103 protein-coding genes, 3 pseudogenes and 1 CRISPR repeat array (1 of these 107 running past the window's edge) are annotated in these 115,343 nt (G+C 33.1%); of the genes and pseudogenes, 89 read left to right on the forward strand and 17 right to left on the reverse strand.

Annotated features, from left to right (window positions below; translation table 11 throughout):
• Positions 1 to 2 precede the first annotated feature (2 nt).
• Positions 3 to 5,852: direct repeats of the CRISPR family, unit length 29 nt; unit sequence GATTTATAATACCTATAAGGAATTGAAAC.
• 104 nt (positions 5,853 to 5,956) lie between these two features.
• Positions 5,957 to 7,482: pseudogene (locus tag H8707_RS05210) on the forward strand (IS3 family transposase).
• A 41-nt stretch (positions 7,483 to 7,523) separates the two neighbouring features.
• Here the strand turns inward: H8707_RS05210 and H8707_RS05215 are convergent.
• Both H8707_RS05215 and H8707_RS15225 read right to left on the reverse strand, forming a co-directional pair.
• A complete protein-coding gene (locus H8707_RS05215) occupies positions 7,524 to 7,886 on the reverse strand; it encodes an ATP-binding protein (protein WP_316699615.1) in 363 nt (120 codons plus the stop codon).
• On the reverse strand, positions 7,856 to 8,149 hold the full coding sequence (locus tag H8707_RS15225) for a hypothetical protein (RefSeq protein ID WP_394354637.1): 294 nt from the start codon (positions 8,147 to 8,149) through the stop codon (positions 7,856 to 7,858). Before H8707_RS15225 ends, H8707_RS05215 begins: the two co-directional genes overlap by 31 nt.
• A gap of 630 nt (positions 8,150 to 8,779) precedes the next feature.
• On the opposite strand from H8707_RS15225, the gene csx20 reads away from it, so the two are divergent.
• The 8 genes from csx20 (at position 8,780) to H8707_RS05260 (ending at position 16,827) form a co-directional block, all read left to right on the forward strand.
• Complete coding sequence (gene csx20, locus H8707_RS05225; protein WP_262429403.1) at positions 8,780 to 9,157, forward strand: CRISPR-associated protein Csx20; 378 nt, start codon at positions 8,780 to 8,782, stop codon at positions 9,155 to 9,157.
• A gap of 17 nt (positions 9,158 to 9,174) precedes the next feature.
• A complete protein-coding gene (locus H8707_RS05230; protein WP_262429083.1) occupies positions 9,175 to 9,654 on the forward strand; it encodes a hypothetical protein in 480 nt (159 codons plus the stop codon).
• Positions 9,655 to 9,722: 68 nt separating this feature from the next.
• On the forward strand, positions 9,723 to 10,685 hold the full coding sequence (locus H8707_RS05235; RefSeq protein WP_394354642.1) for a Cas10/Cmr2 second palm domain-containing protein: 963 nt from the start codon (positions 9,723 to 9,725) through the stop codon (positions 10,683 to 10,685).
• A gap of 2 nt (positions 10,686 to 10,687) precedes the next feature.
• Positions 10,688 to 11,353, forward strand: a complete 666-nt coding sequence (locus tag H8707_RS05240; protein WP_262429085.1) for an RAMP superfamily CRISPR-associated protein — start codon at positions 10,688 to 10,690, stop codon at positions 11,351 to 11,353.
• Entirely contained in the window at positions 11,346 to 12,938 is a 1,593-nt protein-coding gene (locus tag H8707_RS05245; protein ID WP_262429086.1) for an RAMP superfamily CRISPR-associated protein, read from the forward strand. Before H8707_RS05240 ends, H8707_RS05245 begins: the two co-directional genes overlap by 8 nt.
• Positions 12,932 to 14,215 carry an RAMP superfamily CRISPR-associated protein gene (locus H8707_RS05250; protein WP_262429087.1) on the forward strand — a complete coding sequence of 428 codons (1,284 nt, stop codon included), beginning with the start codon at positions 12,932 to 12,934 and terminating at the stop codon, positions 14,213 to 14,215. Before H8707_RS05245 ends, H8707_RS05250 begins: the two co-directional genes overlap by 7 nt.
• Positions 14,215 to 14,658: a hypothetical protein gene (locus tag H8707_RS05255; protein WP_262429088.1), complete on the forward strand. Its 444-nt coding sequence runs from the start codon at positions 14,215 to 14,217 to the stop codon at positions 14,656 to 14,658. The genes H8707_RS05250 and H8707_RS05255 overlap by 1 nt, the downstream gene beginning before the upstream one ends.
• 15 nt (positions 14,659 to 14,673) lie before the next feature.
• The gene (locus H8707_RS05260) at positions 14,674 to 16,827 is read left to right on the forward strand and encodes a TIGR03986 family type III CRISPR-associated RAMP protein (protein WP_262429089.1); all 2,154 of its coding nucleotides are present in this window, start codon (positions 14,674 to 14,676) and stop codon (positions 16,825 to 16,827) included.
• 136 nt (positions 16,828 to 16,963) lie between these two features.
• Here the strand turns inward: H8707_RS05260 and H8707_RS05265 are convergent, their stop codons facing one another.
• Positions 16,964 to 18,301, reverse strand: coding sequence for an MATE family efflux transporter (locus tag H8707_RS05265; protein ID WP_262429090.1), 1,338 nt, complete (start codon positions 18,299 to 18,301; stop codon positions 16,964 to 16,966).
• Between the two features lie 334 nt (positions 18,302 to 18,635).
• On the opposite strand from H8707_RS05265, the gene H8707_RS05270 reads away from it, so the two are divergent.
• The 4 genes from H8707_RS05270 (at position 18,636) to H8707_RS05285 (ending at position 23,939) form a co-directional block, all read left to right on the forward strand.
• On the forward strand, positions 18,636 to 20,072 hold the full coding sequence (locus H8707_RS05270; protein ID WP_262429091.1) for an aminoacyl-histidine dipeptidase: 1,437 nt from the start codon (positions 18,636 to 18,638) through the stop codon (positions 20,070 to 20,072).
• A 21-nt stretch (positions 20,073 to 20,093) separates the two neighbouring features.
• On the forward strand, positions 20,094 to 22,028 hold the full coding sequence (locus H8707_RS05275) for an OPT family oligopeptide transporter (protein WP_262429092.1): 1,935 nt from the start codon (positions 20,094 to 20,096) through the stop codon (positions 22,026 to 22,028).
• Positions 22,029 to 22,145: 117 nt separating this feature from the next.
• Positions 22,146 to 22,958: a sugar phosphate isomerase/epimerase family protein gene (locus tag H8707_RS05280; protein ID WP_262429093.1), complete on the forward strand. Its 813-nt coding sequence runs from the start codon at positions 22,146 to 22,148 to the stop codon at positions 22,956 to 22,958.
• Between the two features lie 12 nt (positions 22,959 to 22,970).
• A complete protein-coding gene (locus tag H8707_RS05285; RefSeq protein WP_262429094.1) occupies positions 22,971 to 23,939 on the forward strand; it encodes a Gfo/Idh/MocA family protein in 969 nt (322 codons plus the stop codon).
• Between the two features lie 80 nt (positions 23,940 to 24,019).
• Here H8707_RS05285 and H8707_RS05290 read toward each other — a convergent pair whose 3' ends face one another.
• From H8707_RS05290 to H8707_RS05300, 3 genes are all read right to left on the reverse strand, one after another.
• Positions 24,020 to 24,256, reverse strand: coding sequence for a hypothetical protein (locus H8707_RS05290; protein ID WP_262429095.1), 237 nt, complete (start codon positions 24,254 to 24,256; stop codon positions 24,020 to 24,022).
• A gap of 78 nt (positions 24,257 to 24,334) precedes the next feature.
• Positions 24,335 to 25,384, reverse strand: coding sequence for a hypothetical protein (locus H8707_RS05295; RefSeq protein WP_262429096.1), 1,050 nt, complete (start codon positions 25,382 to 25,384; stop codon positions 24,335 to 24,337).
• Entirely contained in the window at positions 25,381 to 25,875 is a 495-nt protein-coding gene (locus H8707_RS05300) for an RNA polymerase sigma factor (RefSeq protein ID WP_262429097.1), read from the reverse strand. The genes H8707_RS05295 and H8707_RS05300 overlap by 4 nt, the downstream gene beginning before the upstream one ends.
• Positions 25,876 to 26,093: 218 nt before the next feature.
• Between H8707_RS05300 and H8707_RS05305 the strand changes: the two genes are divergently transcribed.
• The 9 genes from H8707_RS05305 (at position 26,094) to H8707_RS05345 (ending at position 35,333) form a co-directional block, all read left to right on the forward strand.
• Positions 26,094 to 26,648 (forward strand): sigma-70 family RNA polymerase sigma factor, encoded by a 555-nt coding sequence (locus H8707_RS05305; RefSeq protein ID WP_262429098.1) that lies wholly within the window; start codon positions 26,094 to 26,096, stop codon positions 26,646 to 26,648.
• A 2-nt stretch (positions 26,649 to 26,650) separates the two neighbouring features.
• Positions 26,651 to 27,703 (forward strand): DUF4179 domain-containing protein, encoded by a 1,053-nt coding sequence (locus tag H8707_RS05310; RefSeq protein ID WP_262429099.1) that lies wholly within the window; start codon positions 26,651 to 26,653, stop codon positions 27,701 to 27,703.
• A gap of 332 nt (positions 27,704 to 28,035) precedes the next feature.
• Entirely contained in the window at positions 28,036 to 29,037 is a 1,002-nt protein-coding gene (locus tag H8707_RS05315; protein ID WP_262429100.1) for a LacI family DNA-binding transcriptional regulator, read from the forward strand.
• 306 nt (positions 29,038 to 29,343) lie between these two features.
• Positions 29,344 to 30,345: an ABC transporter substrate-binding protein gene (locus H8707_RS05320; protein ID WP_262429101.1), complete on the forward strand. Its 1,002-nt coding sequence runs from the start codon at positions 29,344 to 29,346 to the stop codon at positions 30,343 to 30,345.
• A 165-nt stretch (positions 30,346 to 30,510) separates the two neighbouring features.
• Positions 30,511 to 32,025, forward strand: a complete 1,515-nt coding sequence (locus H8707_RS05325; protein WP_262429102.1) for a sugar ABC transporter ATP-binding protein — start codon at positions 30,511 to 30,513, stop codon at positions 32,023 to 32,025.
• The gene (locus H8707_RS05330) at positions 32,018 to 33,061 is read left to right on the forward strand and encodes an ABC transporter permease (protein WP_262429103.1); all 1,044 of its coding nucleotides are present in this window, start codon (positions 32,018 to 32,020) and stop codon (positions 33,059 to 33,061) included. The genes H8707_RS05325 and H8707_RS05330 overlap by 8 nt, the downstream gene beginning before the upstream one ends.
• A gap of 18 nt (positions 33,062 to 33,079) precedes the next feature.
• Positions 33,080 to 34,114, forward strand: coding sequence for a Gfo/Idh/MocA family protein (locus H8707_RS05335; RefSeq protein ID WP_262429104.1), 1,035 nt, complete (start codon positions 33,080 to 33,082; stop codon positions 34,112 to 34,114).
• An 18-nt stretch (positions 34,115 to 34,132) separates the two neighbouring features.
• Entirely contained in the window at positions 34,133 to 35,047 is a 915-nt protein-coding gene (locus H8707_RS05340; protein ID WP_262429105.1) for a sugar phosphate isomerase/epimerase family protein, read from the forward strand.
• A gap of 103 nt (positions 35,048 to 35,150) precedes the next feature.
• The gene (locus H8707_RS05345) at positions 35,151 to 35,333 is read left to right on the forward strand and encodes a type II toxin-antitoxin system prevent-host-death family antitoxin (RefSeq protein ID WP_262429106.1); all 183 of its coding nucleotides are present in this window, start codon (positions 35,151 to 35,153) and stop codon (positions 35,331 to 35,333) included.
• 52 nt (positions 35,334 to 35,385) lie between these two features.
• Here the strand turns inward: H8707_RS05345 and H8707_RS05350 are convergent, their stop codons facing one another.
• The 5 genes from H8707_RS05350 to pdhA are packed head-to-tail and all read right to left on the reverse strand — an operon-like array spanning position 35,386 to position 41,961.
• Complete coding sequence (locus H8707_RS05350) at positions 35,386 to 37,134, reverse strand: glycosyl hydrolase family 18 protein (protein WP_262429107.1); 1,749 nt, start codon at positions 37,132 to 37,134, stop codon at positions 35,386 to 35,388.
• A 49-nt stretch (positions 37,135 to 37,183) separates the two neighbouring features.
• Positions 37,184 to 38,560, reverse strand: a complete 1,377-nt coding sequence (gene lpdA, locus H8707_RS05355) for a dihydrolipoyl dehydrogenase (RefSeq protein ID WP_394354638.1) — start codon at positions 38,558 to 38,560, stop codon at positions 37,184 to 37,186.
• 12 nt (positions 38,561 to 38,572) lie between these two features.
• On the reverse strand, positions 38,573 to 39,877 hold the full coding sequence (locus H8707_RS05360) for a dihydrolipoamide acetyltransferase family protein (protein ID WP_262429109.1): 1,305 nt from the start codon (positions 39,875 to 39,877) through the stop codon (positions 38,573 to 38,575).
• Positions 39,878 to 39,896: 19 nt separating this feature from the next.
• Positions 39,897 to 40,877, reverse strand: a complete 981-nt coding sequence (locus tag H8707_RS05365; protein ID WP_262429110.1) for an alpha-ketoacid dehydrogenase subunit beta — start codon at positions 40,875 to 40,877, stop codon at positions 39,897 to 39,899.
• Positions 40,867 to 41,961, reverse strand: a complete 1,095-nt coding sequence (gene pdhA / locus H8707_RS05370) for a pyruvate dehydrogenase (acetyl-transferring) E1 component subunit alpha (RefSeq protein WP_262429111.1) — start codon at positions 41,959 to 41,961, stop codon at positions 40,867 to 40,869. The genes H8707_RS05365 and pdhA overlap by 11 nt, the downstream gene beginning before the upstream one ends.
• A 447-nt stretch (positions 41,962 to 42,408) precedes the next feature.
• On the opposite strand from pdhA, the gene H8707_RS05375 reads away from it, so the two are divergent.
• From H8707_RS05375 to H8707_RS05430, 12 genes are all read left to right on the forward strand, one after another.
• Complete coding sequence (locus H8707_RS05375) at positions 42,409 to 43,092, forward strand: DUF554 domain-containing protein (protein ID WP_262429112.1); 684 nt, start codon at positions 42,409 to 42,411, stop codon at positions 43,090 to 43,092.
• 233 nt (positions 43,093 to 43,325) lie between these two features.
• Entirely contained in the window at positions 43,326 to 44,183 is an 858-nt protein-coding gene (locus tag H8707_RS05380) for an S-layer homology domain-containing protein (protein ID WP_262429113.1), read from the forward strand.
• Positions 44,184 to 44,213: 30 nt separating this feature from the next.
• Positions 44,214 to 45,521: a hypothetical protein gene (locus H8707_RS05385; protein ID WP_262429114.1), complete on the forward strand. Its 1,308-nt coding sequence runs from the start codon at positions 44,214 to 44,216 to the stop codon at positions 45,519 to 45,521.
• Between the two features lie 228 nt (positions 45,522 to 45,749).
• Positions 45,750 to 45,980 (forward strand): hypothetical protein, encoded by a 231-nt coding sequence (locus H8707_RS05390; protein WP_262429115.1) that lies wholly within the window; start codon positions 45,750 to 45,752, stop codon positions 45,978 to 45,980.
• 26 nt (positions 45,981 to 46,006) lie between these two features.
• Positions 46,007 to 47,656 carry a PucR family transcriptional regulator gene (locus H8707_RS05395; RefSeq protein WP_262429116.1) on the forward strand — a complete coding sequence of 550 codons (1,650 nt, stop codon included), beginning with the start codon at positions 46,007 to 46,009 and terminating at the stop codon, positions 47,654 to 47,656.
• A gap of 262 nt (positions 47,657 to 47,918) precedes the next feature.
• Complete coding sequence (locus H8707_RS05400) at positions 47,919 to 49,154, forward strand: cytosine permease (RefSeq protein WP_262429117.1); 1,236 nt, start codon at positions 47,919 to 47,921, stop codon at positions 49,152 to 49,154.
• A 26-nt stretch (positions 49,155 to 49,180) separates the two neighbouring features.
• Positions 49,181 to 50,002, forward strand: coding sequence for a nitrilase-related carbon-nitrogen hydrolase (locus tag H8707_RS05405; RefSeq protein WP_262429118.1), 822 nt, complete (start codon positions 49,181 to 49,183; stop codon positions 50,000 to 50,002).
• 100 nt (positions 50,003 to 50,102) lie between these two features.
• Entirely contained in the window at positions 50,103 to 51,164 is a 1,062-nt protein-coding gene (locus tag H8707_RS05410) for a DUF917 domain-containing protein (RefSeq protein ID WP_262429119.1), read from the forward strand.
• A gap of 12 nt (positions 51,165 to 51,176) precedes the next feature.
• Positions 51,177 to 52,109, forward strand: coding sequence for a DUF1177 domain-containing protein (locus H8707_RS05415; RefSeq protein WP_262429120.1), 933 nt, complete (start codon positions 51,177 to 51,179; stop codon positions 52,107 to 52,109).
• An 11-nt stretch (positions 52,110 to 52,120) separates the two neighbouring features.
• Positions 52,121 to 52,801 carry an AroM family protein gene (locus H8707_RS05420; RefSeq protein WP_262429121.1) on the forward strand — a complete coding sequence of 227 codons (681 nt, stop codon included), beginning with the start codon at positions 52,121 to 52,123 and terminating at the stop codon, positions 52,799 to 52,801.
• 16 nt (positions 52,802 to 52,817) lie between these two features.
• On the forward strand, positions 52,818 to 53,759 hold the full coding sequence (locus tag H8707_RS05425; protein WP_262429122.1) for an aminopeptidase: 942 nt from the start codon (positions 52,818 to 52,820) through the stop codon (positions 53,757 to 53,759).
• A gap of 14 nt (positions 53,760 to 53,773) precedes the next feature.
• A complete protein-coding gene (locus H8707_RS05430; RefSeq protein ID WP_262429123.1) occupies positions 53,774 to 54,613 on the forward strand; it encodes a hypothetical protein in 840 nt (279 codons plus the stop codon).
• Positions 54,614 to 54,667: 54 nt separating this feature from the next.
• On the opposite strand, the gene H8707_RS05435 is transcribed toward H8707_RS05430, so the two are convergent.
• Entirely contained in the window at positions 54,668 to 55,486 is an 819-nt protein-coding gene (locus H8707_RS05435; protein ID WP_262429124.1) for a putative ABC transporter permease, read from the reverse strand.
• A gap of 211 nt (positions 55,487 to 55,697) precedes the next feature.
• On the opposite strand from H8707_RS05435, the gene H8707_RS05440 reads away from it, so the two are divergent.
• The gene (locus H8707_RS05440; RefSeq protein ID WP_262429125.1) at positions 55,698 to 57,041 is read left to right on the forward strand and encodes a hemolysin family protein; all 1,344 of its coding nucleotides are present in this window, start codon (positions 55,698 to 55,700) and stop codon (positions 57,039 to 57,041) included.
• Positions 57,042 to 57,080: 39 nt separating this feature from the next.
• Here the strand turns inward: H8707_RS05440 and H8707_RS05445 are convergent, their stop codons facing one another.
• Positions 57,081 to 58,349: an ArsB/NhaD family transporter gene (locus tag H8707_RS05445; protein WP_262429126.1), complete on the reverse strand. Its 1,269-nt coding sequence runs from the start codon at positions 58,347 to 58,349 to the stop codon at positions 57,081 to 57,083.
• Positions 58,350 to 58,563: 214 nt separating this feature from the next.
• Here H8707_RS05445 and H8707_RS05450 point away from each other — a divergent pair, with 214 nt between their 5' ends.
• From H8707_RS05450 to H8707_RS05670, 45 genes and pseudogenes are all read left to right on the forward strand, one after another.
• Positions 58,564 to 60,894, forward strand: coding sequence for an ATP-dependent DNA helicase (locus tag H8707_RS05450; protein WP_262429127.1), 2,331 nt, complete (start codon positions 58,564 to 58,566; stop codon positions 60,892 to 60,894).
• 91 nt (positions 60,895 to 60,985) lie between these two features.
• Positions 60,986 to 62,755, forward strand: a complete 1,770-nt coding sequence (locus H8707_RS05455; protein WP_262429128.1) for a WG repeat-containing protein — start codon at positions 60,986 to 60,988, stop codon at positions 62,753 to 62,755.
• 23 nt (positions 62,756 to 62,778) lie between these two features.
• Complete coding sequence (rlmD, locus tag H8707_RS05460; RefSeq protein WP_262429129.1) at positions 62,779 to 64,137, forward strand: 23S rRNA (uracil(1939)-C(5))-methyltransferase RlmD; 1,359 nt, start codon at positions 62,779 to 62,781, stop codon at positions 64,135 to 64,137.
• Positions 64,138 to 64,359: 222 nt separating this feature from the next.
• Positions 64,360 to 64,773 (forward strand): DUF3788 domain-containing protein, encoded by a 414-nt coding sequence (locus H8707_RS05465; protein WP_216585327.1) that lies wholly within the window; start codon positions 64,360 to 64,362, stop codon positions 64,771 to 64,773.
• Between the two features lie 8 nt (positions 64,774 to 64,781).
• Complete coding sequence (locus H8707_RS05470) at positions 64,782 to 65,195, forward strand: DUF3795 domain-containing protein (protein WP_262429130.1); 414 nt, start codon at positions 64,782 to 64,784, stop codon at positions 65,193 to 65,195.
• Between the two features lie 355 nt (positions 65,196 to 65,550).
• Positions 65,551 to 65,841, forward strand: a complete 291-nt coding sequence (locus H8707_RS05475) for a response regulator (RefSeq protein ID WP_262429131.1) — start codon at positions 65,551 to 65,553, stop codon at positions 65,839 to 65,841.
• Positions 65,842 to 66,698: 857 nt separating this feature from the next.
• Positions 66,699 to 67,037, forward strand: a complete 339-nt coding sequence (locus tag H8707_RS05480; protein WP_262429132.1) for a multidrug transporter — start codon at positions 66,699 to 66,701, stop codon at positions 67,035 to 67,037.
• Between the two features lie 63 nt (positions 67,038 to 67,100).
• Positions 67,101 to 68,738, forward strand: coding sequence for an SWIM zinc finger family protein (locus tag H8707_RS05485; RefSeq protein ID WP_262429133.1), 1,638 nt, complete (start codon positions 67,101 to 67,103; stop codon positions 68,736 to 68,738).
• A 108-nt stretch (positions 68,739 to 68,846) separates the two neighbouring features.
• A complete protein-coding gene (locus H8707_RS05490) occupies positions 68,847 to 69,323 on the forward strand; it encodes a PIN domain-containing protein (RefSeq protein ID WP_262429134.1) in 477 nt (158 codons plus the stop codon).
• Positions 69,307 to 69,531: a hypothetical protein gene (locus tag H8707_RS05495; RefSeq protein ID WP_262429135.1), complete on the forward strand. Its 225-nt coding sequence runs from the start codon at positions 69,307 to 69,309 to the stop codon at positions 69,529 to 69,531. Before H8707_RS05490 ends, H8707_RS05495 begins: the two co-directional genes overlap by 17 nt.
• 502 nt (positions 69,532 to 70,033) lie before the next feature.
• Positions 70,034 to 70,450 carry an NAD(+)--rifampin ADP-ribosyltransferase gene (gene arr, locus H8707_RS05500; protein ID WP_130806155.1) on the forward strand — a complete coding sequence of 139 codons (417 nt, stop codon included), beginning with the start codon at positions 70,034 to 70,036 and terminating at the stop codon, positions 70,448 to 70,450.
• Between the two features lie 47 nt (positions 70,451 to 70,497).
• A pseudogene (locus H8707_RS05505) lies at positions 70,498 to 70,722 on the forward strand (hypothetical protein); the annotation flags it as partial.
• A gap of 27 nt (positions 70,723 to 70,749) precedes the next feature.
• The gene (locus H8707_RS05510; RefSeq protein WP_262429136.1) at positions 70,750 to 71,589 is read left to right on the forward strand and encodes a nucleotidyltransferase domain-containing protein; all 840 of its coding nucleotides are present in this window, start codon (positions 70,750 to 70,752) and stop codon (positions 71,587 to 71,589) included.
• Positions 71,586 to 72,227 carry a Vat family streptogramin A O-acetyltransferase gene (locus tag H8707_RS05515; protein ID WP_262429137.1) on the forward strand — a complete coding sequence of 214 codons (642 nt, stop codon included), beginning with the start codon at positions 71,586 to 71,588 and terminating at the stop codon, positions 72,225 to 72,227. The genes H8707_RS05510 and H8707_RS05515 overlap by 4 nt, the downstream gene beginning before the upstream one ends.
• 19 nt (positions 72,228 to 72,246) lie before the next feature.
• A complete protein-coding gene (locus tag H8707_RS05520; protein WP_262429138.1) occupies positions 72,247 to 73,245 on the forward strand; it encodes a nucleotidyltransferase domain-containing protein in 999 nt (332 codons plus the stop codon).
• A 57-nt stretch (positions 73,246 to 73,302) separates the two neighbouring features.
• The gene (locus H8707_RS05525; RefSeq protein ID WP_262429139.1) at positions 73,303 to 74,049 is read left to right on the forward strand and encodes a class I SAM-dependent methyltransferase; all 747 of its coding nucleotides are present in this window, start codon (positions 73,303 to 73,305) and stop codon (positions 74,047 to 74,049) included.
• 88 nt (positions 74,050 to 74,137) lie between these two features.
• Positions 74,138 to 75,253 (forward strand): GrpB family protein, encoded by a 1,116-nt coding sequence (locus tag H8707_RS05530; protein WP_262429140.1) that lies wholly within the window; start codon positions 74,138 to 74,140, stop codon positions 75,251 to 75,253.
• A 44-nt stretch (positions 75,254 to 75,297) separates the two neighbouring features.
• The gene (locus tag H8707_RS05535) at positions 75,298 to 75,792 is read left to right on the forward strand and encodes an AAA family ATPase (RefSeq protein WP_262429141.1); all 495 of its coding nucleotides are present in this window, start codon (positions 75,298 to 75,300) and stop codon (positions 75,790 to 75,792) included.
• Positions 75,793 to 76,455: 663 nt separating this feature from the next.
• Positions 76,456 to 76,650, forward strand: a complete 195-nt coding sequence (locus H8707_RS05540; RefSeq protein WP_262429142.1) for a helix-turn-helix domain-containing protein — start codon at positions 76,456 to 76,458, stop codon at positions 76,648 to 76,650.
• A 99-nt stretch (positions 76,651 to 76,749) separates the two neighbouring features.
• Complete coding sequence (gene vanR / locus H8707_RS05545) at positions 76,750 to 77,448, forward strand: VanR-ABDEGLN family response regulator transcription factor (protein ID WP_262429404.1); 699 nt, start codon at positions 76,750 to 76,752, stop codon at positions 77,446 to 77,448.
• Positions 77,426 to 78,574 (forward strand): vancomycin resistance histidine kinase VanS, encoded by a 1,149-nt coding sequence (vanS, locus tag H8707_RS05550; RefSeq protein WP_262429143.1) that lies wholly within the window; start codon positions 77,426 to 77,428, stop codon positions 78,572 to 78,574. Before vanR ends, vanS begins: the two co-directional genes overlap by 23 nt.
• A gap of 93 nt (positions 78,575 to 78,667) precedes the next feature.
• Entirely contained in the window at positions 78,668 to 79,651 is a 984-nt protein-coding gene (locus tag H8707_RS05555; RefSeq protein WP_262429144.1) for a D-alanyl-D-alanine carboxypeptidase family protein, read from the forward strand.
• A 246-nt stretch (positions 79,652 to 79,897) separates the two neighbouring features.
• A complete protein-coding gene (locus H8707_RS05560) occupies positions 79,898 to 80,998 on the forward strand; it encodes a TlpA disulfide reductase family protein (RefSeq protein ID WP_262429145.1) in 1,101 nt (366 codons plus the stop codon).
• Between the two features lie 185 nt (positions 80,999 to 81,183).
• Entirely contained in the window at positions 81,184 to 81,306 is a 123-nt protein-coding gene (locus H8707_RS05565; RefSeq protein ID WP_262429405.1) for a CD1871A family CXXC motif-containing protein, read from the forward strand.
• Complete coding sequence (locus tag H8707_RS05570; protein ID WP_262429146.1) at positions 81,299 to 82,174, forward strand: 4Fe-4S binding protein; 876 nt, start codon at positions 81,299 to 81,301, stop codon at positions 82,172 to 82,174. The genes H8707_RS05565 and H8707_RS05570 overlap by 8 nt, the downstream gene beginning before the upstream one ends.
• A gap of 341 nt (positions 82,175 to 82,515) precedes the next feature.
• Positions 82,516 to 83,295 carry a recombinase family protein gene (locus tag H8707_RS05575; protein ID WP_262429147.1) on the forward strand — a complete coding sequence of 260 codons (780 nt, stop codon included), beginning with the start codon at positions 82,516 to 82,518 and terminating at the stop codon, positions 83,293 to 83,295.
• Between the two features lie 734 nt (positions 83,296 to 84,029).
• Positions 84,030 to 85,316: a DEAD/DEAH box helicase gene (locus tag H8707_RS05580; protein ID WP_262429148.1), complete on the forward strand. Its 1,287-nt coding sequence runs from the start codon at positions 84,030 to 84,032 to the stop codon at positions 85,314 to 85,316.
• Positions 85,309 to 86,001, forward strand: coding sequence for a hypothetical protein (locus H8707_RS05585; protein ID WP_262429149.1), 693 nt, complete (start codon positions 85,309 to 85,311; stop codon positions 85,999 to 86,001). Before H8707_RS05580 ends, H8707_RS05585 begins: the two co-directional genes overlap by 8 nt.
• A 930-nt stretch (positions 86,002 to 86,931) precedes the next feature.
• Complete coding sequence (locus H8707_RS05590) at positions 86,932 to 87,522, forward strand: hypothetical protein (protein WP_228109492.1); 591 nt, start codon at positions 86,932 to 86,934, stop codon at positions 87,520 to 87,522.
• The gene (locus H8707_RS05595; protein WP_228109493.1) at positions 87,515 to 88,198 is read left to right on the forward strand and encodes a TVP38/TMEM64 family protein; all 684 of its coding nucleotides are present in this window, start codon (positions 87,515 to 87,517) and stop codon (positions 88,196 to 88,198) included. Before H8707_RS05590 ends, H8707_RS05595 begins: the two co-directional genes overlap by 8 nt.
• 68 nt (positions 88,199 to 88,266) lie before the next feature.
• Positions 88,267 to 88,959 carry a response regulator transcription factor gene (locus H8707_RS05600; protein WP_262429150.1) on the forward strand — a complete coding sequence of 231 codons (693 nt, stop codon included), beginning with the start codon at positions 88,267 to 88,269 and terminating at the stop codon, positions 88,957 to 88,959.
• 87 nt (positions 88,960 to 89,046) lie between these two features.
• On the forward strand, positions 89,047 to 89,970 hold the full coding sequence (locus H8707_RS05605; RefSeq protein WP_262429151.1) for an ATP-binding cassette domain-containing protein: 924 nt from the start codon (positions 89,047 to 89,049) through the stop codon (positions 89,968 to 89,970).
• On the forward strand, positions 89,963 to 90,697 hold the full coding sequence (locus tag H8707_RS05610; protein WP_228109496.1) for an ABC transporter permease: 735 nt from the start codon (positions 89,963 to 89,965) through the stop codon (positions 90,695 to 90,697). Before H8707_RS05605 ends, H8707_RS05610 begins: the two co-directional genes overlap by 8 nt.
• Positions 90,698 to 90,712: 15 nt before the next feature.
• Positions 90,713 to 91,627: a sensor histidine kinase gene (locus tag H8707_RS05615; RefSeq protein WP_228109497.1), complete on the forward strand. Its 915-nt coding sequence runs from the start codon at positions 90,713 to 90,715 to the stop codon at positions 91,625 to 91,627.
• A gap of 92 nt (positions 91,628 to 91,719) precedes the next feature.
• The gene (locus H8707_RS05620) at positions 91,720 to 92,526 is read left to right on the forward strand and encodes a CPBP family intramembrane glutamic endopeptidase (protein WP_262429152.1); all 807 of its coding nucleotides are present in this window, start codon (positions 91,720 to 91,722) and stop codon (positions 92,524 to 92,526) included.
• A 102-nt stretch (positions 92,527 to 92,628) separates the two neighbouring features.
• The gene (locus H8707_RS05625; RefSeq protein WP_262429153.1) at positions 92,629 to 92,991 is read left to right on the forward strand and encodes a hypothetical protein; all 363 of its coding nucleotides are present in this window, start codon (positions 92,629 to 92,631) and stop codon (positions 92,989 to 92,991) included.
• A 51-nt stretch (positions 92,992 to 93,042) separates the two neighbouring features.
• The gene (locus H8707_RS05630; RefSeq protein ID WP_262429154.1) at positions 93,043 to 93,408 is read left to right on the forward strand and encodes a hypothetical protein; all 366 of its coding nucleotides are present in this window, start codon (positions 93,043 to 93,045) and stop codon (positions 93,406 to 93,408) included.
• Between the two features lie 72 nt (positions 93,409 to 93,480).
• The gene (locus H8707_RS05635) at positions 93,481 to 93,783 is read left to right on the forward strand and encodes a hypothetical protein (protein ID WP_228109502.1); all 303 of its coding nucleotides are present in this window, start codon (positions 93,481 to 93,483) and stop codon (positions 93,781 to 93,783) included.
• Positions 93,780 to 94,007, forward strand: coding sequence for a UvrD-helicase domain-containing protein (locus H8707_RS05640; protein ID WP_262429155.1), 228 nt, complete (start codon positions 93,780 to 93,782; stop codon positions 94,005 to 94,007). Before H8707_RS05635 ends, H8707_RS05640 begins: the two co-directional genes overlap by 4 nt.
• A 30-nt stretch (positions 94,008 to 94,037) precedes the next feature.
• The gene (locus H8707_RS05645) at positions 94,038 to 94,883 is read left to right on the forward strand and encodes a UvrD-helicase domain-containing protein (protein WP_262429156.1); all 846 of its coding nucleotides are present in this window, start codon (positions 94,038 to 94,040) and stop codon (positions 94,881 to 94,883) included.
• A gap of 778 nt (positions 94,884 to 95,661) precedes the next feature.
• Positions 95,662 to 95,874, forward strand: coding sequence for a helix-turn-helix domain-containing protein (locus tag H8707_RS05650; protein ID WP_262429157.1), 213 nt, complete (start codon positions 95,662 to 95,664; stop codon positions 95,872 to 95,874).
• Positions 95,875 to 95,878: 4 nt separating this feature from the next.
• A complete protein-coding gene (locus tag H8707_RS05655; RefSeq protein WP_262429158.1) occupies positions 95,879 to 99,148 on the forward strand; it encodes a helicase-related protein in 3,270 nt (1,089 codons plus the stop codon).
• 11 nt (positions 99,149 to 99,159) lie between these two features.
• Positions 99,160 to 99,885 (forward strand): DUF4391 domain-containing protein, encoded by a 726-nt coding sequence (locus tag H8707_RS05660; protein ID WP_262429159.1) that lies wholly within the window; start codon positions 99,160 to 99,162, stop codon positions 99,883 to 99,885.
• Positions 99,882 to 101,798 (forward strand): site-specific DNA-methyltransferase, encoded by a 1,917-nt coding sequence (locus H8707_RS05665; protein ID WP_262429160.1) that lies wholly within the window; start codon positions 99,882 to 99,884, stop codon positions 101,796 to 101,798. Before H8707_RS05660 ends, H8707_RS05665 begins: the two co-directional genes overlap by 4 nt.
• Positions 101,799 to 101,813: 15 nt before the next feature.
• A complete protein-coding gene (locus H8707_RS05670) occupies positions 101,814 to 104,786 on the forward strand; it encodes a type III restriction-modification system endonuclease (RefSeq protein ID WP_262429161.1) in 2,973 nt (990 codons plus the stop codon).
• A 350-nt stretch (positions 104,787 to 105,136) separates the two neighbouring features.
• On the opposite strand, the gene H8707_RS05675 is transcribed toward H8707_RS05670, so the two are convergent.
• The gene (locus H8707_RS05675) at positions 105,137 to 105,490 is read right to left on the reverse strand and encodes a MobC family plasmid mobilization relaxosome protein (protein WP_262429162.1); all 354 of its coding nucleotides are present in this window, start codon (positions 105,488 to 105,490) and stop codon (positions 105,137 to 105,139) included.
• A 410-nt stretch (positions 105,491 to 105,900) separates the two neighbouring features.
• Between H8707_RS05675 and H8707_RS05680 the strand changes: the two genes are divergently transcribed.
• From H8707_RS05680 to H8707_RS05710, 7 genes are all read left to right on the forward strand, one after another.
• Positions 105,901 to 106,044, forward strand: coding sequence for an SHOCT domain-containing protein (locus tag H8707_RS05680; protein ID WP_159036399.1), 144 nt, complete (start codon positions 105,901 to 105,903; stop codon positions 106,042 to 106,044).
• Positions 106,045 to 106,100: 56 nt separating this feature from the next.
• On the forward strand, positions 106,101 to 107,867 hold the full coding sequence (locus tag H8707_RS05685) for a recombinase family protein (protein ID WP_262429406.1): 1,767 nt from the start codon (positions 106,101 to 106,103) through the stop codon (positions 107,865 to 107,867).
• A gap of 219 nt (positions 107,868 to 108,086) precedes the next feature.
• Positions 108,087 to 108,332 carry a hypothetical protein gene (locus tag H8707_RS05690; protein ID WP_262429163.1) on the forward strand — a complete coding sequence of 82 codons (246 nt, stop codon included), beginning with the start codon at positions 108,087 to 108,089 and terminating at the stop codon, positions 108,330 to 108,332.
• Positions 108,333 to 108,488: 156 nt separating this feature from the next.
• On the forward strand, positions 108,489 to 108,692 hold the full coding sequence (locus H8707_RS05695; protein WP_262429164.1) for a helix-turn-helix domain-containing protein: 204 nt from the start codon (positions 108,489 to 108,491) through the stop codon (positions 108,690 to 108,692).
• 49 nt (positions 108,693 to 108,741) lie between these two features.
• The gene (locus H8707_RS05700) at positions 108,742 to 109,398 is read left to right on the forward strand and encodes a type I restriction enzyme HsdR N-terminal domain-containing protein (protein WP_262429165.1); all 657 of its coding nucleotides are present in this window, start codon (positions 108,742 to 108,744) and stop codon (positions 109,396 to 109,398) included.
• A gap of 191 nt (positions 109,399 to 109,589) precedes the next feature.
• Complete coding sequence (locus H8707_RS05705; RefSeq protein WP_262429166.1) at positions 109,590 to 109,934, forward strand: hypothetical protein; 345 nt, start codon at positions 109,590 to 109,592, stop codon at positions 109,932 to 109,934.
• Positions 109,935 to 110,071: 137 nt separating this feature from the next.
• Positions 110,072 to 110,467 (forward strand): PcfB family protein, encoded by a 396-nt coding sequence (locus tag H8707_RS05710; RefSeq protein ID WP_262429167.1) that lies wholly within the window; start codon positions 110,072 to 110,074, stop codon positions 110,465 to 110,467.
• 101 nt (positions 110,468 to 110,568) lie between these two features.
• Here the strand turns inward: H8707_RS05710 and H8707_RS05715 are convergent, their stop codons facing one another.
• From H8707_RS05715 to H8707_RS05725, 3 genes are read right to left on the reverse strand one after another with little or no spacing between them, the layout of a single operon-like run.
• A complete protein-coding gene (locus tag H8707_RS05715; protein WP_262429168.1) occupies positions 110,569 to 111,357 on the reverse strand; it encodes an ABC transporter permease subunit in 789 nt (262 codons plus the stop codon).
• Positions 111,354 to 112,277, reverse strand: a complete 924-nt coding sequence (locus tag H8707_RS05720) for an ABC transporter ATP-binding protein (protein ID WP_262429169.1) — start codon at positions 112,275 to 112,277, stop codon at positions 111,354 to 111,356. The genes H8707_RS05715 and H8707_RS05720 overlap by 4 nt, the downstream gene beginning before the upstream one ends.
• Positions 112,274 to 113,395, reverse strand: coding sequence for a helix-turn-helix domain-containing protein (locus H8707_RS05725; protein WP_262429170.1), 1,122 nt, complete (start codon positions 113,393 to 113,395; stop codon positions 112,274 to 112,276). The genes H8707_RS05720 and H8707_RS05725 overlap by 4 nt, the downstream gene beginning before the upstream one ends.
• A 184-nt stretch (positions 113,396 to 113,579) precedes the next feature.
• On the opposite strand from H8707_RS05725, the pseudogene hsdR reads away from it, so the two are divergent.
• A pseudogene (gene hsdR, locus H8707_RS05735) lies at positions 113,580 to 115,082 on the forward strand (EcoAI/FtnUII family type I restriction enzme subunit R); the annotation flags it as partial.
• A 16-nt stretch (positions 115,083 to 115,098) separates the two neighbouring features.
• A protein-coding gene (locus H8707_RS05740) for a GNAT family N-acetyltransferase (RefSeq protein WP_262429408.1) crosses the window boundary here: on the forward strand, positions 115,099 to 115,343 show its 5' portion. 124 nt of this gene lie beyond the right edge of the window; only the first 245 of its 369 coding nucleotides appear in the window; its start codon is at positions 115,099 to 115,101; its stop codon lies beyond the right edge, outside the window.

Consider the following 115,343-nt stretch of genomic DNA (forward strand, 5'->3'; position numbering starts at 1 on the left):
AAGATTTATAATACCTATAAGGAATTGAAACATTGAGTAGCAAGCCTGATAATTGTATCTGGGTCCAGATTTATAATACCTATAAGGAATTGAAACTTTATATCTGCTACTAATTGGCTATCCATATCCTCAAGATTTATAATACCTATAAGGAATTGAAACCCATATTTGTTTAACTTGCCATATATAAAGGTGCCTGATTTATAATACCTATAAGGAATTGAAACGTTGCTATAGACGGCTAACAAGTAGCCGTTTCGACTGATTTATAATACCTATAAGGAATTGAAACACAAATATAAATCAGCAAAAACAACTACAACCTACGATTTATAATACCTATAAGGAATTGAAACACAGCTACACAGGGTCCGGACATAGAAGAAGTGAAGGATTTATAATACCTATAAGGAATTGAAACCCTTTAAAGTACATTTCTCCTAGAGCTACTACCGGGATTTATAATACCTATAAGGAATTGAAACAAGACAACTAGCATATACTATAATAAGAAGTAAATAAGATTTATAATACCTATAAGGAATTGAAACGGATATACGCCCGCAAATGTTGCAGATATTATAGGAAGATTTATAATACCTATAAGGAATTGAAACTAAAATAGAGAGCTAACAATAAGTCTTTAGCTTGTGGAGATTTATAATACCTATAAGGAATTGAAACGCACTTAAAGAAAGGCTATACCTTCAAAACAAAGCAAGATTTATAATACCTATAAGGAATTGAAACCTTTCCTTCATAAAATTACCTCTCTAAATTTTAAGGGATTTATAATACCTATAAGGAATTGAAACAAAGAATTAAAAGAAAAAAATATTGACACATGGACGATTTATAATACCTATAAGGAATTGAAACCTGCCACTACATCTGCTCTACCACCTCTACCTCCTTGATTTATAATACCTATAAGGAATTGAAACCTTTCTAGCTTTTCTATCTCATACTTTGCTAATTGGATTTATAATACCTATAAGGAATTGAAACCAAAATCTGCTATATACACAATAGACCTATAGGTTGTGGATTTATAATACCTATAAGGAATTGAAACTATTCCAGTTCGGTTCCTTGAAAAGCTCGGCTATAGTGGATTTATAATACCTATAAGGAATTGAAACTAAGATAGTGGCCATAAGACCATGGAACACTCATATAGATTTATAATACCTATAAGGAATTGAAACATAGAATAAGAGATAATGTTAATGCATTACTTGAAGATTTATAATACCTATAAGGAATTGAAACATGCACAATAGGTTTCTAATGCGCAGCAACTATAAGATTTATAATACCTATAAGGAATTGAAACTTGAAATTGATACACTTCTAACATGAGGACTGATGTCTAGATTTATAATACCTATAAGGAATTGAAACTTATCAATTATTAGTTTCAAATTTGTCCCCTCCTGGATTTATAATACCTATAAGGAATTGAAACCTTTCTTTTGCAGAAGCTTGTCCCTCTTCTTTACCGTGATTTATAATACCTATAAGGAATTGAAACATATCAACCCATTCGGTGTCTTTGCATATTTCACAGATTTATAATACCTATAAGGAATTGAAACCCTGTTATCTTTGGTGTTTTAGTAACCCTTACACTGGATTTATAATACCTATAAGGAATTGAAACATAGCTAGAAAGAATGGTAAAACAACATTTTGTGCTGATTTATAATACCTATAAGGAATTGAAACTCACCAAATGTCTGCCCAACTGCTTTATAATGATCTGGATTTATAATACCTATAAGGAATTGAAACATCCTAAGTTCAAATTCCCCAACTTTGTAAAATCTTGATTTATAATACCTATAAGGAATTGAAACTGCTCCTGTAGGTTCTTCATGTACTTGAACATACCAGATTTATAATACCTATAAGGAATTGAAACTCTGATAGGACTAGAAATAAAGAAGGTAGAAATATTGAGATTTATAATACCTATAAGGAATTGAAACAAACAACTAGCACAAGCAGGAGTTCCAGTATGGGAGATTTATAATACCTATAAGGAATTGAAACTAAGATATATCTAGATAATAGGACAGAATTCCTAGAAGATTTATAATACCTATAAGGAATTGAAACACTATTTCATCTAAATCAACATTTTCTTTTTTTTCTTGATTTATAATACCTATAAGGAATTGAAACCCAGTTAGATGTAGGCGATAATAAGCTTAGATATGATGCGATTTATAATACCTATAAGGAATTGAAACCTACCAGCATCTTTCATTCTTCCATAACTTGCGACTAGATTTATAATACCTATAAGGAATTGAAACTTAAAATCATTGACGATATTCTCTTGATAATAGGGAGATTTATAATACCTATAAGGAATTGAAACTAAATGTAAATATACCGCCCTACCCTGCTGATGGTGGCGATTTATAATACCTATAAGGAATTGAAACAAAGGAATTCAAGATTCTGGCGAAGTTGCTAGTTTTGATTTATAATACCTATAAGGAATTGAAACTTAGACAACAACAAATCCTTGAAAATGGAGAAATAGGATTTATAATACCTATAAGGAATTGAAACCAAACCTATGATATTCACGAATGGGAACATCAGTATAGATTTATAATACCTATAAGGAATTGAAACATGCTATTCTATAACCGTCTAGTGCAACTATATCCGAGATTTATAATACCTATAAGGAATTGAAACTATGTATGTCAATAGTTTTTATACATTTATTTTATATGATTTATAATACCTATAAGGAATTGAAACATTGAATACTAGGTGGTGGATATATGTATCCAGTAAGATTTATAATACCTATAAGGAATTGAAACAATCTACGTATACATAGTCACTATCTCCCTCAACTCGATTTATAATACCTATAAGGAATTGAAACTTCGCTGATATGTTTAGTCCTTTCAAAGAAGCTTGGGGATTTATAATACCTATAAGGAATTGAAACTTGAAAAGATTTCTCCTGCAATTGGGGTTGTGTTGGGGATTTATAATACCTATAAGGAATTGAAACTGAACTCCTGCTACCAACCACCCATTTTCTAATCTAAGATTTATAATACCTATAAGGAATTGAAACAGAGTATTGATAACTGCTAAAACAGATGGGTTGACAGGATTTATAATACCTATAAGGAATTGAAACTAGTACAAGAAAGACCAGAGGGCGACTACACTTTTAGATTTATAATACCTATAAGGAATTGAAACTTTGATTAGTAGGTGGGTGTGGCAGAAAAAGATAGAGATTTATAATACCTATAAGGAATTGAAACTTGTCATCATCATATTAGGTAATGCACTAGGTGAAAAGATTTATAATACCTATAAGGAATTGAAACAAGGAAAAGTTATACAGGTTTCTGATGGAATGTTTAGGATTTATAATACCTATAAGGAATTGAAACCAGGAGACGCACAAGGTGACTTTGCTAGGAATAGCCGATTTATAATACCTATAAGGAATTGAAACGAATTCACCTGGAACGGAACACAACTTGGGGTAAGAGATTTATAATACCTATAAGGAATTGAAACCGTAAAAAGACTTCGAATAACCATGACACAGAATGGGATTTATAATACCTATAAGGAATTGAAACTTTCACTCTAATGATACAGAAGTAAGTCACAATAATGGATTTATAATACCTATAAGGAATTGAAACTCGTTTCTGGTTTCTTGGCACCATACATAAGTTCCGGATTTATAATACCTATAAGGAATTGAAACTGCGGCGACTTATGGATTGTTTGACATATATATAATAGGATTTATAATACCTATAAGGAATTGAAACTTTTGAATCCTTCTCCTTCTTCGACTATTTCGCAAGATTTATAATACCTATAAGGAATTGAAACGCTTCTACCCATACTTTGTTATTAGCTTTAAAATCAAGATTTATAATACCTATAAGGAATTGAAACATATTCAATTATTTTGAATCCTTCTCCTTCTTCGAGATTTATAATACCTATAAGGAATTGAAACTCATAGACAACAAGGAGCATTGATAATATTCCTAAGGATTTATAATACCTATAAGGAATTGAAACTATTTTCTGTAACCCTTGCAATCACTACATCAATTTGATTTATAATACCTATAAGGAATTGAAACGTTACATGGGTAGCTAAGAAGGTGCCTAAAAAGAAGATTTATAATACCTATAAGGAATTGAAACCATTGTAATGTGCATCAAACTTTACTCCTGCTTCCTGAGATTTATAATACCTATAAGGAATTGAAACGACGATGGTATTATCTGCACATATGCTTTCCCTAATGATTTATAATACCTATAAGGAATTGAAACTAACTTCATACTGTTGTGTTGTCGGATTCCAATATTGGATTTATAATACCTATAAGGAATTGAAACAACTCATATCAACTGGTTGTCCACAAATTCCACATGATTTATAATACCTATAAGGAATTGAAACAGGTAGAGCCACAACCTGATTCTATAAAAGTTGAGGGATTTATAATACCTATAAGGAATTGAAACTAATCTCAAATACTGCTCTTTTGTCTGCATCATTGAGGATTTATAATACCTATAAGGAATTGAAACCTCTTTGGCTAAATCATATCTTTCTAGTGGTGTCTTTGGATTTATAATACCTATAAGGAATTGAAACTTTGCTACATATAGGAGATTATCTCTCCTATTTCGAGATTTATAATACCTATAAGGAATTGAAACGCTATTTTTCTCATTTTGTTTTTCCTCTAACAAGACGATTTATAATACCTATAAGGAATTGAAACGAAATCTTGCACTTGTTCCAATAGCCCCCACTAGGTGATTTATAATACCTATAAGGAATTGAAACTAAATATTTTCATTCATTTTTTACAACCTCCATATAAGATTTATAATACCTATAAGGAATTGAAACAACCCTAAACCTTCTAAGTTCTCTAAGTCCCCACAGGATTTATAATACCTATAAGGAATTGAAACCCTTTATAGGTATTCTCACCTATATACATAACACCGATTTATAATACCTATAAGGAATTGAAACGGCGTTTTTCAAATCTTCGGTATAAAACTCACCTAGTGATTTATAATACCTATAAGGAATTGAAACGAGAATTTACAAAATCAATTAGAACCTATTTCTAAGATTTATAATACCTATAAGGAATTGAAACGTTTCATCCTTTCATTTATTTTATAGGGGGTTTTATGATTTATAATACCTATAAGGAATTGAAACTAAAATTCATAATCATTTTTTAATGTTACCAGCAAAGATTTATAATACCTATAAGGAATTGAAACTAATAATAATACTTCTCTCAAAAAATCCCTGTTAAAGATTTATAATACCTATAAGGAATTGAAACTAACAACACTTTCTTTCTTATCTTTGGTAGCTTTGCGATTTATAATACCTATAAGGAATTGAAACTACGCAATAAATAAAGTTAAATTTAATAAAAATGATGATTTATAATACCTATAAGGAATTGAAACTTTAGCCTCCTTTAATTCTTCTATCAGTACTTCCATTGATTTATAATACCTATAAGGAATTGAAACTAGCCATCTAGGATATCTTTAAAATCATTCTTTAAGGATTTATAATACCTATAAGGAATTGAAACATCGGCATATTGTCAATGTCTAACCCATCCCATACGATTTATAATACTTATAAGGAATTGAAACCCCCACAAACGCACCAGAAGACTCACAAGAGCCTTATGGATTTATAATACCTATAAGGAATTGAAACGCAAACGGTGGAGGTACTGCATTGCCACATCTTGCTAGGATTTATAATACCTATAAGGAATTGAAACTACACTACTATGTGTTGTATAGTAGTTGTTTTGTATTTGTCAACTGAAAAGTGTACCATAAGGGATGCGGACAAAATCCTGGACCAAAATAAAGGAGGGTTTTGATGTATTCCCTAGAAGAAAAGAAAAAAGCTGTGGATTTATATATTCAGTATGATAAACAACTGTTAAAAACTATTGAAACACTTGGTTATCCATCTCGTAATTCTTTGAGAAAATGGTACTACGAGTTCAGGGATAGTGGTGCATTTAAAGACAAATATACTAGAAAACTAAAATATACTGAAGAACAAAAAGAAAAAGCTATTAAGTATTATCTTGATCATGGCTCTAATGCTACTAAGACCATTGCTGCATTAGGTTATCCGTGTAGGTCTATTCTTAAAGCGTGGATAGACGAAAAATTTCTAGGTCAGCAAAAGGATTGTTCATATCGAAAATCGTTGGTAGAATATACTGAAGAGCAAAAGGTGTCAGCAGTAAAAGAACTTCTTCTACGCGAAAAAACAGTCAAAGATATTGCAGATGATATAGGAGTTGATAGAGTAACTCTATATAACTGGAAGAACCAGCAATTAGGAAAAGAGGCGGCTGCGAAAGTGAAACCAAGAATAGATTTACCAAATGATAAAGAAAGTCTTGAAATGGAGGTTAATCGCCTTAAAGATCAAATTCACAGGCTTGAACTTGAAAAAGATATCTTAGAAAAGACAACAGATATAATAAAAAAAGATCCGGGCATCAATCCGAAAAAACTAACAAATAAAGAAAAAACTGAAGTGATTGATGCCCTTAAAAACAAATATAAATTAAAGGAACTACTCCATTTTCTTAACCTTCCAAAAAGCAGCTATTTCTATCAGAAAGCTCAGCTGGGAAAAGGAGACAAATACGCTCAACTTAGACAAGATATAACAGATATCTTTAATGATAATTATAAAATATATGGATATAGAAGAATCTATTTAGTTTAAAAAAACAAAGGAACTGTTGTATCTGAAAAGGTTATACGAAAGATTATGAAGCAGAATGAGCTTATCGTTTATCAGCCAAAACAGAAAAAATATTCATCATACATGGGTGAAATAAGCCCAGAAGTAGATAATATAATACAACGAGATTTCCATTCTACAGAGCTTAATACAAAATGGTTAACAGATATAACAGAATTTCATATTCCTACAGGAAAAGTTTATTTATCGCCAATTGTTGATTGTTTTAATGGTATAGTTGTAAGCTGGACAATTGGGACATCCCCAAACGCTGATTTGGTGAATACAATGCTTGACAATGCGATAGCAACACTAAACCCAGATGATTATCCTATTATTTATTCAGATAGAGGAGCGCATTACAGATGGCCTGGCTGGATAAAACGAATGGACGATGCCAAACTAATTAGATCAATGTCTAGAAAAGGTTGCTCTCCAGATAATTCAGCATGTGAGGGATTCTTCGGAAGATTAAAAATGAGATGTTCTATTGTAATTCATGGTTAGATGTAACAATTGATAACTTCATTAATCTACTAGATAGATACATAAAATGGTATAATGAAAAGAGAATTAAAAAATCTTTGGGTGGATTGAGCCCATATGAGTATAGACAAAAACTTGGTCTTGTTGCATAAATTTAAAGTCCAATTTTGTCCGCATCCCTTTTTTTAGAATCTCAAAATGTACAATTATTAGAATTAATTATTGCTACCTTTTTCGTTTCCATTAAATCTATTTTCCCTTTTAACCTGTAAGATGGACCTGTGATTTTGATTATGCTTGAATGATGGATGAGCCTATCCAAGATGGCATTAGCTAAGGTTATGTCAGAGAATACTTCTCCCCATTTGCTAAAAGGTTGATTTGTTGTAATTATTGTTGAATCCTTTTCATATCTTTTATTTATTAACTGAAATAATAGATTAGCTCCTTGTTTATCAATTGGTAAATAGCCTATTTCATCTATTATTAGTAACTTATACTTCGCAAAGTGCTTTAATTTAACATCTAAGCGATTTTCAGAATGTGCTTTATTAATCTAGAATACCCTAAGACCATAAGAAAAATATTTATTTCAAAAACTTCACCTTGCCTATTTATCATAGTAATACTTTCTTTCCAATCCACCTGAGCTTGGAGCCCTGGGCTGGTGTCGAATCTAATTGTTGCTTTGCTTATTTCTCTAGGTTTCTTTGTTTCAGTGCTTGCATCCTTAAGGTACTTATCAACTGTTCTTCTGTCACAGCTAAATCTTCTAGCTAGTTCACTTTTGTTCAATACATACTCTTCCTCCCTTATCATTTTAATTTGGTTAAGTACATCTTTTCGAATAATATCCCCTTAACTTGTTGTCTAGTTGTTAAATCATGGAAATATTATACAAGAAAATGTACAAATTTGAGCATTTTGAGATTCTAATTTTTGAACATTTTCATATTAATATTAACAAATGTTTCACAATCACCAACACTAGATTTATAATGCCTATGAGGAACTGAAACTAACCATACCATTGCGGTGTTCTCAACTTTACTGTATATGGATTTATAATACCTAAGAGGATTTGAATTGTACCATTTATTTAATTTTAGCACCATAATAATATAATAGTATATTTTTTCTTTTATCTTTACTTAACAAAACAGTTTCCACCAACTGTCTTTCACTGGAATCTGTATAATCAATATTAAGAGGACATTCATAACCCTATAGAGGAAAATATTAGTAAGTATATAAATTGTGATTTAGTGCAATTGTTTGAAGATACGGGTGATACAAGAAATGATTTAAACCACGCAGGTTACAGAAAAAATCCAAGAAAATATAGAACGTTTTATAATAAACTAGATGATTTCATTTTATCTTTTGAAAGGTTAGTATTCAAAGAAAAAGTATAGTCAGAAAATAAAAAATGAAAAGGTTAATTCTCATATTTCCCATACTTTAACGGATGAGAAAATATTAGATGCAAGAGAAAATTTAAAAATTGACGAATTTATATATTTGCCTTTAGAGCTACAAAAAATTTGGAGTTCAATTCTCTCAGATTTGATTGATATATCCAGTTTTATTAATGAAGTTATGGAATGGATAATAAATGTAGCAGACAAGGATGACTATATACTGGTTCAAGGTGATCATGGTGCAACTTATAGAGTGATAAATCTTTGCAAGGAAATTGGGTTAATAACTATATATTCTATAACGAGAAAGGGGGCAAAGGAAATAAAGGATAGAGATAGCAATAGCAATATATATCATACACAAGGTATCCCATGTGATATTTATGGAGTATTAGCAATTAATTAGTAAAGGAGAAAAGGTTTATGGGAGCATTGGTTTTATGGGAAGTATCAAAAAAACAGCAGTATATATTTTCAAGCAATAAGCTAAAAGAAAACAGAGGTGCTTCAATAATTATAGAGGATATTATAGAACTGATACCTAACAAAGTAAATCCTACATATGCAGATAATCTAATATATAATGGTGGTGGTAGCAGCTTATATATATTCCCAACTACAATAGAAGCAAGAGAATTTATAAAAAATATTAGTGAAAAGGTTTTGTATGAATATCCCGGTGTTGAAGTATTTATGGTAATTGAAGAATATGATGAGGATATGGAAAAAGTTAAAGAGAAAATTGATAATGCATATATAAAATTGGCTATTAAGAAGAACAGAAGGGAACATAGCGGAGGACAACTTTCTTTTGGGATAGAAAGATTGTGTGAATCAACTGGACTACCTGCAAATTTCACTGAATATGATTTAGATGGTAAAAAACGATTTGTTCGGAAATAAAGATTAAGATAGAAAATTCTGAGAAAAATTCTAAGAAATTTGATAATTTACTGCCAGTTAAAAATTCCATAAATGAATTTAGAGAATTAAGCAAGGGAAATAAAAACTATGTAGCAGTTGTTCATATAGATGGCAATCAAATGGGAAAAAAACTCAATAAATTAAAAGATGAATTCAAATATGAAGATTGTGATTATAAAGAAATAAACAAAGAATATTTAAAAGCACTTAAGAAATTTAGTGACGATATAAAGCTTGCCTTTGAGAGTTCCTTTAAGCATATGGCAGAAGAAATAAAAAGGAATGAAAATGATTTAGCCCAATATACAAAAATAAAAGAAGATAAGTTTCCGCTTATTCCAATTATTATAGCAGGAGATGATATTACGTATGTAACAAACGGGATGATTGGGATTGAAAGTGCAAGAATATTTCTTGAACATCTAAATAGTTTTGGGATGGATATTAATGGCGAAACTATAAAACTTAACGCTTGTGCAGGAGTAGCTATTGTTAGAGCAGGATATCAATTTTATAAGGCATACGAATTAGCAGAAGATCTATGTAGTAATGCAAAGAAACAGTTATTAAAAGATTATGAAAATACAGATGCAGACTATTCACTTATAGATTGGCATATAGAACAGGGGGATATAATAGGTCCAATTTTAAATATACGAGAAGATTATTATAAAAGCTTAGATGGCAAGAAGTTAAATATGAGACCGCTATATATAAATAACCCAGAAAAGTGGACAAACTATAAAAACTTTTTATTAGCAAACAGTTATATTACAAAATTGCAAATAGATGAAAAACAAATTGCTCGCAGTAAATTAAAAAAATTACGGGAAATACTTAAAAAAGGAGAAAAGGAAACAGAATTCTATCTTTTATCTAATCAAATTAGTAATTATTTTCCAAGGTTTAAGGATGCATGTGGTGATTATTGTTTTTATGATGACCGTTGCATGTATTATGACTCAATTGAGGCGATGGACTTGTTTATTGAGTTGCAAAAGGAGGGATAATTATGGGAGACTATAAAATACAAATTAAGCTAATTACAGAAGCTATATTTGGCAGTGGATATTCTATACCGGGTTCAGTAGATCTTGAAGTAGTTTGTGATGATTTTGGACTACCATATATGAAAGCCAAAACATTTAAGGGTAACTTTCGTGAAGCTATGGAAGATATAGTATCTGAACTAGGTAAAAAAAAGTATGGTTCTATAATTGACAATCTCCTAGGGACAGGAGGATCAGGAGTTGAACAATGGAAAACCCTAAAGTTTTCTGATATGACATTAGCACAAGGAATAAGGAGTATTATAGAAAAAGCTGTTCAAGAACAAATATTAAGCAGTGGAGAGATAAAGGAGTCACTTACTGAAGTAAGAAGTTTTACAAGTGTTGATAAAGATGGATCTAGTATAAAAGGTAGCCTTCGGCAGATAAGAGTAATAAGAAAAGATTTGATATTTGAAGTAGAGCTAGAAATTGAGAGAGAATTGACAAGAAATGAATTGGGACTTTTATCCATGACAACAAAACACCTTAGGCATCTTGGAACCATGAAATCCAGAGGCAAAGGCGAAGTGAAATGTACACTATTGGAAAAAGAAAATGGGAAGTATACGGACAATACAAATAAATACATTGATGAGTTTATAGAGGTGGTGAAATCTAATGCCTAAATATATAACTTTTGATTTAATAGCTGATGAAAATCTTAAATTATCAAAGACAAATATGCAAGTTGATTCACAGGATTCAATGGATTATATTGGTGGTTCAACTATAAGAGGAGCATTTATATATAAATATATTCGCGCAAACAATATATCTAATATTAATCAGGGAGAGCATAGAGAAAAGTTACTTGCAGGTGGAATAAAATTTTTAAACGCATATCCCGTATATAAAGATGAGCGCAGTGTTCCACTACCTAAATGTTATTTCGCACCTAAAGAAAAGATTCGGACATTTGAAGATAAAATTGAAATATCTTTGGGATTGGATAGGCCCTTACCTCAAGGGTTCGAGAAAGTTCGACTAGGTGAATACGTAAATATGGATAAAAATAATTTCACTATAGTAAATGTAGAAAAGACGTCTAATCTTCATATAAATAAACTAGAAAAAGAAAATAAGTTATTTAGGTATGAAGCTATAAAAAAAGGGCAGATATTTAAAGGTATAATAAAAGTAGAAAAGGATGAGTACGCAGATGAAGTAATTAAATTATTAGAAAATAAAATTGTATATATAGGTGGATCTAAAGGAAGTGGTTATGGAAAATGTATAATTAAAGAAATAAACATTCAGGATGGAAATCCAGAAAAAGAGGTTTTCAAAACAAATAAAGACTCTGGATATATTTATATAATTGCACTGTCGGATATTATATATAAAGATGAGTGTGGGGTATATAAAACGAAAATTGATGAGAAATTAGTAGAGGATCAACTTGGAATAAGCGATGTAGAATTTATTGATAGTTCAATAGAGACAAAGAATATCACAAGTTTTAACAACAAATGGAATGCAAGAACACCAAATATAGTTGCCATAAAAGCTGGGAGCGTATTTAAATATAAATTCAATGGTAATATCGATGAAATGAGACTTAAATCATTTATGGACAATGCAATTGGGGAAAGAAAATCAGAGGGATTTGGTAGAATAGGGGTTACTACTGAAATGTATGACAATACAGTTATTGAAATGGGACATGACATAGTAAAAAATACAAATAAAACCCATATATTATCAAATGATGAGTTAAACCTACTAAAAAATATGTGTAATAGAATTTTCAAGTTGAGAATTGAAAATAAAATCAATGAAAGAGTATTAGAATTAAGTAGAAGTTTAAAGAATGACAAAAAATTAAGCTCAAATCAATGGGGGAATTTAAAGAATTTATTTGAGTATATATCTATTTTGGATATAAATAGTGGACTAAGTTTATATAAAGAATATATAAATCACATTGTTGAGAAAAAAGGGAAATCATTTAAAGACATGGAAAAAGTACAATACTTAACAAAAGATAAAGATAAAAATATTATCGGCAGACAGAGCTTAATAGAATTTTTTAATGAATATATGGAGAATATTATAGACAGATTTTATTTTGAGAATATGTATAGGGACTATAGGGTCAACATAGAAAATGCTGAAAATAATATAGAAGATGAATTTATTTATAAGACTAACCTCAAAATATTGTCAGAGCTATGTAGATATCAAATAAGAAAGGAGAAGGTAAAATGCTAATTACTTATATAGAATCTAGTATTATAAGTACCTCTCCTCTTTTTATAGGAGATGACGAAGGTAATTTGCTTATAGATAATGAAAGAAATATGGTATATTTACCTGCAACTAGTATTGCTGGTGCTTTTAGATCTTATTTACAATCTATAGGGGAAGATGAAAGTGTACTTTTTGGAGATTCTGATAAACCACAAAGGATCAATATATATATTCAAGATTCATATGCTGATATAAAAAAGTTTACGAGAAGAGTTGGCTTACGTATAGATTATGAGACTGGAGCAAATGTACCAGGACAAAAGATAGAAAGGCTATATTTTGATAAAGGACTTGAGTTTAAGTTAAGGTTCAAAGTTGAGAGTGATAATGAGAATAATGTCGAATTTAAAAAAATGATTTATAAGGGACTAAAGGGCTTAGACGATAGTATTATCAGATTTGGAGGCTATAAAAGCTCAGGGCTGGGAATATTTAAAGTTAAAAATGCAACTGAAATGACTTATAACCTCAGTGATTTAGATGAATTAACTAGCTATTTAAAAGAAGAAGATAAAGAGAAGATAGATATTATTAATGAAATCGATAAAATGCAAAATAATGTTGGATATGTTAAGTTTAGAATGTCAGGGAATTTAAGTACTCCATTAATCATAAAGGCTCCAAAATCATTTTATCCAAGTGAAGCAGATGATAGTAGCTTAAAAAATGGTGGTAATGAATACTTAATTCCTGGAAGTAGCTTTAAAGGTATATTAAGGTCAAGGGTAGAGACAATAGCAAATTATTTTGGAAGTGAAGATGAGGCAAAGATGTTGTTTGGTGGAATAGAGAGAGATGGGGAAGATAACGTATTAAGTAGGATATTTGTAGAGGAATCAATTGTTGACAATAGTAAATTTTTAGAAGAAGTACGATATAATAGAATTAGATTAGATAAATTTACGTCAGGTGTAAGGTATGGCTCATTAATGCAAGATATTCCTGTTAAAGGGGGTACTGAATTTAATATAATATATAGGAAAAGTGGAGATAAGGGAATTGACAATTATGCTATTGGTATCATAATCTTAGCTTTAAGAGATTTGGGAACAGAAAATCTTAGCATTGGTGGCAGCAGTAGTATAGGAAGAGGAAGATTTAGGGCGGATATACTTGAAATAGAGGAAGGAGAAGATAGGATAGAAATAGATTTTAATAATAAAATAACAACTAATGACAGTATTCTATTGGGGTATATTAGATCAGTGAAAAATTTAAGTAACAGGGGTGATAAATAATGACTAATTATATAGTAAGAGAAATTAATAAAGAAAGTCTTAAAGAAGTATTTGCATACGAAATGGAAGGTAAGGTAGATTTTATTAAACTCTTAAATAAAGAGATATTGAAAATGTTTGGCTTTGAATCAGCCATTATTTATTGTTATGATAAAATTTTAACTGAAAAGATAGAAAATTTGGTATTTGATCTTGATAATATTATAGAAGCAAGAATATTCAATGAAACCTGCGAAATAAAAATATGGAGATATGACAATATAATGAGGGGATCTATATTCAAGGAGATAAAACCCAACAATATTATGGAGGATGAATATATTCTCTATCCAAGAGAAACAGGTGGATATAGTCCAAGTAAATTATTTGTAAAGAAGTATATTGACTATGATTCAGATGGACAAGCTTATATTAGTTATATTAAGCCATCAAAAATTATTTAAGGAGGTGGGTAGAAGATGAAACCTATAACAATAGACAAGCAGGATTTAAAAGGATATTCTGTAGCACCATATAACTTTGTTAGTTTACCACCAAAAGCTGTAGTCAGATATAATCACCCTAATGATTTACCAGCACATAATAATTTTAAGAGTAGGGATGGAAGGAAACTATTATCAGGAACTATTTGTTATACATTAGAGGCAAAAACACCAATTATAGTTTCTGCAGGAGAAAAAGATAAAAATGCATACTTTTTTATAAATTCTAGTGGAGAATATGCAATACCTGGGAATACAATAAGGGGGTTTATAAGAGCAAATACCCAGATATTAAGTTTTAGTAACATAATTAGAGGGAATAATTATGAGATGAGTGAAATTGAAGATTCAAAATTCCTTTTTAGGGATATAGCCGGTAGTAATTCTTTATCAAAGAGATATTCTCAAATTCTGAGTATTGATCCAAATAAAAGAATATCCAGAAACTTAAGAACTGGATATATATTCAATGAAAATAATAAGTATTTTATAAAAGAAAGCGAAAAATTAGATGAAATTAGAAATTATTTTAGGGTAGATGAGATATATCTTAGAAAGATATTAGATGAGAAAATTATAAAAGATATTAAATTTATGTATTTACCAAAAATAATAAAATTTGAGGATAGAATAAAGAATTTAAATAAGATAATTTATGGAAGAGGATCAAAAAATAAACAAGAAATATATAAAGCACATGATGAGAAAAAATGTATACTTAAAGATTGCAAAAATGGGAGTTATAAACCTTATAATATTGAAGTGTCTTATTCTTTAGATTCAAAGAGTGCAAGAATTATTAAAATTGGCAGTATAGGACAATATAATGAAGAGGGGTATTTATTATCTGGAGGATTTATAGATGGAAAGATGAGTCATTATATAGTTCCAGCACCTTCGATTTATTCAAATATAATAGAAATATCACAAGATAATATTAGACAATATAAAGATGACCTAATTCTCACCAAAAAGATGAGTAAATCAGATGAAAAAATAAAATCAGGAGATGAATTTTTTAATTTGCCTAGTATAGGGAATAAAAAGCCAATATTTTTTATAAATACAGATAGACTTCATTTTGGATTTACACCATATATAAGAATGTTTTACTCAAAATCAGTATTAGATGAAGTCAACCCATCATATAAAGATGTTGCAGGTATTAGCTATTGTGATTCCATATTTGGATTTTCAAGCACGGTATTAAAAAAAGACAATAAAGAAGAAATTTATAGTTACAAGTCTAGAGTTAGCTTTGAGGATGTCCTAGTTCATGAAGGAGCAATTGTTGATAAAGATACTAGTATGAAAATAATATTGGCTGAACCAAAATCAACAAGCTATAATCTATACTTAAAACAAGAAATAGGGGCAGGGAAAAAGGAACTTAATATATATGAAGGCGATTTTAAAATCAGAGGAACTAAACAGTATTGGCTGAAGGATTATATAGAAAGACCAAATATAGATAAACAGAATGATAATATGATTTTTACTATTCATCCTTTAAAAGAAGGTACTAAATTTAGTGGGAAAATATATTTTAATAACTTGGAAGAAGATGAGCTTGGCCTTTTAATATGGGCGCTAAAACTAGAAGATAATTGCTATCAGAGCATTGGATTAGCTAAGCCATATGGATTTGGTAGAGTTAAGGTTTCTGACATTTTGTTAAAATTAGAAAATTTGGAAAAGAAATATTTAGAATTTAGTTTTGATTTTATGGAAGATGCAGAGATAGATAAATATATTAATATATATAAAGAAACATTTTCTAATAAATATCTTAATGGAAAGAGCATTGATGAACAAAAATTTATAAAAGAATTTATTTATATTAAGAGTAAGGTAGTTAACAAGAAAGATGCTAACTGGTATAGATATATGAATTTAAATGAATTTAAAGATAAAAAGGTCCTACCATCAATATTAGAATATGCAGACATAATTAATAAAGATAGAATGGGTTTAGATAAAAGTAGAAAGACTCAATATGATAAACAAAATAATAAACAAAATAATAAACAAAATAATAAACAAAAAAGGAATAAGAGTAAAGATAATTATAAGAACAATAAATCTTTTGGAAATTCGATAGACCTTTCCAACTGGTATAAAGGACAATAATTATAATAATGATTTAATATGGTTTTATATTGTAAATAAAAAGACCGTAATTAATCAAATCTGATTAATTACGGTTGCTTTTATCGAATGAATCGTAATATATTTGAGATCATTCCACTCTACCCTTCACCCAATCCTAAGAAGCATATATTGTTTTCCATTTATCTGTACGATATTGTAAAAATGATATTATCCAATTTGCTAGCCAACCTATTGGTACAGCATACCAAACCATTGCAATTCCATATTTAGGAGCAAGTGTTATAGATAGGACTACCCTAATAAATAGATTAACTAAATTTGCAACAGTAAACATCTTCATGTCACCGGCACCTCGCAATAGCCCATCTACAGTCATTTTAAAACCAATTAGACAGAAGAACCATCCAATAAATTTTAAATAATTTCGACCTGTGGCAATTGCAGTAGCAGTACCATTATCTCCAAGGAAGAGAGAAATAATTGAAGCGTGAAATAATTCCAATATTAAACAAATAACTACTGCACAAACAATTACCATTTTGTTTGCTACTTTATATCCTTCTACAACTCGTTCATGTTTTTGGGCACCAAGGTTTTGAGCTGTGTAAGAAGACATAGCATTTCCAATTCCGGTCATTGGCACGATGCAAATGGATTCAATTCTCATAGCAGCGGAAAATCCTGCTAACGCCTGAGAACCAAAGCTATTTACAACTGATTGTACCAGCATCATACCAATTGAAACTGTGGATTGCTGTAAAATAGATGGTAAAGCTATTTTCGCCATGATGGCTAATTCTGATTTATCAAATACTTTTGTGTGTTCACAATTTAGACTTTTAAGTCCCTTCATAAAAACCAAGAAGGATAAAACAGCAGAAATACCTTGCGCGATCAAAGTCGCCCATGCAACTCCGGCAACACCCATTTGAAACGTTGTTACCATGATAATATCCAATATAACGTTAAAAACAGAAGAAAAAATCAAAAAGTATAGCGGTATTCTTGATCTTCCCAGCGCATTAAACATAGATGATAGAATATTGTACATAAAAAGAAACGGAAGCCCTAGAAAATAAATATCAAGATACAGTACTGCCATATCCAAAATATCATCAGGAGTATTCAAAAGGACCAAAATGTTTTTGCTGATCAATAAACCAAGTCCTCCTAGCAAAATGCTAATTACCAGAAAAGATACAAAAGAGGTAAAAATAGCTTGCTTCATTTTAGCATACTCTTTTGCACCAAAATATCTGCTTACAACAACTGAAGCTCCGATTCCACCTCCAATTGCAATACAAATGAATATATTGGTCAAAGAGTAAGAAGCTCCTACAGCGGCTAAGGCCTGTTCACTTACAAATCGACCTACGATAGCTGAGTCTGCCATCGTGTAAGTTTGTTGAAATAAATTACCTATGATGATAGGTAAGGAAAAAATAATCAAAGCATTTAAAGGTTTTTTTTGTATTAAATAATCATTTTCCATATTTCTTGTCCCTCCAAAATATTTCGCTGATTTTCATACCCCTGTGAATCATTTAATTCATAAATAAAGTCACAAGAACAATCTCTTGTGATTTTGGTTTCATGTGATACTATGAAATTAATTATATTAACTAATTTAGAATAACAAGATTCGTATATTTTGTCAATAAATCTGTTAAAATGCAAAAATTTCATTGTTCGTCTCATCCTTAAATTTAATGTGAATTAAAATGTATAATTTGATTTTTGATTTTTTTGCTAAAATCAAGTATTATTGGGGATAAATATATTAGGGAAAATAGAAATAATTTTTTAAAGACTATAGGAGGTATAATATGTCAAACATTCAAAAGCTAGAACCAAAAAAGGTATTTAATTATTTTTATGAATTAAATCAAATTCCAAGATGTTCAGGGAATGAAAAAGGAGTAAGTGATTTTCTTTTAAATTTTGCAAAAGAAAGAAACCTAGAGGCTTATCAAGATGAAGCATTAAATATCATAATCAAAAAGCCAGGAACTGCAGGGTATGAAAATGCTGATTCTGTAATCATTCAGGGACATATGGATATGGTATGTGTAAAAGCAAAAGGGTCAAATCATGATTTTTCAAAGGATCCCATAGAAATGATGGTAGAAGGAGATATTTTAAGGGCAAATAATACCACATTAGGCGGAGACGATGGTATTGCAGTAGCTTATGCACTTGCAATATTGGATTCTGACGATGTAAAACACCCGCCACTTGAAATTGTAGTCACAACAAGTGAAGAAACCGGAATGGATGGAGCTATGGCTTTGACAAATGAACACCTGCAAGGTAAGACTCTTCTAAATTTGGATTCGGAGGAGGAAGGAATATTTCTTGTAAGCTGTGCCGGTGGGGCAAATATGAGTATTACATTCAAGCTTGAAAAGGAGAAAAAGACTGGAAAGGGATTGGAAATTAGGATCTCAGGTCTAAAAGGCGGACACTCCGGTATGGAGATCATCAAACAAAGAGCAAATGCTATAAAATTATTAGGTAGAATTTTATATGAATGTAATGGGAAAGCTAATATAAGGCTATCCAATATTCATGGCGGAACTAAACACAATGCAATACCGAATGAAGCAGAAGCTACTATTTTTATTGAAAATATGAGTGAAGTAGAGAAAATCATAGGGAGTCTTGCAAATGACTTAAAGGAAGAATACCATGTTGAGGATAGTGGATTGAATATAGATACAAAAGAGGTAAGTATAGACGAAGTATATACAAAGGGGTTAAGTGACAATCTAATTGACTTTATCATGATGATACCTGATGGAGTTCAATATATGTCAAAGGATATTGAAGGACTGGTTCAGACCAGCTTAAATAATGCGATTATTGAAGAAAAGGAAGGTAATATTGAGATAACAACATCTGTACGTTCTTCTTCCGACAGCGCTCTAAGGGAAATTTTAAATATTCTGGCAGCTGTAGCAAGGAGAACGGGTGCAAAGGCAGTTGAAAATAGTGCTTACCCTGCTTGGGAATACGATGAAAACTCAAAAATACGTGAAAAGTGTATTAAAATATATGAAGAATTATTTGGGAAAGAACCTGAGGTAAATGCTATACATGCAGGACTTGAATGCGGGTTGTTAAAGGAAATCTTACCTGATACCGACATGATAAGCTTTGGACCTAATTTATATGATGTTCATACGGAAAAAGAGCATCTAAGTATTTCATCTGTACAAAGAGTATGGGAATTCCTATTGAAATTGTTCGAAGAATTAAAATAGACTAACATAGGAGGATTTTTCATGACTAATAATCCAAAGAGATTATCTAAAGATGCATATGGCGGAATAAAAGGAGAGGATTATGTTCCTTTTATATCCGCAGATGAAAAAGCACCTGAAGCAACAGGATATTCAATTACTATGGGCATTATCTTTGCAATTGTATTTGCTGCTGCAAATACCTATTTAGGGCTTAGAGTAGGTCTTACTATTTCAGCAGGTATTCCAGGTGCAATTCTTGCAACAGGATTATTAAAGACGATGTTTAAAAGAAATAGCATATTGGAGGCAAATTATGTTGCCTCATTAGCAGCAGTAGGAGAATCCATTGCAGGTGGTATTATATTTGTACTGCCTGCTATTATTCTCATAGGCATTAATCTCTCAATCACTCAAGTAGCTTTAGTTACTATTATTGGGGGATTTATGGGGGTATACTTTGTAACCCCTGTGCGTAGATATCTGATAGTTCAAGAACATGGAGAATTAATTTATCCGGAGTCCATGGCACAAGCTGAAGTATTGGTAAATGCAAATCAGGGAGGAAAAGGATTTCAATCCGTACTAAATGGACTAGGTGTAGGTTTTGTATACAAGTTATTGTCCGGAGGATTAGGTCTTTGGAATGAGACAGCTTCATATATCATAGCTTCATATCAGGGAACAATGATAGGTATAGATACTTTATCATCACTTTTAGGGGTAGGTTTTATCGTTGGAACATCTACATCAGCGTTGATGTTTGCCGGGTCCGTATTAGCATGGCTTTCGCTAATTCCATTGATAAAATTCTTTGGGGTATTTGCATCTGAGGCTATATTTCCATCCACAGTACTAATCGCTGAAATGTCAGCTTCTGAAATTTGGTCTAGCTATATTAGATATATTGGGGCAGGTACTGTGGCAGCCGGAGGTTTCATTTCCCTAGCAAAATCTTTACCTACCATTATAAAATCCTTCAGAGAGGCAATGAGCGGGTTTGGAAAAGGCGAAAAGTCTCAAAAAAGAATAGATGAAGATCCATCGTTTATATGGGTATTAGCAGCAGCTATATTAGGGTGTTTATTGACTTGGTTTGTTCCTGTCATAGGAGTGGGACCAATAGGTGCAATACTTGCTGTATTCTTTTCCTTCTTCTTTTCGGTTGTATCTGCAAGAATGGTTGGAGTAATTGGGGCAAGCAACAATCCGGTATCCGGAATGACTATTGCGACACTTTTAGTTATCGCTTCGATTTACAGAGCAATGGGTGCCACAGGTACTTCGGGAATGCAAATCGTTTTAATGGCAGCAGGTGTCGTATGTGTTGCTATAGCCGTAGCAGGAGGAGTAGCTCAGTCGCTGAAAGCAACATATATAGTAGGAGGCAGTCCCAGAAAGATACAACACGGTATGTTTATATCATTAGCAATAGCATCAGTAGCTGCAGGAGCTACAGTATTGCTTCTACACAACGCATATACAATAGGAGGTGAACAAGTTGCAGCGCCACAGGCAACCCTAATGAGACTAATTGTTGAGGGAATAATGACAGGGAGACTGCCATGGACACTTGTAATTATAGGGGCGGTAATTGCTGTATTCTGTGCCTTAGCCAAACTTCCAATATTGCCGGTTGCATTAGGGATTTATCTACCTATATCTCTAAACGCAGCAATTTTTTTCGGCGGTATAATACGAAAATTAGTTGAGATGAAATTTAAAAAGGATGAATCAAATTTAGAAACATCCCTGGAAAGAGGCACCTTGATAGCATCCGGCCTTGTAGCCGGAGATGCCCTTACCGGTATATTGATTGGAATATTTGCAGCTTTAAATATACGAATAGATTTCCTTGCTGGTATCATTACCAATGAAGCTGTGAGAAATCTAGTGACCTTAGGAATATTTGTAATTCTTGCAGGTTGGCTATATAGATATTCGATTAATATAAAAGGTAGTAGGGATAATGCTTAGAATCATTGTGGAAGTTTGAATTGTGAATTGTTTTTACATTAAATGTAGAATTATTGCTTAACAATAATCACTTAAGGTATAAAATAGTTAAAAGTAGAATAAAAAGGGGGAAATTTGATGAATCGTATTATAGCAGTTAATTCAAATACATATCATGGGTATAGCATTGAAGATGCTATAGATGGCATAAAAAAAGCTGGGTTTAGATACGTGGAACTAACAGCAACCAAAGGATGGACAGAGCATGTATTTCCAAATATGACATTTGAAAGACTTTGCAAAATAAAAGATGAGCTTAAGAACAATAATCTTATTCCATTCTCTATGAGTGGGCATTGTAATTTAATGGATAGGGAAAGATTAGAGGATTTTATCCTCAATATCAAACTAGCTGCTTTTTTCGGCTGCGATTATATTATCTCTTCAATAGGAGAAGCTCACTTAAAGGATAGGACCGAGATTTCAGACGAAGAAGTTGCAGAACATATCAGAGAGATAGTACCTTTCCTTCAAGAATACGATTTGCAACTTGGGATTGAAAATCATGGCAAACATGGTACAGGCAAACAGCTAAAGAAAATAGTCGAACTAGTTGATTCACCCAATGTTATGATAAACTATGATACGGCTAATGCAATATTCTATGGCAATGTAAATTTGGAAGAGGATATAGTCTCTTCAATAGATAAAATCGGTTATATCCATTTAAAGGACAAAGCCGGAGCATATAATGAGTGGAATTTCCCGGCATTAGGTCAGGGCTATATTGATTTTAAGATGATAATGGAAAAATTAGAGCAGACAAACAACAACTGTCCATTAAGCATAGAAATTGAATTTACATCCGAAGGGGCAAGAAGCCTTGATGAGATAAACGAGGCTGTAAAGGATTCTTTTGATTATCTAAAAAGTATAGGATTAGAAATTTAGGGAGGGGCTTTCATGATAAAAATCGGAATTGTTGGTTTAGGCGGTATGGGGACTGTTCATTATCACAACTATCAATATATTGATAATTGTAAAGTAGCTGCAGCAGTATGTAATTCTGAAAATAGCAAAAACAAGTCTAAGGAATTTGGGATAATACCTTATGAGAATATTGAATCTATGGTGAAAAACGAAAATATAGATGTTATAGATATCTGCCTCCCCACATATTTGCATAAAGACTATGTAATGGAGGCATTAAATTTTCATAAGCATGTAATTGTAGAAAAACCCATTGCATTACATGCAAAAGATGCAGAAGAAATATTTGATTTAGCAGAGAAAAATGACTTATTGCTATTTGTAGGACAAGTAGTGCAGTTTACAAAAGAATCTGAAATATTGAAGGACATAGTAAAAAATCAAACTTATGGGAAACCGTTAGATGGGTATTTTAAAAGGCTTTCAGCCAGCCCTAAATGGACTAAAGAAGGATGGCTTTTCGATAAGGAAAAAAGCGGGCTATTGCCCTTTGATCTTCATGTACACGATTTAGATTTGATAATAAGTCTTTTTGGTATACCTAAGAGCTTTAATTATACAAGTTGCGGCAGAGATGAAGCTGGTTATAAAGAAGCATATAGGATAAATTATACGTTTGAAAATTTAAACGTGTCAGCGGAAGCTGCATGGTATAATGCGGACTATCCCTTTAGTGCAGCTTGGAGGGTGTATTTTGAAAGAGCAGTATTGGAATATGACGGTAAAAGCCTTATATTATATCAAAATGAAAAAGAACCTTTTGAATTTGATTTAAAAGAGGAAGTAGTAGTGCCTACAGGTATAAACTTACCGCCTACCGGAATGTTTTACAATGAACTTTCACATTTCATATCATGTATAGAAAATGGGATTTCATCCGATAGGGTAAGTCGTAATCAAATAATAAAGGGAATAGAGATCATGGAGCAAATAGTGAATTAAGTAAATTGCAAAACTAAATTACACACTTTCATAAATAAGATAATTAATAAAAGCCCCGATTTAGGGCTTTTATTATTATCTTATTTAATTGGCACATCTACTCCATCTATGGTAATGGATTTTATAAGATTTAAATCAATAGGTTTTTCTGTATCATATATCAATATGAAATCGCTGCATTTTTCCTTGGTATCATATGGGAGATCTTTCCACGTGCTGCTGAAGATTGAAGCTTGGATTGTATCTGTTTGTGTATTGATTTTTATATCGAATTCATAAGCATCTGCATCAATATTTCTATTTCCTAAAATAGTCACTCCAAAAGGATTAACTCTTATTTTATCTATATTTATACCCTTTGGTTCATCTATTTCAATATTACTTAATTGGATTATTTAACTATCCTCTGCTTTAAAACTTACTTCCCAGTTTCCTTTCAATTGCTTAGAAGTGTGAAAATCGCCAAATAACTTATAGTCGTCTAAATTATCGGTATTTATATCGAATATATATTCACTGTAGTAACTATATTCGGGATTTTTAATCTTTTTGAGTTCATCTAGCATAAAGGTTATAGTAGTATCTGCATCAATTCTCTCACCTTTAGAATCCTTAAGATAGATACTCACACCTTGACCATCAAAAGCTGTATCCCGCCATACCTGTACATGGAGTATCCCATCTATAACTCCAATATTGGAAATCATAGATGTTTTTATATTAGAGAATTTAAAATCTATGGTATGTGGGGATAAAATAGGAACTATTTGTTCTTCAGAAAGGAGGCCACCGTATAATTTGCCATGAGACCAGGACATAAATTGCTCTGTAGTTGCATTTATATAGGAAGGGTCGTGACTTATTTCGTTTAAATCTATTCCTATTTCGTAGTCCTCATATTTTTTATGATCGTAGAAGATATTTTCCACTTTGAATATCAAATTTTCTCCTTCAAATTTTTTATCATTTTCAGCTTCTACAAACAAAGTTGCTTTTTTATTTTCCTTATCAAGATCTATAAGAGACCACCTGCCGGACCATGCACCTTTTATACTATAATAATCAAGAAAGCTAAGATCCTCACGTATACGGTCTCCCTCCAAATCCTGAAGGGTTATATATGCCTTAACCATATTATCATATCGAGCAACTGCGACAACTTCCATCTTAATTCCTTGGTCTATGCATACCCCCTCTACAGGTTTTATAAATTTTACCATATCAGGGTTTATTTTTTCCAAGAGACTTTGAAAAGCAGGAATATTCGTGGCTATTACAGTGGTGCTTATCAGACAAAAAATAGCTATTACAGCTATTACCAATTTTTTAGGTTTTGTTTTTACATAATTCATCTTTGGATTTAATATTTCCTTCAACATCCTAGATTTTTGGACTTCATTCGGAACTACAGAGTCGATACTATTATATAAATCTTCTTTTTTCATTCAATATCCTCCTCCAGTATAATTTTTAGTTTTTTACGAGCCGTAGAAAGCTGTGAACGTATTGTAGGGCTTTTAATATTGAGTATTTCAGATATCTCTTCTGTTGAATAACCTTCATAATAATACAGATAAATCACTATTTTATACTTATTGGGCAACAGAAGTATCTGCTTCCAAATATCATCAAAGGTATTATTTTCTTCATATGAAATCTCCGAAATATTGTCAATATCAACTCTCTGCTTTTTCCACCAATGCTTAAGTATATTTTTGCAATGATTTTGAGATGTAAGTATCAACCATGCCTTTTCATGTTCTAAGTTTTTAAACCTATGGTTTCCTTGTATAAGCTTTAGGAATATATTTTGAACTGCATCCTCGGCGTCAGGGATATTTTTCAAATACATTAGACAAATTTTGTAGACTGTGTTTACATTGCGATTATAGATATCTATTATTTCATCATTGGTATAAAGTGAAGATTGCTCCAATTTTGCACCTCCTTGTAATACCTTCTATTAATAATACAATATAAGAGATGTAAATGTTGAATCTTATATTGTATTATTTGGTATATTTTCATTAAATACATTTTGGACGAAAATTCATATATAATTTATATATTGATAGATTTTTATTTCTGAGTACGAAGTAATAAGTGAAGGGCAAAATATCTGTATACAGAATCAACAAAAAGAAGGTGGCGCCATTGAAAATAACAGAAGATAATTTTATCGTTCAGATGAAAAAGGGAAATGAGAAAGCCTTAGAATATGTTATTGATAATTATGCTTGGATTCTTAAAACTGTAATAAAAAAGCATTTATTTTATCTTCCAAATTTTTATGATGAATGTATGAACGATTGTTTGCTATCAATTTGGGAAAACATTGATTATTATGATTCTGAGAAAAGCAGTTTTAAAAATTGGATAGGAGGCATTGCAAAATATAAGTCTATAGATTATGTACGAAAATACTTAAAGGATTTGGAAAATGAAAACATAGAAAATATCAATTTATCTGTAGATGATAATACATTAAAGGAAATATTATCAAAGGAAGTCAGTGAAGAAACTGAAAAAATGCTTAGCAGCTTGTCGGAAGAGGACAGAAGGATTTTTAAAGAACTCTATATTGAAAATAAGGATATGGAAGAAGTATCTCGGGATATGGGGCTGAATAAGTCAGTTTTATACAACAGACTTTCAAGAGGTAAGAAGAAAATTCGCAAAGAAGTCAAAGATGTCAAAGGAGGCTATTAGTAATGAAGGATTCTAAAAGCATTTATGAACTTTTAAATAATATGAAAATTGATTTAAATGATTATGAAAAAGAGGAGTTAAACGACGTGGAAAAGCAAAGCTTAAAAAGAACATTTAGAAGTGATACTGTGAGAACATTTAATTTTAAAAAGATTGCCTCTATTACCGCAGCATTGGTATTGACGGTGGGAGTATTAAGTCAAACAGATTTCGGAAAAGGGGTATATGCTGCAGCTGAATCAAAGATTTCGGAAATAACTTATTCTATTGGTAAGTCCCTCGGTATAGAGAGGGATATTGAGCCTTATGCAAATGTGGTAAATCAGGTAGTGGAAGATAAAGGGGTTGCAGTGAAAATAACTGATGCCATAATAGATAAGGACGAATTGATATTGACTACAATTTTTGATACCGGAAGAGAAGTAAATTCATTTTGCTTGGATTATGACGTGTTTATAAACGGGAAGAAGATTAACAATGGCAGAAGCGGAACCATGGGACCAATAGATGAATCGAAAAATTTATATTTTGCAGCTGACTACATTGATGTTAAGGACATAGATACAAGCTCAGATATAGATATAAGAATCAAGATAGATGAAATAAACTACCACTTAAAAGATAAGGAAGAGAGGATTAAAGGAAATTGGGAATTTGAATTTACTGCAAACGGCGAAGAATTAAATGCAAATACCAATGTAATTCCTCTAGAATATCAATTTAATATAGATGGAATTCAATATTCTCTAAATGAATATAGATACAATCCTGTATCACAAAAAATCATAGGAAAGATAAATGGTAAAGGAAGAAATGATTATGATGTTGAGCTGAGAGGCTCCGATAATTTAGGAAACGAAGTAGTATTCTATCTCAGCAGATCAAATAAGGATGAAATGGTGTTCAAATATGAGGATATAAAAGGAGATTTATCTGATGGTATAGAATCCATATCTTTAACACCATATGCAACAAAGTTCCCTGAAAAAAGTGGGAGAATGAATAATGATTTTAAGCAAGTTGGTGAGGAATTTACAATATATTTAAATAATTAGCATAAAGATGTAAATTACAGTCAGTGAGAAATTATGAAATTAAATCAGCATAATAGAATTATAAAATTAGAGAACAAAGACCCTATAGACTAAAACTATGGGGTCTTTGTATTCGGTCAATTGCAGCACTAAACCTTTTTTATGTTGAACATTTCAGTTTAAGTAGTTGTAAATTGAATAAATTTTTTCATCGGAAAACGTTGACAAAAATAAAATTTAATAATATAATATTTATGTAATGGATTACATGAGTTATTTTAATTTAAAATATAATGGATTACATTCAGTAATATCAATGCATAAAGCGTAGAAGGATAAATTTGGAGGTTATTATGACAACTATATCAGATGTTGCAAAAGAAGCCAATGTTTCTGTTGCCACAGTGTCACGAGTATTAAACAATCATAGTTCCGTTAGACCCGAGACATACGAGCGAGTTTACAAGGCTATAGAGAAACTTTCCTTTGAGCCAAATATGTCAGCAAGAAATTTGCGTAGGAACGAGACAAGAGTAATATTGATAGTTGCACCCAATATTACGAACCCATATTATGCTCACATTTTAAGCGGAATAGGAGATGCTGCAAGTGAATATGGATATAGTGCATTGATATTCAATACTAATGGAGAAGAAACCCGTGAAAAAGAGAGTTTGGATATGTTGAAAAAGAAAAAAGCAGATGGGGCGATTCTTCTATCAATAGACATTGATTCTTTATGGTTAAAGGAATATGCTGACAAATACCCTATAGTCCACTGCTCGGAATATACAAAAGATTTAAATATACCAAAGGTTTCAATTGATAATTATAAAGCTAGCCTAGATGTTATGGAATATATTATAAGTTTGGGACATAAGAGAATTGCTACGATTACCAGTTCAAACAACTATATATCCACACATGAGAGATTAGAAGGGTATAAGGACTCTTTAGAAAAGCATGGCATAAATTTAAAAGAAGATTATATAGCATCTGCAAATGCTGATTATTCTTTTAAAAGCGGAAAAGCTGCCGCATATAAATTGCTTCAAGGAGAAAATCGACCTACAGCGATATTTTGTATCTCGGATACTATAGCTCTTGGAGCCATTATAGCGGCTAAAGAGCTTGGAATTAAAGTACCGGAGGATTTAACCATTATAGGTTTTGACGATGTAGATGATACCACAATGTTTCATCCATACATAACGACAATATCTCAGCCTTGCTATGATATTGGGAGGGAAGCATTTAAAATATTATTTGGTATTATTAATAAAGGCAAAGATAATAAAAAGGTTGTTCTTCCCCACAAATTCATAATAAGAGAATCCTCAGCGCCTATTAGTTAGGTTAATCCTGCCCGGCTCACCCTTAGACTACAAAGGGTACACGACAGGACGACCCAAGGGTCGATTCTGCATTGTGAACTGTGAATTGCCGTGTACCCGACAGTAGAAATATTCCAAATCTTGATTTTATGATATTTCACTGAGTGGGTATGAATTAAATTAAGTTGTGCATTGTGAACTGTGCATTGTGAACTGTGAATTGTGAATTGTGCATTGTGAATTGTTTGGATATTGGCTGTGATAGAAATCTCAGTTGATTATAGTAAGTGTTAGACAAGGATGTAAAATATTAAGGGGGAAAATTTAATGAAAAAGATTATTTTGTTAGTCTTATCGCTTTCTTTAGTTTTATCTTTGGTGGCTTGTTCCAAGCCTGCTCAAGCTCCGGAACCTGAGGAGCCGGGGACAGAGGCTGAAGCTCCAAATGAATCAGAACCAGCTGAAGGCAAAAAGCACAAAATCGGAATTCTGGCGCCTGCAGTAACACACGGATGGGTAGCAGCAGTTGCATATCATGCAGAAGCTCGTGCCAAGGAATTGTCAGACCAGATTGAATACAAGATTCAAACAAGTAACAATGCGGAAGAGATGACTTCACAATTGGATGACCTGATGACTTGGGGAGCTGAAGCAATCGTTGCATTTCCTCAATGGGTAGGTATGGAAGTACCGATGCAAAAGGCATTGGATGCAGGTATCAAAATAGTAAACTTTGATATTGAAATTGACTTAGACGGAGTTTATAGAGTATCAGGAGATAACGAAGATATGGGTGTTCAAGGGGCTAATTACATAGTAGATAAAGTAGGAAAAGATGCTACTGTTGTAATTCTGGAAGTGCCTTCATCAGGTTCCGTATCAGAACTTAGAAAGAAAGGCTTTGTAGAAAAAGCCAAAGAAATAGCACCGGATCTAAATATTATTACCTATGCTACTCAATTTACCAGAGAAGATGGACTTAAAGATTTTGCAGATATCTTGACTAAAAACCCAAAGATAGATGCAGTATATTCCATGGATGATGAAACTTCCATAGGTGTATTACAGGCTATAAAAGAAGCAGGAAGAACAGATATTAAAGTAGTAACCGGCGGGGGAGGTGCTCAAGAGTACTTCAAGATGATGCCGGAAAATGAAGATATATGGATTCAATCAGCATTATACAGTCCTGTTATGGTAAAGGATGCAGTAGATGTAGCCTTGAAGGTTCTTAACGGTGAAACTGTAGAACAGGTAAAGATTATACCTACAACTATAGTAGATAGAGATAATTACAAGGATTTTCTTGATGAAAATTCACCTTATTAATGGGGCTCAAGATAATAGGATCTAACTTATATAAGGTTATGGCAATGTCAATGCCATAACCTTATATAAAATATCAGTGCACTGGATCTTTCATCGATTCCAAAGGATCTTTTCAAGAATTAATCGTGAATTGTAACTTAGATTAATACAAATGGGTGTGATTTTATGATAGAAATGAAAAATATAAATAAGTCATTCGGTTCAAACAGAGTTCTAAAGGATGTAACTATCTCTATTAATAGCGGTGAGATTTGTGCTTTAATAGGTGAAAATGGAGCAGGTAAATCAACGCTTATGAATATATTGGGCGGAGTTCATAAGATGGACTTAGGAGATATATTTCTGGATGGGAAAAAGATAGAATTTAATTCCCCTGCAGAATCGTTGAATTCCGGAATAGCATTTATCCATCAGGAATTAAATCTAATCAATGATTTGCCTATTTATGAAAATATGTTTTTAGGTAGAGAATTGAAGAATAAAAGAGGAAGACTTGATTTAGAGAAGATGATATCAGAAACAGAAAAAATATTTAGTCAAATTGGGGTGGATTTGAATCCAAGAGTTATGGTTAGAGATTTAGATGCTTCCTATAAGCAAATAGTTGAAATCTGCAGAGCAATTATGATGAAAGCTTCAATCATAATCATGGATGAACCCACAACATCCTTGACCGAACCGGAAATAGAGAGAGTCTTTAACATGATGAGAACACTAAAGGATCATGGCGTTGGCATCATATTCATATCACATAAATTAAATGAAGTTATGGAAATATGTGAGAGGTATATGGTCTTACGTGATGGGAAACTGGTAAAGGAAGGCAAGGTAGAGGATATTACACCTGGTGATTTAGCAAGGTTTATGGTAGGCTATGATGTGAAAATAGATCAGCTTTCAAGAAACAAAAATCTTGGAGAAGAAGTTTTAAGAGTAGAAAAGATATCTCATGAATCAGCTTTTAATGATATTAGCTTTTCTGTAAGAAAAGGAGAAATCCTAGGAGTAACGGGGCTTTTGGGAGATGGAAGAAGTGAGTTGTTTCAAGCAATATTTGGCTTTGAAAAGATTAACTCAGGAAAAGTATACATAGACGGTAAAGAGAAAAACATATTGAGTACAGAACAAGCTTTGGAGGAAGGGATTGGATATTTACCGCGAAACAGAAAAGAAAACGGAATTATACAGGATATGAATATTATTGAAAATGCATCAATTGCGGCTTGGGGAAAGTATGCAAAAAAGGGAGTTATTAACTTTCAAAGACATGAAGATATCTTTGAAAATCAAATTAATAATTTAAGGATTAAAATGGAAAGTCCAACAAATAGTATAAATAGCCTTTCCGGTGGGAATCAGCAAAAAGTTGTTCTTGCAAAGTGGCTGTCATTAGATCCAAAACTGCTCATTCTTGACAATCCAACACAAGGTGTGGATGTAAGAGCTAAGGAAGATATTTATGAAATCATATTAAAACTTGCGGAAAATCAAATAGCTGTTGTTGTTTTATCCAGCGAAGCACAGGAAATCATTCGATTATGTGACAGAGCCTATGTGATGTATCATGGGAAAATACAGGGAGAGGTATCAGGTTCGACTATGAATGAGCATGAAATCATGTATCTTGCAACCGGTGGAAACTTATGTCAAGACCAAGGAGGAAAAATAAGTCATGCTTAAAGATAATGTAAAGCAAAAGAAAAATTTTTTTGAATGGTTTAGGAATAAATGGACTACAGAACCGCTATTTAGTACTGCTATAGCATTGCTGATTATGATAGTTTTGCAAACCTTAATCTTGGGGTTTGATTATGATTCCTTTGGACATTGGTTTAATTCATGGATTAACAATTGGATCAATATCTTGAGAAACAATGCCGGTGTAGGGATTATTTCATTGGGTATGACTTTTGTTATAATTTCGGGAGGCATAGATCTTGCGGTTGGTTCCACATTGGTTGCGACCGGAGCTGTAATTATGATGCTTATAGACACAGGGGAAAAAGGGATTTTATTGAACCTGGGATTAACCGGGGTTCCTGCATTTATTGTTACAATATTTCTTGCAATTTTACTTGGATATTTATTGGGCAGCGGCATAGGCTTATTGATTACAAAGGGAAAGATACCACCTTTTATAGCAACTCTTGGCGCTATGAAGATATTTAGAAGTATTACTCAACATTTTATGCAGGGATATAATCCCACTGTCCCCAAGGAATTCCTTCAGATATCAAATCTCAGAGTAGGAAAGTGGATGTTTATGCCAATTGTATATTGGCTCATTATCACGCTGTTCCTTTATTATATTTCTAAACGCACTACCTTCGGACGACAGGTAATAGCTGTAGGGTCAAATGAAAAAGCTGCAAAGCTTTCAGGAGTAAATGTAGATAGGGTGAAGAGAAGGGTATATTCCTTAATGGGGATTTTAGTAGCCATAGCTTCGATAATTCAAGTTTCCCGAATCGGCTCCATGGATTTTGCCAATGCAGGCAGTGGTGCTGAAATGGATGCAATTGCAGCAGCAGTAGTTGGGGGTACCAGTATGAGTGGTGGAAGAGGAACGATTATCGGCACAGTATATGGGATGCTTATCATTGCTGTTATGAACAATTTGCTCAATCTATTTGGAGTACCACCATTTTTGAGAGAAGCATTCAAGGGAATGATTGTAGTATGTGCAGTTCTTCTTCAGAGAAAAGAAAAATCATAAACGTGAAAGGGGATAAGCATGTTAAATATAGGGATAATTGGATGTGGTAAAATCGCTCAGGTAAGACATATACCAGAATACATGGATAATAAAGACTGCAAGATTGTGGCTTATTATGATAGGACATATGAAAGGGCAAAAGAGATGTCCCAAAAATATGGGGGAATAGCTTATAAGTCATATGAGGAGTTATTAAAAGATAAAGATATAGATGCCGTAAGCATATGTGTTGCGAATCATCTCCATGCAGATATTACCATACAAGCACTTCGCGCAGGGAAAGATGTACTATGTGAAAAGCCTATGGCAACAACGATTGAGGACTGTGAAGACATGGTTAAAGCAGCTGATGAAATGGGTAAAAAACTTATGATAGGACACAATCAGCTATTAGCACCAGCTCACAAAAGAGCTAAGAAACTTATAGACGATGGACTCATCGGAAAAATACTTACATTTAAAACCACATTTGGTCATGGAGGTCCGGAAACATGGAGTATAAAACCGGGACCAAATACATGGTTTTTTGACAAAAATGCGGCAGTAATGGGTGCTATGGCAGACTTGGGAGTACACAAGACGGACTTAATCCGATTCTTAACAGGGCAAAAAATCGCAGAAACTACGGCAAGGCTTATGACATTAGACAAAAAAGATTCAGAGGGCAATCTTATAAGTGTAGATGATAATGCATTTTGTATATATAGAATGGAAGACGGAATAGTTGGAACGATGACAGCTAGCTGGACCTACTATGGACCGGAGGACAATAGTACGGTTCTTTATGGCACCAAGGGGATAATGAGGATATACGATGATCCCAAATATTCCATAAAAGTTGAGCTTAATAACGGAGAAAAAATATATTATGAAATTGAAGGCATCCAAACGAATGAAAATCAGACGAAATCGGGAGTTATCGATTTATTTATAGAAAGCATCTTGGAGGATAAGGAAACTGAATTGTCAGGTAAAAAAGCTCTAAATTCAATGAGAGCAATATTTGCAAGTATTGAATCCTCAAATACAGGAATGACGGTTTTCGTAGATTAGAACTAGGGGGGTTTTTTAATGAAACTTGGTTTTGTAAGTGCAATATTAGCTGATTACAGCTTTGAAGAGATGATAGATACTGCCAGTGAATTGGGGTTTGGATGCGCGGAAGTGGCATGTTGGCCTCAAGGAAAAGCAGAAAGAAGATATGCAGGAGTAAGTCATATTGATGTTGAAAATTTAACTGATGATAAAGTAGACTATATAAAAAATTATTGCAAAGAAAGAAATATTGAGATATCAGCACTTGCTTTTTATCCAAATACCATGGGAAATGATTTGGAAATGAGAGAAGCAAATGTGTCTCACCTATATAAAGTAATAGATGCAAGCAGTAGACTGGGAGTAAATATGGTTACTACATTTATAGGTAGAGACCAATTTAAAACAGTAGAAGAAAATATAGAAATTTTCAAGGAAGTTTGGCCTGATATCATAAATTATGCTGATAAAAAGGATGTTAAGATAGCCATAGAAAACTGCCCAATGTTATTTGATAATGGGCAATGGCCTGGCGGGCAAAATTTATTCACTTCTCCAATTATCTGGAGGAAGTTATTTGAAATCGCACCAAATAAAAACTTTGGCATAAATTTTGACCCAAGTCATTTCGTATGGCAAATGATGGACTATATAAACCCAATCTATGAATTTAAGGATAGGATTTTCCATGTACATTTTAAGGATATAAAATTGCATTCTGAAAAATTAAAAAGGGCGGGTATACTTGCTTATCCTTTAAATTATATGAGTCCAAAACTCCCGGGACTTGGAGATGTGAATTGGAGCCAATATGTATCAGCTCTGAATGATATAGGATACAATGGATACGGATGTATAGAAATAGAAGATAGAGCCTTTGAAGACAGCGAAGCAAGAGTCCTTGACAGCCTAAGACTATCAAAGAGGTATTTGGAACAGTTCGTGATATAGGGTTAGATTGTAGTTCACATTTATGCTGCAAATATACATGTTAATTTGCATTGTAATCATCTGTTATATAAGCTATAATATAACCATGAGGAGCTGTGATACAATGACAAATATAAAACCTGTTTCGGATCTAAGGAATTATACAGAAGTTCTTAATGAAGTAAGAGAAAATAGTCCAGTGTATTTAACCAGAAATGGACGAGGTGAATATGCCATTATAAAATTGGAAGAGTTAGATAAGCTAAAATCTACAACAGGATTATATAACTCATTTATTTGGAGATAGTTCAGATACAAAATGATAAGGGTCGGGGTGGGGTACCGACCCTTATCATTGCCTAAGGTATCATATTCTTTATTCTATCAAGCAGCGCAGCCATTTGTGCCCGAGTGACTTTGTCTTTAGGTCTGAAAGTCCCGTCATCAAAACCTTCAAATATATTTTCTTCTGCCATTGTTACTATATATGGATATGACCACTTTGAAGAGTCAACATCTTTAAAGTGGTTTTTATATTTATTGGAAGGGCTTATCTTTAATAATCTGGACAATAATGTTGCCATTTCCTCTCTCGTAAGGGAGGCATCAGGAGCAAATTTTTGGTTTCCTAGTCCCTCCATTATTCCATGCCCTACAGCTATTTCAATATCTTTCCTTGCCCAATGATTGACCGGAATATCTTTAAAATATGATATATTAGAACCTGTATTTTGCAATCCTAAAACACGAACCAAGAGAGTGGCAGCTTCCGCTCTAGTCAAAGCCCTGTTAGGTTCAAAATAACTGTCCCTAGTACCGAGCATCCAGCCTTTTTCATATACGGAAAGTATATGTGCCTTAGCCCAGCCTTCTCCAACATCCACGAAGAGTCTGCTTCCATTAGCCCATTGATTGTAGGCGTTCCAGATATTTTGAGTAGCCTGATGAAGGCTCCAGCTTCCTGCTCCCCTTAGATTATATTTCTCAATTAATTGCAATTTACCTAGGATTGATTCCTCGTTTTCAAACCAAATAGTATATCCGCCTATGGGGAAACCCGCTTCATATCCTGTAATATTTACTTTAGCCATTGGAGATTTAGAATTATTGTCATAGGTTACAGTCCCATTGTATTTTGCAATGAGTTCATTGATTTTTATAAGGCTTGTGCCCTTTCCTTTAATGCTGCCATCATCACTCCAGCATCTGCCAAAGAAGGGCATGCCAATTACAATCTTAGAAGGTGGAGCATATTTTAACGCATGATTGATAGAATCCTCCACAAATCCTACACTGGAAACCGGGCCTGGATCACCTGTTTCGTAGTGTTCATCATAGGACATGATTAGCAGATAGTCAGCATATTTTGCCAAATTTGCATAATCATATGAGCCATACCATCCTCCTGTATAACCATGGGGATTGGCAGCCACAGCTACAGAGACTTCTTTTCCCTTAGGTAATGCCTCTCTCAATGCTTTTACAAACAGCGTAAAGGCTTCCTTATCTTCAACAGTTACATTTTCTATATCAACGTTCACGCCATCAAGATTATACTTATTTATGACATCTGCAATTTCCTTTACCAAATTATCCCTATTATAAATAGCCGCTCTTCCTACGTCACGATCCCAGTGATTGGCAAGGAAAGGGACAACCTTAAATCCATTGTTCTGCATTTGTTTAATGGTATAAGGATCAAATTGGGAGGTTAATTGTAGGTTGCCATCGGGAGTTAAATCAAAATAACTAGGGGAGACTACATCCAGCACATCGCCTGTTTTGTTTAATGTATCAATTATTTGGCTGCCGGTTTCAAAATAAGCATAACTCATATGATAACTATTACTTGATTTTCCAAAGGAATCAGAACTTTGCAAAGTTATCGTTGCAACTACAATAGTGCCTACTACCAATTTGATGCTATTGATCCTGATATTGGGGAACTTAACTCTGATGATTTCCTCAATAAATTTTTCTATATTATTTTTTTGTTCTCTTTCGCTTCCAAATTCATCAGCAAATTCAGTTAACCCCATATCAAGATATAGGATAAGCATATATCCGTCATCATTTTTTTTAAGCCGATATTTTCTAACAAATTCCATTATATCCCTCCATTCTATTTAGTATTACCATAGAATGAGAAGAATATTTTTAAATATGAATTGGTTTATCTATAGCCCCAAAAGCTGCTTCCATAAATATTTCAGATGAAGTAGGATGGGGAAGAATCGTTTTAGCCATGTCAAATACTGTTCCTTCAAGCTGCATTATTGCTACTGCACTTGAAATCATATCACTCGCATTACCTGCCATTATATGGGTTCCGATTATTTCACCATATTCATTATCAGAAATTATTTTAATAAATCCTACAGTATCATCTTCAGAAAGTGCCTTTCCATTAGCAGATAAAGGGAATTTGCTTATGGTAATATCATGCCCCTTTTCCTTAGCTTGCTCTTCAGTAAGACCGACACTTGCAATCTCAGGGAAAGTATATGCAACTAGCGGTACATGATTGTAATTCATCTTGCTCACTTTACTCATAATATTTTCTGCAGCTACAATCCCTTCAGCAGAAGCCACATGGGCTAATGGGTATTTTCCATTCACGTCACCTATTGCATAGACGCCTTTTATATTTGTTTCCATTTTTTCGTTTGTTTCTACAAATCCTTTAGAATTTAATTTCAAATTCAAATTTTCTAATCCAGATAAATTAGGTTTTATCCCTAAAGACAATAGATATTTATCAGCCTTATATATTTTTTCTTTGCCCTTCACATCAGCGATTATACCTTCATAAGACAGAGATTTTATTTCCGCTTTTGCTATGATTTTAACTCCATCTTTTTTAAGCTGCCTTTCTAAAGTCTTGGACATTTCTTTTTCAACTGTAGATAATATTCCATCAGAATTGAAAATCATAGTAATATTTGATCCTAATGCATTGAAAAGCGTAGCAAATTCTACTGCGTATACATTACCACCGAGTATTACCAGTTCCTTTGGTATCTCTTCAATTTGAAGAGTAGCCCTGCTATTTAGGAGTAAACTTTTGTCAAAACCATCCTTAAGCCCAGGTAAATCGGGGATATTTTCACTGGCTCCGGTAGCGATAATTAGGTTTTTGCTTTCTAAAGTTTGGCCATTTACTTCAACATGGGTCTTGTCTATTATCTGTGCCATTCCTTCTATTAAATCTACCTTGTTTTTCCTAAATAGCATATATATTCCTGAAACAAGTCTATCTACTACCGAATCCTTGTGGGCTATAAACGATTTCCAATCGATATTTAGTTTTTCTTTGTCTATTCCCCTTATTCCCAAGTCCCCACTTTTCTGAATATCCTTATAGAGTTTTGCATTATGAAGCAAGGTCTTGGTAGGGATACACCCCCAGTTCAAGCATACCCCACCTAATCTTTCTTTTTCTACAACTGCTACTTTTGCCCCGAGTTGAGCCGCCTTAATAGCGGCAACATATCCTCCGGGACCTCCGCCTATTACTATTACATCATAAGTCAAATTAATCACCCCTTAAGATTTTAGCAACAATAGCTCAGGGTCAGTTAACAATTCCCTCAATATATTTAGGAATCGTGCTCCGCTTGCACCGTCTATAATTCTATGATCATAGGATAGGGATACGGGGAGTATCTTAGCTATTACAATCTCATCATCTCGCACTATAGGTTTCTTGACTACACGGCCTAGTCCCAATATAGCTGATTCCGGATAATTTATGATAGGAATTCCATAATATCCTCCTATTGAGCCATAATTTGTAATGGAAAAGGTGCTTCCCTTAAGTTCACTTAAATCAATCTTATTCTCCTTAGCTCTAGTGCCTAAATCAACTATAGCCTTGGCAAGTTCAACGATTGATTTTCTATCCACATTCCTAATTACAGGTACCATAAGCCCTCTTTCTGTATCCGTTGCTATGCCTATATGATAGAAATGTTTCAAGATAAGCTCATTATTTTCTTCATCTAATGATGCATTAAATTCCGGTAATATCTTCAAAGCTGTAATTGCTGCCTTAATTATAAATGGCAAATAGGTTAGATTTACATCCTCTTCCTTCAATATGCTTTTATATTTCTTTCTAAAATCATCTAATTTACTGACATCTATTTCATCCATTGCAGTTGTATGAGGTATAGTAAATCTTGATTGAGTCATTTTTTCTGCAATGGTCTTTCTTATTCTAGTAAGGGGAACTCTTGTTATGCTTTCACCTTTAGATACCTCTTTTTCAAGCTTGACAAAATCACTAGAAACTTCATCAACTTTGGACTTTGGTTCTTCAATTTCTGACAATGAGTCTTTGAAGTTTCGGATATCCTCCTTCATTACACGTCCGCCAGGACCTGTGCCTATTACCTCATTGATGTCAACGCCCAAGTCCTTAGCCAAGGCTCTTGCTACTGGAGTTGCCAGTATTTTTTTCTTATTTACCGCTTTTTTAGTTGAGACGATGCCTTCTGTACTAGGAGGTATCTCTTCTGATGACACTATAACTTCACCGACTACACCGGCTGTCTCTTCTTCAACTATCTCTTTATTTGCATCTACCTGAGCCTCAGTCTCATCAGCTTCACCGGATGTATCAATTGTTATAAAAACTTCACCTACATTGATTACATCTCCTGCATCGGCCATCAGCTCCAATACTTTACCGCTCTTTGGTGTTGGAATTTCCGTGGTGACCTTATCGGTTTCAACTTCGGCTATAGAATCTCCTTCATTTACATTGTCTCCTATATCAACTAACCATTTTATGATGGTACCCTCGTGGATACCCTCTCCAATATCCGGAAAACGATATTCATATTTCATAAAGTATCTCCCTCCTTACCTAAAATTTCACTACATCAAGTATTGAGCTTGCAATTCTTTCAGGAGTTGGGATATAGTGATGCTCTCCTCTTGCCAATGGGAATATAGTATCAAACCCCGTTACCCTAGTTGGCGGAGCTTCCAAGTAAAGAAATGCTTTTTCATTGACCAATGCTACGATTTCAGCCCCTACTCCGAAGGACTTGGGCGCCTCATGGACTACAATTATTCTTCCTGTTTTCTTAACTGAATCTACGATTGCATCTCGATCCATTGGAGAAATAGTACGGAGGTCTAAGACTTCCGGATGAACATCCTTTTCACTTACTATTTCTACAGCTTTCTGAACATCTCTAACCATTGCACCCCAAGTTACTATAGTTACATCTTCTCCTTCTTGGACCAGCTTTGCCTTGCCAATAGGAAGTTCATAATCCTCAATCGGTACATCTTGTTTAAATGCTCGATAAATTCTCTTTGGTTCTAAAAATAAGACAGGATCGGGGTCTCTGATAGCTGCTATTAAAAGTCCTTTTGCATCATATGGAGTAGATGGTATCACTACTTTAAGCCCAGGAATATGGGCATACATTGCCTCGGTACTTTCAGAGTGATGTTCTAATGCGCGAATACCTCCTCCATAAGGAGCACGGATTACCATAGGCAGATTAAATCGACCTCGGGATCTGTTTCTCATTCTTGCAACATGACTTATTATTTGATTGAATGCAGGGTATGAAAATCCCATGAATTGAAGTTCGACTACAGGTTTCAATCCATTGATAGCCATACCTACTGCAGAACCTACGATTGCGGATTCAGCCAAGGGACTGTCAAATACCCGAGTCTCACCATATTTTTCTCTAAGTCCGACTGTAGCTCTGAAAACTCCGCCTTCAACTCCAACGTCTTCTCCATATACTACAACTGATTTATCAAGTTCCAATTCATTGTCTAAAGCTTGGGTTACAGCTTGAATTAAGTTCAATTTATTTGACATGATTTTTACCTCCTTGCAAAAATACTTTGTACTCATTGAGTTGTTCCTCTAAATGCGGAGGCATTGTTGCATAATGATACTTAAAGATGTCATCAACTTCGTAAACTGAATTTTTCTCGATATCTTCAAAAGTTGCTGCTACTCCCGTATCTAATTCTTTTTTGATGTTTTCTTCCCATTCTTCAGTGATAATACCTTTATCTAATAGGAAGTTTTTAAATCTAACAACTGGGTCTTTATCTCTCCAAGATTCAACTTCTTCATCTTCTCTATATTTAGTTGGGTCATCGGAAGTTGTATGGGGACCAAATCTATAGGTGTAGGCTTCAATCAAGGTAGGACCTTCGCCATTTCTAGCTCTTCTGATCGCTTCTTTAGTTGCAGCGTACATGGCAAATATATCATTGCCATCTACCAAGATTCCTGGTATACCGTATGCAATAGCCTTTTGTGCCAAAGTTTCACTTGCCGTCTGATTTTTTCTTGGAACTGAGATAGCGTATTGATTGTTTTGAATAATAAATACAACAGGCGCTTTAAACACAGAAGCAAAGTTTAGTCCCTCATGGAAGTCCCCATGGGAGGTGCCTCCATCTCCAACGTAGGCAACTGCTACATTGTTTTCACCCTTGATGTTGTTTGCCATTCCGATTCCGACAGCATGTTGGAATTGGGATCCTATAGGAACTGAAACGGGTAATACATTTACGTCATCAGGCATATGACTTCCCCACTCATTGCCGTACCAATAAAGATAGATGTTTTTAAGAGGAACTCCTCTTACAAGCCAAGCGCCCAGCTCTCTAAAAGCAGGTACGAGAAAGTCTCCCTTTTCCATTGCATAAGCTGAACCTATTTGTGCAGCTTCTTGTCCGGTATTTGGAGCGTAGGTAAGCATTCTACCCTGTCTCTGGTAGGATAACGCTCTCTCATCGATGATTCTTACATATAGCATGGTTTTGTATAGATACAATAATTCTTCGTCGGTAAACGAAGGCATATCTTCACTTTTGACAATTTCTCCACTCTTATCCATGATTTGATACATTGTATTGTCAAGGGGATTATAATCTTCAAGATGCATAAATTTTACCTCCTTTATTAATATATATAAATCTCTAAATGATAATGACTATCAATATAGTTATTTTATATATATACAAAAAGCTATGCTTCTAAACATATTAGAGTATATTGGACAGGTTAAAATTTATGGAACAACTTTATTTAATTCATAATTCACAATTCACAGTTCATAATTGAAAGAGGAGATCCTTCGATAGTCAAGTTTATACTGCCTGACTCAGGATGACACGAGCATTGATTATAATGACCTTACAGAACCCAAGATCACTGCTGTTGTCATCCTGAGCCTAAAGCGAAGGATCCACATTATTTTTTAGCACATATAAAAATCAAAGTGCATATAAATTATATTTTTATGGCAAATTTCTCTAAAATAGTGTATTCTTATATAATATGTAAGTATTTTTGACATTAAATAATAAGGCAAAGTGAGGATGACCGTAAAATGTTAGGTACAATTGTAAACAGTATAGCTATTATATTAGGAGCATTATTGGGAATTATTATAAAAAAGGGCATAAAAGAAAAGTATAAGAGCACAATTATGGATGGTATTGGTCTTTCTATAATGATAATTGGAATAATGGGTGGAATAAAAACCGATAATATTGTATTGATTATAGCAAGTATTGTAGTAGGTAGTATCATTGGCGAAATAATAGATATTGATTACAAACTTGAAAAATTAGGCCACAATATGGAAATGAAATTTGGCAAAGGGGATTCAAACTTTTCTAAAGGCTTTGTCACAGCATCTCTGGTATATTGCATAGGTGCTATGGCTATAGTAGGAGCTTTGGAGTCCGGCTTAACAGGCAATCATGAAACCTTATTTGCTAAGTCAATACTGGACGGTATTACTGCCATATTATTTGCTTCAACATTTGGAATAGGGGTAGCCTTCTCTGCCATTCCTGTATTTATTTATCAAGGCATAATTACATTGTTGGCGAATTCCGCAAAGGATCTCTTAACGGTAAATGTTATTAATGAAATGTCAGCGGTTGGAGGTATATTGATCTTAGCCATAGGTATCAATCTATTGGGAATTAAAAAGATTAAGGTTGCAAATATGCTGCCTTCAATTATAATTCCGTTAATATATTTAACAATTGTGAATGTGATATAGTATTAAAAAAGAAACTAGTAATCTTACACTTAACAAGCTATCACCTCTGGTAAGAATATAAGTTAATTTGATTATACAATAAATAGTCGGATTATATCTTGAAAACCAATAAAACTGGGTTGCAGATTCTGCAGTCCGGTTTTATTTTTTTAAATATTTTAGTGAACAATTAAAATAATGAATATATTTATGCTTGTACTAATATTATATATTAAAAAGGAAGGAGGAAGTCGATGAAAAAACAACAGAAGAAATCTAAAGAGCAGAATAGATTAATTTGTATTGTAATGTTGGCAGTTATCCTACTATGTCCAGTATTTTCTTATGCCAGTTTTAGCGACATTGAAGGCTATTGGGGGGAAGAAGTGATTCTAAACTGGACAAATAAAGGACTTGCTAAAGGCTATAATGATGGAACATTTAGACCCAAAAATGAGATTACAAGAGCAGAATTTATGAGTCTTATAAACAATGCATTTGGATTTACAGAAGAGGTAGATATCGATTTTAAGGATGTATTAGAAGGGAAGTGGTATCTTAGCACTATTAAAAAGTCAAAGGCAGCAGGCTATATAAATGGATATGAAGATGGCACTATAAGGCCTGACAAATTAATCACAAGAGAAGAAGTCGCATCCATAATCGCAAAAATGACCAACCTCAATCAGTATGAAGAAGGTTCAAAAATGTTTAAAGATCAGGAACGGATGAAGTGGAGCCGAGGCTATATCGGAGCTGTTGCCAATGAGAAATATATGGCAGGGTATCCTGATGGAAACTTTAAACCATTGAACAATATAACTCGTGGGGAGGCGATATTTGCACTAGATAATATAATAAATAAGGCAGGGATTCAAATAATAGCAAAACAGGACTTCCTAGGAATCACATATATACATGTAATATGGAATAAGGAAAGCCAACCATTGAAAGTCATAGCAAATGGAAATGAATTGAAGTTTGACAAAGATGATGGAAAATGGAAGGGAACATCGCTTTACTTAAATATAGGAGATGAAGTAGAAATAACAGCGATTGGAAATGGTATGGAGTATAGGAAAACTGTATTCGTTAAGGACATTGCAGACTAGAAATAATGAGAAAAAGGGAGGAGAGCTTAAATGAAAAAACTATTTACAAAAAAGACCATATCTTTAATTATGGTAATACTTGTAATGATTTCTACTATAGGGTTTGCAAATGCTGGGGGAAATGATGTTGTAATAAAATCAATTATTTTCCAAGATGAAAATAATAATATGGTTTATGTTGATTATGCTGAAGCAATTGAACAATCCCTAGAGGGGGATAAAGCTCTTTATGATGCAATAGTACATTATGTAGGAATTGCAGAAGAAAAGGGAAGATTAGTATATCTTGAGACTGAGGCGGGCGTATATTTGGACTACGGGAAGGCATTGACAGATAATCTTTCTAGGCTTGCAGATATAATCGATGTAGAGAAATATATAGTTAGAGGAGAAATTAAATATACCCATGAGCTGTGGATTGATGATGGTAAACCAGTTATTACAGATCCGGAAGCAAAACCGGCACAACTAGTAAGTATAACAGAGGTAGATGGAATAGAAGTAGAAATAGGGACTACGGAAGAGACAGCAAAAAGTATGTTGCCAAGTAGTACAACAATATTGGATAGCAGAGATAGGACCCATACTGTGGCTTTGGATTGGGCTATAGAAAATTATGATAAGGATGTAATAGGAAACTATAATGCAATCGGCAGATTTGAATTACCAAGGGGAGTTGTAAATAAGAAGGGTATAGACCTTAAAGTAGAAGCTATAGTAAAAGTATTTGAACCCGTAGTCGAACCGGAATTTCCGGTAGAAGTGGAAAGTGTGTTTATAATAAAGAGTGAAATTACTGAAAACACTTATGCTAACATAAATATTAAAGAAGAGTATGTATCAATAGTAGAAGAAGTAAAAGTTGATGGGAAGTTAGCAAATCAAATTGAAGATAATTCTGCACAATGGAGAATTAAAGTTGAAGAGGAAACTACAGCTGAAGATCTAAAAGGAAGGATATCGGTTAGTACGATAGTTAAGGAAGGTAAAGTACAGGTAGGGCTTTACAAAAACTATAGAATAGCAGGTAATGGTATTAATTTTGGAGAACTAAAAGGGTCATTTTATATTAAAAATAAAATAACCGGTAAAGAATATAAGGAAGGTACTTCACCTTGGAATTCAAAATATCTTTATCAGATGAAAGACATACCGATCGGAGAATATACAATTCATTTTGATGTTCCTGAAGGAATGGATATCCTTAAAGTTCAAATAGGCAATTCATATGATGAAACAGATTATGATGCAGAAACAAACCCTCTTGTTGTGAAGGAAACTGGGAAAGGTATATATGATAATGTGATCATATTGCTAAAAGATAAGGCGCTTGAATAGTGAGCATTATTTGGTTACTCAAAGAATGTGCTGATGTAGTTTGAGAATATGTGTAAAGAAAAAAGATAGTGTATATCATATATCATGCACTATCTTTTTTTAAGGAGGATCCCACCTAATACCTCTTCACTCTTAGCTCTTAGTTCTTAACTATCTTTTCGATTGTGAATTGTAATGATTTTATGTTATACTGAATTACATGTTATATTCCGAGTAGGTGTAAATGTGATGGAACAAATTGATATGTTTGATATAATAAATACTAAGAATGAAATTCCGGATAAGAAAATTCCGAAAACAGCAGTACTAAAGAAAAAAGAACTTTGGTGCCCATACTGCTCAAAACCCGTAATATTTACTGCGGATAGGGTATTGGGTGTTAAAAGGTGTCCCTATTGTGGTATAAGCAATAAGGACTATAATGTGAAGATGGTAAATGATAGATGGATTAAAAGATGAGATACAGTTTAAAGGGGCGAGTATGGATGAGTGACTATATTCAAAATCTTATAAATGATATGAAACGTGTAAAATCAGATTATGGAGAAGAAAGCTTATCTGTGAAAGAAGTCCTTAACCTTCCGGCGTTTAAAGGATATAAACTGTTAGCTGGAGGAGAAGGACTTGAAAAGAGGTGTAAACATATCATTATACTTGAAACTCCTACTGGGATTGACTGGTTAGAAGGTGGGGAATTTTTATTAACAACAGGTTATGCGTTTATATATAATGAAGAGTATAAAGAAAGAATGATGATTGATGCAAATGCAAAGGGTGTTTCAGCTATCGGAATAAAGAAAAATAGATATTTTGGAAACATAAGTAACAAATTGATTGCTGAAGCAAATGAATTTAAAATACCTCTTATTGAAATCCCCTATGATGTTGTTTATACCAGCACAATCTCAAGCTTTTATGATATGCTTTTTTATAGAAAAAATGAATATATTTTAAAGTTAAATGATATTTATGAGAAGCTTATTAATCTATCATTTGAAAACAAGAACATTGATGGCATTATTTATTCCTTATCGAATCTATCTAACTCTAATGTGTTTTTATTTGATGATTCATATAATCTTATGTGTTACAATATTATCAATCCTGAGAAATATGACAGGTTATCTATAATCAGTCCTTTCAATAAGATGAATATAAACATGATAAAACAAATTGAGAATTCTGTATTTAATGCAGAAATACATAACTCGTTTATAAGTTTATATCCGATAATTGTAAAGGGTAAAAATGTAGCATATGTATATATCACTAATGAAATGAAATTGGATAAACTGGCAAAAAGGACGATTGAATACGGGATTTCAATTATATCTATGAAATTGGAAACTGAACGGACAACAAGTATTTTAAAGTCTAGAGTCAATAAGGCATCGGTTGAAATCATGTTAAATAGCAATGAGCTTCCAGATGAATTTTATAAAAATGTTGAACTCAATTTAAATTGGGATGAAGAAGGCCTTCTTTACGGAATATGTATCAAATTAAACTTAAAGGAAGATGAAGATATTGATGAGCACCAGTCAATTATTTATAATTGTTTAAATAGCATAATTGATAAAAATAATTACCTATCCACGGTTAATAATGATGAAATTTTTATTGTAATAAAGTGCAAGTCTTCAGACTTAATTGATGATTTTCTGTCAAGATTAGTTGAACAAATTAAAATCTACGAAGATATATTTAAGGAATCCATAGGTGTAGCAAGACCATATAAAGAACTGAAAGATATTAAGAAACTTTATGAAGAAGCAAGTTTGGCAGTTCTTTTTAGCGATAATGATATAATTTTTTACAATTCTTTGGATACTATAAAATTGCTTTATCCTCTCAAGAATAGCAGTGAAATTCAGAAATATTATAAAGGAACCATAAAAAGTTTGGAAAAATATGATAAGAAATGTGGAACCAATCTAATGGAAACATTGGAAACCTATTTTAAATATAATTTTAAAAAATCTTTGGTTGCAGATAAATTATATATTCATGTGGAGACTTTAAGGTATAGACTCAATAGAATTGAAGAAATTACAGGTTATTCTCCAGATGACAGTGAGGGATTATTTGCACTTCAAATGGGATTAAAACTAAAGAAATTAATCAAAATAAAATAGGAAATATTCATTTAAAACTGATTTGATTTATGAACTTACATAAATTGAATCAGTTTCTTTTATGCTTTCATATGATTGTTAAGTAAAGTGTAAATTGTTATACTATTTAATAAATAATCATATTACCTTGTAAAAGAGATTAATAACTAAAACAAAGGTGGGGAAGCTCATGAATAGATAAAATCAATAGTAGAGGAAGATTATAGTAGGGATTTGAAATTTTTTAAATTTTTTGATGATCTTAAAACTTGGAGGTGTTAATATGTCAATTGATAGGGAAAATCAATTATCAACTAGTCGAGTCCCCGATAATGAACGTGTAGGATGGAAAGCCCCTTTATTTAACATGCTTGGAAGTAACATTGCTATTTCAGAGCTGATGGTCGGAGGAACTCTTATTGCAGGTATGACATTTAAAGAAATGCTTTTGACTTCTTTTATAGGAAATATACTTTTAGTTTTTATTTTAGCAATTCAAGGATATATGGGATCTAAGGAAGGATTGAATACCTATGTATTAGCTGAAAGCGTTTTTGGTGAAAAAGGCGGCAAATTTATAATTTCAAGTATATTAGCAATTAGTAGCTTTGGATGGTTTGGAATACAAACTGGTGTTGCAGGGTTGTCGGTGCAAAAGATATTTCCAAACATAAATCTAACCCTTGCTACAATTGTTTTAGGCTTATTGATGATGGTTTTTGCAGTTTTCGGATTTAAAGCAATGGCAAAGTTTAATTATGTAGCTGTTCCTGCATTAATTATACTTATGGCATGGGGAGTTTTTAAAGCTACATCTATTAATAGCTTTGATTCAATTCTAAGTTATACTCCTAGTGAGACTATAAGTCTCGGAGAAGGTCTAAATATGGTAATCGGCTTAATAATTGTTGGAGCTGTTATTTCACCTGATCAACTTAGATTCACTAAGGGGTTGAAAGATATTATAATAATCGGGGTTGTAGGGTTTGCAATAATTTCTGTATTTCAACAAGCTGCTGCAGGGATTCTTGCAATGAATTCACCTTCTTGGGATATAACTCAAGTACTTGCAGATTTAGGATTTGGTACAATAGCGTTTTTAATATTATTATTAGCTTCATGGTCTACAAATGTTGGGAATGCTTATTCTGGGGGATTAGCACTTAAAAATATTTTTTCGAATGTAAGTAGAGATAATTTAACACTTATAGCTGGTGTTATAGGTACTATAATTGCTGCTACAGGTATAATTTTTAAGTTTGAAAACTTTCTTAGTTTGTTAAGCAATACAGTTGCGCCTATGGCAGGAGTTATGTGGATTGATTATTATATTATAAACAAGCAAAAACTAATAAAAAGAACAAATATTAATTTCAATGCACTTATTTCATGGATTATAGGTTCGATTGTATCTTTCATTTCCACTAAATATAATTTGTTTATTCCTCCTATAAATGGAATTTTTATTAGCGCTATTATTTATTATGGCTTGATGAAAATATCAGTAAAAGATTCTTAAATTAATGTATAGAAAGGATGATTTAAATGAGCAGATTAGTAAATATAGGAATTATTCAATTTGAGTCAGCTTTAGGGAAAGTAGAAGAAAATGTTTCCAAAGCGGTGAAATTAATAAAAGAGGCAGCTGATAAAGGGGCTAATATCGTGTGTTTGCCTGAATTGTTTGCAACTGGTTACAATTTAGACATTCTTAAAGAAAAGATGGTAGATTTAAGTATACAATATTATGATTATACATGTGAAAATATGTCTCAAGCTGCAAAAGATAATAATCTATATGTCTTAGCATCTTTTGGTGAAATTAGGGAGGTTCCGGGGATTGTTTACAATTCAACCATAGTTTTTGACGATATTGGAAATAAGGTAGGTAGTTTTGCAAAAAGTCATTTATGGGCGTTAGATAGATTGTATTTTCGTGAAGGATCAGATTATCCGGTATTTGATACAAAGTATGGGAAAATAGGAATAATGATATGCTACGATTCAGGCTTTCCAGAGGCAGCGAGATCATTATGTTTAGGAGGTGCAGAAATAATCTTTATTCCTGCTGCATGGAGAATCCAAGATGTTGATATGTGGGACTTAAATATGTCTCAACGTGCACTGGAAAACATACTTTTTACGGTAGGAGTCAATAGAGTTGGGATGGAAGATGATTTACATCTTTTTGGGAAAAGCAAAATATGTAATCCCAGGGGAAAGGTTGAATGTGAATTACCTATGGATAAAGAAATGGTTGAAGTATTTTCTATTGATTTAGATGATGTTAATAAATTTAGGACTGAAATATCATATCTTAGAGATCGTAAACCGCAAATTTACCATAAGTTGATTGAGAATAATTAAAAAATACAGGCTACTAGTAGCCTGTATTTAATTTTTAAATCGTTCAATAAATTGCTTATTATGAATGTGTAAAAACACAATAAAAAACGGAGGTGTAAGCATGAAACTTAATAAGGAGATGCTGAAATATGCATTGGTAGGAGGAACAATCCTAGGAGGCGGTGGAGGAGGTTCCTCAGAGCTTGGAAGTGCATCCGGCAGTATTGCTCTGGATTATGGAGATTTGAATCTTATGGATATATCCGAAATTGATGATGATGTATTGATTGTTACCGCATCTTCCGTAGGAGCACCTGCTGCTGCAGATAAATTTTTAAAGCCTAGGGATTATGTAAGAACTGTTGAAATATTGGAGGAAAATATGGGATTAAAAGTTGGCGGAATCATAACCAATGAAAATGGTGGAGCAGCTACCATCAATGGATGGATACAGTCAGCTATATTAAATATTCCATTGATAGATGCTCCGTGTAACGGAAGAGCACATCCAACCGGAACAATGGGAGGCATGGGGCTTAACAATATTCCCGGATTTATTTCCTATCAAGCATATGCAGGGGGAAATCCTGAGTTAAAAAACAGAGTGGAGGGCTTTATCAGCGGGGATATATTTAAGGCTTCGGCTGTAGTTAGACAAGGAGCTGTACATGCCGGCGGATTAGTTGCTGTTGCAAGAAATGTAGTAAAAGCTAAATATATTAAAGAAAATGGAGCAATAAATGGCGTTAGTCATGCAATAGAAACCGGCAAAAAATTCTATGAAGGATTAGCTACATCTCCTGCAGAAGCCATAAAGTCCGTAGTAGATTTTCTAAACGGAGAAGTTGTTGTAGAAGGATTGGTTTCTGAATTTGAACTTGTTACAAAGGGTGGATTTGATGTAGGCAAGGTTATAGTAGATGGTGTTGAAATGACATTTTGGAATGAGTATATGACACTTGAAAATAAAGATAAGAGATTGTATACATTCCCGGATCTTATTATGTCCTTCGACGAGGAATCCGGAAAACCTATTACAACTGCAGATATTAAAAAAGGCATGAATATTGTAATTATAGCTACTAAGAAGAACAATATAAAATTAGGTGCCGGAATGCATGATTTAAATCTTCTTAAGGAAATCGAACCCATAGTAAACAAGGAAATAGTAAAATATGTATAACGGAGGTGTAAAATGCTATTAAAACAAATTTTAGATGTATATGAACACGTAGATACAGCAACAGCAAGCGGTCAGAAGATGAAAGAATATATGGAGACCCTCGGTGCTAAGAATATAGAGGTAAAGACCATAAGAGGAGAAAAGGGAAAGACGGATTTTGTAAGAATAAAAATTCCGGGACTAAAAGGAAAATCAAAAGGTATGGATGCTCCTACACTTGGGGTGCTTGGAAGATTAGGAGGCATCGGTGCAAGACCGGAAATGATAGGAATGGTTTCAGATGGAGATGGGGCTATTGTAGCATTAGCTGTTGCAGCTAAATTACTTGATATGCAAGCTAAAGGTGATTTTTTGGACGGAGATGTTATAATATCCACACATATTTGTCCCGATGCACCAACTCAGCCTCACAAACCGGTGCCTTTTATGGGATCTCCGGTTGATATGGCTACTGTAAATAAAGAAGAAGTAAATGGAGAGTTAGATGCCATATTATCAATTGATACGACTAAGGGCAACAGAGTAATTAACCATAGAGGATTTTCTATTTCTCCAACTGTAAAAGAAGGATATATCTTAAAGGTAAGTGATGATTTATTGGATATCATGCAAACTACAACAGGGAAATTGCCTGTAGTATTTCCTATAACTACTCAAGATATAACGCCTTATGGAAATGATGTTTATCATTTAAACAGCATATTGCAGCCATCCACAGCAACAAATGCTCCTGTTGTCGGAGTTGCCATTACATCTGAGGTTGCTGTCCCCGGTTGTGCCACAGGAGCAAGCCATCCATTTGATTTGGAGCAAGCTGCTAGGTTCGTACTTGAGGTTGCAAAATCATTTGGAAGAGGAAATTGCGATTTCTTTGATAAGGATGAATTTAAGAAATTAAATGAATTGTACGGAAGTATGAATCACATTCAAACTCTAGGAAAATAGGAGGGTTAATCGTGAAAAGAAAACTTGGAGCTATTACAATCGGACAATCGCCTAGGGATGATGTCATCCCTGAAATGTTGCCGTATTTAGGTGAAAATGTTGAAGTAATACAAGCAGGTGCTTTGGATGGATTAACATATGAGGATATATTAAAATTTAAACCTGAAAAAGGCGATTATGTTTTAGTATCAAAACTTAAGGATGGCAGAAGTGTAAAATTTGCTGAAAAACATATTTTACCGAGATTGCAATCATGCATAGATAAGCTGGAATCTGAAGGTGCAGATACAATTTTATTTATCTGTACAGGAGTATTTCCTGATATATTTTCATCCACTAAGCCTATATTATATCCACAGAAGATATTGCATAGTGTTACGCCAAATCTTATAGGCAAGGGAAAACTAGCTGTAATTACTCCTGATAAAGATCAGGTAGTTCAGTGTCAAAAAAAATGGAGCGAAACGGGAGTTGATGTGGTGGTAGTCAATGCTTCCCCTTATGCTGAAGAAGATGAACTTGCTAAATCAATTGAAAGATTGAAAAATTATGAAGATATTGATATTATAGTAATGGATTGTATAGGATATAATCAAGAAATGAAAAATAGAGTAGCTATGGGAACTAAAGTACCTACAGTGGTAGCTAGAACCATGGTAGCAAGAGTTCTTGGAGAAATACTCAATCCATGATAATGAGGTGATGATTATGAGTAAAAAATCTGGCAATAGAATTGTAATTGAGGATTGCATGGGTGTTAAAGACAGTGAAAATGTACTGATATTAACAGATGATAAGAAACAGGATATTGGCATGTCTTTGTATAATGAAGCAAAAAATCTTTGTAAAGAAGCTGTTTTGATGGTTATGGAGCCTAGAAAGGTAAGCGGAGAGGAACCTCCGGAAGTAGTTGCTGAGGCTATGAAAAATTTTGATGTGATCATATGTCCAACTTCTACGTCAATTACGCATACAAATGCTAAAATCAATGCAATCAAGGCAGGCGCCAGATTGGCAAGTATGCCTGGCATAACAAAGGAAATGTTTGAAAAAGGTGCAATTACTGCTGATTATGGTGAGGTAGAAGCACTTACATTAAAATTTACCGAACTTCTAACAAAAGCAAAAACAGCTAAGATTATTAAAGATGGACATACTCTTCAGATGTCATTAGAGAATAGAAAAGGAGTTCCCAGCACGGGAATATATAGAAATCCGGGAGAGGCAGGCAATCTCCCATCCGGAGAGGCATATATAGCACCTGTCGAAGACTCTGCAAACGGAAGCATGATAATCGATGGAAGTATGGTTGGAGTAGGGCTATTAAAATCTCCCCTTTATGTAGAGCTGAAAGATGGAAAACTTGTTAAGCTTGAAGGAGAAGACTCGGATAAGCTACAAATATTATTCGATAATGACAATAATTCCACAATAGGAGAGCTGGGAATCGGAACAAACCCTGCTGCAAGGCTTACAGGAGTAATTCTGGAAGATGAAAAAATATATGGAACTGTTCACATAGCCTTTGGCACTAACGTATCATTTGGGGGAATCAATAAAGCAAATTGTCATCTTGATGGGATTATAATTGAACCAACCTTATATTTAGATGATCAACTTGTAATGGAAAATGGAAAAGTCTTAATATAAGCAGGAGTGATTCAATGAAAAAAGCACAAGTGACATTAACTGTAGAGGAAGGCAAAGAAATAATTGCATTGGGAATGTTAAATCATCCGATATTGATTGACACAATGAAAGACGGGAAAATACTCTTTAAAGGAGGAACTACGGTATCTAAAATTACAGAGAAGTTATTGAACGTTGAGCTTAGGATAAGCGGCAGAATAACTCCTCGAGGGACTGTTGCCGGGAAGACTGTGGTTGAAGGACCTCATTCAATTGTATACAATAAAGGTAAATGGTCAAATATAGATGATGAAATAGTAGACGAAGTCTTGAAATTTACACACAGAGACCTTATAATATGCGGTGCAAATGCATTTGACAATAATGGAAATGCAGCAATTATGGCAGGCAGCCCCGGAGGCGGAGCTGTAGGTCAATCTTTGAGCTCGTGGTATACTGAAGGTGCTAAAGTAATCATTCCTGTTGGGATTGAAAAAATGATTCCCGGAGACTTGAGAGAAATTATAAAAAAGAGCGGCAGAACCGGAAAATCATTGTCTTGGGGAATGTCAGTTGGTTTGATGCCCCTATATGGAGAGTTATTTACAGAAATCGAGGCCATTAAAACTTTAGCTGATGTAGACTGTTTTCCCATAGGCGCAGGAGGATTGGGAAATGCGCAAGGAAGCATAACACTGGAAATTCATTCCTCATCCGATAGCGAATATGAGAAGATAATTGTTATTCTTAAGGATGTAAAGTCAAGAGAACATAAAATTGGCGGAATAGAGGAATCCCTTGTGGAATGTGAAGCAATTTGTGACAATTGCAAGAGACATATTGGATGCGGCTATAAATCAAAAAGAGTTAAGTAAAATAAACGGTCAAGTAAGATGATTGGATCTAACTTGACCGTTTTTTTGTTTGTTTTAATCGTTTTTGTGATGATCAATTTTATCGAGTTTCTTTTTAATATTTGGGAATGCTTCTTCCAAACGCTTGTGTACGAAGCTCTTCTCTTTTTTTATACTTTCATATTTCATTTTTAATTCTTCTATTTTTTGTTTACTATCATTAAAATTGTCTTCAATTTCTAATTTCTGTTCATCAAGTTTTGTTTTTATATTTTCCTTGGTTTTGATTGCTAAGGTCATGCCTTTGTAAATATATTCACCTACATCCTCAGAGTATGATTGCAGATTTTCTGCAATTTCTTCGAGAATCTTCAATTTTTTCTTTATTTCCAAGATACCTGAGACTGTTATAATAAAGTCGGCTATAAAGCATCCTGACACCAATATCAACAACAATAAACCAATTTTATTTTGCAAGAAAGACACTAAAACTGTTATCATAGGGTGAACTATATTTAAGATTAATATAGCTCCTAGACCCCAAGCTATCGAAAAGGTCAGGCAGATATATCCCTTTATATTGAAGGGTTCCTGTGAGTAATTCCACCATTTATCATGAAATATTTTTTCCAATACAAACCCTGTAATAAATTCCAGCATAGATGTAAGTAGTACCGAGCCTATAAATAATAGTAAAAAATTATTTGATAATGGCGTTAAAAAGAAAATTAAAATGACCATACCGACACCATAAATAGGACATACGGGTCCATTTAAAAACCCTCTATTTATAAATTTTTTAGATTTGACAACATGATAAGATACCTCTAAACACCAACCAAGAAAAGCATAAATCATAAAGAACCATAAATATTCAAATAAAGAATATTCCAATAGAAAACCTCCTATACAAAAGATAATAATAGAATATATTATAACAAAAAAAGATTGAAATGCCAAAATTCTTTTTTTAATACTTTGTCATCCCGGGCATTAGTAATATATTTAACATAAAAATTATGAGTTATATTTAAATGATTGATATTTTATGTTATTATAGTAATATTAAAAAATATAATAGTAATTAATTGCTAGGAGGTAAAAAATGGATTCTGACCCTGGAGCCAATATTTTGGGGCAATTGTTTGTAATCTTTATTTTAATTTTGTTAAATGCTTTTTTCGCGGCATCAGAAATGGCAATAGTATCACTCGATAAGAAAAAACTAGCCATACAAGCTGATGAAGGCGATAAAAGAGCAGAAATGTTGTTGGATTTACTCAAGGAACCATCAAGATTTTTATCCACAATACAAGTAGGCATAACCTTTGCAGGTTTTTTCTCATCTGCACAAGCAGCTGTTGGAATTTCAGATATATTAGGAAAGAGTTTAGTGAATATTGGAATTCCGTTTGGAAATGATATAGCCTTTATAGGTGTTACTTTTATACTGTCATATATAACTCTAGTTTTTGGAGAGTTGGTACCCAAGAGAGTTGCATTGCAGAATTCTGAGAAATTTGCTAAATTTGCTATCAAACCTATTAAACGCGTTGCAAAGATTATGAATCCTTTTATTACATTTCTTTCATTTTCAACAAATCTCATAATGCGTATATTTGGATTTAGCAATGAAGGAGTGGAGGAAAAAGTTACCGTTGAGGAGATTCGTTCTCTGGTAGAAGTTGGTCAAGAGCAAGGCGTAATCAATCCTATTGAGCGTGAGATGATCGATAGTGTTATGGGATTTGATGATAAACTTGCAGAAGAGATAATGACTGCAAGAACTGAAGTCTTTATGATTGATATAGAAGATCCGATTGAAATTTATTTGAAAGAAATGTTAGGACTTAAATATTCAAGAATTCCGGTTTATGAAGAGGATCTAGATAATATAATTGGAATTTTGTATATAAAAGATTTTCTCCTTGAAGCTTACAACTCCGGATTTGATAATATTGACATTGAGAAAATACTGCGTCCGGCATATTTTGTTCCTGAGAGGAAAAATATAAATGATTTGTTTCTTGAGATGCAATCAAAAAGGTTACATATGGCAGTTTTGATTGATGAATATGGTGGATTTTCCGGAGTCGTAACGATGGAAGACCTTATTGAGGAAATCATGGGGGATATCGATGATGAATATGACCATGACGAACCCGATATTAGGACAATTGACAATATGAACTTTTATGCAAAGGGTTCTGTTTCTATTAAGGAATTAAATAGTAAAATAGGAACTGAACTTGATGAGGACTCTGAGGATTATGATACTCTTGGAGGATTTTTAATTGATATTTTAGGTTATATACCGGATGATGGCGAACAGAAAAAAGTTGAATACGAAAATGTCGTATTTTATATAGAAGAAGTATTAGATAAAAGGATACAATTAGTAAAGATCACTATTAAAAAAAATACAGATGAAACCGATGAATTACAGTAATATAAAACACTCTTTGAACTTCAAAGAGTGTTTTAATTACTAGGCCCAAATCAACCAAATCATTACATAGCCTACGGTTACAGCAGCCAATGTAAATGGAACACCTATTTTCATAAATTGTTTTGCACTTACTTCGTATCCGTCTTTACGCAATATTCCCAGAGCAGCAATATTTGCAGAAGCTCCGATAGGAGTCATATTTCCTCCCAGAGTTGCACCTGTAAGTAATCCAAAATATAGAATATATGGATCTATATTCAGTAAACTTGCGATAGAAGCGGTAACAGGCAGCATAGTAGCTACATAAGGTATATTGTCAATAAAAGCTGAGAATAATACTGATGCCCAAACGATTAGAGTATATATCACAAATAGATTATCCTTGCTTAGTTTGACAAACAGTTTACTAATGTCATTTATCACACCTGCTTCTGTTATGCCGCCGATTACAATAAACAACCCTGTTAACAAAAGAATGGTAAAATAATCTATCTCTTTAACTGCATTTAAGGCAACTGTAGTATTTTTTCTTGTAAATATGTCTTTTACGATACCAACGATAAATAAGGCTACACAGATGATTCCATTAATCGTGCTAGGCATATTTGGTAAGAAAGAAGCTACAATCAATAAGACTATCATTAGAATTAGTAAAAATGATGGAAAATAATCATGAACTTTTGTCCTTTCCGTTTTATTTATTGGTTGCTTTTCACCTCTGAATAAATACATCAATACGAAAGTTGATGCCAATGCTCCGGCTTGTACTACCCAGAACAATCCGGGTTTTCCTTTGAAAAAGAAAAAATCCAAGAAATTAAGATTGGCAAATCCGCCAAGCAATATTGACGTTGTATCTCCAACCAATGTAGCAGCCCCTTGAAGGTTCGATGCAACAGCAATGGCTATTATGCTGTTAACCGGAGATATTTTAAGTTTTTTTGCAATATCCAAGGCTACAGGTGCTACCATTAAAACAGTTGCCACATTATCCACAAATGCAGAAATAATGCCTGCAAATAATGACAATGATATAATTGCCCATTTGACATTTGGCATTTTTTCAAGAATGATATCGGCAAGCAATGCCGGCATCTTTGATTCAATGAATAACGATACAATCCCCATAGTTCCTGCAATCATTAAAATAACATTCCAGTCTACAGTAGAAAATACTTTGTTCATAGGTAATATTCCTGTAAATACAAAGATTAAAGCTGATAATAGTGCGATATAAGCCCTGTAATTCGGTAAGGCAATTAATAATATGTACGTTAGTAAAAAGATTATAACAGCTAATGTCTTCAATATATCCTCCTTATTTTTAAGATTTTGAATGCAAACATTCAATTTACTGTTATTATATCATTTTTCGACAAAAAAACAATTATTAATCTATGTCATCACTCTGTGTAGGTTAATGGTAACCAAGGTGCAAGGATTGGTAGAGAGTTTGACCTCTGTTTTTTTCTTGCATTATAGGATATAATTTTACTTATATAAAGACTCAAGGATGATAGACATGGAAAACATTATAAAAGTATCGGTTAGGAATTTAATAGAATTTGTACTTCGCTCCGGGGATATAGACAATAGCTTTATGTCCATGAACAGAGCTTTAGAAGGTACCTTTGCTCATCAAAAGGTGCAGAAATCCTATGGATATGAGTATCAATCTGAGGTTTATTTAAAATATAGTATAGATTATGATAGATATAGAATTTTATTGGAAGGAAGGGCAGACGGTATCCTAACCCAAGGCGGGGAAACAATTATAGATGAAATAAAGAGTACTACTAGAAATCTTGAGGATATTGAAGAGGACTATAACCCATTACATTGGGCGCAGGCAAAATGCTACGGATTTATTTATGCTACTCAAAACAATTTGGATGAAATAGGGATTCAACTTACATATTTTCACATAGAAACTGAAGAGATAAAGAAGTTTAATAGGATATTTTCAACAAATGAATTAAAGGACTTTTTATATGATGTAATTGATAAATATATCAAATGGGCAAATCTAACCTTTGATTGGGGAGAAATAAGGGATAAAAGCATTAAGACATTGGATTTTCCTTTTTCTAAATATAGAAAGGGACAAAGAGAACTAGCTGTTGCAGCATATAAAACAATTAGGGAAGGTAAAAATATATTTGCGCAAGCTCCGACTGGAATCGGAAAGACCATGTCCACTCTATTTCCCAGCATTAAATCCATAGGTGAAGGAATTTCTTCCAAGATATTTTATCTTACAGCAAAGACAATCACCCGTGAAGTTCCTCTCAATTCAATGGAAATAATGATGAGTAAAGGCTTACGAGCCAAGGTATTAGTGATTACCGCCAAGGAGAAAATTTGCCTAAACCATGAGGTGAAGTGCAATCCCAGAGATTGTGCATATGCAAAGGGGCATTATGATAGGGTCAATGATGCTATAATGGACATCTTAAAAAATGAGGATTTAATATCTCGGGAAGTAATCATCTCATATGCAAAGAAATATAATGTATGTCCATTTGAATTTTCATTAGATATAAGTCTTTGGTGCGATGTGGTGATTTGCGATTACAATTATGTATTTGATCCTCAAGTCTATTTAAGACGATTCTTTGAAGCGGAAGGTCAAGATTATGTATTTTTAATAGATGAAGCTCACAACCTGGTGGATAGGTCAAGGGAAATGTTCTCGGCCTCCTTAAGCAAGGCGGATATTTTGCAATTAAAGGATATTTTTAAAGAAGAATATATACAGATTTATAAGAGCATGAACAAATTAAATACGATATTTAATAAATTGAAAAAAGATAAGGATATAAAGGATAATTTTTATCAAGTAGAAGAAATAAGCGATTTGTATTATCCGGTAACAAAGCTTATAGCTCAGATGGAGCCGTTTCTGATAGAAAAGAAGGATCATCCCGATTATGATAAGATATTGGAATTTTACTTCAATCTAATTACCTTTATAAAGATTTCGGATTTTTATGATGAGCATTATGTTACGAGTATTGAAAACAATGGAAGAGATATGGTACTAAAGCTATATTGTGCAGACCCTTCATATTTATTGAATTTAGCACTAAAAAGAGGCAGGACGGCAATTTTCTTTTCAGCTACCCTAACTCCATTAGAATATCATCGTGATCTACTGGGAGGCAACAAGGAGGATTATCATATTAGACTCAGCTCTCCTTTTCCAAGAGAGAATTTGTGTTTAATGGTAAATGATCATATCTCAACAAAATACAAGGATAGAGAAAAAACATATATTAATATAGTAGAAAGTATTGAAACATTTATTAATAGCAAGGTAGGGAATTATTTTATTTTTTTTCCTTCTTATATATATATGAAAAATATTTATGAGACCCTGGTTGAAAGAAATCCGGATAAAAATATAGTTATCCAAAATCCCTCAATGACAGAGGTCGAGCGTGAAGAATTTCTGTCAAGATTTAAAGATGAAAATGATTTGATAGCTTTTGCAGTAATGGGAGGTATTTTTTCAGAAGGAATTGATCTAGCCGGAGAAAAGCTCATAGGCGCAGCAATAGTTGGCGTCGGGATGCCTCAGATTTGTTTTGAAAGAGATATAATCAAGGACTATTTTAATCATAATAACAAAAATGGTTTTGATTATGCATATGTTTTTCCCGGAATGAATAAGGTATTGCAAGCCGCAGGAAGAGTTATCAGGACGGAAGAGGATAGAGGTGTGATTCTTTTAATAGATGATAGATATGGAACTTATAGATATAAAGAACTGTTCCCAAATGAATGGTCACATCATAAAAGGGTATCTGTAAAATATAATATGATAAATACGCTAAAGGAGTTTTGGAAGTAGAGGTGGTTCTGTGTTGGGTTCGTTGCTTTTTTTAATTTTGTTTATTATAATTTATAATATAGTTTCTACTACTTTTAGAAGAGGTGGCATTATGAGAAGAAGCAAAATAGCTGTATTAGCAATAATAATTTTAATAAGTTTGACAGGATGCACTAAGAAGGGAAATGTAAATTTGTATCCTGCTTATGAGTTACAAGATAATAAGAAGATTTGGGGATATATCAATGACAAAGGAAAATTCAAAATAGAGCCTAAATATGACGAGACCTTTGATTTTTCAGAAGAGGGATTAGCAAAAGTACAGTCAGAAAATTATTATGGTGTTGTCGATACAAGTGGAAAGGAAATACTGACTCCAAAATATCAATTTGTGTCCGATTTTGAAAATGGATATTTTTATGCCTTTGACGGTAAGTATAGTCATTTATTTAATTATAAAGGAGAAGAACAGTTTTCTACAGATGAATTTATGTATATTGGTCCATACAGCGATGGAATATTTACAGTGGCTGAGATTGGAGATAATGGTCAGCCAACATTCGGGTACTTAGATAAATCTGGTAAAAATATCATTGAACCTAAATTTAGCGAAGCTTGGGATTTTGTAGATGGTAAAGCATTGGTAAAAGAAAATGAAGGATATAAACTTTTAAATAAAGAAGGCAATATCCTTAAAGAATTGTCCTATGAGATGATGTCAAAGATGGAGGGCATGGATTTATATTTTTTTAAGGAAAATGAAAAAATCGGCATCGTTGATGGAAATGGGGAAGTAAAAGTTCAGCCCACATATAGTTCCATGAACCCTGAGGTGGATAATGGAATAATCATAGTCAATGAATCAGAAGATTTTGGATTGATTGATACCAATGGAAATGAAGTTCTTGAAATGAAATATGAGGATATAAAATCATTAGGAGAAGGCTGTTTTGCGGTAAAGGGAAATGGGAAATATGCACTATTTAAAGCCAAAGGAGAGTCCAAATTCACCACGGATTTTATTTACGATAATATTGGCAGCAATAAGGTCAAGATAAATACGGATTTAGTTTGTGCATATGATGGAGAAAATTCCTATTTGATAGACTTATCAGGGGAGAAGTCATTTAAAGGACCGGAGTTCAATGGTAATGCTGATATTTATTATAACGGATCCGTTAGCAAAGTTTTAGCAAATAACAAATTATCCTATTATAATTCCAAGGGTGAGATAATTTGGGAGGAAAAGAATATATACCAATTAAGTGAAAATGCACAGGTGATTGAAGATGTATTTGATGAAAAAGACGGTCTAAATATTAGGTATCCGGTAGTAGAAGGATTGAAGGATAAATCAGTAGAGGATGGCATAAATAAAAGATTATATGAAGGATTCGTAGAGGATATTGAAAATAAGAATGAATATACCTATTATAATACAAATTATACTGTTAGAAAAATAAATGATTTATTAACAATCAGCAAAACATCGGAATATTTGTTAAAAGATGATTTGTATCCAATTGCAACAGGAAAGGTTTATAATATCAATTTGAATAAGGGAACATTCTTTGAATTCGAGGATTTGTTCAAAGAAGACAGTGATTATAAAAGAATAATAGCAGATATGATTAGAGGCCAAATGGAGCAAAAAAATTCTCAAGGAGTCGGAATGTATGATTATGTTCAATGGGATGGCAACATAGACAATGTAGATTTTATAACAAATGGAAGTGTTATTGATATTTATTTCAACCCCGATGAGATGGTAAGTTACACAGAACAATTTCCAAAGTTTACAATAACACAAGAGGAAATTGAAGATATATTAGACTACAAATCGGAGTATTGGTGGGCATTTATGGTCAAAAGAGGATTTTAGAGCATATGGAAAGTGAGTGACTAATGGATAAAAATAAGAATACAATCGAATTTATAATAGATGAAGTTAATTTCCCCAATAAGGGCACTGCTGTGGTTAATGGAGAGGCAGTAAAATTTAAAGGCGGAATCAAGGGACAAAAGGTAAGTGCAAAAATCAGTAGAAGAAGAAGGGGAAATTTAGAAGTAAAATTGAATGAAGTTTTAGAGGACTCCCCACTTGAGACGGAAATGGGGTGTCCTCATTTTGGAGCATGCGGAGGATGTTTATATCAAAAATTGCCCTACGAAAAAGAAATAGAATATAAATTGAATCAAGTTCAAAGATTATTTGATGCTGAAGACATAGGAGTTGAAATAGAAGGTATAGAGAAAAGCCCTATAGTTAATGGATATAGAAACAAGATGGAGTACACTTTTGGGGATGAGGTAAAAGACGGACCATTAGCATTGGGAATGCATAAGAGAGGTAGATTTTATGAGGTTGTCAATGTAGATGAGTGCAATATTGTAGACAAAGATTTCACAACAATTCGAGAAACTGTCAGAGGATATTTTGAAGGCAAAAATACACCTTATTTCAAAAAAAGGTCTCATAAAGGAGTCCTAAGGCACCTAGTCATAAGAAAATCCGCATCAACAGGAGAAATCTTAATAAATATTGTAACTACAAGTCAAGAAAATTGGGACATAGAAGGATTTATAAACATGCTATTGAATATAGACGGTTTGAATGGGAAAATAGCAGGTATACTCCATAGCATAAATGATGGGTTGGGAGATATAGTCAAAGCGGATAAATTGGATATTCTTTATGGAAAGGACTTTATAATAGAAGAAATATTAGGATTAAAGTTTAAGGTATCACCTTTTTCTTTCTTCCAGACCAATACCTTAGGTGCGGAGAAGTTGTATTCCATTGCCAGAGAATTTGCCGGAGATATAGATGATAAGGTGGTATTTGATCTATATTCCGGAACAGGAACTATAGCACAAATCATGGCGCCGGTTGCAAAGAAAGTAATTGGGATAGAAATAGTAGAAGAAGCTGTGGAGAAGGCTCAAGAAAATGCAAGGCTCAATAATATTAGTAATGTAGAATTTATAGCAGGAGATGTGCTGAAGGCAGTGGACAATCTCAAGGGAAGACCGGATTTGATTGTAATAGATCCTCCGAGAGACGGAATTCACCCTAAAGCTATCAATAAAATCATAGACTTCAGTCCGGAAATATTTGTGTATGTATCCTGCAATCCTGTGACATTAGTTAGGGATTTGAAAGTATTTAGAGAAAGGGAATATGAGATAAAGAAAGTTAAGTTGATGGATATGTTCCCTAGGACTGGGCACGTTGAGGTTATCGTGAAGTTAGAAAAGCAATAGAGTGTAGTGATATCAATAGTTTAAGCCGTTGAATATAGATGGCATTCGATGGTTTCTGTATTTTGGGGAGTATATCCACTTAGATTTATAATTTCTGATGCTAAAAAAGAATGGATATAACTGTAATTTCGAATTGTTAAACGAACTTTTGTCCAATATAATATAATAAAATTATAAAGTAGCATCTTGATAAAATAGATATAGAAAAGGAGGCAAATTGAAATGTTAGAAAAGATACCATCAGAAGAGGAACTACAACAAATTATGGGCAAAGAGAAATTCAAAGCATGGACTGAAATTAATAGTTTTATTGAAAAGAATTATAATGTTGAGTCTATGTGGGACAAAGGAGGCAAAACAGGTATTTACGAACTTAAATATCGTAGAGGTGGCAAAACTCTTTGCGCGCTATACCCGCGGGAACTAGGTTTGAAGATTTTAGTGATCTTTGGAAAGGTGGAACGGGAAAAATTTGAGAATTCAAGACAAGAGTTCACCCAGTATATAAGGGATTTTTATGATAACACACATCAATATCATGATGGTAAATGGCTATATTTAGATTATAATAGAGATTTACTTGTTGATGATATTAAAAAGCTCATTTTAATAAAGAAAAAACCTAATAGGAAGTAGGGATAAATGTGATTAATCTAACTAAATGTGGTTATTGTTGTGATTTATGCAAAGCGTATTCACCTAATATATTAAAAAATGACCAGCGGAAAGAACTTTCTGAAATGTGGAAGAGTTGTTATGATCTTGATATTTCTCCTAAAAATATCTACTGTGATGGTTGCCGTTGCCAGAAGACGGAAGCAAAACTTATAGATACTGACTGTCCTGTAAGGAAATGTGACATAAATGAAGAACTTTCTCATTGTGGGGAATGTTCTAATTATCCCTGTGATAAATTTAATCAAAGAAAGGGATTATCAGCAAAAGAAGTTAAAAAAATATTAGGGTCTGATTATGATGATTCCCAATACAATGAGTATTTACTTGCATATGATAACAAGACTAGAATTGATGATTATAAGAGAAAGAGTATAGATTAACTGTATTAGTAGTAATGATTGACATCATGTTCTAGACATGGTATTGATCAATATGGAACTTCTATTTAGAAATATTATCCTACCACCAAGGTGGTAATATCTACTTACAACATCTTTATTGCCACCTCAAGGCATGTTGAGTGCGTGATTCTGATGACGTATTGTGTTTCAGACACGGAAAAATAGGGTTTAGGCACAACATGTAGTAGTTGAAGGGTGATTTCGGGGTCGGAAAACAGTGAAAAAACACCGTTTTTTGATCCTGTTTTTAGGGGTGTTTTATAGATGACATCGAATGATTGGGGTGATGACAAGGTAAAATAGTGATCTTATATTTAGATTGGAGGAAAATGATTTGGAAGAGAGAATTAAAATCTTAATTATTGATGATGATATTGATTTAGGGAGATTACTTGTTAATTGCCTAAGGAAGGAGAATTATCAACCAATCTATGCTGAAAATGGAATTATAGGATTGGAAAAGATGAAAAAAAGTAAATTTCACCTGATTATTTTAGATATAATGTTGCCAGAAGTAGATGGTTTTTCTGTAATAAGAAAAATAAGAGAAGTTAGTAATATTCCAGTTATAATGCTAACTGCCAAAAGTGAAGAAGGAGATAAGGTAAGGGGTCTCAAATTATAGGGGAGCAGAATTATATGTTTTGCTCCATTTTTGATGACAATACAGTTTATAAATTTAATGTATGATATAATTTTTATAATAAAAATAGATTCAAATTGTAAAGAATAAAGCCTTCAAAACATAGAAATTATTTGAGAGTTTGATTGCTTACAATTTGATATAGAAGTATTAGAATATGGCAGGAAAATACTAAGTGATTAAATACCAAAATAATAATGGTGAAGTAGCAAGATTCAAATTGGTCAGTGGAAGATACAAAAACATTAAGAAATTTGAGATTGTATAATCCAGCATTACTAAAAATACCCTGCCACCAAGAAACCAGTGGCTTGATATGACATCATTATTGTACACTTAAGGCATTGTGAAGTGATCGTGAAGTTGGAAAGGTAATATGCGATAGTGATATCAATGATTTTAGGGGGATTAAGGCATTGAATTAATAGATGACATTCAATGCCTTTTCTGTACTTGGGAACCTGTCCATTACAAAATTGAGTTTTCTTGTATTCGAGTATGCTTATGTTAATCTGAAAGTAGGTTATTTCAATTCGAAACTATACACACTTAGAAATATGTGTAGATTGATTTGAGTATATAGCTCTTAAGTCACTATAATTGATTTACAGCTTTCAGGGTAGTAATATTAATCACTTTCAAATTATAAATTTATATTTAATGATAAAATTAGATATAAATTCTAAAACGTTTGTTCCGATGTTAATATGGTACAATTATTATAAATATAAAGCGGAATATGCAATACTTACTGATTTCTTTTCTTGCAAAAATTTACATGCTATAGTAGGATACAACGGTAACATATATTCTTTGAAATTAGTGGGAGGTTTAAAATTTTGAAAGAGCAAGGATTTATGAAAAAAGATTGGATTATATTTAAAAATAAAATTGCTAATTGGCAGGAGGCCTATATGGATAGGCTCAATAAGGAGTACATAGAATTATTAAGTGAAGACGCTAATCCATCAGAAAAGTTTTGGAGACTGGACAAGAGATTAAAGGAAGATAGAAAGAAGACTGGCGTTCAATTAGAAATGAGTCGATCAAATCTTATTTATAACATTACTTCTCTTATAAATGATGGGGCGATTAGTTTTGAAGATCTCGAAGAATTCAGTAATGAGCTGAAGGAAACTGTGCGTGCCTTTATTGAGAGAGAGTTTAGACTATATTAAATTTGAATTGTAATTCAGTAATGTTACTAAAAAAGTATACCTTAGTATAAAGGAGCTAAGATAATGTGGAAATATTTATTCCAAGATCATATATTGGGAAGAGGCTTAGATTATTTCATTAATAGTCTTGTTGAAAATGTATATTTTAAGGGAAATATAATAGGGGCTACAGTATATGGAACTGAAAAATATAAAGTTGAGATTGTAAAAGAGGATGATGAAATAATAGAATTAAGTTGTAACTGTCCGTATGCAGATGATGGAAATAATTGCAAGCATATGGCTGCAGTATTATTTTGTCTGGAGGATAAAGATAGGGCTTTAAAAATAGAAGACATAGAAACAAACATTACTAAATTAGTAAAAGAAGCAGACACTGTGCTAGTTGAAGGTTTTTTAGTTGATATTTTAAAAAATGATGAAAAATTATTAAATAGATTCAAAAGTAGCTTACACTGTGACATCTCACAGGCAGATATGAAGCGTTATAAAAACCAAATAAATAATATTTTTAGAAGATATGCAGGATATCATGACTTTGTTGACTATAAAAATGCTTGTGATTTTATATCAGAAATTGAAGAACTTCTAGATAATGATATACAAGCAATGATAGATAATAATCAATTAAAGGAGGCCTTTGAACTTACTAATTATATATTTATTAAAGTAGGGAACCAAGATATGGATGATTCAGATGGAGGAACTGGACAGGTAGCCAACAGGTGTTTAGAAATATGGCAGGAAATATTAGATAATAGTAGCATTGAACTTAAAAGAAAGATATACAATTGGTTCACTGGGCATTTGAATGGTTCAGTTATAGATTACATGGAGAATTATATAGAAGAGATCATATTTGATGACTTTAAAGAAGATGAATTTATGGAAGAGAAAATTATTTTCCTAGATAATAAGATAAGAGAATATAAAAAAGAAGAAAATTCATGGTCTAATAATTATGGTCTTGGTGAATTGCTACTACGACGTATAAATATTATGGAGGAAATGGAGGTAAGCCAAAACATAATTGAAGATTACTGTAAGGAAAATTTGAAAATTAATAAAGTGAGAGAATATTATATTGATATTTGCATAGATAGAGAAGACTATGATATGGCAATTAAATTACTTAGGGAAGGTAAAGGCAAGGAAAAAGATTGGCCAGGAATTGTACTTGATTATAGTTTGAATTTAAAGAACTTATATAAGAAAACTGGGCAAGATAAGTTGTATAAAGAAGAGCTATGGTTGTTGGTTTTAAACTATAAAGCAGGGGATTTAGAATTATATAAAGAGTTAAAATCAATTTATACAGATAAAGAATGGATGGAAAAGAGGGAAATAGTTTTTACTAAATTATCCCCTTATAGTGGAGTTGATAAACTATATGTGCTAGAGGGATTATATGATAGATTAATTAAGATAGTTATAGATTCTAATGGCTTGTATATGTTAATAGAGTATGAAGAAATTTTAAAAGATATTTATCCCAAAGAACTTCTTGATAAATATGAAAATACAGTAAAGTCTATGGCAACGAATACCTCTGGCAGGGGATATTATAGAGAGATGGTATCTATTTTAAGGAGAATGAAGAAATACCCAAAAGGTAAGGAAAAGGTATCGGAAATTGCAAGTGAATGGAAATCCAAATATAGGAACAGACCTGCAATGATGGATGAACTAAGTAAACTATAGTATACGAAGATTTTTTATTATGGATAGGTTATATTGGATAGGACAGATTTTCTTTAGATATGATATAATAAATATAAGAGGGGCACATAGATAGGTGGGGGAATATAGATGAAAGTATATTTTGATATGAATATATACAATAGAGTATTTGATGATCAAACACAGATAAGAATAAGATTTGAGTCTATGGCAATAGATATTTTATTTGAATTAATCGAAAAGGGAAAATATGAATTAGTTTGGTCGTTTATTTTGGAATATGAAAATAGTAGAAATCCTTTTATAGAGAGGAAACTTAATATTATATCTATTTCTACCTTGTGTAATGATGTAATACAGCCTAATGATAATATTAAACTAATAGCCAAAGATATAGTTATGAAATCAAATACAAAAGGTAAAGATGCTTTACACCTTGCCTCAGCTGTATATGGGGGCTGCAAATATTTTATAACATGTGATGATAAATTTATAAAGGCAGTAGAAAAAAATAGAGATAATTTGAAAGAAATAATCAAAAATATTAAACTATACAATCCTATAGATTTTCTTAGAAAGGAGATGGATATTGATGTTATTGAATGAAAAAAGTAAATTCACAGATAAAGAAATAATAGAAAAGGGTTCTAGAGCATTAATAAAAGAACTAGGATACTCTGGATTTTTACGATTCATACGCCATTCCGAAGGAATAAGTAAAGAAGATTATTTGAAGCTAGAGGATGAAATATTTGATGATATGTCTTTAGATGAAATGTTTGATAATGCAAAAGAACACTGGGAAAATAGATAATAAATTAGTGGTTTATGTAAACCTAGACTTATCACATCCTTATAAAAAAATTAAGAAAAATATAAATAATTAAGTAATGTAAATTGTAAACAACAAAGCCTTTGAATTAATAATTTGAGGGCTTTATTGTTTATAATTTTAATACAAAGATGTCATTATGCATTAGTAGACAAATAAATAGATGCGAATTAAGAAATATATCCTACCACCAAGGGGCTACTATCTACCTACGACATCATTATTGTACTCCCAAGGCACGTTGAGAGTATAATTCTGATGACGCATTGTGGTTCAGAGGGCAAAAAGTAGAACTTGACCACAACATATAGTGGTTTAAGGTCGGTTTTGGAGCAAAAAATGAGTGAAAAAACACCGTTTTTTGACCCCTATTTTTGGGGTGATTTATAGATGACATAAGGGAATTTGAATATAAGTATAGCAGAAAAAGATATAGATAATAAATGATATGCATAAATCAAAAAAATATAAGAGGTGGATCAGTATGGATAACAAACATGATGTTTTAGATAATGGACCTTTCTTTCATGGTACTAAAGCAGAACTTAAAATTGGAGATTTATTAAAACCGCAACACTTATCAAATTACCAAGATAAAAAATCCAACTATATATATTTTACTGCAACATTAAATGCTGCTAAATGGGGTGCTGAATTAGCAGCATCTGAATCAAAGGAAAGAATTTATATTGTAGAACCATTAGGTGATTTTGAAAATGATCCGAACTTAACTGATAAAAGATTTCCTGGAAACCCCACACGTTCTTATAGATCTAAATCTCCTTTGAAAATAATAGCTGAATTAGGATCATGGGAAAGACATTCTGATGAAGAAATAAATAATATGCTTACATCTTTAAAAAAGATACAGGAGGAAGGAAAATATATAATATACGATTAATCCTGGAGGATCCTTTCAACTGGGCGCGATTGCTGAATAAGTAGTTTCAAATGGCTCTTTTTCAAGAAAAAATTAAACCTGAATATTTAGGACGTGTGTTTTCTTTTACAGGAAGCATTATGTCACTGGCTATGCCGCTAGGTTTAATTCTATCAGGAATATTTGCTGATAGAAATGGTGTAAATAATTGGTTTTTAATATCTGGAACCCTAATAGTTGGTATTGCCCTAGTTTGCCCACTTATTCCAGTTATTAAATTGTTAGATGAATAATAAAAAGTAATAAAGGAGTGTTTTGATATGGTAGATAATATTATTCAATTAGTGAGAGAAAAATTATCCTCTTTGTCATATATAGAAGGCATAGTTTTAGGTGGTTCACGTGCTAGAGGTACGCATACGGAGGATTCTGATATAGATATCGGAATCTATTACAATTCAGAATTATTTGACCTGATAGCGATTAATCAAATTGCTACAGATTTGGATGATGAGAATAGAAGTAATCTCATTGTACCTCCCGGAGCGTGGGGTGATTGGATTAATGGTGGCGGATGGTTAGTTATAAATGGGTATCATGTTGACTTGATTTTACGTGATATAAAACGGGTGGAACAAATAATCAAAGATACTGAGCAGGGAATTGTTACGGCTAATTATCAGACGGGGCATCCCCATGGATATATAAGTACTATGTATCGAGGAGAATTAGCGATTAGCAAAATACTATATGCCAAGAATGAAAGCTTATGCGAATTTAAAAAACTGGCAGAAACTTACCCCGCTGCCTTGCGGAAAAGTTTAGTTGACTTTTTTATATTTGAAGCAGAGTTCTCTTTAATGTTTGCTAAGGACAATATAGACAAAGACGATTTATCCTATGTTTGTGGACATTGCTTTCGAAGTATATCTTGTTTAAATCAGGTCTTATTTGCGGTGAATAGAGAATACTGTATAAATGAGAAAAAGGCTGTTAGGATGATTGAAGATTTTAAAATCAAGCCAAGCAATTACAAGGAAAGGGTGGATAAGGTTATTTCCTTAATGTCAACTGACGCAGATTGTACAAGAAAAGGAATAGATATACTTGAAGGATTAATCAATGAGGTAGAAAGCCTAAAAGGAGTGAGTATTTTATGACTGGACCAGATAAGAAGAAACTTTATCCCAATGAAAATATAAAGACTGTTTGTTATATAAGCAATTTGCCTAAAAGATCCAATGTTGAGATTGGGGAATATACCTATTATAGCGATAATAATAAATCTCCTGAGAAATTCTATGATAATATAGAGCACCACTACGAATTCTTGGGGGATAAACTGATAATAGGCAAGTTCTGCGCAATTGCAGAGGGTGTTAAGTTTATCATGAATGGAGCAAATCACAGAATGGATGGAATTACAACCTATCCGTTTAATATATTTGGTTGTGGGTGGGAAAAGATAACACCTACAATAGAGCAACTTCCTTTCAAGGGTGATACAGTAATCGGCAACGATGTTTGGATAGGGCAATATGTTACTATCATGCCGGGTGTTAAAATTGGTGATGGTGCTATTATTGCTGCTAACTCAACTGTAGTAAAAAGTATTGAATCTTATGCAATATATGGTGGTAACCCAGCCAAATTTATCAAGAAACGGTTTAGTGATGAAAAGACTCAATTTTTGCTAAAGCTAGGGTGGTGGAACTGGGATGAAGAGAAGATATTTAATAATCTTGAAAAGCTGACATCAGAATCTGGGTTAGAAGAATTAATGGAAAATAATAAATAAGATTATAAAGTGAGATTTTATGAATAATAAAGAAATTGTAACTAAGGAAAATCTAATAGAAGTATTGGATTTATTAGATAGTATGGAAATGAAATATTGGATAGATGGTGGCTGGGGAGTAGATATTTTACTTGGGAAACAAAACAGAGAACATCGAGATATTGACGTTGATTTTGATGGAGAGTTTACGAAAGCTCTATTATATAAACTGAAAGAAATAGGTTATGAAATAGTAGTTGATTGGAGCCCTTCACGTATTGAATTATACCATCCTGAATTGGGATATATAGATATACATCCTTTAATAATAAATAAAGATGGAAGTGCCAGACAGGCTGATCCACAAGGTGGTTGGTATGAGTTTGAAGCAAAATGGTTTTCCACTGCAGTGTTTGAAGGTCGAGTTATTCCATGTATTTCTGCTGAAGCTCAAAAATTATTTCACAGTGGATATGAGCTTAGAGAAGTTGATAAAATCGACATGAAAAATTTGGAGAAACTGAAGAGGGCAATCTATTTAATCACCGGCGTTATGGGGTCCGGAAAATCTACTGTAGCTCAATTGCTTGCCTCAAAGATAAAAAAGGGAGTGCATCTACGGGGCGATATATTTCGTAAAATGATTGTTTCTGGACGGGCTGATATGTCCGTGCAGCCGTCTGAAGAAGCTGTCAGCCAACTACATCTGCGTTACCGTTTGGCTGCCGATGCGGCAAAAACCTATTATGATAACGGCTTTTCCGTCGTCTTGCAGGACAACTACTACGGCAAGGAATTAACCCGCATATTGAGTATGTTAAAGGATTATTCTGTAAATGTAATAGTATTATGCCCAGATGTGGAGACAGTAAAAAAGCGTGAGAAGATGCGAGAGAAAATCGGGTATACCGGTTTTTCAGTAGAAACTCTGCATGCAGACTTCATGAGAGAAACTCCGAAAGTTGGATTCTGGCTAGACACTTCAGAGCAGTCTCCGGAACAATCAGTCCAGGATATTCTATTGCACTTCGATGAATAGTAGTGCATATGTAGCGTAGCGATATTTAAAAAATAGATATTATTGAAGGAGACTAAAATGGATTTATTAGAATTAATCATAGAGTTTCACAAGGATAACGAACGGCAGGGACCGGGCAGTGAAGAAGCAACATTGAAAGCCCTTAAGCTTATTCCTTATTTGAATGAAAAAACTAAAATATTGGATATTGGCTGTGGATCAGGAGGTCAGACAATAACCCTTGCAAAAAACACAGCTGCACAAATCACAGCGGTCGATATGCTGCCGCAGTTTTTAGAAATGCTTATGAAAAAAGCCAAAGAGAATAACCTTATTAATCGTATTGTAGCCGAAGAAATGCTGATGGATAATTTAACATTTGAGAAAAATTCTTTTGATGTTATATGGTCGGAGGGGGCAATCTACAACATCGGCTTTGAAAATGGCCTGTACCTGTGGAGAAAATATTTGAAGGATAACGGGTTTATCGCTGTTTCAGAAATTTCATGGCTAACCGATACAAGACCAGAGGAAATCCAGCAGTACTGGGTTAATGCATATCAAGAGATTGATACAATCGAGAATAAGCTATCAGTTATTGAGAAATGCGGATATACTTCTGTCGCCCATTTTGTGCTAGATTATAAATGCTGGATAGATAATTATTATCAACCGATATTGGAAAGGTCAGAAGCATTCTTGAAAAAATATGATTATGCTGATGAAGTTAAAGAATTCGTTGAAGCAGGTAAAATTGAAGCCGACATGTATAATCGGTTTAAGGATTATTACAGCTATGTATTTTATATCGCAAAGAAAAAATAGCTGCTAAAAATTATTTGATAATATACTGATTGACTTAAGCAAATGTGGAATATGCTTTTTTCGGTGTTTAGAAAGGCAGGGTGAATACGTGATAAAATATATTACTTTACTTCGCGGTATTAATGTTGGCGGAAAAAACAAAGTATCAATGAAAGAATTAAGGGAATTGCTGGAGAAAAAAGGTTTTCAGGATGTGGTTACGTATATTAACAGTGGCAACATTATATTTTCGAGTGATAATACTGACATTGAATTTTTGAAAAGGAACTGTGAAGCTTTGATTTTTGAGAAGTTCAAGCTGGAACTTTCATTGATGGTCATATCTGCTGAAGAATTGATTGACGCACTAAGCAGTGCACCTGAATGGTGGGATGTTGATAAGGAAGCTAAACATAATGCTATATTTGTTATACCGCCAACCACTGTGGATGAAGTATTTAAGGAAGTGGGAGAAATTAAGCCTGAATATGAAAAAGTCAGCAGTATTGGCAGAGTAATATTTTGGTCTGCTCCATTAAAAACATTCTCAAGGACACGCTGGTCTAAAGCCGTGGGGAAATCTGTTTACAACTGCATTACAATCAGAAACGCCAATACTGTAAAGAAGTTGGTGGAGTTGTGTAAATCTGATAATAGCTCCATGCCTACGACAGATGAAGAGCTGCAAAAGAACATGATTGGTGAGCTTAAGCCACATAATGCACCGATTACACTTGTTGAATACGATCCAAGTTGGCCTGATTTATTTGAGCGAGAAGCGAATAAAATTCGTTCAGTACTAGGCAACAAAGTACTGCAGATTGAACATGTTGGCTCAACCTCGGTGCCGGGGCTTTGTGCCAAACCAATCATTGATATGATACTGGTTGTGGAGAACTCTGCCGAAGAGCCATCCTATGTCCCAGCTATGGAAACTACTGGTTATACATTGAGAATTCGGGAGTCTGACTGGTTCGAGCACCGTCTGTTTAAAGGACCTGATACTGATATCAACCTGCATGTGTTCAGTTCAGGCACATCTGAGATTGACAGAATGTTACGTTTTAGAGATTGGTTACGGTCCAATGAAACTGATCGGGACAAATATGCACAAGTCAAGCGAAGCTTGGCAAAAAATAAGTGGAGGTATGTTCAGCACTATGCGGATGCCAAAACATCAATAGTACAGAAAATCATGAAAAGAGCGAATGGTAATAATGCTTAAGGAGAGTGTCATGTTTTCTTGATTTGTTATAGGAGGTTATATCAATGAAAAATACAGTAGATAATTTGTCAAAAAGTAAAGTTATTTTAATGTGCGGCCCTGCGGGAGCAGGTAAATCAACATTAGCAAAAAAATTTGAAAGTACCGGGATGACAATACTATCTTATGATGAAGAATCATTCAAACGAGGTTTGAAAGAACATCCTTTACCTCAGGAGGTTTTAGAAGATATTAAAACCTATCTTGATGAAAAACTAATTTCACTTATCATGCAAAACATTGATATTGTTCTCGATTATTCATTTTGCTCTAGAGAAATGAGAAATGAATATATTTCATTATTAAAGAAATACGACATAGAACCCAAAATCTATTATATAAAGACACCTAAGGAAGTTGTTATGGAACGTATTCGAAAAAGAAACGGAAATCATCAAAATGATATCATATTGACGGAGCAAACAGCTTCCACTTATTATGATCATTTTCAACCCCCAACTGCTGAAGAAGGTGAAGTTATAGTAGTCGAGGGATATTAATATTGCGGTTTTAGGCATGGAAATTGTACTAGATGATAAGTTTTGTCAAATTTTTTGAAAGGTATACTTCCAACAAGGGGATACCAGCTTCAGGTGATATCATTATTGTCATCTCAGAGCATGTGGAGTGCGTAATAGGAATGCAAAGGAGAGATACTTAGAAATCCTGAGTTTTCAGCACTTTGCGCGATACACTACTTTCACAACAAATGGCGATGATTTTAAAAATAAGGTTTTGAAAAATAAAATCGATGTTTCCGTTGTATTGGACATGGAGTGTGTAGACAAGTTTATTCTATTCTCAAATTTAAATTAGAGTGTTCATACATGTCTATATTTAGCAGTGTGAAGCAAATTAAGACTGGGTAATGATGAGAGAATGTCGGTTTTGATGGCGTTCCCTTTTTATAATTATATAAGTAAGGTTAATGGTAATGAATTTATGAATGAGATTTTTAGTTATTATTCATATTCCGATATTTTCATAGAATCAGTTTGAATAGGGTTTATAACGTAAAGCTCAAATTCAAATTTACAAAGTCTTTTTCCGTTGTTTTTGATTTCGCATTGCTAGTTTTCCAGATCTAATTATTTCGTGCTTTTTCTTGATATTATACGGATATGCGCATATAATAAAGCTAACCTATCATGGAGGTTGGCAAAATGTTAGACTATATTTCTGTTCGGGATGCCGCAATTAAATGGGGTATTTCTGAACGTAGAATACAAAAGCTTTGTGAAGAAAAAAGGATAGATGGTGTTGTGCGTTTTGGCCGTTCATGGGCGATACCAAAGGATGCTCCAAAGCCTGCCGATGGTAGGTTGAAAGAAAATAGGAAAAATAGCACATTATCTTAAGATAATCTTAAGGATTTTATAAGATTAAACCCACAAAACCGTTTTCGATTCCTTGATATGATATTATGGGCTTTTGTGAAAGAAGGAGTTGAGCAGACTATGACAGAAAGTATTTTAGTGATGGATGATGAACATTCTATTGCAGACTTGATTGAAGTATATTTAAAAAACGAAAATTATAATGTGTTTAAGTTCTATAATGGGCGGGATGCTTTGCAGTGTGTTAAAAGCCAAAATATAGATTTAGCAATATTGGATGTTATGCTCCCCGATATAGACGGTTTTTCAATCTGTCAGCAAATCAGGGAAAAGCATAATTTTCCGATTATCATGCTTACAGCCAAAGAAGAAGAAATCGATAAGATTACTGGGCTGACATTAGGTGCTGACGACTATATCACCAAGCCGTTCCGTCCATTAGAACTAATTGCTCGTGTAAAGGCACAGCTCCGGAGATTTACCAAATATAATTTCTCAGAGCCAAAACAGGAAGAACATTTGATTGCCTTTTCCGGTTTAGTATTGGACATGGATACTCATGAATGTACGCTGAATGAGAAAAAGCTCTCTCTCACGCCTACGGAATTTTCTATTCTTTGGATCCTTTGTTCCAATCGAGGACGAGTGGTAAGCTCTGAAGAATTGTTTCACGAGGTATGGGGAGACAAGTACTTTAGCAACAGCAATAATACGGTAATGGTTCATATTCGGCATTTAAGAAAAAAAATGCACGACAACGCGGAACATCCTAAATATATCAAAACGGTATGGGGAGTTGGCTATAAAATTGAAAAGTAACAGAGATAAAAGAAGGAATGATTATACAAAATTAAAAAGGAAAGTTTTTTTTCGAATGCTCCTTATTGTTTTTGCCACGGCTGCAACTGTTATTTTCCTGCGTTTTGTAATTCAAGAAAACTTCAGTGTTGGAGATAGCATTGTACAATTTTTAAAGAATAAGTTTTATTTGAGTGACAGCGATGCTGTAATAATTTATCGGTATACATTTCTTTATAATAAGGACATTATTACACTTATTATGATTCTCATATTTTTAGTTATTTTGCTTAGATTTTCAATTTCTTGGTTTACTAAATATTTTGATGAAGTAAGTAGCGGAATGGATAAACTTGTTGAGGAATCCAATGGTGAAATTACATTATCACCGGAATTGGATTTTATGGAAAACAAGCTGAATCAGATTAAAAACAACTTGGAAAAGAAGAAGAAAGCTGCACTTGATGCCGAGCAGCGCAAAAATGATTTGGTCGTTTACTTGGCTCATGATATAAAGACACCTCTGACCTCAGTTATAGGATACTTAAGTCTTCTGGATGAGGCTCCTGATATGCCTGCTGAACAGAAGGCAAAATATGTCGGTATTACCTTGGAAAAAGCTTATCGGCTAGAGCAGCTTATCAATGAGTTTTTTGAGATCACAAGATTCAATCTTCAAACTATTGTTTTGAATAAAGAAAAAATCAATTTACTGTTCATGCTCCAGCAGATGGCAGATGAATTCTATCCAATGCTGACTCCACAGGGAAAGCAGGTATCTGTCAATGTACCTGACGGACTCACTCTGTGGGGAGATGCAGAAAAACTGGCTCGTGTGTTCAATAATATTTTGAAAAATGCCATTGCCTATAGCGATGAAAATAGCGTCATTGACATTTCTGCAGGGCAGCAGGATAAAAATATTGTTATAACTTTTACTAATCAGGGAAATCCAATCCCACAGGCAAAGCTTGATGTTATTTTTGAAAAATTTTATCGATTAGATTCTGCACGTTCTACAAACACTGGTGGAGCAGGGCTGGGTTTGGCCATCGCCAAGGAAATTGTTACAGCTCACGATGGGACAATCACTGTAGAAAGTAACACAAAAAATACTATATTTACAGTAAAACTTCCTTTGCTTTAAGAAAATCTTAAGAAATTCATAAGGTGAAATTCCAACATGGCTCCTTATTCTGTGTTTAAATAATAATATCACAGCATAAGGAGTTGATTTATTATGGCACGAAAAGTAAAAAAGAAAAAGTCTGGAATACGCGTATTTGTAGCATTTCTATTGATGCTTGTAATTGCTGCTTTTGTGTACAAAGGTATCATTACTTTAGGGAGTCACCATATCTCAAAAGAAGAATATGGCGATAGAACAACTACCGTTCCTCCGTCAGAGATAGAACCTGATCACTCTGTCTCCATATCTTCATCTTCTGACAAACTGAACAGTACTAATGCTATTCTGATCTGTTTAAAAGATCAAACCACTCTGATGCAAAAAAATAGCGAGGAAAAGATCTATCCTGCTTCATTGACTAAAATGATGACAGCTATTGTTGCTATAGAAAATTTGACAAATTTGCAGAAAGAAATACAACTTACCCACTATACCTTTAATGGTCTTTACAGTGCTAATGCTTCTATGGCCGGTTTCCAGCCAGGTGAGAAGGTAAGGGCTATTGACCTTTTATACGGGGTGATGCTTCCAAGTGGTGCGGAGGCTTGTATCGGGCTTGCGGATGAAATCGCTGGTTCGGAAAAGGACTTTGTGAAGATGATGAATCAAAAGGCAGCAGATCTTGGCATGGGTAATACCCATTTTGAAAATACGACTGGACTTCATGATGAAAACCACTACACAACAGTTAAAGATCTGTCTATTCTTCTTAGCTATGCTTTGCAAAATGATACTTTCCGAGAGGTATTTACATCGTCTCGTCATTCCACACAACCCACAAATAAGCACCCTGGAGGAATAACCTTTTACAATACAATGTTTGAAAAGCTCACCAATAAAAACATTATTGGTGGAGAAATTTTAGGAGGCAAAACTGGATATACCGATGAAGCTGGTCTATGTCTGGCGAGTCTCGCCAGCGTGGATAATCAAGAGTATATTTTTATTTCAGCGGGTGCAAAAGGAAGCTTATATTCGGAACAGTTTAATATTACCGATGCAATAGCTGTATATAGCAGCATAGGGAAAAAATAAGTACTTATAAGATTTTCTCAAGGGTTTGATAAGTTAAAAATCCGATATAGCCTGTTTAATTTCGGTAAGATAAAATTACTGAATCGGATCGCTCATATTTTTTATGATAGGAGGTTTTTAACATGAAAAGAAAACGAATTACATAAACGTTTCTTTAGCTGTCAATTCACAGAATGAGAGAAGATTTTACATGTACATTAATATAAAAAATAAAAAAATATAATATAAAAATAAAGGAGAACAATTATGAAAAGGAGAATTATAACAGTTTTAATAACAGGAGTAATTTGTATGTCAATGGTTGCGTGCAATCAACCTAAAGGTGTAAATTCAAAGCAAGCTGAAGATGAAACTAAAATAGATACTGTAAAAGAAGATATAAAAGATGTAGATGTAAAACTTGATGAAAACGGAATTCAATTTAATCTGCCCGGTAAATGGAAAGAGAACGAGGGGAAAAATATAGATATATATAGACCCTTACCGGAAGAAAATATAGCAGGACAGATAGAAATTAGCTATATACTTGATGAAACTATAGCTAGGGGATTCGCAATGAAAAAAGAAGCAGATAAAATTCCCAAAACAGATGAAGAAGCAATCCAAAAAGCTGTAGCAGAACTTCGGGAGTTATATAAAGAGTTTAAAGAATTATGCATCATAGTAACTATAGATACGAGCAAAACAGAAGGTAAGGTTCAAAAGGAATTATTCTCAAAATATGAAAATAAGGATTTAATAGAAAAAGTGGATAATTTCGAATTTTACTTATTATACAATAATAAGGCTGATGTCAATGGTTTATCAGAAAACTCTCAGAAAGCTTATGAAGAAGCCTATGGTGAAATTAAGAATTTTAAAAGTTTGATTACTACATATAAACCGGTATCAGAAACGGAAGCAGTAAGCAAAAATATAGTTAAATTTAAAACTAAAACGCTAGAAGGTAAGGAAATAGATAGTAGTATTTTTAAAGATAGTAAACTTACAATGATAAATGTATGGGGTACATTTTGCACACCCTGTATAGCAGAACTGTCTGACCTTCAAAAGCTTTCAGAGGAAGTTAAGAGCCAGAACGTTAATGTAATTGGCATTGTTTCAGATACACCCGATAAAGATAATGAAGAATTAGCAAAGGAAATCTTATCTAAAAAAGGGGTGACATATACTAATATTATCCCAGATGAAACTATTATAAATAATATATTAGAAAAGATAGCATTAGTTCCTACTACCTTATTTGTAGATAGTGAAGGAAATGTTGTTGGAGATTTAATTGTTGGTTCTAAAGGTACAGAAGAGTATAAGAAGGAAATTGTAGATAGGCTTAAAAATATAGAATAATAACATTTAAGAAGTAAAATGGGCTGTTGCAAAATAACACTAAACTATATTATATAGTACAGGTTTAGAAAACTTTACTATAAGATGTAGTGGGGGAGATGTATTTTGCAACAGCCGCATTATAAAAAAAGAGGAAGGGTGTGAAATTTGTGGATACAAGTAAGGTTAGTAAAAGTCAAGGATTCATAAAATATGGAGTTTTAATAATGAGTGTTTTTTTTATTTCTGTCGGAATATATAGAAATGAAGTAAAAATTGTATTACAGAAAGCAATAAACATATGTTTGGAGTGCATAGGGATTGGATAAAAGAAGAATAACACAAATTATTGCAGCTATAACAACAAATGCAAATATAAATGGTTTTTTAAAAGGTACTATTTATAAAGGAAATACTAAAAAAATATGTGTTCCTGGATTAAACTGTTACTCTTGCCCTGGAGCTATGGGGTCATGTCCTATAGGTTCTTTGCAGGCTGCTATAGGAACTGTAAAATATGACTTTTCATTCTATATAGTTGGACTAATGTCTTTATTTGGTGTTATTTTTGGAAGATTTATATGTGGATGGCTATGTCCATTTGGCCTTATTCAGGATCTATTACATAAAATACATTCTAAGAAGATAAAAGTAAATGAAAAAGTAAATAATGTACTTAAATATTTAAAATATGTTATATTAGCATTGTTTGTTATACTATTACCTATGTTTTTAGTAAATGAATTTGGAATAAGTCCTCCCTATTTTTGTGAATACATTTGTCCGGCGGGAACACTGGAAGGTGGCATACCATTAGTTTTAATGAATGCATCCTTAAGAGGAAGTTTGGGATATCTATTTGGATGGAAGATTATAGTACTAAGTAGTATTGTGGTAGCTTCAATATTTATATACAGGCCATTTTGCAGGTATCTTTGCCCATTAGGAGCATTTTACGCTTTATTTAATAAAATGAGCTTTTATAAATATGAAGTAGACAAAAATAAGTGTACAAATTGCGGCGCTTGTGTACATAAGTGCAAAATTAATATAGAAGTTTATAAAAACCCTAATAGTGCTGAATGTATCAGATGTGGGGAATGTGTAAAAATATGCCCTGCAAAAGCCATAAAAAAAGGATTTAATTTTAGAACTTCCTGCTCTGCACGGCATTCGAAGAAAGACGTAGGTGCATAAAAAACGGCCGCACAATTTCGAAGTTTGGCTGATTTCCACATCTTTTTCAAGTTACTAATTGTAAAAATATGCTTGGACTGTCTATGAAAAAATTATATTTCATATGGCAGTCCTATATATTACCCGAACTGCAACGCGGCTATGCCTGAATTGGAATTGCGCTTTACGGCGTTTAAGCACACTTGGTGCAAATACTAAATATTCATTGGATTTACAGCCTGTTTTGACCTTGAAGTCCAAAGCTGCTCTTGTCAGGATGATTGCCCAATGAGAGAGTGGGGGTTATAGACGGAGCTTTACCGAACAGATGGAAATGAGAATCGCCAGTATTTTCATTGTATATGCAGATTGATTCCCCTGCAACCTTCCTGCGAAAGCGAAAGTTTGAAAGAGGAGAAATTTTTACAAAATATAAGAACTTTATGGGCTACACATGTATAGATGGAGAAATGGTAATTGTTCCTGAGGAAGCAGATGTAGTTAGAAAAATATTTGAATTATATTTACAAGGATTATCATTTGGACAAATAAAAATGTACTTAGAATCAATGAATATAAAAACTGTAACTAGAAATGAACATTGGGATTCATCGACTATCCAGAAGATGCTAAAGAACGAAAAGTATAAGGGTGATAGCAGACTACAAAAGACCTATGTGGAAGATGTCATGACAGGGAAAAAGGTGAAAAATACTGGACAAGTGAGTAGTTACTATGTAAAAGATAGCCATCCAGCCATTATATCAGAAGGGATATTTGATAAAGTTCAGAAGGAAATGACTAGAAGATCAAGAGTAGTTTACAAAGAGGATGGTACAGTTGAGAAGACAGGTAAAAGATATACTAGCAAATATTTATTTGGAAACATATTAGAATGTTGGTATTGTGGGGCAGCCTATAGAAGAAGAGCTGAGAGAGGAAAGGTGGTTTGGAGATGTGGGACTAGGATGGAAAGTGGGAGAGATACGTGTGGTGATTCTCCTACATTGAATGAAGAGTGGATAAAGGAAATTTTAGCAAGAAATATTTGTGAAGATAGAATTTATGATGAAGAAATAGTTAGAAATAAAGTTGATAGAATTTCAGTTTTCAATAAACATATAGATAAGATTAGGATCTAATAATTATAAAGGTGAACATTGTAAATATGTTTTAGAATTAATATGATTAATACTGATGATGATTGATATAATAATTTAGTTTATTTAAATGATAATCGAGTTTAGCTTGAGAAAAGCAAAAGTATGATATAAAATTGAGATAACCATATAACCTTAAATATTTGTTACAAATATTTAGATAAATTTTATGTGTTTTATCACATAGATAATGTACTCTTTGCAAGGGGTAGTTTTAAAGGTTGCTATGGAAAAGAATATAATATAGCTTGTAGTTTGTAAAGTGCTTTAAAATTGAATTAGTTAAGGAAAAAATATGAAAACATTACTTATAGGAAATGGAATAAGCATATAGTTTGCTAAAAATGATATATCTAATAAAGTTTCCAATCCAGAATTTTATATCTAGGTATTTAAAATATATTGCAAACAAATTAGTGTTATTTAAAATAGCTAAGGCAACCTGCAAAAACGATGAATATACTTGCAATTAGAATTATAATGTAGCTTTCTAAAATACATTAAGATATTAGAATTTATTCATAAGTATTGGGAGTTTCTTTAAAAGTGGATGTCAATCCATTAATATATTTGTTAAAATCCTGATATTAAATTATAGAGTTTTAAGGATATTAATTTAAAAATATGGGAGCATTTTAAAACTTTAAATTAAGAAATTAAATAAGATAAAAGAGAGGGAATATTGAAAATGAATAAAGAAATGGTATCTACATTTTATGTCCAAGATAAAGTATTGGATTTTGATGATGCGAGGTTGGGGATCTAGATATGACTCAAACTCAGGAGTATATACCTATATTTGCAATGAACTTGGATTAAGCTTTTATAATTATTCCGAAAATAATAATTTTGATGATGTTTGTAGCATGGCATTAACTGAAATGGAAAGTATATTTGGCTCACTTGATAATATTCCAAAATTATTTGACTATATCTTGATAGATGAAAGCCAGGACTTTTCAGAAAGTTTCTTTAAACTTTGTGAAGTTGTAACTTACGAGTCTATTATTATGGCAGGAGACACATTTCAAACAATTGTTGGCGAAGTACCGGAGGTTATCAGTACTGATTATGTTTTAAATCGGTGCTATAGGACAGATAATAGAACCTTAATGTTTTCACATGCTGTTGGACTAGGTTTATTTGAAGATACAAAAATTAACTGGTTTAAGGATGAAGAATGGGAACTTTTTGGATATAGAATTTTAAAAAAAGAAAAGAAGGACGAAGTGAATCTACATCAATATACATTTACTAGAGAACCGATTCACCGTATAGAAACTAATTCTGTTGGTAATAAGAATAAATTTGCAGAAATTATAAATTCATTTAATGATTCATTAATGGATGATATAATTAAAGTTATAGACGAGATACGAACAAATAACTCCACTGTAGAAGCTCGAGATATCGGAATAATCTTTATCCAACCAAATAAATTCACATATAATTTTATAGATAGATTAAGTGTTGAAATTAATATAAAGTATAAATGGAACACTATAAAAGGTTATGAAACTAAAGATACAGAAGCAAATAGTCTATTTATAACTAATGATTATAATATAAAGGGGTTAGAATTTCCATTCATAATTTGCGTATTAACAAATAGGATAACTAACAATGTTAAGGCTAGAAATACACTATATATGGGAATGACTAGATCATTTATTAGTTCCATTTTAATTCTTAAAAATGAGGAATCCTTAGCTGAAACTTGGGAAAAAGGATTGGAGCAAATAAGTAGCACAAATTCATTAATAGTGGATGAGCCTGATTCTGATCATATTATTGGAGAAATAACTATTATTCAAAGTTTAGAAAGTGATAATAGAACTTTAGATAAAGTTTGTGATGAAATATTTGATAACTTATTTATTCCTATAAATAAACAAGCGAATTTAAAACAACAAGCAGTTATAGCATTGCTTGGTGATGATTGGACAGAAGAAAAAGTCTCAAATATTATTCAGATTAATTGGAAGATGATGACAGATGATTAATGAACAAGAAAGAATTTTTGCAGGATTTATTGATTATGATATGCAAAGAATATTAAAAAACAAAATTAATAATAAATTAGATGTTATAAAGTTGATTTTATATACGGTAAGGTATATTTTAATTGGACATGCAGATATGGATTATGGTCATGGAAGTTTTGAGATTTCTTCTCCTAAAAAAGATAGAAGAAGGATATACTTTTACCAACAATCTAAAGAATCGACGATTACTTACCCTTATAGAGTAAAACCAATTTCACAGCATGAATGGACAGTGAGCGATTCATTTGCAAGAGTTTCATTAGATTCAAAAACAATATCAATATTACTATCAATTTTTAATGAGATAAGTGATGATATGACTTATAATTTAGAAGATCTAAACTATAAAGTAAACGATAGTTTAATAAATTTTGACAGTCTAGAAAGTAAGCATGATATTTCAATAGTTACATATCATTTACTGGCTAGAGATTATGGGTACATTAGGTATGATTATTGTGATTCACAAGGATATTTAGAAGAAAAGCCCCATGTTCATCCACGAAAACATTTGGACTTCAACTACAATGATTTGTCTATTTTCAAGATAGGTTTACATGAAAACAAAAATATAGTGCTAAAGGAATTAATTGATCCAAACGCCGATTGCTTATATTTAAGTAACTTTGAAGATTTTAAGTAAAATATATTATCAGAAATACTAAAAAAGACCTTAAATTTAAATATGATATTAATAATAGGGTAAAGTATATCTATGCTTTGGTTTATAGTAAATATTGATGTTAGCAATAATAATATAGAAATTTTAGAGAAATGATTAATGAATCTAATTGACTAGTTCCATTTCTATATTTAAAACATTAGAAATATACACTGCCACCAAGGGGCTACTATCTCTTAGCGACATCATTATTGACCTCTCAACCCATGTGGAATGTGTTGTCTTGATTACAAGAGCGTTGTCATCTAGAATAAAGTCCTGCTCTTTTAAATAAGGTCCTGCTTCTTCTATAATAAAGTTCTGCTTACTTCAAAAATTCCTTCCAATAATAAAGGAAGAAAAGCAGGAAGTAAATACAGGAAAAAGGAATAAAGGAAAGAATAAAACCAGGAAGTAAAGGCAGGAAAAAAGATAAGAGAGAAAAGCAAGAAATAGGCATAATGACTAAGGTTCAAGGAGCATAAAAATGGATAAAAGATTGAAATAATAAGGGGAAATCCTTCATTTATTCAATGGTTTTATCCTTCTTTTTTACCCATTTCTAATCCCTATTCCCTGAATCCTTCCCCCGGTTTTATCAAATCTTTATTCTAATTTTAATATAGTTTTGCTTCTGATTTTGAAAGAGGAAATGAAAAAAGAGGGAAAATAAGCAGAACTTTATTATAAAGGGACAATAGGCTGATATCAAAGGCATTGAAGGTTTCTAAGTAAATATTGAAGTGTGTTTTATGTTCCCTTGAACTACGGTTTGAGGGAAAATTTTCTGTTAGGGGTAAGGTTTATATACTTAAAAAACAAATTAAGAGTTTCTTTAGACTTTTTTTATTGGTTCTTTAACTTTATATATCATAATGAGTACATCAATTAAATTCATGGAGGTGCTTCATAATGGAAAAATTTCATTTATATATAGTTCTTACAAGAACAAATACTGTGATGTCTAATCTCATCCGAATTTTTAAAAATGATGAGTATACTCATGCAGCTATTTCTTTAGATGAGGAACTCAATCATATGTATAGCTTTGGAAGAAGGAACACGTACAATCCCTTTATTGGAAGGTTTAGAAAAGAGGATATCAACGAAGGTGTATACAAGATTTGTAATACCTTGCCTGGTGCAATAATTGAGATTGAGGTATCCAAGGGGCAGTATGAAAAGGCAAAGGTACTATTAGAGCATTTCATTTCTAATAGCCACCTTTATAAATATAACTATAAGGGGCTTGTACATAGCTTGTTAAACAAACCAGTATGTAGCGATTATAGCTTTTTATGCTCAGAATTTGTATATCACATCTTAAAGGAAAGTGGCATTGTAGATATTAAGATATCAAGAAATCTGGTTAGACCTCAACACTTGCTGAACATTGGAGGTAGAATGATTTATAAAGGTAATCTCAAAGAAATAAAAGTATTAAAGAGCAATTCATATTCAAAAAAATTAAGAACAAGGAGGCTGAGTGCAATATATGAATGAACCTAAGGATAAAATAAAATTTAACTTTTATATAATAACGATTATGGTTGGACTCATAGGGATATTTGTTTATATGAAATCAAGTGGTATTTTAAATTATATGTCATCAGCTGAAGAATTTAAGAAATATATTGAGGGATATGGCAAGAAAGCCCATATAGTGTTTTTTATTGTTCAGTTCATATCCGTTATTATTGCTCCAATACCTAGCAATGTAAGTTCAGTGGTAGGTGGGGCAGTATTTGGCATGTGGGGTTCATTTTTTATAAGCATACTGGCAATCTTAAGCGGTTCTACTGTAGTTTTTATTCTTGGGAGAAGATTTGGAAGAACTTTTGCTGAACAGTTTATAAACCCTAAACTTTTAAATAAGTATGAACAACATTTTTCATCCAAGAAAGGGGAACTATTACTTATACTACTATTATTTCTTCCGTTTTTCCCTGATGATGCTATCGGTTTTGTAGCAGGACTTAGTAAGATAAGTTTGAGTAGATATGTTATAATAATGATGCTTACAAGACCTTGGGAAATACTTGCTGCATCAGCATTAGGTTCTACAAAAATAATAATGCCATTGTGGGTTTGGGGAGTATTAGCTTTAGTTGTTATATGTATAGCCAAAAATGGTGATATGATAGAAAAAAAGTTAGTTTCTATCATTAAGATAAGATGAATTTCATAAAATTTTTAACTATGGTAATATATAAAAAAACTAGAATTTTAGGCAGGTGTTAAGACGTAATGAATAATAAAATTTCAATATTGGTTATAGAAGATGATAGCGACATAAGTAATATGATTTGTGATTTGCTGCAGCAAAATAGCTACAATGCAAGACCAGTTTATTCAGGCACTGAAGCTCTGATGGTTTTTAATAATAAAATTGACTTAATACTGCTTGATCTTATGCTTCCTGGGCTTAAGGGAGAATTGGTACTTCATGAAATAAGAAAATATAGTAATGTTCCAGTCATAGGGCTTACAGCAAAGAGTGATAAAACTTCTACCATTAATCTATTGAAGTCTGGTGCTGATGATTATATTGTTAAGCCATTTAATAATGATGAACTTCTTGCGAGAATTGAAGCACAGCTGAGAAGGTATAACCAGTCCTCAAGTTCTCCCAATAAAAATAATAAGTTAACTTATAAAGATATATCTGTAGATGTAGAAAAATTTTTAGTAGAAGTAGGCAGTACCCAAGTTAACCTTACTAAGAGAGAATTTTTGATTTTAGAATTATTGATGAAATATCCTAAGAAGGTCTTTACAAAATCAAATCTTTACGAACATGTGTGGAATGATGAATTCTTTGGTGATGAAAATACTATAAATGTACACATTAGCAATATTCGTTCAAAGCTTTCCAAGGCAAATCCATCAGAAGAGTATATACAAACTGTTTGGGGAATAGGCTTTAAGATGAGCGAGTAAACTTTAGACTTTCTTAAGACTTATTTTATTAATTCTTAAACACCATGCCTTATTATAAGGTCATAAACTAAAAAAGGAGCGTTTAAGTTGGCTGAATATATATTACAAACTTTTGGGCTTACAAAACAGTATGGGAATTATACTGCAGTTAATAATGTAAATATGAAAATAAAAAAAGGAGATATATATGGTTTTATTGGTAGAAACGGCGCTGGTAAAACAACAATGATCAGAATGATTACGGGGCTTGTTACACCAACAAAAGGTGAAATTGAGTTGTTTTCACGAAAAGGTGAAAAAAATATGAATGCAGGGTTAAATAGAATAGGAAGTATAATTGAACACCCTGCTTTATATCCTGACTTTACTGGATATGAGAATATGGAACTTAGAGGTAAGCTACTGGGAATACCCGATAAAAAAATGATTGGTAGCATATTGGAAGTAGTAGGATTAAATGATATAGGCAAGAAAAAGGTTAAACATTTTTCACTAGGGATGAGACAACGTCTGGGTTTGGCCCTTGCCCTGCTTGGTAATCCGGATTTTCTTGTGCTTGATGAGCCCATAAACGGACTTGATCCTGAAGGTATCGTGGAGATGAGAAAGCTTTTAAAAAAACTTAATGAAGAACAGGGCATAACCATTTTGATTTCAAGTCATATATTAGGAGAGTTGTCTAAAATGGCAACACGCTACGGAGTAATAAATAATGGTACATTAGTGGAAGAATTTACAGATCAGGAATTGAAGTTAAAATGCAGAAAATACCTGAGTTTAAGAGTGAGTGACAGTGCTAGGGCTTCAATGGTTTTAGAAGATGTCTTTAAAACAGCAAACTATGAGGTAATGCCAGACAATGTTATTCTAGTTTATGATTTATTGAACATGTCGGGTGAAATCTGCCTTGAGCTTGCAAAAAATAATGTTAAAATATATTCTATTGAATCCAAGGGTGATGATTTGGAAGAGTATTTTATGAAATTGATGGGAGGTGGGCATTATGCTTAATCTATTGAGAAGCGATTTTTATAAATTAAAGCGCAGCAAGACCTTTTTAACTTGCCTGGGGATTCTTGCACTTGTTGTAGCCTATATTATCATAGACTTTAGCTCTTCAGCATATACCAAAGAACAGCTTAGTCCAAGTACCTTTCACTGGATCTATATGCTATTTCAGGTACCATATTTTATACCTGTATGTCAAGCTTTATTTATTACAATGCTTATCACAAATGAGTATAGTACAGGAACCATTAAAGATTCTGTTTCTTTAGGCTTTAGCCGCATGAAAATTTACTTGTCTAAACTGATTACAGTATCTGTGGGTTCAATTTTAATTATGATCGTCTCTATCTTTTCTATAGGAATTACATCCATTTTTGTTTTTGGCATATATGGAGCTTTTTCAATGGTTGACTTACTATTACTTGTTCGAATGTTTCTCATTCAAGCTCTATTATATACAGCCTATGGATCTATATTTTTAATGATCGCATTTTTAATTAAAAATATAGGAGGTACAATGGCCTTTAGCATATTCTTTATCCTAATACTAGGTTCAATAATTGGAAATAGCTCTTGGGGAAGAATTTTACTGCTTATGGATTTTTCCCCTACCTCTATACCCCACCCACAGGCAGTGGATATAGGGATAACAACTGCAGTCGCTTTATCCAACCTAGTTATATGTTCAGGTATAGGAGGATTTATCTTTAAAAAGCAGGATATCAAATAGATTGGAGGCAGGTTTATGCTTTGGTTAATAATTATAATGCTTATATTAGTCATAGGTGTATTATCTGCCTATATTTTACTTTATAAAAGAGAGATTAGATCTATAGTTAATAGACTACAGTTTATTAGAGAGCATGATACAAATAAGAAGATTAATCTTCAAATTAAAGTGAAGGAGATCAATGAATTAGCAATTCAATTAAATCATTTAATCAACTATTATAAAACTGAAAAGATAGCTATTTCAAAAGCTGAACACAAATTTAAAGAGGAAATAACGAATATTTCTCACGATTTGAGGACTCCACTTACTTCTATTGCTGGATATGTTCAGATGCTAGAGTCAGAGAATACTCCTGCAGAAAAAAAAGCTGAGTATTATAACATAATAAGAAGACGTATTGATACTTTAGTTAAAATGCTGGATGAGTTTTTTGAGTTTGCAAGAATTGAGTCTGATGAGTATGTGTTACAATTTGAAAAAGTTAATGTAAACAATGTACTTGCAGATGTAATTTCTATGTTTTATTATGACTTTCTATCAAAATGTGAAGAGCCCAGCATCCAAATACCTTCTAATCCAATATATATTCATGCAGACAAAGATGCCTTGAAAAGGGTTTTTCAGAATCTAATAAAAAACTATCTAAATCATGGAACTAGAAAAATATCTATTTCAGCAAAAGAGGAAGAAAATCATGTATGTATTAGTTTTAAGAACTATGCACCTGATATAGATAATACAGATGTTGAGAAACTATTTCAGCGCTTTTATACTGCCGATAAATCTAGAACAAAGAGTTCTACGGGGTTGGGTTTAGCCATTGTAAAAAACCTTATTACTAAGATGAATGGTAAAATTAAGGCGGAGGTTGAGGATTCAATTCTCGTTATTAGCATAACTTTCAACAGATTGGAGATTTTTAAATGAAAAAAAGATTATAGCGCTTGTATAATGTATATAAGTAGTTAAATGTGAAAAAAAGATATAACAAGCCAATTTTTGCTGAGGAGGTTAAATTATTGAAAGCAAAAAATATGATGCTTAAAATAGGAGTAGTATTACTATTTTCAATTTTTATCTGGAGATTAATTCTATACTTTAATAATATGTTTTCAGGAGATGAGTATAATTCTACAATTCATTTCTTTACTGGCTTAGCTATTACGATTCTAAGCTTTATTCTTGTCAATACTACACGCAGAACTAATCGAATTTCTTGGAGACAGATTGGGATGAGTGATTTACGTACAAATGTTATTACCTTTTTTGTCGGAACAATCCTTTGGTTTATACCCGCAATGATTGGTCTAGTTATTGCCTTACTAGTTGGCTGGGCTGAAATAACAGTAACAGCAAACTTGAATCAACTTTTATTGAGTACTTTAATTTTATATATAACAGTATTTTTAATAGAAGCATTTCCAGAAGAGCTTATAATGAGGGGATACATTTATAGTCATGTAAATGCAATGTTTCCACATTTGAAAACTGTTATTATACAAACGCTGATTTTTTCATTATTTGCATACTTTGTAGAAGCAATATATTCTTTGGAACAACTCCTCTTTATCCCTGGATATGGTTTTATGTTGGGTTATATTAGAGCCAAGTCGGGAAATGTATGGACTTCAATAGGATTTCATACAGTAATTATGACTGCATCACAAATAATAAACCCAATGCATGGTCATTTTGATGTTAATGGAATCTTTGCCATTCGTTTTTTTGCTTTCAATCTATTACCGTATATACTAGGGACTATTGCTTTAGAATTTATTTATCCTAAGCACAAATGGAGTGAAATAGTTCCAATTAATAATAGTTAATTAAGACACATTTTTATATTGGGACTTAAGTATTATTTATAATCAAATAGATAAATAGGAATTTGTAGTACTGATTTTATATTTTACGAAAGGATGAATAGTATGAAAAAGAAATCGAATCTAACTTGGATAGTTTCATCAATGCTATTATCAATTTTATTCTATTTTATTTGTAGTAGATTGACAAAAGGAAACGATGCTACATTCATTGTAGGTTTTGCAGGTGTACTTGCACTTATTATATCCTATATTTTTAAAATGAGAATAACAACAATTACAGCAACACTCGGATACCCAATATCCTATATTTTGGGGATAGTATTTGAGACTGACAGTATAACTTATCCAGGTGGAGCTTCAGGTAATTGGTGGCAAATTTGGATTGTTAGTTATTGGATATTTATTGGTATAGGTATTACAATTGATATTATAATGAAATATCGGAAAAAGAAAAACAAGAGCTAATGAGAATAATCTGTGTAACGACAAATTCCAATTTGGATAGGAGGGCCCATGATGGAATTCGGCAAAGAAGAATTAGAAAAAGCAATATCATTACTATTCTCTACCATTAGTAATTGTGAAAAAATGCAACTTAAATTTTCAGAAGGGACATCTCAACATTCACTCTTAAGAAATAGAATCAAAGCACTCTATATTTCTAAGTCTCTTTTGTCAAGTGATAAAACAATAAATTATACAAGTAAAGAATTGAGAGAGGCCCTACCTCCTATAGTTTCAATTATAAATAAGACTACAAAAGCTCAAAATAAATATGAAAAAGGAAGTTCGCAATTCAAGCGATTTCAATACATAATTCAAGCCATACTTATTTCAAAAACATTCATCGAGAGTCAAATAAATATCGATTCAGAGTTATGATTAATTTTTATTTGCCATAATAAAAATATGAGAATATCAACATAATGTATAACGCACTTAGACATAAAAATCTTGGTGCATTTATTTTATAAAAATAAAAAAGATAATATTGAAATTTGCTATGATGAAAATGAATATGAAGGCAATCTAACTTTAGGGAAAAAGGATAAGCCTTTTAACTATAACACCTTAGAACCTTCTATATTAAGAGCCAACAGTTTAAAAATATTAAATTCAGTATTTAACACCAACTATGAAAGTGATGATGAGCTACATAAATTTATGAAAGCTAATAAAACTGATTGTGCTTTAAAAATATTTTCTTCTGAAAGAAATATAGAATATCCAGATTATATTATGAGGGCAATCTTATGAAAAACCAACTTTTAATAGCATCTGCAGGTGCTGGAAAAACAACGCTGTTTGTAGAAGAAGCTATTAGCTGCAATGAAACTGTGTTAATTACAACTTTTACAGAAGAAAATAAAGAAGAGATAAAAAAGAAATTTTATGAATTAAATAATGGTGTTATACCTTCCCATGTAACAATTAGGACTTGGTTTTCATTTCTTATTGAACATGGTGAAAAGCCATATTAGGGAAAACTTACTGATAAAAAAATAAGAGGATTGTTGTTAGTAAATGAAAAATCAGGCATAAAGAGTAGAAGAGGAAAATTCATTTCATATTATGGAGAAAAGGATATAGATAAATATTATTTCAGTAAGGATTATAAAATTTATTCCGATAAACTTTCTAAATTTGTGGTTAGATGTAATAAAGCAAGTGATGGCTGTGTTATAGATAGGATATCAGCATTATTCAAATATATATTCATCGATGAAATTCAAGATATGGCAGGATACGATTTAGAATTCATAAAACTACTGTTTAAAACAGATTCTGTAATTAAAATGGCAGGAGATCCTAGACAAGTAACATATCATACACATTTTGCACAGAAATACAGAAAGTACGCAAATGGTAAAATTGAGGATTTTATTATAAATGAATGTAAGAGTTTAGCTTGTGACATTGATAGTGAAACTCTCAGAGGAAGTTGGCGCAATAATCAGGTTATATGTGATTTTGCTAATAGTATATTTCCAGATTATCCAAAATTCAAATCTTTGCAAACAGAAACTAATCAACATAATGGAGTTTTTCTTGTAAGAGAGAAAGATATTATGATGTATCTAGAGGAATATAAGCCAATTCAACTAAGGTATTCCAGATCTAAGAATGTAAATCCCAATTATAAAGCCAAGAACTTTGGGGAATCAAAAGGGGGGACATTTGATCATGTATTAATTTACCCGACAGCAAAGATAGAAAATTGGTTGTTTAATAATAAAGAATTAGATAATTTTGAGATAAAATGCAAGTTTTATGTTGCAGTAACTAGGGCAAGACATAGTGTAGCAATAGTATGCAAAAACAATGTAAAAACAGATATATTACCGTTTTATAAATAACTTGAGCTATTTATGAAAAAAGTGATATAACAAAGATGCTAATGTATGAGATAGAAATGTAATATATAATAATTTGTAAAACAATTAAAAATTAATGTATACAATAAAAGTTTTGCTTCTGGCAAGAATATATAACATTTTTGAAATATACCCTGACGCCAAGGGGGTACCAGGCTCGATGGTCATCAGAATTGCAGCAACAAGGCATATAGAGACCATAGCGTTACTACAAAGAGAAATTATGTAGAAATCCTTAGATTTAAGTTCTTTCACGACTATTTTGCTTTTGAAGAAGATGAGCATAATTTTAAGAAAAAGGTGCTTAAAAAGTTTTTTTATGTTTCGGTGGTGGTTGACCTAGTTAGTGGAGATACAAGAAAATAAGGACAGTTAAGAATCAGCAAGGATAAAAAACTTGCTGATTTTTGCGTTTATGCTTTCAGACTTGTCAAAAGGACAAGTCAAGAATGGTGATTTTGATAATTCTAGAATAGCAAAAAAGAAAAGTCTAGACTTGTCAAAAAGACAACCTAACTATATAGAGATTAGTTAGATTGATAGAGTTATATTTATATTAGGGGTAAAAAGGGGAAAGTACTTCTTTTAAAGTGGAATATAAGCTGAAACGGTGGTTTACCGTATTAGGTTAGAATGGAGTAAGAATGTTATGACAGGACTTTTGTTTTGAGGTAGTTATAAAGTAAATCATTATACTTGATATCATTCGTACAGTGGAATATAATTAATTAACAGACTTCTTTAATTGGAGGTGTTTAACGTGGGATATTTATCGGCGAAGGAAGTAGCTGAGAAATGGAATATATCAAGACGGAGAGTTCAGATACTTTGTGAGGAAGGCAGGATTGAAGGAGCGTTTAAGCTTAGTGATGTATGGGTTATCCCTAAGGACGCAAAGAAACCTGCAGACAGACGAAAGACTAAGAAAAAGCCAGATAATAGTGGGATAGATAAAATAGGGTCGGAGGGTTGATTATATGAAGCCACCTAAGGTTTTGGATAATAAGAAACATAGGGTTGTAGATGAGTTAAAAGAGGAACTAAATAAGGGTTCAAAGCTATCTGTTATATCAGCTTACTTTACAATCTATGCCTATGCAGAGCTCAAAAAGGAACTCAGTAAAATTGATAATATGAGGTTCATTTTTACAGAGCCTACCTTTGTACATAAGGACCAAGAGCTTATCCGGGAGTATTACATAGAGCGTAATCCTGAGAAAAAGATGTCAGGGAACGAATTTGAAATAAAGCTTAGAAATGAAATGAAGCAGGCGGCCATAGCCAAGGAATGTGCCCAGTGGCTTGAAAAGAAAGCAGAAATCAAATCCTTAAGGCAAGCAAACCCAGCTCAACCAAGGCTGGTTTACATAGAGAACCCTGAAGATAATGTCTCAATAAATGGAACAGTAGACTTTACTTCTGATGGGCTAGGTATCACTCCTTCCAATAGATTAGACAGCAATATGTGTTTGTACGGCAAAGACTATACTATAAGCTTCCTGCAAACATTTAATGAGCTTTGGGAGGATGGCACTGCTGTTCAAGATGTAAAAGACAAGGTTCTTGAGCAAATGCGTATCCTTTATAAAGAGAATACCCCTGAGTTTATCTACTTTGTTACTCTCTACAATATATTCAACAATTACCTTGACGAACTGACCGAAGACAATATTGTTAAAAGTCGTACAGGCTTTAAAGAGACCCTAGTCTGGAACAAGCTTTATAAGTTTCAGAAAGACGGTGTTATGGGGGCCATAGATAAAATTGAGAAGTACAATGGATGTATCATAGCTGACAGTGTTGGACTAGGTAAAACATTTACTGCTCTAGCAGTTATTAAATATTATGAATTAAGAAATGATAGGGTTCTAGTTATCGTACCCAAGAAGCTTCGTGAAAACTGGACTGTATACACCATGAACGATAAGCGTAATATCTTCTCTGGTGATAGATTCAATTACGATGTTCTAAATCATACTGACCTTAGTCGTACAAGTGGCTACTCTGGAGAAATTAACCTTGCCACCCTTAATTGGTCTAACTATGACCTTGTTGTAATAGATGAAAGCCATAACTTTAGAAACAATCCACCAGTCAAAGGACGTATAACTCGCTATGAACGATTTATGAATGATATTATAAAGGCTGGCGTTAAGACCAAAGTCTTAATGCTTTCTGCAACGCCTGTAAACAATAAAATGAACGATATTAAGAACCAGATAGCCTTTATAACAGAGGGTAAGAATGATGCCTTTGTCAGTGTTGGACTAGATAATTTAGAACTTATCCTCAGAAAAGCACAAACCGTATTTAATAGGTGGTCTGAACTTCCTGACCCTGAAAGAACAACAGAATCCTTTGTGAATATGATGGATTTAGACTACTTTAAGCTTTTGGATACCGTAACTATTGCCCGTTCCAGAAAGCATATAGAGAAGTATTATAACTTAGAAGAAATAGGTAAGTTCCCCACAAGACTAACCCCTGAGAACAGGTATCCTATTATAGATACTGAGAATGAGTTTCCGCCTATAGAAGAAATCAATAGACTAATTAAAAAGCTTACCCTGTGTGTCTACTCGCCTTTAGGATATGTACTCCCTGAAAAAAGAGTGGCTTACGAGAAAAAGTATGATATGACAGTGGGCACAAATAATAGTGTCTTTAGACAGACTGATAGGGAGCAAAGCTTAGTCGGTCTAATGCGTGTTGGAATATTGAAAAGAATGGAAAGCTCTATCAATTCTTTTGCTTTAACTGTTGAGAATATTCTTTATAAGATAGATAAGACACTTGAGGCCATAGAGCAAAGTCGGCTGGATTATGATGCTGAGATGGATATTAGTGATATAGATATAGATGACCCGGAATATGATAACCTTATGTTTGGCAATAATGTTAAGGTTTTACTGCAGGATATGGACCTTATTAAGTGGAAGCAAGACCTTTTATCTGACAAGGACAAGCTAGAAACTATTCTATTAGAAGCCATAAATGTAACACCTGATAGAGATGCCAAGCTTATAGAGCTTAGAACCTTAATAGAAAATAAAATTAAGAACCCTATAAACCATGACAATAGAAAGGTAGTTATATTCACAGCCTTTGCAGATACGGCCAAATACTTATATAAGCATTTATCCGAGAAATTTGCCAATAGGGGTATTTACTCTGCTATCGTAACAGGAAGTGGAGATAACCATTCAACCTTGCTTATACCAAAGGAGCTAAGAAGGACGGTTAAAATGACAGACATAAATACGGTGCTGACTCTATTTTCCCCTATTTCCAAGGAGTGTTCTAAGGTATATCCAGAGGTTAATGAATATATTGATATTCTTATTGCAACTGACTGTATTTCTGAAGGCCAGAACTTGCAAGACTGCGATTATCTTGTAAATTACGATATACACTGGAACCCAGTTAGGATTATCCAAAGGTTTGGACGTATTGACCGTATAGGCTCTCAGAACGATTACATTAAGCTAGTAAACTTCTGGCCAACTAAGGACTTAGACGAGTATATAAACCTACAACAGCGTGTTAAGGGCAGAATGGTTTTATTGGACATATCAGCCACAGGTGAAGAAAATGTTATAGAAAACAATCCAAGTAAGGAAATGAAGGACCTTGAATACCGTAAGAAGCAACTAAAAAAGCTACAGAATGAAGTTGTAGACCTAGAAGATATATCAGGAGCTATATCCATTACAGACCTGACTTTTAACGACTTTAAGATTGAACTTATGGAATATATGAAAACCAATCGAAAGCTTTTAGACGAGGCACCAAATGGAATGTATGCTGTTGCTAAAATAGACGAGAGCATTAGTGATATAGTAAAGCCGGGAGTGATTTTTACTCTAAGACAGGTTAAGGGTAAGGAGCAAAGCAAAGAGCAGAACCCCCTATTTCCTTACTATATGGTCTATATCACAGATGACGGAGAGGTACAGCTATCCTTCCTTCATGCCAAGAAGATATTAGACTACTATAAAAAGCTATGCTCAGGTAAAGACGACGTGTTAAAAGAACTGGTAGAGGAATTTAACAAAGAAACCAATGATGGTCGAAATATGAAGCATTATTCGGACTTATTGGAAGCTTCCATTGAAAACCTAATAGGTAAGAAGCAAGACATTGGAGTAGCCAGTCTTTTCTCTAAAGGTGGTACTACAATGCAGAGAAGTCTATTTGACGGAATAGAGGACTTTGAACTAATCACATTCTTAGTCTTGAAAAGTTAAGGGGTGAAGCTATGGATACTTACGATTTTCTTAATATACCTGATAGCTGCTTTATTGGTAACACTATTTACAAAAAGCTATTTTATGAAAATGCTGATTTGTCTACCAGTGATAAATCCTTATTTACAGATACTATAAGCAAGATAACTTGGATCTACTGCCTTAAACCTGAAACTATAAATATACCAGCCTATAAGGATGAAGTCCGAGATTATCCTGAGATTGAAGTGATAGAAGTCCTTGTGCATAAAGATTATAAGCTTAAAAGAATTGCAGAAATCATTATGAGGACTATCCCCTACCCCATGCTACTTGTTTTTAAGTGGGAAGATGAGAAACAACTATATGTAGCCCACCAAAGGGTAAGCCAAAGTGACAGTAGTAGAAACACTATTGAGGAGTTTATATCCACTGACTGGCTAGAGAGTGATAGTGCTTTATTCGCTAAGCTTGATATAAAGCAAATGAGGTTTACAAACTTCTATGCACTTTATAGTGATATTGTTGATACTATCAGTATTTATAACCTATCAACTATTATACCGACGGATGATAATATAACAGGTGCAGAGGCAAGAGAACTCTCAGCTAAAATAGAGGACATAGAACAAGAAATAACTAGCTTACGAGCTAGGCTGAAAAAAGAAAGCCAGTTTAACCGCAAGATGGAACTAAATATTGAAATAAAAAGATTGGAGCAGAACAAAAATAAATTGCTTGGAGGAGATAGAGTATGAAGATAACAAGTTTAGACGGTAAGACCCCTGATATAGCAGAGGAGAACATTCAGAAGTTAAGACAAATATTCCCTGACGTATTTACTGAGGACAAGGTTGACTTTGAAAAACTACAGCAGGTACTAGGTGACTATGTAGAAGATGGCAAGGAGCGTTATAACTTTACTTGGAATGGTAAAGGACGAGCCTTGCGTTTATCCCAAACCCCTTCACTAGGAACTCTTAGACCATGTAAAGAGGAAAGTAAGGACTGGGAAACGACCCAGAACCTTTACATAGAAGGAGATAACCTTGAGGTGCTTAAGCTTTTACAAAAGAGCTACCATAGCAAGGTTAAAATGATATATTGCGACCCGCCCTACAACACTGGAAAAGACTTTGTTTACAAGGATGATTTTCATGATAGTCTTGAGAACTATAAGAAAATCACTGGACAAGTCGACAGTGAAGGCAATAGAGTAAGTACAAATACAGAAGCAAGTGGTCGCTATCATACGGATTGGCTGAATATGATGTATCCAAGACTAAGGCTTGCAAGGAATTTGCTTACAGATGATGGAGTTATTTTTATTAGTATTGACGATAATGAAGTTGATAACCTAAAGAAGATTTGTAATGAGGTGTTTGGGGAAGATAATTTTATTGCACAATTTGTTTGGATAAAAAAGAAAAAAGGAAGTCATTTATCGAAAACAACAAGAAGTATGACAGAATATATTCTTTGTTATTCTAAATTTATTGAAAGTATTGAGTTATATGGAGAAGATGCTTATAGTGATAAACAACAACCATTGGCCAAAAGAACAAACTCAGTGAAACAGCTCACATTCCCTAAAAATGTTGTAAAGACAACATTGAGTGATGGAGTATATGAAGCTGATAAATATGGAGAAGGAACATCAGCATTAATATTTAAGAAAGATATCATCGTGTCAAATGGGATGGTAAACTCAGAAATAGTAGTTGATGGACCATTTGTTTGGACACAAACTAAATTGGATGAGGAATTAATGAATGGCACTATTGCTAATTTATCTAGTAAATTTGGGTTTAATGTCCTGCGTTCAGACCAAAGTGAAAAAATAAAAAGGCCGTCTACATTGATTGATAGCAAGATAAACGTTGGTACTAATGAAGACGCATATAAGGAAGCTATAGAACTTTTCGGTCAGGAAGGTATTATGAGTTATCCAAAACCCCTTTCGCTTATCAAGTTTTTAATAAATACAATAACATACTTTGATAAAGATGCTATAGTCCTTGATTTCTTCTCCGGCTCCTCCACCACAGCTCACGCCGTAATGCAACTTAACGCTGAAGACGGCGGCAACCGTAAGTTTATTATGGTCCAACTTCCAGAACCAACAGAAGAAAAAGACGAAGCTTATAAAGCTGGTTATATGAATATCTGTGAGATAGGCAAGGAGCGTATTCGTCGTGCAGGTGAAAAAATCAAAGAAGAAAACAAAGATAAAGAGAATATAGAAAACCTTGATATTGGCTTTAAGGTGTTAAAACTTGACACTTCCAATATCCGTAAATGGCAACCAGACTACGATAACTTAGAGCAATCTTTATTGGATTATGTAGATAACTATATGGAAGGTAGGACAGAGCTGGATGTAGTCTATGAGATAATGCTTAAATACGGTCTTGACCTAACCTATCCAGTTAATGAATTTACTCTTGCACAGAAGAAAGTTTATTCTATTGGCTTTGGTATGCTTATGATTTGTCTTGATGACGAGATTACAACAGAAGTTGCTAGGGGGATTTTAGCAAAAGCAAAGGAACTATCACCTGAAAGCACCAGAGTTGTATTTAAGGATAATGGGTTTAAGACAGACAGCAACAAGACCAATATCAAGGAGATACTTAAAGCTGGCGGAATTGAAGAATTTATCACAATATAGGGAGGTATGGACTAAATGAAACTACAATTTGATAAAAATTTAGAATATCAGCACCAAGCCATAGCCTCCATTGTTGATTTGTTTAGAGGTCAAACCCCTATGCAGACAAATTTTACAGTAGCACCCTATAGTGGACAAATAGGCTTGTATGATAGTACCAATGGCATTGGTAACAGGCTTGAACTTGATGAAGAAGAAATACTAAAAAACCTACAAGACATTCAGCTTAGGAATGGCCTGCCACAAACAAAGAGCCTAAAGGCTGGAAAGTATGACTTTGATATAGATATGGAGACGGGTACAGGTAAGACTTATGTCTATCTGCGTACAATACTTGAGCTACATAAAAACTATGGATTCTCCAAGTTTATTATTGTTGTTCCTAGCATTGCCATTAAAGAAGGTGTTTACAAGTCTTTGCAGATTACAAAAGACCATTTTAATGATTTATTTGATAATACAATATATAACTATTTTGTCTATGATAGTGGTAAGCTGGAGCAGGTCAGAAGCTTTGCAGTAAGCGATAATATAGAGATTATGGTTATCAATATAGACGCTTTTAGAAGGAGTTTCACTGACCCAACTAAAGAAAATAAAGCCAATATCATTCATAGACCTAATGATAGATTAAACGGTATGAAGCCCATTGAACTTATACAGGAAACAAGACCCTTTGTTATTATAGACGAACCACAATCGGTAGATACTACTCCTAAGTCTAAGGAAGCCATTAAGTCACTAAACCCTTTATGTACTTTAAGATATTCTGCTACCCATGTAGAGAAGCATAATCTTGTCTATAAGCTGGATGCAGTAGACTCTTATAATTTAGAACTTGTTAAGCAGATTGAGGTAGCAGGCTTTGAAACCAAGGACTACCACAATAAGGCATACTTGAAGCTTTTATCCGTAAACAATAAGAAGTCCCCTATAACAGCAAGAATAGAGCTAGATGTTAAAGATAATAAAGGCGTAGTTAAGCGTAAACCAGTGGTAGTAAGACAAGGCGATGATCTTTATGACAAGTCTAAAGGTCGTGATGTCTACGAAGGATATATTGTCAATGAGATTTATTGTGAAGAAGGAAATGAATATGTTGATTTTACAAGCAAATCAGATATTTTACGCATAGGAAAGCCAGTTGGTGATGTAGATGATTTAGCTATAAAGGAGCAACAGATAAGGAAAACAATAGAGGAACACTTAAATAAGGAACTGGTATTAAATAAGCAAGGGATTAAGGTATTAAGTCTTTTCTTTATAGACCGTGTTGCTAACTATCGCTATTATGATGAGGATGGCAATCCTCAAAAGGGTATCTATGCAGAACTATTTGAGAAACATTATACTGATCTTATTAAAAAGCCTAAGTATAATACCCTATTTAAGGATATTGATTTAGATACTGCTGCTGAAGAGGTCCATAATGGGTATTTTTCAGCTGATAGAAAAGGTGTTTTAAAGGATACCAGTGGGAAGACACTGGCTGACGAGGATGCCTACAACTTGATTATGAAAGACAAGGAACGCTTACTATCCTTTGATACTAAGCTTAGGTTTATCTTCTCCCACTCAGCACTTCGTGAGGGTTGGGATAACCCTAATGTGTTCCAGATATGTACTCTTAATGAAACTAAGAGTGAGGTAAAAAAGCGTCAAGAGATTGGGCGTGGGCTACGCCTTGCCGTGAATCAAGACGGTGAACGTCAACATGGCTTTTCAATAAATACCCTAACAGTGATGGCTAACGAAAGCTACGAGGACTTTGCTGAGGCCCTACAAAAAGAATACGAAACTGAAACAGGTATCAAGTTTGGTATAGTGGAAAGTCATTTATTCGCCAACATCCCAGTAAAGCAGGATGATGGAAGTGAGAAATACTTAGGACAAAAGGCTTCAGAAGCTATCTATAAACAGTTCTTAGACAATGGATATATTGATGAGGCAGGAAAGGTACAAGATGAGCTAAAGATTGCCATAAAGAATAATGACATAAAGATATCTGAAGAATTTGAACCTGTAAAAGTAGAGATTACAGCTCTTGCAAGAAAAGTTTGTAGTACTCTTAATATTAAGAATAATAGCGATAAAAAGAGCATCAAGCTGAATAAACAGGTTTACCTTGACCCTGAGTTCAAGGATTTATGGGATAGGATTAAGTACAAGACCACCTATTCTGTAGACTTTGACAGCGAAAAGCTAATAGACGAATGTTGCAAAGAAATGCAGACCAGCCTATCTGTAAGCTCTGCAAAGCTTATATATACCAAAGCTGGGCTTGATATAAGTGCTGGTGGTGTAGTAGCTGAGGAATCAGATAGATATGCAGTAGGATTGAATAACCTACAGGAAAATATACCGGATATTATTGCCTATTTGCAGAATGAAACTAATCTAACAAGGAAAACTATTGTGGAGATACTATTAAAAAGCAAGACTATTGACTTGTTCAAGAAAAATCCTCAAAGGTATATGGAGCAGGTAGTCCAGATAATATCAGCTAAAATGAGGCATATGATAGTTGATGGTATTAAATACACCAAGATAGGTGACGACGAGTATTATGCTCAAGAACTCTTTGAAACAGAGGAGCTTACAGGCTACTTATCCAAGAATATGATAGAAAGCAAGAAGTCTGTATATGAGTATGTAGTCTATGATAGTGCTAACGAAGAAAGCTTTGCTACCAGTTTTGAGAACAATAAAAACATTAAGCTCTACGCAAAGTTGCCTAACTGGTTTACTATTGCAACCCCATTAGGTACTTATAACCCTGACTGGGTAGTGCTTATTGAAATAGACGGCAAGGATAAGCTCTACTTTGTATTGGAAACCAAGGCTGATATTATGTTTGATGCTCTAAGACCATTGGAAAGTGCTAAAATTAAATGTGGAAGGAAACACTTTGAGGCTCTAGGCAATGAAGTAGCCTTTGACGATATAGATAGCTTTGAAGAATTTATAGAGGAACAAGTAGTTTTATAGTTATATGTGATAGGCAAAAAATCTTGTCTTCTACCCATTCTCTTAATGAGTTTTAATAAATTTTAAAATTTTTTCTATTTAATTTTGAAGAATAAATATATATGCTTAAGTTTTAGAATTATGTAGATTAGTGCACAAAAAATTTAAGCTATAAAGATTTTATGGTTAATATTTTGGAATATACAATCGAGTAGTAGAAATGTAGGTCTTGTGGATAATTTGGTTTTTAATTATCAACAAGACCCATATTTATTAGTTATCTATTAAAGTTTTTTTGTAATTATTGTATATATCAGTTTCATCTATTTTTGGAGAATATTTGAAGAAGATTTTTAATTATACTCAGTTGTTTACATAAACTTATTAATATATTTTCTAGATAAAATATTTTGGATTCTTATTATCTCCTTCGATATATCATCATTCTCCTTTTTAAGATCTTCTATATCTTCTCTATATATTATGCCTGTACTATTAACTCTCTTTGCAATTTGATTGATGTTATTTGAATTCTTTCCTATAAGAGTTTGTAGCCTTCTAAAGACATTCATATCAATTACAAATATAGGGGCTTCAAGCACACATTTTCTAATAAAATGTCCCATTGATTTTGATTTACTCATTGTAAGTTTCTTCTTAAAAAGTTCTTTTTCTTCTGTTGTCAACTTAATTTCAAGACGTTCATTCCTAAATCTATTTGCCATATGAATCCTCCTTTTCTTTTATATTTATAACAGGGTATTAGGGGTGACCCCTAAATCATTCCGATAGGAACAAGTAGAAAATTGAATAAAAAGAAGCGAGCCTAAAAAGGTCCGCTTCATCAATTTTCTCGTAAGTGTCCGTACACTTACTGTGCTTGCTATTAAAGTTATTTTAAAAGCAGACATTAAGCTAAGTATTTGATTTATATATCAATATTACCGCACTATGGAGAAAATGTCAGCGTAGATTAGCCGCTTTCTCTGTGCCCATTTTTTATTTAATCTTTTCAAAAACTTTTTAAAATAGCGAATCAAGATGGTCATATTTTCACTGTTATATATAGGAGGACTTAAGTAAACCTATGAAAACAAAGAAAGTCTTGGTGGCAGTTTTAAAGGAGGAAGAATAGATGAATGGCATATTAGAATATAGCATCCAGCTTGCTATGCTCAGGCAATTATTAAGTGAAAAGCTAATAAATAAACAAGAATATTTTAAGATTAAAAAACTTCTTATGGAAAAATATAAGATCTCTTCAGATTTGACCTGCTAAATTTAACTAGTCGCGGTAAAATAGGATTGTATAGAGAAATACAAAAGTGAGGTGAGATTATGAAGAAGGTTGAAGTTATTAAAGGTGAAGGTATTTTAGGTGTCGGAAGAAATGGTGCAGAGATAAATTTAAAAAGAGTAGCAGCTTATTGTAGAGTAAGTACCGATAGTGAAGATCAGCTTCAAAGTTATCATTCCCAGGTCAAATATTATACAGAATTGATCAATGAAAATTCTGACTGGACCATGGCTGGAGTCTATGCTGATGAAGCTATTACTGGCACTCAAATAGATAAAAGACTTGATTTTCAAAGACTTATAAATGATTGTATGAATGGAGATATAGACATGGTAATTACAAAATCTATATCTAGATTTGCTAGAAATACCTTGGACACTTTAAAGTATGTAAGACATCTAAAAGAAATCAATGTAGCAGTATTCTTTGAAGAAGAAAACATCAATACCTTAACCATGGATGGTGAACTACTTCTGGTTATACTTAGCTCTGTTGCCCAGCAGGAAGTTGAAAATATTTCGGCTAATGTAAAAAAAGGTTTGAAGATGAAAATGCAAAGAGGAGAGCTGGTTGGTTTTCATGGATGTTTAGGCTATGATTATGATAAGGAAAGTAAAACCATATCCATAAATGAAGATGAGGCTGAAATAGTAAAATATATCTTCAGGAGATACTTAGAAGGGGCAGGGGGAAGTGTAATATGCAGAGAATTAGAAAACCTTGGCTACAGATCTCCTAGAGGCTCTAGTGAGTGGTCAGCGACCACTGTACTGGGAATTATAAAGAATGAAAAATATAAAGGGGATCTTCTGATGGGAAAAACTTTTACAGTAGACCCTATTACTAAAAGAAGACTAGATAATTTTGGTGAAGAAGACAAATTTTATATAAAGGAACATCATGAGCCAATTATAAGTGAAGATGATTTTGATAAAGCCCAGGTAATTAGACTTAAGAGAGCCAAGAATAGAAATACCGTCAAATCAAAAGATGGAAAGAGGGAAAAGTTTAGTAGAAAATATGCTTTTTCTTGCCTACTGGAATGTGGATTCTGCGGTTCAAATTTGTCCAGAAGAACATGGCACAGTAACTCACAATATAATAAGGTCATCTGGCAATGTGTAACCGGAACTAAAAAAGGTAAGAAATATTGTCCCAATAGCAAAGGTATAGAGGAAATAGCAATAGAGAAGGCTTTTCTAGAGAGCTATAGGCAGCTTACTTCAAACAATAAGGATATTGTAAATAAGTTCTTAGAATTAATAGAATCAACCTTAAATGATAATACACTAGAAAAAAGTATTAAGAAATTAGAAAGAGAAATAGCTAAAATTTCAAACAAACAAAATTCTTTAGTTGACTTAAGATTAGAAGAAAAAATAGATAGTGAGCTATATGAACAGAAATATGTATCTCTACAGAATAAATATTCAGAGAAAAGCAAAGAAAAAGAAGCTCTGGAATTTAACTTAAAAAATAATAATGAAATAAAGAGTAGGATGAAGAACTTTAAATCCATACTGGAAAGAAAGGAAGTCCTAAAAGACTTTGATAGGTATGTATTTGAAAGTATAGTAGAAAAAGTTATTGTGGGGGAGATAGATGAGGATGGCAAGATAGACCCATATAAGCTTACCTTTGTATATAAGACTGGCTTTAAAGATGGATTAAATGGAAAAGACTTTAAATCTCCTAGAAAAAATGTAAAGAAAAAAACTATAGGGAAAGACTCTGCTGAATTGTCTTTCTATGCTAGTAACCATGTAAACAAATCATATTCCCATAGTAGTGATGACACACGTTGAGTGCTGTGTGTCGCTCGTGAGGAAAAAAGATTAAGAAAATTTTTTTATGTTGAAATTGTTACGTTTTTAAACAATATAAGATAAAATTACTACAGTTTTTTAGTTAGGTGGACATAAATTATTTCTGATTTTTCTATTATTAATGAGGAGAGCTATATATACTAGTGAAAATTAGTAAATACATTGAATAAACATTGATAAATAAAGGATGATGGAAAGATGAAACTTGAACTTAGAGAAGGTAGTTATAGTATTATTAAGTGTGTAAATTGTAAGCGGGTTATGATGATTATCGATAGTAAGGTTATTGGTAGAGTAGAACTTAAATGCAATAGGTGTGGGGCTGTTTCGTATTCTGAAAGATTGGATATGGGTAAATACAAACTTTCTGAATCAACGCCAAACAAGAAACCTATGTATGCTAAAAATAGGCAAGGCATAGAGTTTTTAATTAATGAAGATTAACTTAATATGTGGTACAAAAAGGATATAAAGCTGAAAATTTAGCTTTGTATCCTTTTTTGTACTTTAAGTATTACAAGTTGAATCTAAAATATTGCTTTTATAATCATAATATGATATAGTATATTTGGATTAATATAACTTCAAGGAGGTGTGCCTATGGCCATTAGTTATAATGGGTTATGGAAGTTACTAATAGATAAAGGGATGTCAAAGGTGGAATTGCGTGATGCTGTGGGCATGGGGCCAGGGACCCTTGCCAAAATGGGCAAGAACCAACGGGTCAGCCTTGAAGTTTTAGAAAAGATATGCAAAGAATTAGATTGCAATTTTGGAGATGTTATAGAATATATAAAAGATTAAATGCATTTTGTGATGCACAAATCAGATAATTTATGCGGGGAGAATAGATATGCCGAAATTAACAGAAGAAGATGTTAAAAATAGAATAATCACTCCAGCTATTGAAAATGCAGGTTGGAGCAAAAACCAAATGTGGATGGAAAAGTTTTTTACTGACGGAAAAGTTATTATAAAAGGAAAAACCGCAAAGCGAGGTACTCGTAAAAAGGCAGACTATTTATTGCACCACCACAATAACTTTCCAATTGCCATTGTTGAAGCCAAGGACGGTGACCACACCATTGAAGATGGAATTCAACAAGCTATTGATTATGCTAAAATACTTGATATTCCTTTTGCATATTCAAGCAATGGAGAAGGGTTTATTGAACATGATATGTTAACAGGGAAAGAAACAAATTTAAGCATGGATGATTTTCCAACGCAAGAGGAACTTTGGAGCAGATACACAAAGTTTAAGTGTATAGATGAAACGGCACAAGAAATAATAAAACAGCCTTACTATTTTGCAGATAACAGTAAAACTCCAAGATATTATCAAAGAATTGCGATAAACAGAACGGTTGAAGTGGTGGCAAATAATCAAAGGCGTATTATGGTCGTTATGGCGACTGGGGAACGTGTCATAATAGTGATGGGTGCAATAAATGCTTTAAAATCAAGGATTTCAGGAACTTTAATCAAATATAATTCATGCATTGCTTAGAGTAATTAGGATCTAATTGTTGTAAGCAGTGCATGAGAGGCAAGGATTTGATTCTTTAATAGTTGACAATTATTTAGTATAATTATATTTAAGATGATAATTAGCTGCGTATTCGTAGATTTAAGTTCATTAGTTGTGGGATAATAAGTTAAGCTTATGCATGTTAAAAGTTTAGAGGGAGGGTGATTTTAATGGATAAGAAACTTTCAATATTGTTGCTGATGATGTCTTTAATCGTATTCATTGTTGGTGATAAACCAGTGATAGCAATAAAACCTGATGAGGAATTAAATGTAGCATATGAGCAAGAAGAATCATTAGATTCTGCAGGAGTAAGACCAATTGAATTATTAGAACCATTAATAGATTCTAAGATAAAACCAATTGAATTATTGGAACCATTACTTGACCCTAAGTTAAAACCTATTGAATTATTGGAACCTAATCCTTGCGAGGAAATAAAACAATTTGATTTGGAAAAACGAATTAGGGAAATAGAGCCTAAACTCCATGAAGAAAGAACAGAAATTCCTTAGTTGCACATTCTTTATCAAGTACATCACAATAGTAATAAAATTAGAAATAATAAAAAATTATGAAATTAAAACTTTAGCGGTTCAGATGTAAAAGTCTGGGTCGCTTTTTTATTTCCCCCAGAAAGGAGGTAGCCTAAATGGTAAATGATGAAGTTAATAATAAGGCTATAAATATTGAGATTAAGGTTGCAGAGTATTCAGCAAAAGCAATCTTTAAGGCAATTAAAAAAATTATAGAAGATGCCTCTGAAAAAAGCCAACCACTTGCAGACTATCTTAGTGAGAAAAGAAAAACTAATTCAAGTAAACTTAAGGATATGGTAAAGAAAGGTCAGTTGGAAAATATTGATTTACAAAAGGGTGAAGTCAAGGAACTTAAAAACCAACTTAACCGATATGGAGTAAACTTTTCTATAATGAACAATAAGGAGTCAAAATATAGCGACCACTTCCCATATGATATCCAGAAAACTGATATGGTAATAGCGGCAGCTCACTTTGACTTATTGGTTAAAGAGAAAACTATTAGGTGATATTTTACAACTGGTTTAGAAGCAAAATTAGATATGTCTAAAATACAAGGTATTTTTTCTTGGATAAAAGAGATGAATTAGTAATGCTACTCATGCCATCATTATTTTAAAAGCTTTTCATAGGTAAATTTTCCTACAATATTTTTTATAATGAGAGCAGCGATCAATGCTAAAACCATACCTATGCCCAAAAGAAGCCATGAGTTTACCAAGATAATCCCTGTGAATTGGCCTACAACAAGCCCAATGATGGGGAAAACCAAGAATACGGCGCGTTGCTGTGCTTCCTCCATGGTTTGAGATTTTGCAGAGCCACGCACCGTTATGCCAATAGAAACAAGGGAGATAGATGGTGCAATAAGCAGCATAATAATAAGCCAGCTAATATCAGGCAAAATCACGGCGCCTGTCAAAATCAGCATTTCTATTTGCAATACTATCATCATTGCGACAAATGAGATAAAGGAAACAATCATACCTACCGAAAAGCCTGCTAATATTTTGGCCTGAAACAATTGCTTCAATGAGAGCGGGGAATAAAGCAAGGTTTCCAGAGTGTTCTTCTCCTTTTCTCCTACAAAGGAGCTAGCTGCCATAACAGACGAGGCCATAATCGGAATCAACAGGAAAAAAACCGGCATGATTTTATTAAGCACCAGCCCTAATATAATCTGCACTTGATCTCCCTCTTGGGCAGTAATTGGCAGCATATCCAGTAGTGCTTGAAAATCCGAAGCAGAATCCGGAACCAGTGCCGTGACGATCACTAAAATAGACGGCAGTACAATAGTAAGTGCAAGGGGTACGATCAGTATAACCATGAAGGCCTGCTTATTCGATGTAATGCTACGGATATCTTTTTTAATAAGTGCTAGTTGTCTTTTATTCATAAATTTTCACGCTCCATTTTCCCATTATTCATATCGATTAGTGAAAAATAAATTTCCTCTAACGGTATTTGATCTGCCGAGACATGATATACATCACCACCCGCACCTACAATCCCTTTGATAATAAGGGGGATTTCATCTTCTGAGCTTACAGTGATGTTATAGGTATCTTCCCCGGTTTTCTCATACACCATACCATTGGGGATGAGACTTGCTTTCAACCGGACTGTAAGTTTAGAAGAAACCATGGAGCGAAGCTTTTCAATATTTCCTGTCGCCAATAAACTACCTTCACTAATTAGCCCGTACGTGGTACATATTTCCTGTGCATATCTCAGCTGATGGGTACATAAGAAAATGGTTGTTCCGCTTGCAGCAAGTTCCTGAATGAGGGTGTTTACATTTTGCGCACTTTCAGGATCAAGGCCAGAGGTTGGTTCATCTAAAAACAGAATTTTAGGGCTGTGTAACATAGCTCTGGCAAGGGAAAGTCTCTGGCGCATACCAGTAGAATAGGTTGATAACCTACGTTGACCTGCATATGTCAAATTTAACCTATTCAAAAGAGCGTTTGCTCTCTTTTTACACTCAGACATATTCATACCGAAAAGTGTACCAAAAAAAATGAGATTATCAAGCCCCGTTAAATGATCATACATTTGCGCGTGCTCTGTCATCACGCCTGATAATTGATGTAGCTTTTCTGGATTTTGGGCAGGGTCAAGATCAAACACTCGGCAACTCCCATTTGAGGGTGTAAGCATTCCACAAAGTAGCTTGATAGTGGTGGTCTTTCCTGCTCCATTAGGACCCAAGAACCCAAATACCTCACCTTGGTTTACTGCGAGGCTGATATCATTCACTGCCTTGTTTCCACCGGTATAGATTTTTGACAAATTTTCTATTAAGACTGCTATCATATCACGCCTCCATACAATTTATTTTTTAGTTTTTCTGCAATTCTCTGAAAGCGATTTTCATCAGCGAGAGATGAAAAGGCAGGGTTATTGATGATACCTTCAACCATACTTTGTCGCACAATTTTATCATTCCGAGGAAGGGCTGATCCTAAATCCAACTCATGAATCCACTCATCAAGCAAATTGAAATAAGTGTCTCCTTTTAACTTGAGAGGATAAATATTTCCTGTAACAAGCTCCGTATATTCCTCAAGGATTTCAAGGGCTCTGTTTGTATTATCAAGCATTATATAGCCTTGAGCAGCAATGATATGGAACTTCACCAACATTGCCGGGTGAAGATTTTTCAAGTCGAAAATTTTAGCGACAGCAAGCGCCCGTTCGTATGTTTCTTCGAATTTTTCAGGTGTATCGGTGCAAAGTAGGAGATAGTCCGTGAGCCCATCAAAAATAGAACCCATATGTTGATAGATACCGACCTGCAACACCGATTTTGCTTGTCTTTGCTTGCCAATCATTTGGTAGGCTGGTGCAAGTAGGGTTTCTGTGGAAATTATCTTATTACTTGTTTCCTCAAGCAACTCTATCACCTCTTCTGCATTTCCCAGTGACAAGGCGCAAAATGCCTCCAAGTTAAGTGCAAGCTGGCAAAGCTCCAGATTGTCACTTTCTTTTTTTACACGGATAAACAGCTCTTTGGCTTCTCTAATTACTGCAAAAGTTTTGTCCGTTTCTCCAGATTCCATGCTGTTGTTAACGAGCAGGACCCCAATTTGAAAGAGTAAGGGAAAGCAGGAAAAATACTTTTTAGCAATTTCCCGACAATGGCCAAGAACTTCATCAAATGGTTTTACTGTAAAATCAGAGGATAGGCTCAGATACAATTTGCGGATATCCTCTTTATTCATTTGTGGCTCGTAGCCCATTAACTCATCAATAGTGATATTGAAAAAAGCTGCAAGCTGTGGAATAAAGGTTATATCGGGAAAGGATTGTCTGGTTTCCCATTTCGAAACAGAGGCCTTGGAAACACCGATGTATCTCGCAAGATCATCTTGGGTTAGTCCTTTTTCTTTACGCTTCTTTATAATTGTCCGAGCAATATTAATATCTTCCATGTTATCACCTCAATTATCATTATATAGGTTGACAAAATCAACAGCAAGAGATTCGTGCTTAATTTAAGTTGAAAAAATCAACCATAAGGAAACAAAAATAATTGAAACAACATTAAGCAGTAGATAGTTTGAGTAGATATTATAATCTTGAAAATCCACAAAGTGGGCCACTTGTTATGCAACCGGCACGGGTAAAACATATACCGCTTTTCAGATAGTACATAGACTATATACAACAAAAAAGGTTAAAAAGGTTTTATATTTAGCAGATAGAAATATCTTAATTGACCAAACAATTCTAAATGACTTTGCCCCGTTTGTAAATAAGAATATTTTAACTAAAGTAACAAATAAAACGCTTGATAGTGCTTATGATATTTTTATGTCTTTGTATCACCAACTGAGTGGCGACGATGATATGGAAACATTTTTGCAGTTTAGTCCGGATTTTTTTGATTTAATTATCATTGATGAGTGTCATAGAGGCAGTGCAAAGGATAATAGCAGATGGCGTAAAATTCTTGATTATTTTAGTGGTGCAATTCATATTGGTATGACAGCAACACCAAAAGAAGAGGGAGATGTTCACAACAGTGATTATTTTGGTGATGCTGTATATACTTATTCTTTAAAAGAGGGTATTGATGATGGGTTTTTAGCGCCATACAGAGTGTTGAGAATTGGAATTGATAAAGACTTAGAAGGATATGAGCCTGAAGATGGTAAGGTTGATATTTATGGTCAAGAAATAGAACATAAGGTTTATACATCAAAGGACTTTGACCGTAAAATAATTATTGACGAGCGGACAAAGGCTGTTGCAAAGCGTATTACAGAGTATTTAAAACAAACAGATAGATATAATAAAACAATTGTGTTTTGTGTTGATGAGGACCATGCGGGTCGTATGAGACAAGCGCTTGTAAATGAAAATAATGACATGTGTGCAATTGATGATAGATATGTTATGCGTATTACAGGGCAAGATGATTTGGGTAAAAAACAACTGGAAAACTTTATAGATAACAATTCAAAATATCCAACTATTGTAACCACAGCTGAACTCCTCTCTACAGGTGTAGATTGTAAAATGTGTAAAGTTATTGTCCTTGATAGTGTGATTGGTTCTATGACGAAGTTTAAACAAGTTATTGGTCGTGGAACAAGGCTTGTATGGGATAGGGATAAAAGATATTTCACTATATTAGATTTCAGAAAAGCCACAATGAAATTTTCTGACCCTGAGTTTGATGGTCCTGCATCTTCTGTTTATGATGTTGAGGGGGATAAGCCATTACCGGAGGAACCTGACGATGTTACAGACGATTCTTATGACACAGATGACGAAGAAATCAACAGAAAATATCGTGTTGATGATGTTGATGCTAAGATAATCAGTGAAGTTGAGCTTTTATATAGCGTTGATGGAAAACTTATTGTGAATCATAGAGATACATTTAAAAAAATAATTGTAGAAAAGTATCCAACAGAGGAAGTATTTCATTACTCATGGATAAACGAAAATAAATTAGATATAAATAATTATTTTGAAGAACGGGGAATTGATTTTTCTAAATTTTATGAAACAGTAGGTAAAGACGTAGACCTTTATGATATTATCCTGATGGTTGCTTATGGCAAGGATGCTAAACTTAAAGTTGAACGTTCGGAGGATGTAAAAGCTTGAGAATGATCTGTCTCTGATAGAGAATAAGAATTTATTAACATTATGGATTTTTAAAAAGAATGATGAAAACCGAATTATTGGGTCTATTGGTTTCAGCAACATGGTATGGGGTGTTTTTTTATCATGCTACCTTGGCTACAAATTGGATAAAGATGAAATCAATCAAGGCTATATGACGGAGGCAATTAAAAAAGGGATCGATATTGTATTCAGTGAATATGGATTGCATAGGATTGAAGCTAATATAATACCTAGAAATAA

It is taken from the genome of Paratissierella segnis (assembly GCF_014385195.1).
GTDB lineage: Bacteria > Bacillota > Clostridia > Tissierellales > Tissierellaceae > Paratissierella > Paratissierella segnis.

Bases quoted from the DNA above. Each gene is read 5' to 3' on its own strand.
- H8707_RS15225 (WP_394354637.1), bottom strand. From the start codon at position 8,149: ATGATAAGGGAGGAAGAGTATGTATTGAACAAAAGTGAACTAGCTAGA.
- H8707_RS05230 (WP_262429083.1), top strand. From the start codon at position 9,175: ATGGGAGCATTGGTTTTATGGGAAGTATCAAAAAAACAGCAGTATATA.
- H8707_RS05240 (WP_262429085.1), top strand. From the start codon at position 10,688: ATGGGAGACTATAAAATACAAATTAAGCTAATTACAGAAGCTATATTT.
- H8707_RS05245 (WP_262429086.1), top strand. From the start codon at position 11,346: ATGCCTAAATATATAACTTTTGATTTAATAGCTGATGAAAATCTTAAA.
- H8707_RS05250 (WP_262429087.1), top strand. From the start codon at position 12,932: ATGCTAATTACTTATATAGAATCTAGTATTATAAGTACCTCTCCTCTT.
- H8707_RS05255 (WP_262429088.1), top strand. From the start codon at position 14,215: ATGACTAATTATATAGTAAGAGAAATTAATAAAGAAAGTCTTAAAGAA.
- H8707_RS05260 (WP_262429089.1), top strand. From the start codon at position 14,674: ATGAAACCTATAACAATAGACAAGCAGGATTTAAAAGGATATTCTGTA.
- H8707_RS05265 (WP_262429090.1), bottom strand. From the start codon at position 18,301: ATGGAAAATGATTATTTAATACAAAAAAAACCTTTAAATGCTTTGATT.
- H8707_RS05270 (WP_262429091.1), top strand. From the start codon at position 18,636: ATGTCAAACATTCAAAAGCTAGAACCAAAAAAGGTATTTAATTATTTT.
- H8707_RS05275 (WP_262429092.1), top strand. From the start codon at position 20,094: ATGACTAATAATCCAAAGAGATTATCTAAAGATGCATATGGCGGAATA.
- H8707_RS05280 (WP_262429093.1), top strand. From the start codon at position 22,146: ATGAATCGTATTATAGCAGTTAATTCAAATACATATCATGGGTATAGC.
- H8707_RS05285 (WP_262429094.1), top strand. From the start codon at position 22,971: ATGATAAAAATCGGAATTGTTGGTTTAGGCGGTATGGGGACTGTTCAT.
- H8707_RS05295 (WP_262429096.1), bottom strand. From the start codon at position 25,384: ATGAAAAAAGAAGATTTATATAATAGTATCGACTCTGTAGTTCCGAAT.
- H8707_RS05310 (WP_262429099.1), top strand. From the start codon at position 26,651: ATGAAGGATTCTAAAAGCATTTATGAACTTTTAAATAATATGAAAATT.
- H8707_RS05315 (WP_262429100.1), top strand. From the start codon at position 28,036: ATGACAACTATATCAGATGTTGCAAAAGAAGCCAATGTTTCTGTTGCC.
- H8707_RS05320 (WP_262429101.1), top strand. From the start codon at position 29,344: ATGAAAAAGATTATTTTGTTAGTCTTATCGCTTTCTTTAGTTTTATCT.
- H8707_RS05325 (WP_262429102.1), top strand. From the start codon at position 30,511: ATGATAGAAATGAAAAATATAAATAAGTCATTCGGTTCAAACAGAGTT.
- H8707_RS05330 (WP_262429103.1), top strand. From the start codon at position 32,018: ATGCTTAAAGATAATGTAAAGCAAAAGAAAAATTTTTTTGAATGGTTT.
- H8707_RS05335 (WP_262429104.1), top strand. From the start codon at position 33,080: ATGTTAAATATAGGGATAATTGGATGTGGTAAAATCGCTCAGGTAAGA.
- H8707_RS05340 (WP_262429105.1), top strand. From the start codon at position 34,133: ATGAAACTTGGTTTTGTAAGTGCAATATTAGCTGATTACAGCTTTGAA.
- H8707_RS05345 (WP_262429106.1), top strand. From the start codon at position 35,151: ATGACAAATATAAAACCTGTTTCGGATCTAAGGAATTATACAGAAGTT.
- H8707_RS05350 (WP_262429107.1), bottom strand. From the start codon at position 37,134: ATGGAATTTGTTAGAAAATATCGGCTTAAAAAAAATGATGACGGATAT.
- H8707_RS05360 (WP_262429109.1), bottom strand. From the start codon at position 39,877: ATGAAATATGAATATCGTTTTCCGGATATTGGAGAGGGTATCCACGAG.
- H8707_RS05365 (WP_262429110.1), bottom strand. From the start codon at position 40,877: ATGTCAAATAAATTGAACTTAATTCAAGCTGTAACCCAAGCTTTAGAC.
- pdhA (WP_262429111.1), bottom strand. From the start codon at position 41,961: ATGCATCTTGAAGATTATAATCCCCTTGACAATACAATGTATCAAATC.
- H8707_RS05375 (WP_262429112.1), top strand. From the start codon at position 42,409: ATGTTAGGTACAATTGTAAACAGTATAGCTATTATATTAGGAGCATTA.
- H8707_RS05380 (WP_262429113.1), top strand. From the start codon at position 43,326: ATGAAAAAACAACAGAAGAAATCTAAAGAGCAGAATAGATTAATTTGT.
- H8707_RS05385 (WP_262429114.1), top strand. From the start codon at position 44,214: ATGAAAAAACTATTTACAAAAAAGACCATATCTTTAATTATGGTAATA.
- H8707_RS05390 (WP_262429115.1), top strand. From the start codon at position 45,750: ATGGAACAAATTGATATGTTTGATATAATAAATACTAAGAATGAAATT.
- H8707_RS05395 (WP_262429116.1), top strand. From the start codon at position 46,007: ATGAGTGACTATATTCAAAATCTTATAAATGATATGAAACGTGTAAAA.
- H8707_RS05400 (WP_262429117.1), top strand. From the start codon at position 47,919: ATGTCAATTGATAGGGAAAATCAATTATCAACTAGTCGAGTCCCCGAT.
- H8707_RS05405 (WP_262429118.1), top strand. From the start codon at position 49,181: ATGAGCAGATTAGTAAATATAGGAATTATTCAATTTGAGTCAGCTTTA.
- H8707_RS05410 (WP_262429119.1), top strand. From the start codon at position 50,103: ATGAAACTTAATAAGGAGATGCTGAAATATGCATTGGTAGGAGGAACA.
- H8707_RS05415 (WP_262429120.1), top strand. From the start codon at position 51,177: ATGCTATTAAAACAAATTTTAGATGTATATGAACACGTAGATACAGCA.
- H8707_RS05425 (WP_262429122.1), top strand. From the start codon at position 52,818: ATGAGTAAAAAATCTGGCAATAGAATTGTAATTGAGGATTGCATGGGT.
- H8707_RS05430 (WP_262429123.1), top strand. From the start codon at position 53,774: ATGAAAAAAGCACAAGTGACATTAACTGTAGAGGAAGGCAAAGAAATA.
- H8707_RS05440 (WP_262429125.1), top strand. From the start codon at position 55,698: ATGGATTCTGACCCTGGAGCCAATATTTTGGGGCAATTGTTTGTAATC.
- H8707_RS05450 (WP_262429127.1), top strand. From the start codon at position 58,564: ATGGAAAACATTATAAAAGTATCGGTTAGGAATTTAATAGAATTTGTA.
- H8707_RS05455 (WP_262429128.1), top strand. From the start codon at position 60,986: ATGAGAAGAAGCAAAATAGCTGTATTAGCAATAATAATTTTAATAAGT.
- rlmD (WP_262429129.1), top strand. From the start codon at position 62,779: ATGGATAAAAATAAGAATACAATCGAATTTATAATAGATGAAGTTAAT.
- H8707_RS05465 (WP_216585327.1), top strand. From the start codon at position 64,360: ATGTTAGAAAAGATACCATCAGAAGAGGAACTACAACAAATTATGGGC.
- H8707_RS05485 (WP_262429133.1), top strand. From the start codon at position 67,101: ATGTGGAAATATTTATTCCAAGATCATATATTGGGAAGAGGCTTAGAT.
- H8707_RS05490 (WP_262429134.1), top strand. From the start codon at position 68,847: ATGAAAGTATATTTTGATATGAATATATACAATAGAGTATTTGATGAT.
- arr (WP_130806155.1), top strand. From the start codon at position 70,034: ATGGATAACAAACATGATGTTTTAGATAATGGACCTTTCTTTCATGGT.
- H8707_RS05510 (WP_262429136.1), top strand. From the start codon at position 70,750: ATGGTAGATAATATTATTCAATTAGTGAGAGAAAAATTATCCTCTTTG.
- H8707_RS05515 (WP_262429137.1), top strand. From the start codon at position 71,586: ATGACTGGACCAGATAAGAAGAAACTTTATCCCAATGAAAATATAAAG.
- H8707_RS05520 (WP_262429138.1), top strand. From the start codon at position 72,247: ATGAATAATAAAGAAATTGTAACTAAGGAAAATCTAATAGAAGTATTG.
- H8707_RS05525 (WP_262429139.1), top strand. From the start codon at position 73,303: ATGGATTTATTAGAATTAATCATAGAGTTTCACAAGGATAACGAACGG.
- H8707_RS05535 (WP_262429141.1), top strand. From the start codon at position 75,298: ATGAAAAATACAGTAGATAATTTGTCAAAAAGTAAAGTTATTTTAATG.
- H8707_RS05540 (WP_262429142.1), top strand. From the start codon at position 76,456: ATGTTAGACTATATTTCTGTTCGGGATGCCGCAATTAAATGGGGTATT.
- vanR (WP_262429404.1), top strand. From the start codon at position 76,750: ATGACAGAAAGTATTTTAGTGATGGATGATGAACATTCTATTGCAGAC.
- H8707_RS05555 (WP_262429144.1), top strand. From the start codon at position 78,668: ATGGCACGAAAAGTAAAAAAGAAAAAGTCTGGAATACGCGTATTTGTA.
- H8707_RS05560 (WP_262429145.1), top strand. From the start codon at position 79,898: ATGAAAAGGAGAATTATAACAGTTTTAATAACAGGAGTAATTTGTATG.
- H8707_RS05575 (WP_262429147.1), top strand. From the start codon at position 82,516: ATGCAGATTGATTCCCCTGCAACCTTCCTGCGAAAGCGAAAGTTTGAA.
- H8707_RS05580 (WP_262429148.1), top strand. From the start codon at position 84,030: ATGTCCAAGATAAAGTATTGGATTTTGATGATGCGAGGTTGGGGATCT.
- H8707_RS05585 (WP_262429149.1), top strand. From the start codon at position 85,309: ATGATTAATGAACAAGAAAGAATTTTTGCAGGATTTATTGATTATGAT.
- H8707_RS05590 (WP_228109492.1), top strand. From the start codon at position 86,932: ATGGAAAAATTTCATTTATATATAGTTCTTACAAGAACAAATACTGTG.
- H8707_RS05595 (WP_228109493.1), top strand. From the start codon at position 87,515: ATGAATGAACCTAAGGATAAAATAAAATTTAACTTTTATATAATAACG.
- H8707_RS05600 (WP_262429150.1), top strand. From the start codon at position 88,267: ATGAATAATAAAATTTCAATATTGGTTATAGAAGATGATAGCGACATA.
- H8707_RS05610 (WP_228109496.1), top strand. From the start codon at position 89,963: ATGCTTAATCTATTGAGAAGCGATTTTTATAAATTAAAGCGCAGCAAG.
- H8707_RS05615 (WP_228109497.1), top strand. From the start codon at position 90,713: ATGCTTTGGTTAATAATTATAATGCTTATATTAGTCATAGGTGTATTA.
- H8707_RS05625 (WP_262429153.1), top strand. From the start codon at position 92,629: ATGAAAAAGAAATCGAATCTAACTTGGATAGTTTCATCAATGCTATTA.
- H8707_RS05630 (WP_262429154.1), top strand. From the start codon at position 93,043: ATGGAATTCGGCAAAGAAGAATTAGAAAAAGCAATATCATTACTATTC.
- H8707_RS05640 (WP_262429155.1), top strand. From the start codon at position 93,780: ATGAAAAACCAACTTTTAATAGCATCTGCAGGTGCTGGAAAAACAACG.
- H8707_RS05655 (WP_262429158.1), top strand. From the start codon at position 95,879: ATGAAGCCACCTAAGGTTTTGGATAATAAGAAACATAGGGTTGTAGAT.
- H8707_RS05660 (WP_262429159.1), top strand. From the start codon at position 99,160: ATGGATACTTACGATTTTCTTAATATACCTGATAGCTGCTTTATTGGT.
- H8707_RS05665 (WP_262429160.1), top strand. From the start codon at position 99,882: ATGAAGATAACAAGTTTAGACGGTAAGACCCCTGATATAGCAGAGGAG.
- H8707_RS05670 (WP_262429161.1), top strand. From the start codon at position 101,814: ATGAAACTACAATTTGATAAAAATTTAGAATATCAGCACCAAGCCATA.
- H8707_RS05675 (WP_262429162.1), bottom strand. From the start codon at position 105,490: ATGGCAAATAGATTTAGGAATGAACGTCTTGAAATTAAGTTGACAACA.
- H8707_RS05680 (WP_159036399.1), top strand. From the start codon at position 105,901: ATGAATGGCATATTAGAATATAGCATCCAGCTTGCTATGCTCAGGCAA.
- H8707_RS05690 (WP_262429163.1), top strand. From the start codon at position 108,087: ATGAAACTTGAACTTAGAGAAGGTAGTTATAGTATTATTAAGTGTGTA.
- H8707_RS05695 (WP_262429164.1), top strand. From the start codon at position 108,489: ATGGCCATTAGTTATAATGGGTTATGGAAGTTACTAATAGATAAAGGG.
- H8707_RS05700 (WP_262429165.1), top strand. From the start codon at position 108,742: ATGCCGAAATTAACAGAAGAAGATGTTAAAAATAGAATAATCACTCCA.
- H8707_RS05705 (WP_262429166.1), top strand. From the start codon at position 109,590: ATGGATAAGAAACTTTCAATATTGTTGCTGATGATGTCTTTAATCGTA.
- H8707_RS05710 (WP_262429167.1), top strand. From the start codon at position 110,072: ATGGTAAATGATGAAGTTAATAATAAGGCTATAAATATTGAGATTAAG.
- H8707_RS05715 (WP_262429168.1), bottom strand. From the start codon at position 111,357: ATGAATAAAAGACAACTAGCACTTATTAAAAAAGATATCCGTAGCATT.
- H8707_RS05720 (WP_262429169.1), bottom strand. From the start codon at position 112,277: ATGATAGCAGTCTTAATAGAAAATTTGTCAAAAATCTATACCGGTGGA.
- H8707_RS05725 (WP_262429170.1), bottom strand. From the start codon at position 113,395: ATGGAAGATATTAATATTGCTCGGACAATTATAAAGAAGCGTAAAGAA.